Annotated in this window: 91 protein-coding genes, 2 tRNA genes, 4 pseudogenes and 1 riboswitch (1 of these 98 only partly in view); of the genes and pseudogenes, 78 read left to right on the plus strand and 19 right to left on the minus strand. The window is 38.0% G+C overall.

Going from position 1 to position 101,309, the window contains the following annotated elements; translation table 11 throughout:
* The 6 genes from ilvA to FB379_RS03245 form a co-directional block, all read left to right on the plus strand.
* Positions 1-693, plus strand: partial view of a threonine ammonia-lyase IlvA gene (gene ilvA / locus FB379_RS03220; RefSeq protein ID WP_063389677.1) — the 3' portion only. It extends 576 nt beyond the left edge of the window; only the last 693 of its 1,269 coding nucleotides appear in the window; its start codon lies beyond the left edge, outside the window; the stop codon is at positions 691-693.
* Between the two features lie 87 nt (positions 694-780).
* Positions 781-1,032 (plus strand): DUF2535 family protein, encoded by a 252-nt coding sequence (locus FB379_RS03225; protein ID WP_063389678.1) that lies wholly within the window; start codon positions 781-783, stop codon positions 1,030-1,032.
* Positions 1,033-1,245: 213 nt separating this feature from the next.
* Positions 1,246-2,094 (plus strand): DegV family protein, encoded by an 849-nt coding sequence (locus FB379_RS03230; RefSeq protein WP_144596977.1) that lies wholly within the window; start codon positions 1,246-1,248, stop codon positions 2,092-2,094.
* 107 nt (positions 2,095-2,201) lie between these two features.
* Positions 2,202-2,774, plus strand: coding sequence for an SCO family protein (locus FB379_RS03235; protein ID WP_094245660.1), 573 nt, complete (start codon positions 2,202-2,204; stop codon positions 2,772-2,774).
* A gap of 131 nt (positions 2,775-2,905) precedes the next feature.
* A complete protein-coding gene (locus FB379_RS03240; RefSeq protein WP_144596979.1) occupies positions 2,906-3,733 on the plus strand; it encodes an SGNH/GDSL hydrolase family protein in 828 nt (275 codons plus the stop codon).
* 5 nt (positions 3,734-3,738) lie between these two features.
* On the plus strand, positions 3,739-4,317 hold the full coding sequence (locus tag FB379_RS03245; RefSeq protein WP_063389682.1) for a YpmS family protein: 579 nt from the start codon (positions 3,739-3,741) through the stop codon (positions 4,315-4,317).
* Between the two features lie 32 nt (positions 4,318-4,349).
* Here the strand turns inward: FB379_RS03245 and FB379_RS03250 are convergent, their stop codons facing one another.
* Positions 4,350-5,729 carry an RsmF rRNA methyltransferase first C-terminal domain-containing protein gene (locus FB379_RS03250; RefSeq protein ID WP_130157591.1) on the minus strand — a complete coding sequence of 460 codons (1,380 nt, stop codon included), beginning with the start codon at positions 5,727-5,729 and terminating at the stop codon, positions 4,350-4,352.
* A gap of 172 nt (positions 5,730-5,901) precedes the next feature.
* On the opposite strand from FB379_RS03250, the gene ypmT reads away from it, so the two are divergent.
* The 16 genes from ypmT to FB379_RS03330 all read left to right on the plus strand — a co-directional run bounded on the left by ypmT (position 5,902) and on the right by FB379_RS03330 (position 20,057).
* Positions 5,902-6,096, plus strand: a complete 195-nt coding sequence (gene ypmT / locus FB379_RS03255; protein ID WP_063389739.1) for a protein YpmT — start codon at positions 5,902-5,904, stop codon at positions 6,094-6,096.
* 151 nt (positions 6,097-6,247) lie between these two features.
* Positions 6,248-7,453 (plus strand): MFS transporter, encoded by a 1,206-nt coding sequence (locus FB379_RS03260; protein WP_066250280.1) that lies wholly within the window; start codon positions 6,248-6,250, stop codon positions 7,451-7,453.
* A gap of 165 nt (positions 7,454-7,618) precedes the next feature.
* The gene (msrB, locus tag FB379_RS03265) at positions 7,619-8,590 is read left to right on the plus strand and encodes a peptide-methionine (R)-S-oxide reductase MsrB (protein ID WP_066250282.1); all 972 of its coding nucleotides are present in this window, start codon (positions 7,619-7,621) and stop codon (positions 8,588-8,590) included.
* A gap of 293 nt (positions 8,591-8,883) precedes the next feature.
* Positions 8,884-9,822: a magnesium transporter CorA family protein gene (locus FB379_RS03270; protein ID WP_063389686.1), complete on the plus strand. Its 939-nt coding sequence runs from the start codon at positions 8,884-8,886 to the stop codon at positions 9,820-9,822.
* Between the two features lie 366 nt (positions 9,823-10,188).
* Entirely contained in the window at positions 10,189-10,338 is a 150-nt protein-coding gene (locus FB379_RS03275) for a YjcZ family sporulation protein (RefSeq protein WP_082829556.1), read from the plus strand.
* Between the two features lie 124 nt (positions 10,339-10,462).
* Positions 10,463-11,461: a biotin synthase BioB gene (bioB, locus tag FB379_RS03280; RefSeq protein WP_063389687.1), complete on the plus strand. Its 999-nt coding sequence runs from the start codon at positions 10,463-10,465 to the stop codon at positions 11,459-11,461.
* A gap of 217 nt (positions 11,462-11,678) precedes the next feature.
* Entirely contained in the window at positions 11,679-11,906 is a 228-nt protein-coding gene (locus FB379_RS03285) for a YozE family protein (RefSeq protein ID WP_066250287.1), read from the plus strand.
* A 148-nt stretch (positions 11,907-12,054) separates the two neighbouring features.
* Positions 12,055-12,669, plus strand: a complete 615-nt coding sequence (locus FB379_RS03290; protein WP_242009278.1) for a hypothetical protein — start codon at positions 12,055-12,057, stop codon at positions 12,667-12,669.
* A gap of 176 nt (positions 12,670-12,845) precedes the next feature.
* Positions 12,846-13,034, plus strand: a complete 189-nt coding sequence (locus FB379_RS03295; RefSeq protein ID WP_063389690.1) for a hypothetical protein — start codon at positions 12,846-12,848, stop codon at positions 13,032-13,034.
* Positions 13,035-13,036: 2 nt separating this feature from the next.
* Entirely contained in the window at positions 13,037-13,846 is an 810-nt protein-coding gene (locus FB379_RS03300; RefSeq protein WP_158640155.1) for a serine/threonine protein kinase, read from the plus strand.
* Complete coding sequence (locus FB379_RS03305) at positions 13,847-14,617, plus strand: sporulation protein (RefSeq protein ID WP_144596985.1); 771 nt, start codon at positions 13,847-13,849, stop codon at positions 14,615-14,617.
* Positions 14,618-15,898: 1,281 nt separating this feature from the next.
* On the plus strand, positions 15,899-16,222 hold the full coding sequence (locus tag FB379_RS18425; protein ID WP_158640156.1) for a phosphatase PAP2 family protein: 324 nt from the start codon (positions 15,899-15,901) through the stop codon (positions 16,220-16,222).
* Positions 16,223-16,301: 79 nt separating this feature from the next.
* Positions 16,302-16,610, plus strand: coding sequence for a YodL domain-containing protein (locus tag FB379_RS03315; protein ID WP_063389740.1), 309 nt, complete (start codon positions 16,302-16,304; stop codon positions 16,608-16,610).
* Positions 16,611-16,707: 97 nt separating this feature from the next.
* Positions 16,708-17,412 (plus strand): purine-nucleoside phosphorylase, encoded by a 705-nt coding sequence (gene deoD, locus FB379_RS03320; RefSeq protein WP_066250301.1) that lies wholly within the window; start codon positions 16,708-16,710, stop codon positions 17,410-17,412.
* 236 nt (positions 17,413-17,648) lie between these two features.
* Positions 17,649-18,488 carry a M15 family metallopeptidase gene (locus FB379_RS03325; RefSeq protein WP_063389695.1) on the plus strand — a complete coding sequence of 280 codons (840 nt, stop codon included), beginning with the start codon at positions 17,649-17,651 and terminating at the stop codon, positions 18,486-18,488.
* A gap of 183 nt (positions 18,489-18,671) precedes the next feature.
* Complete coding sequence (locus FB379_RS03330) at positions 18,672-20,057, plus strand: S41 family peptidase (protein WP_066250343.1); 1,386 nt, start codon at positions 18,672-18,674, stop codon at positions 20,055-20,057.
* A gap of 537 nt (positions 20,058-20,594) precedes the next feature.
* Here FB379_RS03330 and FB379_RS03335 read toward each other — a convergent pair.
* The gene (locus FB379_RS03335) at positions 20,595-21,008 is read right to left on the minus strand and encodes an Hsp20/alpha crystallin family protein (RefSeq protein WP_063389698.1); all 414 of its coding nucleotides are present in this window, start codon (positions 21,006-21,008) and stop codon (positions 20,595-20,597) included.
* A gap of 138 nt (positions 21,009-21,146) precedes the next feature.
* Here FB379_RS03335 and rarD point away from each other — a divergent pair, with 138 nt between their 5' ends.
* From rarD to FB379_RS03405, 13 genes and pseudogenes are all read left to right on the plus strand, one after another.
* Positions 21,147-22,046 carry an EamA family transporter RarD gene (gene rarD / locus FB379_RS03340; RefSeq protein WP_063389699.1) on the plus strand — a complete coding sequence of 300 codons (900 nt, stop codon included), beginning with the start codon at positions 21,147-21,149 and terminating at the stop codon, positions 22,044-22,046.
* A 34-nt stretch (positions 22,047-22,080) separates the two neighbouring features.
* Positions 22,081-22,347 carry a hypothetical protein gene (locus tag FB379_RS03345; protein ID WP_063389700.1) on the plus strand — a complete coding sequence of 89 codons (267 nt, stop codon included), beginning with the start codon at positions 22,081-22,083 and terminating at the stop codon, positions 22,345-22,347.
* 14 nt (positions 22,348-22,361) lie between these two features.
* The gene (locus FB379_RS03350) at positions 22,362-22,709 is read left to right on the plus strand and encodes a YojF family protein (protein ID WP_063389701.1); all 348 of its coding nucleotides are present in this window, start codon (positions 22,362-22,364) and stop codon (positions 22,707-22,709) included.
* 17 nt (positions 22,710-22,726) lie between these two features.
* Positions 22,727-23,395: a bacillithiol biosynthesis deacetylase BshB2 gene (gene bshB2 / locus FB379_RS03355; protein WP_063389702.1), complete on the plus strand. Its 669-nt coding sequence runs from the start codon at positions 22,727-22,729 to the stop codon at positions 23,393-23,395.
* Between the two features lie 183 nt (positions 23,396-23,578).
* Positions 23,579-24,661: a C40 family peptidase gene (locus FB379_RS03360; protein WP_144596990.1), complete on the plus strand. Its 1,083-nt coding sequence runs from the start codon at positions 23,579-23,581 to the stop codon at positions 24,659-24,661.
* A 975-nt stretch (positions 24,662-25,636) separates the two neighbouring features.
* Positions 25,637-25,829: riboswitch (Lysine riboswitch) on the plus strand.
* Positions 25,830-25,967: 138 nt separating this feature from the next.
* A pseudogene (locus tag FB379_RS03370) lies at positions 25,968-26,271 on the plus strand (group II intron maturase-specific domain-containing protein); the annotation flags it as partial.
* Between the two features lie 119 nt (positions 26,272-26,390).
* Positions 26,391-27,857 carry an amino acid permease gene (locus tag FB379_RS03375; RefSeq protein WP_066250317.1) on the plus strand — a complete coding sequence of 489 codons (1,467 nt, stop codon included), beginning with the start codon at positions 26,391-26,393 and terminating at the stop codon, positions 27,855-27,857.
* An 806-nt stretch (positions 27,858-28,663) separates the two neighbouring features.
* Complete coding sequence (locus tag FB379_RS03380; RefSeq protein ID WP_130157580.1) at positions 28,664-29,569, plus strand: ATP-binding protein; 906 nt, start codon at positions 28,664-28,666, stop codon at positions 29,567-29,569.
* A 10-nt stretch (positions 29,570-29,579) separates the two neighbouring features.
* Entirely contained in the window at positions 29,580-31,496 is a 1,917-nt protein-coding gene (locus FB379_RS03385) for a vWA domain-containing protein (RefSeq protein WP_144596992.1), read from the plus strand.
* A gap of 250 nt (positions 31,497-31,746) precedes the next feature.
* Complete coding sequence (sucA, locus tag FB379_RS03390) at positions 31,747-34,590, plus strand: 2-oxoglutarate dehydrogenase E1 component (protein WP_144596994.1); 2,844 nt, start codon at positions 31,747-31,749, stop codon at positions 34,588-34,590.
* Positions 34,591-34,606: 16 nt separating this feature from the next.
* Complete coding sequence (odhB, locus tag FB379_RS03395) at positions 34,607-35,866, plus strand: 2-oxoglutarate dehydrogenase complex dihydrolipoyllysine-residue succinyltransferase (protein ID WP_130157576.1); 1,260 nt, start codon at positions 34,607-34,609, stop codon at positions 35,864-35,866.
* A 74-nt stretch (positions 35,867-35,940) separates the two neighbouring features.
* Entirely contained in the window at positions 35,941-36,147 is a 207-nt protein-coding gene (locus FB379_RS03400) for a DUF6501 family protein (protein ID WP_063389709.1), read from the plus strand.
* Between the two features lie 49 nt (positions 36,148-36,196).
* Entirely contained in the window at positions 36,197-37,639 is a 1,443-nt protein-coding gene (locus FB379_RS03405) for an NAD(P)H-hydrate dehydratase (protein ID WP_144596996.1), read from the plus strand.
* A 5-nt stretch (positions 37,640-37,644) separates the two neighbouring features.
* On the opposite strand, the gene FB379_RS03410 is transcribed toward FB379_RS03405, so the two are convergent.
* Positions 37,645-38,496 carry a superoxide dismutase gene (locus FB379_RS03410; RefSeq protein WP_082830427.1) on the minus strand — a complete coding sequence of 284 codons (852 nt, stop codon included), beginning with the start codon at positions 38,494-38,496 and terminating at the stop codon, positions 37,645-37,647.
* A gap of 53 nt (positions 38,497-38,549) precedes the next feature.
* Here FB379_RS03410 and FB379_RS03415 point away from each other — a divergent pair, with 53 nt between their 5' ends.
* The gene (locus FB379_RS03415) at positions 38,550-38,780 is read left to right on the plus strand and encodes a hypothetical protein (RefSeq protein WP_144596998.1); all 231 of its coding nucleotides are present in this window, start codon (positions 38,550-38,552) and stop codon (positions 38,778-38,780) included.
* A 1,179-nt stretch (positions 38,781-39,959) separates the two neighbouring features.
* Here the strand turns inward: FB379_RS03415 and FB379_RS03420 are convergent.
* Entirely contained in the window at positions 39,960-41,444 is a 1,485-nt protein-coding gene (locus FB379_RS03420; RefSeq protein WP_130158011.1) for an aldehyde dehydrogenase family protein, read from the minus strand.
* Between the two features lie 240 nt (positions 41,445-41,684).
* On the opposite strand from FB379_RS03420, the gene FB379_RS03425 reads away from it, so the two are divergent.
* The 4 genes and pseudogenes from FB379_RS03425 to FB379_RS03440 form a co-directional block, all read left to right on the plus strand.
* Positions 41,685-41,924: a spore coat associated protein CotJA gene (locus FB379_RS03425; protein ID WP_063389713.1), complete on the plus strand. Its 240-nt coding sequence runs from the start codon at positions 41,685-41,687 to the stop codon at positions 41,922-41,924.
* A 5-nt stretch (positions 41,925-41,929) separates the two neighbouring features.
* Entirely contained in the window at positions 41,930-42,190 is a 261-nt protein-coding gene (locus FB379_RS03430) for a spore coat protein CotJB (RefSeq protein ID WP_063389714.1), read from the plus strand.
* Positions 42,191-42,235: 45 nt separating this feature from the next.
* Positions 42,236-42,805, plus strand: a complete 570-nt coding sequence (cotJC, locus tag FB379_RS03435; protein ID WP_063389715.1) for a spore coat protein CotJC — start codon at positions 42,236-42,238, stop codon at positions 42,803-42,805.
* 831 nt (positions 42,806-43,636) lie between these two features.
* Positions 43,637-43,990, plus strand: a pseudogene (locus FB379_RS03440) (IS110 family transposase); the annotation flags it as partial.
* A 347-nt stretch (positions 43,991-44,337) separates the two neighbouring features.
* On the opposite strand, the gene FB379_RS03445 reads toward FB379_RS03440, so the two are convergent.
* The 3 genes from FB379_RS03445 to FB379_RS03455 all read right to left on the minus strand — a co-directional run bounded on the left by FB379_RS03445 (position 44,338) and on the right by FB379_RS03455 (position 46,995).
* The gene (locus FB379_RS03445) at positions 44,338-45,009 is read right to left on the minus strand and encodes an ABC transporter ATP-binding protein (RefSeq protein WP_144597000.1); all 672 of its coding nucleotides are present in this window, start codon (positions 45,007-45,009) and stop codon (positions 44,338-44,340) included.
* Between the two features lie 3 nt (positions 45,010-45,012).
* On the minus strand, positions 45,013-46,299 hold the full coding sequence (locus FB379_RS03450; protein WP_144597002.1) for a sugar transporter: 1,287 nt from the start codon (positions 46,297-46,299) through the stop codon (positions 45,013-45,015).
* Positions 46,300-46,437: 138 nt separating this feature from the next.
* Positions 46,438-46,995 (minus strand): hypothetical protein, encoded by a 558-nt coding sequence (locus FB379_RS03455; protein ID WP_063389719.1) that lies wholly within the window; start codon positions 46,993-46,995, stop codon positions 46,438-46,440.
* Positions 46,996-47,914: 919 nt separating this feature from the next.
* On the opposite strand from FB379_RS03455, the gene FB379_RS03460 reads away from it, so the two are divergent.
* Both FB379_RS03460 and FB379_RS03465 read left to right on the plus strand, forming a co-directional pair.
* Positions 47,915-48,283, plus strand: coding sequence for a replication termination protein (locus FB379_RS03460; RefSeq protein ID WP_063389720.1), 369 nt, complete (start codon positions 47,915-47,917; stop codon positions 48,281-48,283).
* A gap of 15 nt (positions 48,284-48,298) precedes the next feature.
* Positions 48,299-49,996, plus strand: a complete 1,698-nt coding sequence (locus FB379_RS03465) for an ABC-ATPase domain-containing protein (protein WP_063389721.1) — start codon at positions 48,299-48,301, stop codon at positions 49,994-49,996.
* A 185-nt stretch (positions 49,997-50,181) separates the two neighbouring features.
* Here the strand turns inward: FB379_RS03465 and FB379_RS03470 are convergent, their stop codons facing one another.
* Together FB379_RS03470 and FB379_RS03475 are read right to left on the minus strand one after the other, a co-directional pair.
* Entirely contained in the window at positions 50,182-51,417 is a 1,236-nt protein-coding gene (locus FB379_RS03470) for an MFS transporter (RefSeq protein WP_144597004.1), read from the minus strand.
* A gap of 259 nt (positions 51,418-51,676) precedes the next feature.
* Entirely contained in the window at positions 51,677-51,895 is a 219-nt protein-coding gene (locus tag FB379_RS03475; protein WP_063389723.1) for a hypothetical protein, read from the minus strand.
* A 164-nt stretch (positions 51,896-52,059) separates the two neighbouring features.
* Between FB379_RS03475 and yunB the strand changes: the two genes are divergently transcribed.
* The 9 genes from yunB to FB379_RS03520 all read left to right on the plus strand — a co-directional run bounded on the left by yunB (position 52,060) and on the right by FB379_RS03520 (position 57,495).
* The gene (yunB, locus tag FB379_RS03480; protein WP_063389724.1) at positions 52,060-52,806 is read left to right on the plus strand and encodes a sporulation protein YunB; all 747 of its coding nucleotides are present in this window, start codon (positions 52,060-52,062) and stop codon (positions 52,804-52,806) included.
* Between the two features lie 100 nt (positions 52,807-52,906).
* On the plus strand, positions 52,907-53,113 hold the full coding sequence (locus FB379_RS03485; RefSeq protein ID WP_066246606.1) for a DUF1657 domain-containing protein: 207 nt from the start codon (positions 52,907-52,909) through the stop codon (positions 53,111-53,113).
* 56 nt (positions 53,114-53,169) lie between these two features.
* Positions 53,170-53,616 (plus strand): YhcN/YlaJ family sporulation lipoprotein, encoded by a 447-nt coding sequence (locus FB379_RS03490; RefSeq protein WP_063389726.1) that lies wholly within the window; start codon positions 53,170-53,172, stop codon positions 53,614-53,616.
* 13 nt (positions 53,617-53,629) lie between these two features.
* On the plus strand, positions 53,630-54,109 hold the full coding sequence (gene spoVAC, locus FB379_RS03495) for a stage V sporulation protein AC (RefSeq protein ID WP_063389727.1): 480 nt from the start codon (positions 53,630-53,632) through the stop codon (positions 54,107-54,109).
* 1 nt (position 54,110) lies between these two features.
* Positions 54,111-55,118 (plus strand): stage V sporulation protein AD, encoded by a 1,008-nt coding sequence (spoVAD, locus tag FB379_RS03500; protein ID WP_063389728.1) that lies wholly within the window; start codon positions 54,111-54,113, stop codon positions 55,116-55,118.
* Positions 55,119-55,123: 5 nt separating this feature from the next.
* Positions 55,124-55,480: a stage V sporulation protein AE gene (gene spoVAE, locus FB379_RS03505; RefSeq protein WP_063389729.1), complete on the plus strand. Its 357-nt coding sequence runs from the start codon at positions 55,124-55,126 to the stop codon at positions 55,478-55,480.
* 5 nt (positions 55,481-55,485) lie between these two features.
* On the plus strand, positions 55,486-55,692 hold the full coding sequence (locus FB379_RS03510) for a DUF1657 domain-containing protein (protein WP_063389730.1): 207 nt from the start codon (positions 55,486-55,488) through the stop codon (positions 55,690-55,692).
* A gap of 14 nt (positions 55,693-55,706) precedes the next feature.
* Entirely contained in the window at positions 55,707-56,567 is an 861-nt protein-coding gene (locus tag FB379_RS03515) for a DUF421 domain-containing protein (RefSeq protein WP_144597006.1), read from the plus strand.
* A 16-nt stretch (positions 56,568-56,583) separates the two neighbouring features.
* Complete coding sequence (locus tag FB379_RS03520; protein WP_144597008.1) at positions 56,584-57,495, plus strand: NAD(P)/FAD-dependent oxidoreductase; 912 nt, start codon at positions 56,584-56,586, stop codon at positions 57,493-57,495.
* 479 nt (positions 57,496-57,974) lie between these two features.
* Here FB379_RS03520 and FB379_RS03525 read toward each other — a convergent pair.
* A pseudogene (locus FB379_RS03525) lies at positions 57,975-58,751 on the minus strand (DMT family transporter).
* Between FB379_RS03525 and FB379_RS18700 the strand changes: the two are divergent.
* The 3 genes from FB379_RS18700 (at position 58,741) to ilvD (ending at position 62,221) form a co-directional block, all read left to right on the plus strand.
* On the plus strand, positions 58,741-58,950 hold the full coding sequence (locus FB379_RS18700) for a hypothetical protein (RefSeq protein WP_242009282.1): 210 nt from the start codon (positions 58,741-58,743) through the stop codon (positions 58,948-58,950). The pseudogene FB379_RS03525 and the gene FB379_RS18700 sit on opposite strands and share 11 nt — an antisense overlap.
* A 651-nt stretch (positions 58,951-59,601) precedes the next feature.
* Entirely contained in the window at positions 59,602-60,381 is a 780-nt protein-coding gene (locus FB379_RS03530; RefSeq protein WP_063389744.1) for a TIGR00266 family protein, read from the plus strand.
* A gap of 163 nt (positions 60,382-60,544) precedes the next feature.
* Positions 60,545-62,221 (plus strand): dihydroxy-acid dehydratase, encoded by a 1,677-nt coding sequence (gene ilvD / locus FB379_RS03535; protein WP_063389594.1) that lies wholly within the window; start codon positions 60,545-60,547, stop codon positions 62,219-62,221.
* A gap of 481 nt (positions 62,222-62,702) precedes the next feature.
* Here the strand turns inward: ilvD and FB379_RS03540 are convergent, their stop codons facing one another.
* From FB379_RS03540 to FB379_RS03555, 4 genes are all read right to left on the minus strand, one after another.
* A complete protein-coding gene (locus tag FB379_RS03540) occupies positions 62,703-64,241 on the minus strand; it encodes a solute symporter family protein (RefSeq protein WP_094245693.1) in 1,539 nt (512 codons plus the stop codon).
* A gap of 20 nt (positions 64,242-64,261) precedes the next feature.
* The gene (locus tag FB379_RS03545; protein WP_063389591.1) at positions 64,262-64,594 is read right to left on the minus strand and encodes a DUF485 domain-containing protein; all 333 of its coding nucleotides are present in this window, start codon (positions 64,592-64,594) and stop codon (positions 64,262-64,264) included.
* A 276-nt stretch (positions 64,595-64,870) separates the two neighbouring features.
* A complete protein-coding gene (gene msrA, locus FB379_RS03550) occupies positions 64,871-65,398 on the minus strand; it encodes a peptide-methionine (S)-S-oxide reductase MsrA (protein ID WP_144597009.1) in 528 nt (175 codons plus the stop codon).
* Between the two features lie 54 nt (positions 65,399-65,452).
* The gene (locus tag FB379_RS03555) at positions 65,453-65,773 is read right to left on the minus strand and encodes a hypothetical protein (RefSeq protein ID WP_130157230.1); all 321 of its coding nucleotides are present in this window, start codon (positions 65,771-65,773) and stop codon (positions 65,453-65,455) included.
* Positions 65,774-66,325: 552 nt separating this feature from the next.
* Here FB379_RS03555 and FB379_RS03560 point away from each other — a divergent pair.
* Together FB379_RS03560 and FB379_RS03565 are read left to right on the plus strand one after the other, a co-directional pair.
* Positions 66,326-67,060, plus strand: coding sequence for an SDR family NAD(P)-dependent oxidoreductase (locus FB379_RS03560; protein WP_066246619.1), 735 nt, complete (start codon positions 66,326-66,328; stop codon positions 67,058-67,060).
* 147 nt (positions 67,061-67,207) lie between these two features.
* Positions 67,208-68,548: an MATE family efflux transporter gene (locus FB379_RS03565; RefSeq protein WP_063389603.1), complete on the plus strand. Its 1,341-nt coding sequence runs from the start codon at positions 67,208-67,210 to the stop codon at positions 68,546-68,548.
* Positions 68,549-68,572: 24 nt separating this feature from the next.
* Here FB379_RS03565 and FB379_RS03570 read toward each other — a convergent pair whose 3' ends face one another.
* Positions 68,573-69,202: an NUDIX hydrolase gene (locus tag FB379_RS03570; RefSeq protein WP_144597011.1), complete on the minus strand. Its 630-nt coding sequence runs from the start codon at positions 69,200-69,202 to the stop codon at positions 68,573-68,575.
* Positions 69,203-69,353: 151 nt separating this feature from the next.
* Here FB379_RS03570 and FB379_RS18430 point away from each other — a divergent pair, with 151 nt between their 5' ends.
* Positions 69,354-69,497 carry a hypothetical protein gene (locus FB379_RS18430; protein WP_158640157.1) on the plus strand — a complete coding sequence of 48 codons (144 nt, stop codon included), beginning with the start codon at positions 69,354-69,356 and terminating at the stop codon, positions 69,495-69,497.
* Between the two features lie 317 nt (positions 69,498-69,814).
* Entirely contained in the window at positions 69,815-71,005 is a 1,191-nt protein-coding gene (locus tag FB379_RS03575; RefSeq protein WP_063389587.1) for an MFS transporter, read from the plus strand.
* Positions 71,006-71,042: 37 nt separating this feature from the next.
* Here FB379_RS03575 and FB379_RS03580 read toward each other — a convergent pair whose 3' ends face one another.
* Positions 71,043-71,900 carry a TetR/AcrR family transcriptional regulator gene (locus tag FB379_RS03580; RefSeq protein WP_144597013.1) on the minus strand — a complete coding sequence of 286 codons (858 nt, stop codon included), beginning with the start codon at positions 71,898-71,900 and terminating at the stop codon, positions 71,043-71,045.
* Between the two features lie 149 nt (positions 71,901-72,049).
* Here FB379_RS03580 and FB379_RS03585 point away from each other — a divergent pair, with 149 nt between their 5' ends.
* Complete coding sequence (locus tag FB379_RS03585; RefSeq protein ID WP_066246621.1) at positions 72,050-75,196, plus strand: efflux RND transporter permease subunit; 3,147 nt, start codon at positions 72,050-72,052, stop codon at positions 75,194-75,196.
* 169 nt (positions 75,197-75,365) lie between these two features.
* Here FB379_RS03585 and FB379_RS03590 read toward each other — a convergent pair.
* Positions 75,366-75,453, minus strand: a tRNA-Ser gene (locus tag FB379_RS03590).
* Between the two features lies 1 nt (position 75,454).
* Positions 75,455-75,531: transfer RNA gene (locus FB379_RS03595), tRNA-Pro, on the minus strand.
* A gap of 141 nt (positions 75,532-75,672) precedes the next feature.
* Here FB379_RS03595 and FB379_RS03600 point away from each other — a divergent pair.
* From FB379_RS03600 to FB379_RS03610, 3 genes and pseudogenes are all read left to right on the plus strand, one after another.
* The gene (locus FB379_RS03600) at positions 75,673-76,641 is read left to right on the plus strand and encodes an MBL fold metallo-hydrolase (RefSeq protein WP_133309079.1); all 969 of its coding nucleotides are present in this window, start codon (positions 75,673-75,675) and stop codon (positions 76,639-76,641) included.
* 7 nt (positions 76,642-76,648) lie between these two features.
* Positions 76,649-77,420, plus strand: a pseudogene (locus FB379_RS03605) (pirin family protein).
* Positions 77,421-77,725: 305 nt separating this feature from the next.
* The gene (locus tag FB379_RS03610; RefSeq protein ID WP_144597015.1) at positions 77,726-79,105 is read left to right on the plus strand and encodes a methyl-accepting chemotaxis protein; all 1,380 of its coding nucleotides are present in this window, start codon (positions 77,726-77,728) and stop codon (positions 79,103-79,105) included.
* A 600-nt stretch (positions 79,106-79,705) separates the two neighbouring features.
* Here the strand turns inward: FB379_RS03610 and FB379_RS03615 are convergent.
* The gene (locus FB379_RS03615; RefSeq protein ID WP_063389581.1) at positions 79,706-79,981 is read right to left on the minus strand and encodes a hypothetical protein; all 276 of its coding nucleotides are present in this window, start codon (positions 79,979-79,981) and stop codon (positions 79,706-79,708) included.
* Between the two features lie 137 nt (positions 79,982-80,118).
* On the opposite strand from FB379_RS03615, the gene FB379_RS03620 reads away from it, so the two are divergent.
* From FB379_RS03620 to FB379_RS03695, 16 genes are all read left to right on the plus strand, one after another.
* Positions 80,119-80,436: a helix-turn-helix domain-containing protein gene (locus FB379_RS03620; protein ID WP_063389580.1), complete on the plus strand. Its 318-nt coding sequence runs from the start codon at positions 80,119-80,121 to the stop codon at positions 80,434-80,436.
* A 652-nt stretch (positions 80,437-81,088) separates the two neighbouring features.
* On the plus strand, positions 81,089-82,549 hold the full coding sequence (locus FB379_RS03625) for an aldehyde dehydrogenase family protein (RefSeq protein WP_144597017.1): 1,461 nt from the start codon (positions 81,089-81,091) through the stop codon (positions 82,547-82,549).
* Positions 82,550-82,949: 400 nt separating this feature from the next.
* A complete protein-coding gene (locus FB379_RS03630; protein ID WP_063389602.1) occupies positions 82,950-83,225 on the plus strand; it encodes a metal-sensing transcriptional repressor in 276 nt (91 codons plus the stop codon).
* A gap of 12 nt (positions 83,226-83,237) precedes the next feature.
* Positions 83,238-85,634, plus strand: a complete 2,397-nt coding sequence (locus FB379_RS03635) for a heavy metal translocating P-type ATPase (RefSeq protein WP_144597019.1) — start codon at positions 83,238-83,240, stop codon at positions 85,632-85,634.
* A gap of 57 nt (positions 85,635-85,691) precedes the next feature.
* The gene (gene copZ, locus FB379_RS03640; protein WP_094245704.1) at positions 85,692-85,895 is read left to right on the plus strand and encodes a copper chaperone CopZ; all 204 of its coding nucleotides are present in this window, start codon (positions 85,692-85,694) and stop codon (positions 85,893-85,895) included.
* Between the two features lie 703 nt (positions 85,896-86,598).
* Positions 86,599-87,048, plus strand: a complete 450-nt coding sequence (locus FB379_RS03645) for a DinB family protein (protein ID WP_063389576.1) — start codon at positions 86,599-86,601, stop codon at positions 87,046-87,048.
* A gap of 69 nt (positions 87,049-87,117) precedes the next feature.
* Entirely contained in the window at positions 87,118-87,483 is a 366-nt protein-coding gene (locus FB379_RS03650; RefSeq protein WP_063389575.1) for a PH domain-containing protein, read from the plus strand.
* 443 nt (positions 87,484-87,926) lie between these two features.
* On the plus strand, positions 87,927-90,512 hold the full coding sequence (locus FB379_RS03655; RefSeq protein ID WP_144597021.1) for a PAS domain S-box protein: 2,586 nt from the start codon (positions 87,927-87,929) through the stop codon (positions 90,510-90,512).
* A gap of 748 nt (positions 90,513-91,260) precedes the next feature.
* Positions 91,261-91,989, plus strand: a complete 729-nt coding sequence (locus tag FB379_RS03660) for an EAL domain-containing protein (RefSeq protein WP_066246638.1) — start codon at positions 91,261-91,263, stop codon at positions 91,987-91,989.
* A gap of 60 nt (positions 91,990-92,049) precedes the next feature.
* On the plus strand, positions 92,050-94,089 hold the full coding sequence (locus FB379_RS03665; protein WP_144597023.1) for a FapA family protein: 2,040 nt from the start codon (positions 92,050-92,052) through the stop codon (positions 94,087-94,089).
* 98 nt (positions 94,090-94,187) lie between these two features.
* Positions 94,188-94,505: an STAS domain-containing protein gene (locus FB379_RS03670; protein WP_063389572.1), complete on the plus strand. Its 318-nt coding sequence runs from the start codon at positions 94,188-94,190 to the stop codon at positions 94,503-94,505.
* 603 nt (positions 94,506-95,108) lie between these two features.
* A complete protein-coding gene (locus tag FB379_RS03675) occupies positions 95,109-95,840 on the plus strand; it encodes a LytR/AlgR family response regulator transcription factor (protein WP_063389570.1) in 732 nt (243 codons plus the stop codon).
* A gap of 135 nt (positions 95,841-95,975) precedes the next feature.
* Complete coding sequence (locus FB379_RS03680; protein ID WP_144597025.1) at positions 95,976-98,075, plus strand: HD domain-containing phosphohydrolase; 2,100 nt, start codon at positions 95,976-95,978, stop codon at positions 98,073-98,075.
* A 53-nt stretch (positions 98,076-98,128) separates the two neighbouring features.
* On the plus strand, positions 98,129-99,748 hold the full coding sequence (locus FB379_RS03685) for a methyl-accepting chemotaxis protein (protein ID WP_158640158.1): 1,620 nt from the start codon (positions 98,129-98,131) through the stop codon (positions 99,746-99,748).
* Between the two features lie 52 nt (positions 99,749-99,800).
* Positions 99,801-100,118, plus strand: a complete 318-nt coding sequence (locus FB379_RS03690) for an STAS domain-containing protein (protein WP_063389567.1) — start codon at positions 99,801-99,803, stop codon at positions 100,116-100,118.
* A 68-nt stretch (positions 100,119-100,186) separates the two neighbouring features.
* Positions 100,187-100,957 carry a PP2C family protein-serine/threonine phosphatase gene (locus tag FB379_RS03695; RefSeq protein WP_242009281.1) on the plus strand — a complete coding sequence of 257 codons (771 nt, stop codon included), beginning with the start codon at positions 100,187-100,189 and terminating at the stop codon, positions 100,955-100,957.
* The last annotated feature ends 352 nt before the right edge of the window (positions 100,958-101,309 follow it).

Consider the following 101,309-nt stretch of genomic DNA (forward strand, 5'->3'; position numbering starts at 1 on the left):
GGGTTAATGTCTGGCATCGGCACATACTTTCAAAGCGTATCGCCGGAAACAAAATTAATCGGCACGGAACCTTCCGGAGCACCAGCTATGGCGAAATCACTCGAAAAAGGCGAAGTAGTCGAACTGGATGAAATTGAAAAATTTGTGGATGGAGCGGCGGTCCAGCGGGTAGGAAATCAGACATTTTCCATTTGCCGGACAATTTTGGACGATCTTTTACTTGTGCCGGAAGGAAAAATTTGTACAACGATCTTGAACTTATATAATGAAAATGCAATTGTAGCAGAACCAGCAGGTGCGCTTCCAATCGCAGCGCTTGATTTTTACAAAGATCAAATAAAAGGAAAAAATGTCGTTTGCATTCTTAGCGGAGGCAATAACGATATTGAGCGCATGCAGGAAATTAAGGAGAGATCCTTAATTTATGAAGGCTTGCAGCATTATTTTATCGTTAATTTTCCGCAGCGTGCGGGTGCTTTACGTGAATTTTTAGATGAGGTATTAGGTCCGACGGATGATATCACTCGCTTTGAATACACGAAGAAAAATAATAAAGACAGCGGTCCTGCGCTTGTCGGCATCGAAGTCAAGCATCGGGAAGATTATCGCGGATTAGTCGAAAGAATGAAAAAGAAAGGTTTTCCTTTTACAGAGGTTAACAAGGACAGCAACTTATTCAATTTGTTAATTTAAAATATTTTTGTATATGACAAATTTTTGCAAAATTCGCTCCTATTTTGTTGTATAATAGAAGAAACGGGTAAAAAGAGGATTGATACTTTGCTATTTAAAAGCCTAGAGTTCAAACTTGAAAATGGACAGAAGGTGAAGATTGTTGAAATCCCAGTATTGGAGGAGGATAACTCTTACCGTTTCATGTTAAATATTCATTTGCAGCTTTTTATAGCGAACATTTGCAAAGAATCAAAGCCAAAAAGCCTTTATAATTTTCGAAGCTATTTGAAGCATGCTTTAAAGTGGAAAGATTATGAATCAATTTTTCAAGACAACCGATTAAAACATAACGCTTAAAGAAATATCCCTTGCAGATATTTGATTATCGGCAAGGGCTTTTTATTTTTTAAAGCGTTTTGGAGAAGAAGGAGAGATCTGCGAAATTGACCGTTTTTGAATTTTTAAGTTTCAAAATATGTTAGGACGGGTAAAGATTAGAGACTGTTTCTTTTCTTTTGATCAGAAACGTGATAAGGTTGAAATATTATTGTTTGATAGGAAGTGAATGTATTGACACAAAAGGTAAGGATCGTTACCGATTCAACAGCAGATTTAGATAAAAATATTTTGGAGGAATACAATATTGAAGTTGTTCCGTTAACCTATACATTGAATGGTGTATCTTATACGGACGGTATTGATTTTGAACCAGCGGAATTTATTGAAAAAATGATGGAATCAGCAGAAATACCGAAAAGTTCTCAGCCTTCTCCGATCCATTTTAAGGAAGTGTATGATCGCCTTCATGCAGAAGGTTTTCAAGTGCTATCCATTCATATGTCCGGTAAACTGAGCGGAACAGTGCGCGCCGCACAGCAGGGGGCAAGCCTGACCGGGGGAGAAGTTACGGTCATAGATTCCAACTATATATCTAGCGCTTTAGGTTTTCAAGTGATTGAAGCGGCAAAAATGGCAAAAAAGGGAGCAATGTTAGACAAAATAATCTCTCATATAGAACAAGTGCGAAAAAACACTTTTCTTTATGTATCAGTAGACACTCTCGAGCATTTGGAAAAAGGGGGACGGATTGGAAAGGGAAAGGCTCTATTAGGATCGTTATTGAATATTAAACCGATCGCTTCTTTACAAGATGGGATCTTTACGCCAATCACAAAAGTTAGAAGTCATTCGCAAGTTGTTAAATTTTTTATGAAGCAATTGATTCAAGATATAAAAGATCGCGATTTGCTGAGGATTGGGGTGGCGCATGCCAATGCATTAGATTTGGCGCTGCGCTTAAAAGAGGAATTGTTGAAGATCACAACCGCCGATAAAATTGATATTTGCACAACGACACCCATCATTTCCATTCATACCGGCAAAGGAGCTTTAGGAGTTTCTTACTATGTGAAGCCATAAGTAAAAGCTAGTTTTTTGAATCTTTTATGAATCATTTTGGAATTTGTTTTCACTTGAATGAAAATTTGATACACTTTCGATGAGAATAGGTGAAAGGTGAATGATCGATGAAGAAGAAAATGTTCATTTCCTGTTTTCTGTTATTGATCTTTTTAACGGCTTGCAGTGGAAATAAAATAAAAGATCCGTTGAATTATAAAGTGGAAAATTTTGAATTTACGGATCAAAACGGACAGCCCTTTGCTTTAGCAGATTTAAAAGGGAAGGTTTGGGTAGCTGATTTTGTTTTTACAAGCTGTGAAACCGTTTGTCCGCCGATGACAGCCCATATGGCTCAATTGCAGGAAAAAGCGGAAAAAGAAGGTGTTGAAGTCGAGTTTGTATCATTCAGCGTTGATCCGGAAGTAGATACACCAGAGAAACTGAAACAATTTGCAAATCAATTTTCCGATTCTCTTGACAACTGGCATTTTTTAACCGGATACAGCCAAGAGACAATTGAAAACTTTGCAAAAAACAGTTTTAAAACGATCGTTCAAAAACCGGAAAGCGATGATCAGGTCATTCATGGAACGAGCTTTTATTTAGTGGATCAAAACGGAGTTGTTTTAAAAAGCTACAACGGTGTTGAAAATACGCCGTATGACGAAATCATCAACGATATAAAAGCTGTTCAATAAAGTTTAAAGTTGGCCTAAAGCGTCTGACAGCAGGGGGAAAGGACCCTCTGTACATGATGCCTTTGGGTCAATTTTAAACTTTTTTTCGTATGATATAATAAAAAGAAAGAGATCGTCACAAGGTGATAGGAATGCTGTCGAAAAAATTTTCTCTTCTTATTATGACTTTTTTCTTATTAACCGGATGTGTCCAAAAATCCACTGCTTCTCCTTCAAATCAAGCGAAGGCGGAAGAGGAAGAGAGCAAACCGATTGAAACTGAAATCGCTGTCGCGGGGAATGAAAGTAGGTCCAGCTCTTTTCAATTGCAAGGAGATATCAAAATTGTTGCACTTGGCGACTCCCTGACAAAAGGAGTGGGCGACCGAACAAAAGAAGGCTATGTTGGTCTCGTTTCAGATGAATTAGAAAAAAAGGAAGACATTTCATCTGTTTCAACAGTCAATTTTGCAGCGATGGGGCATTCAACGGAAAATTTGTTAAAAAAGCTTGATGAAGATCAAGTAAAAAAGGAATTGGAAGATGCCGATCTCATTTTCATGACGATTGGTGCCAATGATTTAATGAAAGTCGTGCGGGAAAATATTTTTGAATTAACAGTTGAACTTTTTCAAGAAGAACGCCTTCTTTATGAACAACGTTTAAGAGACATTATGAACAAGATCCGGTTGACAAATGAACAGGCAGTGATTGCGTTTATTGGGCTTTATAATCCGTTTGCGTGGAAATTGGCAGAATTTCCGGAAATTGATATGATTATTTCGGAATGGAACGAGCGGACGAAACAAATTTTGCTCGGAGATGGACGTGCGGTATTCGTTTCAATTCAGGATATTTTTCAAGAAGGAGAGGACAAAAACCTCTTATATACAGATGAATTCCATCCGAACGAGAACGGATATGTATTGATTGCGGCAAGGGTTATGGAAACATTGGAAAATGGAACAAAAAAGGATTGAAGTAAATGAATAAATGGAAGCTTGCATTTTTTATCTTGTTGTTTTCCAATTTTTTGATTATTCTCATCTCCTCTGGTCTTCTGCTTATGCCTGGGGAAAAGCCGCCTCTGAAAAAGGAAGCGGAAGGTAGTAAAGATTTTGCTGTCTTTAAAGTGGAAACAGATAAACAGACAGTAACTAAGCTCATCAATGATTATTTAAAAAAGGAAGCCGTTCATCAGCCTCTCACATACTGGGTTGAAATTACGGATGATATTAAACTGTACGGCAGCCTTCTCGCTTTCGGCCGGGATTTGGACATGGTCATGTCTTTTGAACCGAGTGTACAGCAGGGAAACGTCATTTTAAAGGTGAAAAGCTTATCGGTTGGGAGACTTTCCGTTCCGGTTTCTTATGTGTTGAAATATATTGATTCCCAATACCACTTTCCAAAAGAAGTGCAGATTGATGCAAAAAATCGCCAGATTGTAGTCTTTCTTGATCAGCTGGCATTGGAAAACGGGTCTAAAATTCAAGCTGAAAAAATTGATTTGGAGGAAGGGGTAATTTCAGCAAATTTGTATGTTCCGCTCCCTCTCAAATAAGTAAGCGGGTATCAAAACCCGCTTTTGTTTTGTCAAAATTGAACACGAAGACCTTTTGGATAAAAGTTTTTAATGGTTCCTTTCGTTTCTTTTCCCCAACCGATCGATTCGCCGTCTATTGTCATTAATATCCATCCCCTGTCTACACCCAATGGAGATGAAATCGTTTCTCCCGTTAAATAAGCTTGCCAATCTTTTTCGTTCGTTGAGAAGGAATAACTGTATTTCACATCATTTGGTGTGAGTGACAGGGCAAGATGATGATTCGGTTCAAATCGTTTCTTTTTGATTTCTCCAAGATGGAGACCCGCCCGCAAAACGTTCAACGAAGTAATATCTGGGCATTTTTCAGGTAATACATACAGCTGTTGTTTTTTTAAGAAAAATGCCCCGGTTATTCTTTTCTTTAAAAAAGAATGTTCGAATTGCTGAAACTCAGCTAATTGCTGTTTTTTGACATTTGATTTTAAATATGAAACGCTGCTTCTCGTATTGTTTTCGCCATTTTTGATTAATTTCGCAACGAAATGCCCTTCACCTTTGATTTTATGCGGCCAAAGGCGGATGCATTTTGAAATTTCTTCAAAATTCGTTTTTGTCCATTCCACTCTTCCTCGATCAAAACCTTCACGTTTAGGAATTTCAACAAGAGACATTTCTGGATGCATGCTTACAAATGCCTCAATAACCTGTTCATTTTCTTCAGGAGAAAACGTGCAGGTGGAATAGACGAGAGTTCCGCCGGGTTTTAACATTTGAAACGCTAAAGATAACAGCTTTTTTTGCGTGTACGAGCATTTTTCAACAAGATCCTCGCTCCAAAATTCGATGGCGTTATCATCTTTTCGAAACATTCCTTCTCCAGAGCACGGGGCATCAACTAAAATTTTGTCGAAATAATTCGGAAAGTGTTGAACCAGTTTTTCGGGCCGTTCATTTATCACAATAGCGTTTTGAATTCCGAAACGTTCAATATTTTCCGATAGTGCTTTCGCTCGTTTGAAATGAATTTCATTTGAGATAAGAATTCCTTCATTTTCCATCGCTGCGGCAATTTGCGTCGATTTTCCTCCTGGCGCAGCGCACAAATCTAATATTTTTTCTCCGGGTTTTGCCTGAAGCACTTCAGCAGGAACCATAGCACTCGGTTCTTGTATATAATAGAGCCCAGCTGCATGAAAAGGGTGTTTTCCGGGCTCGTCTTGTTTTTCATCGTAATAAAATCCGTCTTCACAAAAGGGAACTGAAGAAAGAGAAAAAGGTATTTTCCGAATGAACGTTTCTTTTTCTATTTTTAGACGATTGAAGCGCAGTCCCTTGATCGGTTCATCTCGCAAAGCAGAAAAAAAATCATCTGCTTCATTTTTTAACAATTGTTTCATTTTCCGGCAAAAATCATCAGGTAATGCCATATTTCAGATCTCCTTTCCTAAAATATTATAGCGGAATATGAAACATAATGGCGAAAATTCTTTCTGGCGAATTCTTGACGGAGAGGTGAAGATAAGAGAAAATAAATTGTTAGAGATGAAACATTTTTATAGAAAAAGAAAAGCAAGGGAATTTGGTGTAGGGGTGATGTATTTGAAAAAAATATATTTAATTGCTAGCATCGTCATGTTCCTCCTTGCTGTTTATTTTGGCGGTATGGCATATAAACAATACCTTGCTGGAAACTTAGATTACAATTTAGACAAAGTTTACATAAATGTCGGTTACTGCGCCTTGTTTTTAAGCATTGCTGTATATGTACTTCATTTGCGCGAGCATAAAAGTTAAAGAAAAGCGAGATAGAAAGGGGATCCAGAAGGATGAAAAACGTCCTTTGATGGATCGCCTTCTTTCTTTCCTGTAAAAGTAAAAATTTTACATTGTAGTTGATTCTTGATACATAAAAATTTAAAGTCAAAGATATGCAGGTGAAGTTATCATGTTACGTTCAAATAAACAAAATATCTCCCTCATATTACTGCTTTGCAATGTTTTTATCGCTTTTTTAGGAATCGGACTCGTTGTTCCGGTTTTGCCTGCTTATATGAATGAACTAAATTTATCGGGCGTTTATATGGGATATCTCATAGCAGCATTTTCAACTGCCCAGTTGTTTTCCTCGCCGGTCACGGGGATTTTTACTGACCGTTTTGGCAGAAAGATTATGATTGTCATCGGTTTAGTTTTGTTTGCTGTATCCGAATTTTTATTTGCAATAGGTTCTGCGTTCTTCTTGCTTTTGATTTCAAGAATAATTGGCGGAATCAGCGCGGCATGTATTATGCCCGCTGTTACTGCGTTTATTACAGATATCACCACTTTAGAGGACAGGCCGAAAGCGCTTGGATATTTGTCTGCCAGCATTAACGCAGGTTTTATTATCGGGCCCGGCATCGGAGGATTTGCAGCAGAATTCGGCATTCGGGTGCCGTTTTTTCTTGCGGCATTTATTGCGCTTGTCGCAGCCGTTTTTTCCATTCTCCTTTTAAAAGAACCGCTTCCAAATGATAACATTCAACAATTAGATGAAAAACAAACTCGTCTTCAATTTTTCAGCGAATTAAGCAAATCGATCAAACCTCCGTATGTTGTACCGCTATTGATCGTGTTTGTTTTAGCATTTGGTCTTTCCGCATATGAAACGATGTTCGGTTTGTTTGTCGATAAAAAATTCGGTTTTTCGCCGAAAGATATTTCCATCGTCATAACAACAGGAACGATTTTTGGACTCATCGCCCAAATCGTTTTCTTTGACAAGCTAGTGAAGTATCTTGGCGAGAAAAGGTTGATTGAAATTTGTTTATTAGGCGCTTCCGTCTTTATTTTTCTGTCAACCTTAGTTGACGGCTACTTTTTCATTATGGCTGTAACGTTTGCTGTATTTTTAGCATGCGATCTTCTTCGACCAGCTGTCACCACTCTATTATCCAATATGGCAGGAGATGAACAAGGGTTTATTGCCGGCATGAACTCTACTTATACAAGTTTAGGAAACATTGTCGGTCCTGCGATTGCAGGAATTTTGTTTGATATCGACGTCGATTTTCCATACGTTTTAGCTTCCATCGTTTTGCTTTTAGCCTTCATGATGGCAGCGTTATGGCCATTTCGTGATAACATGGAGCAAAAAAGGAAAAATTCTTAATGGAACGAATATACTAGTTTTTGCACTTCGCTATGCTTGAGTTGCAAATCAATTGTTTTGTTCTTTTTAATCGTTTTATAATGTATTGTAGGAAGAACAAGTTGATCTTTACTTTTGCGATGAGAATGAGCAGGCAGGAAAATTAGCTAAAGGGAGGGAAAAATGATGAGCAATGAAAAATATGAATTGGCTACTTTTGCGGGTGGCTGCTTCTGGTGCATGGTCCAGCCTTTTGATGAGCTTCCGGGAATTATTAAGGTTGTTTCCGGATATACGGGAGGACATAAGGAAAATCCGACATATGAAGAAGTGTGCTCGCACACGACGGGTCATGTGGAAGCCGTGCAAATTACCTTTGATCCGAACGTGTTTCCATATAAAAAGCTTCTGGATATATTTTGGCAGCAAATTGATCCGACTGATCCGGGCGGACAATTTTATGACAGGGGAGAATCTTACAAAACGGCTATTTTTTATCATTCGGAGGAACAGCGCGAGCTCGCGGAACAATCGAAAGAGCTTTTAGAAAAAAGCGGACGTTTTGAAAAACCGATTGCGACCGAAATATTGCCGGCAAAACCTTTTTACCCAGCCGAAGACTATCATCAAGATTACTACAAAAAAAATCCTTTTCACTACAAACGGTATCGTCAAGCGTCTGGACGGGATGAATTTATACGCAAGCATTGGAGCGACTGGGATAAAGAAGAGCTGAAGAAACGATTGACTCCGATGCAATATGAGGTGACGCAAAACAACGGGACGGAGCCTCCATTTCAAAATGAATATTGGGATCATAAAGAAGAAGGGATTTATGTCGACATCGTCTCGGGAAAACCGCTTTTCAGCTCGCTCGATAAATTTGATTCAGGCTGCGGCTGGCCAAGTTTTACAAAACCGCTTCATCAGCATGAGATCGTCGAAAAATTAGATACATCTTACGGCATGATCCGTACAGAGGTTAGAAGCAAAACGGCGGATTCGCACCTTGGACATGTTTTCCCTGACGGTCCAGAACCGACAGGCCTTCGCTACTGCATTAACTCGGCTGCGCTTCGCTTTATACCGAAAGATCAGCTCGAACAAGAAGGCTATGGTGAATATAAAAAACTGTTTGAAGTCGATCAAACAGAGTAAAGATTATATGTAAACGAATGGGCACAAAAACATGTGCCCTTTTTTTATTAAATGTTCAAATTTATGTAAAATTCCGTTAAAACCTATATACATCGTAAAACAAAATTAGTATCATATATTAGGTTGAATTTTTATGGATGAAGGAGGGTGAAAATCGTTTATGAATAGCGGTTCTTTTTTAGATCCGGACGGACCCGAGATAGGTAAGGCAGTATGTATGCGGAAAGAGGCGCTGTTCGTAAGCGATGACACTCTTGCGCGTGCAGACTGCCTCTAGCAAAGGAGGTTAAAGCATGCTGAACATTTATATGTCAAGCGCGAACGGCCAATTGAAGGAAATTGAAGATATTCAAAACGGTTGTTGGATCAACATGGTGGCACCGACTGAGGAAGAAGTTCATTTCGTGTCAGAACGGCTGCAAATTCCAATAGACTTTTTTAAAGATGCACTGGATGATGAGGAAAGATCCCGGATTGAAAAAGAGGACCACAATGTGTTGATTATTGTTGACATTCCGGTTATCACGGTAGATGACATCGGGCAAACGTTTTATGAAACGATCCCGATCGGAATGATCATTACTGACAGTTGTTTTATTACAGTATGTTTGCAAGGAAACCCAATCTTTGAACAGTTTGCCAGAAACAAAGTTAAAGGTTTTTATACGTTTATGAAAACGCGATTTGCTTTTCAAATTTTATATTTAACTTCAACATATTATTTGCGATATCTGAAACAAATTAATCGCAAAACGAGCGAAGTAGAAAAAGAGCTTCATCAATCGATGAAAAATAAAGAATTTTTTTCATTGCTCAGTCTGGAAAAAAGCTTAGTTTATTTTACGACATCGCTGAAATCCAATAATATTGTCATGGAAAGGCTGCTGCGATTAAATTACTTGAAAATGTATGAGGAAGATCAAGATCTTTTGCAAGATGTCATTATCGAAAACAAACAAGCAATTGAAATGACAGAGGTATATTTAAGTATTTTAAGCGGAATGATGGACGCATTTGCATCAGTCATTTCCAACAATGTCAATATTGTCATGAAATTTTTGACGGCAATTACGATCGTCATCTCTATTCCGACATTAGTAGCGAGCTTGTATGGAATGAATGTGCCGATACCGTTTCAAAATCATCATTTTGCGTTTTTTATTCCCATTTCCATTTCATTGCTCATGTCAAGCTTAACAGCTTATATTTTTTGGAAAAAAAGATATTTTTAAACTTGTACAACCATAACTGGTCAGATGACTCTGAACTAATACTAGCAGCTTATGTCGGAAAAAGACGAATTTGCCCACTCCTTTTCTTTCGTTGACCGCTGCCATGTCTATACAGTAATCTCAAACAATCTAAAATTTGTAAAATTGATTTTTTAAGACAATCACAATGCGGTCGCAGATGAAGTTCCTCCTCATGTTTCTTATAGGACGATATCATCTGCCCGCTTGCACAACTGGTGTTTCCAATTTCCAACTGCAGGGCGTTTGTTCCAAAGAATTTGGAAAAATAGGCATGTGCACATACCTGAAAGTCCAAAAAAACATAATGTAAACTGAAACCTAGATTAAAAATGAGGAGTGGGGCAAATGCATTTTCACCATCACGATTTTCACCATTGTGGACATGGATACGGTTATCCGGTACATGGTGCCGGATATGGCTGCGGATCTTCATTCGTTTTGATCGTAGTATTATTTATACTTTTGATCATTGTCGGCTGCGCTTATGTAAAATAAAAAAATCCTGCCTGTTCGGGCAGGATTTTTATCTGCATTTTATGTAAACTTAATCTAAAAAATAGTTGACATATATCCTTTCTTTTTTTACCATTTAAGTATTACAGAAAAGGGGGATTACGAAATGAGAATCGATTGGGTTGAATTAGCCGAAAACGTACTATTTGGACATAAAATAACTTATGAGGAAGCTGCTGCAATTTTGGACTGTCCTGATGAAGAATTGCTGCTTCTTCTGCATGGTGCTTACAAGATTCGAAAAGCATTTTACGGGAATAAAGTGAAGTTAAATATGATCATGAATGTAAAATCAGGATATTGTCCAGAAAACTGTTCCTACTGTTCCCAATCTTCCGTATCAACGGCTCCGATCAACAAATACCCGCTGCTTTCAAAAGAAGCCATTTTAGAGGGGGCCAAACGGGCACAAGAGTTGAAAGCTGGAACTTTCTGCATCGTTGCAAGCGGAAGAGGGCCGACAAACCATGAGTTAGAAAAAATATGCGAATCTGTACGCGAAATAAAAGATACATACAACTTGACGGTTTGCGCATGTTTAGGAATTTTAAAAGACGAACAGGCGGAACGATTGAAGGAAGCTGGTGTCAATCGATACAATCATAACTTGAACACATCAGAAAGATATCATGAACATATAGTCACTAGTCATACATATGAAGATCGCGTAAACACAGTTGACAAAGTCAAACGTGCAGGGATTTCTCCTTGCTCCGGTGTGATTATCGGGATGGGTGAATCGAAACAAGATGTTATTGAAATGGCTGCTGCTTTAAAGAAGATCGACGCAGATTCTATTCCGGTTAATTTTCTTCATCCTATTGAAGGAACTCCGTTGCAAGGAGAAAATAATCTTAATCCTCGATATTGTTTAAAGGTGCTTGCCTTATTCCGCTACATGCTGCCGACAAAAGAAATACGCATTTCCGGAGGAAGGGAAGTAAACTTGCGCTCGCTGCAGCCTTTTGGGTTATATGCGGCTAATTCTATTTTTATCGGAGACTATTTAACAACTGAAGGACAGGAAATGTCAAAAGATCACGAAATGTTAAAAGATTTAGGCTTTGAGATTGACTTAAATCCGCTTCCAGAAACCGTTCAATAAGGAAACGGTGTCTTGGCATAATGGATCGTTGTTTTTTAATCAGTGGAGAATAAATATGGTCCATTCTATAAAACAATAAAAAATCTTTTTCCAGCTGCAGCTGAAGAAAGAGCATTTTTCTCTTTAAAACCGCTCCATAAAAAGGCGGTTTTTTTATTTTCGAAAATTTATCAAAACGTTATAATGAAACAAGCAAATTTTTTAGGAAGGTGGAAATATGAGTTCTTTTTATCATTATTTGATGACGTTCAGACATCCTAAACCGAAGGACAAAATCAGCAAGTTTGCAAACGATGCTTATCTTGACCACAGCTTTCCGAAAAATTCAACTGATTATGATGAACTCAGCACTTACTTGGAATTAAATGGATCATATTTGGAAAACATGTCTGTTTTTGATGAAGCTTGGGAAAAATATGTTCAATTGATTGAACAAAAACATTGACTGAGCCTTCAAAATAGTCCGCCCAACTCAAACAAGTTGTTGATGCATATAATGTGATAATCGAAAGAGTGATGGCATTAAAGGGGGTGCCTTCATACTGAAAAGAAAAAAACCGAAGTTCAATATTGGCGATCAAGTCGTTATTACTTTGTACGGTACTTTGGGGACGATTACAAACATCCATACGATGGACGAAGAGTTTTTATATGAAATCAATTACAGTGAAATTTTATATTTTGAACATTCATTACAGTTTTTATCAGAATATGATGGGACTGTGTTTGAGTCAGAAACGGTTGAAGTGGAACTGATGTTTGGAATTGGAGATCTTGTTTATGTGAAAGGCTACGGTGATGAAATTTTCAAAATTGTCGGGTACCGGACGGAATTGTGGAGATATAAAGACGATGCGTGGGAGGAAGTTATTTATGAATTAGTGCGGGTGCGCGACGGGGAATGGTTGGAATCATCTGCGGATGAATTAAAGCTGGCCGTTTCGAAAAAAGAAGCAGATCAACATTTGCAAAATATTCATATTATCCGACATATTGCTGGGATGGACACACAGAAAAATGCTTCTGCTCCGATGAACAGCCAAAAAAACGAAAAGAAAACAAAGCCTATGCAGCAGGAGATCATTGATTCCCTCCTTGATCTGTATAATGATTACAAAGGTCTTTACGATTTATTTGGTGATAAAAAATATAAGGAAATGATGGACGTTGTCATTCAATATTTGAAAAAAATGAGCCGCTTACCATGATCTTTTTTTTGAAAAATTTTCTAATGAAAAAACTGCAATGGATGACAAGTAATAGAAATAGAGGAATGGAAGATTACCAGGTCTTCCAATCTTTTTATTCAAAAAATTTTTTAAACTGAAACCAATGCAGATTTTTTTCGTAAAAACAAGTAATACAAGAAGGAGGGAAAAGGTGTATGTTGAGAAAATTCATCAAATCGTTTTTAGGCCATCGCCCTTACCATTATTCCAGCAGCAGCCACTACCACAAAAAGCATTATCCTAAGTCAAAATACAAACATGATCCAACTTCTTACGGCCATCATTATTATAAAAGAAAACATCGATCTGGGTTTGGATTCTTTTCCGGTTCGTATAGCAGCTGATGATGGAAGTTTGGAAAAAGTTTTGGAAGCCGTTTCCGCTTTGGGGTGAGCGGCTGCATAAACCAGGATCTGTTATCGAACGATACGTAGTCCAAAAATTTTTAGGAGTAGGGAGCTACGGAATCACGTATCTTGCAGAAGACTTGTCCACACATCAAAAAGTCGTTTTGAAGCAGCTCCGAAAGCGAAGAAAAACAACGGGTGAACGGCCTTTTCAAAAAGAAAGGGAAATATTGCAAAAATTAAGTCATCCTGCCGTTCCAGCTTTATACGCTGAAATCAATGACGGTAGCCATCAATATCTTGTCATGGAATATAAAGAAGGGCTAACATTTGAGCAATTAATCTTTCAATTTGGAAAAAAATATTCCGAAAAAGATGCTTTTCATTATTTAACAAAAATTCTCGAAGTTGTCCAGTATATACATGATCAAAACGTTGTCCACCGTGATTTAAGAATACCGAACATTCTTCTTTACAACGACAGTATTTCCATCATTGATTTTGGCTTGTCCCGTTTGATTACAGATGAAGAAGAGGAGAGTTTTCATAAATGGGAGCCGGAAAAGCAAAGGATGCGTAAAATTAGCTTTCAGACGGATTTTTATGCGCTGGGGCATTTCGTATTGTTTTTGCTTTATTCATCATTTGATCAAAGGGGAAAAAAAGAAAAAAGTTGGGAAGAGGAGCTAGATATTTCCGTAGAATCAAAGAATATTATAAAAAAGCTGTTTGGAATGGATGGTTCATACAGATCAGCAGAGGAGATTCTAGAGGAAATTCAGAAAAATTCCGAAATAGGGGGAGAATAAATGTCTCTATTTAATAAAATTTTCGCGGGCATTGGGATTGGAGCGGCAAAAGTAGATACGAAGCTTACCTCCTCAACGTTCTATCCCGGCGAAGAGGTGAAAGGCATTGTTGTCATTAATGGAGGAAACGTTGAACAAAAAATTGACGAAATTTACTTGTCCGTTCTTACGCATTATATAAAAGAAGTAGATGATCGTAGAGAGAAGAGGCAAGCAGAAATCGCTAAAATACAAATCAATAAACCTTTCGTCATACTGCCGAATGAAACGAAAGAAATTCCGTTTTCATTTCAGCTTCCGCTTGATACTCCAATTACTATCGGAGCATCCAAAGTATGGATTCATACCGGATTGGATATTAAAGGAGCGATCGATCCGAAAGATACGGACTATATCGACGTTGTTCCCGGCGGCTTAATGAAGGAAGTATTAAACAGTATAAACCGAATCGGATTTAAGCTCCTTCAAGTTGAAAATGAAGCAGCGCCATATCGTTTAAGAAAAAGGCTACCGTTCATTCAAGAGTTTGAATTTTATCCGACTTCCGGTCCATTTAGAGGCCGTTTAAAGGAGCTTGAAATTGTTTTCTATTCGATAGGCGAACACGATATTGAAATGATTATGGAAATTGACCGAAGAGCAAGAGGACTTTCCGGGTTTCTCGCCGAAGCGCTAGATTTGGATGAAAGCTACGTTGGAGTTCGTGTAAGCAGGCAGGACGTGCCGAATCTTGATAGCAAGCTTATCAATATCATTCGCCAATATAGCTGATAAACAAGGAGAGCCTAGTTTTTTGTATGAAAATTTTACAATCATGTCCAATTTAAAAGGCTGTTGTCATAAAATCCGACGGGGAATAGAATCAGTCGGTTATGGCGTAAGTCGGTGTATAACAAAGCTCTCATATTAGCGACAACGGAGAAGACTATTCCGTTTAGAAAAGCTGTCAAAGTAGCTGTGCAGTCAAATTACGCGGCATTTTTAACTAGCTAAATTTGATAAAATCGGACCAACCCAAAATGGGAGGAAGAGGGCGCATTAAGGCTGCGAAAATGGAAGGGGTGTTGGGCAGCACATATCGTCACCCCTCTGTTTTTGCTGCTCAGAAATAGAAGCCAGCTATCAAAAATTTATGGCGATGAAGAACTTAAAAATCAAAGCTCTCTATGTATATAAAGACGGAAGGAAATGTATCCAGTTCACACACTCTCTTGAAAAGATGAATGAACGGATTTATCAATGCGCGGCAACAGTAAACTTCTTAACTTGAATAAGAAAATACCAGCAGCACGCAAAGGAAATTCTCCTCCACCTTATTAAAAGGCGGCCATCACTACTATTTAACATCAAAAAGAAGCATCATTCTTTTATTGCTTTGCTCGGTTAATTTTACTATTGTTCATGAACCCATAAATAGTTAAGAAAACAAAAAATATACATAAGACTGTAAAAGTGATGCTATAACCTATATTATGTTCGCTGTAATTGTCATAAGCAAACATCCCCAACACGATCGAATTGATCAACAAATTTAATAGTATGAATGGATGTATTTTTTTATCCACTGTTTTCCACCACCTCCCCAACTATCATTCTATCATAGGTTTCAGCAAAAATTGTTTCGAATATCAGCGATAAAAAGAATAAGACGTTTTAAACGATTTGCGTTTTTCCTATTTTTTACTATACTAAGAAATACAACGAAACGAAGGGAGGAAAAAGCGATTACCTTTCCCACTTTCGCTAAAAAGTGGCATATCTTCGCTGCCTTAGATGAATAAAACATATATATTTTTCATCCTGCTTTTTTATTTTCTAACGAGTTCCTTTGCGATTAAAAATGAGACAGTTCGCCATGTTGACGATACAATTGTTCAATCAATCGAAGGGGTTCGAAATGATCCATTCACTTCCATTATGTTCTTTTTTACAGAAATTGGTTCATATCATATTCTTCTCCCTGTCACTATTTTCATAAGTATTTATTATATATTTCGAAAAAAATGGATCACGTTCATTATTCTTTACATAAATTTATACGGAGTTCGTTGGATGAATGAAATGATAAAAGAAATGGTGAAAAGAGAGCGCCCTGATTTTGATCGACTGACCGATATTTCCGGCTACAGTTTTCCAAGCGGTCATACGATGAATTCAACAGCTGTCTACGGTTTGATCGCTTATTTAATCAGCACCCGCATAAAAAAAGGAAAGCGGGTCGTTTTTGCTGTTTCCAGTATTTTATGTCTGTTGATTGGATTAAGCAGAATTTATTTGGGAGTTCACTATTTAACAGATGTTTTGGCGGGATTTGCGGTTGGATTGTGCTGGCTTATGTTTATCTTGACAATATCAGAAAAGGTTCGACAAAAGTAGTTGACATTCGCAGCAGGAATTCCCTCCATTGACAGCAAATAAGTTTGGAAAATTGTATTTGGAGGGGACAAGGTTGGCACTGAATCTTCTTAAATTGTCTAATCCATCGACCGATTATGATGTGACGATCTTTCAAACACCAAACATCGGGGAGAAAAAAGGGTATCGGCCCGTATACCGCTTAACTGTCCGTGCAAAAAATCATCAGGAAGTGCTCAAAAAAATTTTTCGGAAATTTAATATTTCGGAAGCGATCCCTCCGGATTATAACGGACGTTATATTTGGACAGGAGACATTGTTTTTATTGATGAAGGAAAAAATGGAACAAAGTATTATAAATTAGTGACCGGCGGGTGGAAAAAAATTCACCGCATTCACGTCCGGTGATTGGAGGATGCAAAATATGCTGCACGGATTCTCATGAAAAATCTGCTATGTTATGATAATATTACTTCAATTATTTTAAATGAAGGGGCTTGATAACATGAGCATTCATATTGGTGCGAAAAAAGACGAGATTGCTGACAAAATATTGCTTCCCGGTGATCCCCTTCGGGCCAAATATATTGCGGAAACTTTTTTGGAAAATGCTGTATGCTACAACAAAGTTCGAGGAATGTACGGTTTTACCGGAACTTACAAAGGAAAGCGCATCTCTGTCCAAGGAACAGGAATGGGGGTTCCATCGATTTCGATTTACATTCATGAACTCATGCAAGAGTACGATGTGCAAACGCTTATTCGCGTTGGCTCCTGCGGTTCCATTCAAAAAGACGTCCACATCAGAGACTGCATTTTAGCTATGAGCGCATCAACGAATTCCCAAATGAACCGCATAACGTTTGGCTCTGTTGATTATGCGCCTACCGCTAATTTTGATTTGTTGAAAAAAGCTTATGATGCTGCAGTATCAAAAGGAATCGACGTCAAAGTCGGAAGCGTGTTCACGACGGATTTATTCTATAATGATCAAGCGGAGCACGAAAAATGGGCTGAATACGGAATTTTGGCACTTGAAATGGAAACGGCTGCTCTTTATACACTTGCTGCGAAATTCGGCAGAAGAGCATTATCTGTTTTAACGGTCAGCGACCATGTCCTGACTGGGGAAGAAACATCTGCTGCCGAAAGGGAATCGACCTTTAACGAAATGGTTGAAATCGCTCTTGAAGCTGCTATACAGGAATAACACGGCATGTGCGGCGTCATGCCGCTTTTTATTTTTAAAAACATGTTCACAAAAAATGAAGGGAACGGCTTAGCTCCATTTATTACATCCACTCTCTTGTTTTAGAATTTGAAAGATCGTCATCTGCTCCTTTCTTTTATTGAACGTTATGATAAGTTATAATGTAAGAACCGTTTTTCTTCTGTTTGGACAAGTGTTAAAATAGGAGTGAGAGATTATACAAGGTGGGAATTTTTATGCATAAAATCATCGCAGTCACGATTCTTGCAGCTTTGATGCTTGCCGGATGCTCAATGCCATTTGATAAGCTTCCCTTTTTTCATGGAAGCGACTATGTTGAAGAGAATGAACCGCAAGCAAAAACAGTAGAAAACAAAGAACTCGTCCAAACAACGGAAAAAACCGTCCAAACAGAACAAATTGATCCGGAATTTTTGCTTGAGGAGCAATATTTTAATGTCGTACAAACGGTTAACGGTCAACCCGTTATTCAAAATCCTGACAATATTTTAGTTCTTGTCAATAAAGATTTTTTCCTTCCTGTCGACTATAAACCAAATGATTTGACAGTGCCAAACATACAGTTTTCATTCGGGGACGCGGATGTTCCGAAGCGTTATTTGCGCAAGGAAGCAGCTGCGGCACTTGAACAGCTTTTTCTAGCTGCGAAAAAAGACGGCGTGATTCTTTTCGGAGCCTCAGGCTTTCGTTCGTACGATCGGCAGGTTGAGCTGTTTGAAGCAGAAAAAAAACAAAAAGGGGAGCAAAAAGCAGTTCAAGCAGTAGCAAAACCTGGTCAAAGTGAGCATCAGACAGGGTTATCTATTGATGTGACGAGTGAAAGTGTAGATTTTCAAATTACTGAAAAATTTGGGGAAACGAAGGAAGGAAAATGGCTTCAACAAAACGCCCATAAATTTGGCTATATTATCCGCTATCCGAAAGGGAAAGAAGCGATCACAAAATATAAGTATGAGCCTTGGCATATTCGCTACGTTGGAAAGAAAGCTGCAAAAGTCATATATGAAAATAATTTAACACTTGAAGAATATTTCCAAAAAGTAAAGAAAATTTAACCGAAGCTCTCCCGCTGAAGCGGGATTGATTTTTTCATAAACAAGAGATGAAGGATGAAAGAGCGTTGATTTAACGTTTTGACTTGCCATTTCTTTGCCGACAGAAACACATAGATCGTTTGACGATATTGTAATTGTCGGACATAATGAAATGGATGGATTAAAGGGGGAGTTGTGTTGTATATTAAAAAACGAAATTTTTTCATCGCAATTGTACTGACGGTCATAATAACTTGCGGTTTTACGCTCACATTACTCAACTTTACGTCAGCATCTGAAAAAGAAAATGATAGTTTTGAGAAGCTTTATTCAGCATATGATACGTTAAAGCAAGAATATTATAAAAAAATAGATGATGAAAAATTGGTAGAAGGTGCTGTCAAAGGGATGGTAGAATCTCTCGACGACCCGTATACGTCATATATGGATTTGAAAGAATCAGAAGGATTTGAAGAAAATATATCTTCAAGCTTTGAAGGAATCGGTGCAGAAGTAACAGAGACGAACGGTTATATCATGATCGTCTCACCGATAAAAGGCTCGCCTGCCGAGAAAGCAGGGTTGAAGCCGAGAGATAAAATTTTAAAAGTTGACAATAAAAGTGTTGAAGGAATGTCTGTGAATGAAGCGGTATCTCTTATTCGGGGCGAAAAAGGAACGAAAGTAAGCCTTGAAATTGAACGGGATGGCGTCGGCACGCTGACCTTTACGATTACAAGAGATACGATTCCGATTGAAACAGTTTATAGTGAAGTAGTAGAAAATAAAATTGGAAAAATACAAATCACAAAATTTTCCGAGAACACTGGAAAAGAATTGGCAGATGCATTGACAGAGCTGAAGGAGAAAAAAGTAAAAGGAATTGTCCTCGATTTAAGACAAAATCCTGGGGGACTGATGGACCAAGCCATAACGATGTCAAATATGTTTGTAGACAAAGGCAAAAAGATTTTGCAAGTTGAAGCAAAAGACGGATCAAAGGATATTTATAAAGCGGAAAATCAACCCATCGTTGATGTTCCGGTCGTAGTCATCACAGATAATGGAACAGCCAGCGCAGCCGAAATTATGGCCGCGGCTTTGAACGAATCGGAGGGAATTCCGATTGTAGGAGAAAAAACGTTCGGAAAAGGAACCGTTCAAAGCGCTAAAACGTTTGAAGACGGTTCGTCGATGAAATATACGATTGCCAAATGGCTGACACCTTCAGGCAAATGGATTCACGAAAAAGGAATAGAACCTCAATATAAAGTGACTTTGCCTGAATATGCTCATTTACCATATTTAAATCCGGAAAAAACGTTGCAGGAAGGCGACGTTTCAACAGAAGTGAAAACAGCTGAGAAAATGCTTCAAGCTTTAGGCTATAAAACAGATGTGGACGGATATTTTGATAAAGCATTAAAAAATACTGTTGTTGCTTTCCAAAGAGACCATCAATTAAAACAAACGGGGAAAATCTCACAAGATACGACAATCAAACTGATGGATTTAGTAAGAGAAAAAATTGAAAAAAATGATACCCAAATGAAAAAAGCAATTGAAGTATTGAAATCGAAGATGGAATAAAATTGACAGCAGCGGCTTGGTCTTCCGGCCGCCTTCTTTATTTTCAGATTTGTTCAAGCATATTGTTGACATTGAAAGGACTTTATTTAGGGAAAGTCCTGTTGCAAAAGCTTTACTTAACTGATTTTTTCTATACGATGAAGCAAGAGGGAATGATTGCTAATACAACTAAGGCATCCAAATATATGTAAAGTGATCGCAAATAAAAAAGGGCAAGTGACAAATATTTTGCTTTTAAATTCTTGCCTACCTTCTTCACTTTTCATTTCATTTTAGAAAATTTAATAATCATAGACCTCCCTATCGTTCTGACATTTTCATTTCATTTTTGTTGAGCTTTCATATAATGCGGCGAACGTTCGCTTCGATATTTTTGAATTGGTGTTATGAAAAGGGATTAAAGTAAAATGCGGAATCGGATTTGTCTGCATTTCATCTTCAGTTTCAGGAATATGTTGAAGATCCCTTTTGGCAGTGCGGAGTTTATCCATAAGAAAATTGGATGAGTGGAGGCTGGTTAACAAAACCGGCCTCATTTTACTCAGATGGGAAAAGATCAATTTCCGTATAATGATGATCTTTTAATTTAACGAATTTAATTTCAAGAATTCCGTCAGAAAAAACGGCTTTTGTCCCTTTTCTTTTCACAGGTGCAGGAAATACAAATTTTTTTTGTTGATTTTTTTCCGGATAATTCATAAGATGCAAATGGTGTTGGTTATGTTGGATTTTTATCATTTTTTTTAAATCATCATTCATCGGAAGTTTAATATAGATAAATTCATCTGTCTCATAAAATTCAGGTGAAGGAGGAGCTTCTTTATGATTCATAATAGGAAAAGGACTGGTGAATGGGAATTGCTCCGTATAGTGTGAACCAAACGCTTGCTTCATTACTTCCTGAATATATTGTTCAACATGTCCGGCATTCATGTTTTTCCAAAGATTCATTGCTCACACATCCCTCTTCGACCCTAATTGTTACATTGTAATATATGACTGCTGCGGAAAGATCGTTCAAAACAATTTCTTGGAAAAAGCGATCGAAACAGAATATAATGTGTGATATGGGAAGGAAGATGATCTAGCATGAGATCAGGAATCATGTATATTAGTCTATCTTATATTTTATGGGGGATATTCCCTATTTATTGGAAAGTATTAGATCATGTGTCATCTGAGGAAATTTTGGCTCATCGAATCATATGGTCTTTTGTTTTTGTGTTGCTGTTGCTTTTGTTCCAAAAACGATTTGCTGATTTTTTATATGAGTGCACAAAAATCGTTAAATCACCCAAGATTTTGTTAACGTTGGCTCTTTCATCCTTCTTAATCAGCGCCAATTGGTTTGTTTATATTTGGGCGGTGAATCATGACCGTGTACTTGAGACAAGTCTTGGTTATTACATAAATCCATTGGTGAGCGTACTATTAGGAATGATCTTTTTGCATGAAAAATTAAACAAAGGGCAGCAGACCGCGTTTTTGTTTGCGGCTTTCGGAGTGCTCATATCAACTGTCCATTATGGCCATGTCCCGTGGACATCGCTTATTCTTGCGAGTACATTCGGGTTTTATGGACTGGCTAAAAAAGTGATAAAATTAGATTCTGCTTTTGGTCTGGCGCTTGAAACGTTTGTTGTGTTTCCAATTGGAATCATTTATGTGCTATACTTAGAATCGTTAGGAAGCAGTGTTTTTTTTGAATGGGATGCATCGACCAACTTTCTTCTAATGGGAACAGGCGTCATTACGGCGATCCCTTTATTGCTGTTTGCGAAAGGTACGCCTAAAATTCCGATGTATTTTCTCGGAGTCTTGCAATATATTGCGCCAACGATCACTTTTTTTCTCGGCGTTTTTCTTTACCACGAGCCGTTTACTGTTGTAGAATTGATCACCTTTGTTTGCATTTGGACAGGCATCATCATTTTTACAATGAGTGAACCTTCTTTCAAAACGATATGGAAGACTAGACTCTCAAAGTAACCTCATGCAAGCAGGTTCCTCGAGGTGAATAAATGTGAATGATAACGAACTTCTTCATGCATACAGAAAACTTTGGTCAAACCGAACTCTTTCAGTAGGGTCAGATGAGAAAAAAACGTTGGAAGAGGCGATTAAAAAAGAACTCCTCGATGAAATGACTCACCCTAGAGTAAGAAAAAGTCCAGATAAAAAATTACTAGATGCGCTGAAACGCATTATAGCAGCCGACATTTCACCGGAAGAGAAGCTTGAATTAATCAGCAAGCATATGGAGATGTATGAGAAAATCTTAACAAAATAAAGAAGGTGGAAGCTTTGAAACCGATTGATCCGATAAGGGTTCAAAAAATCATTGATTCTTTTTTACATAAAGAGGTGTATATTCATCTTGAAACGACAACCGGTGCTTATACTTCACACCACAATCAAAACAGCATGACTATTGTCGCGTTTGTCCGAAATGCAAAAATTACATTTTCACAAGGTAAAATAAAAGGAACAGGACCATACCGTGTCGGATTAAAAACAGAGGAAGGCTGGGTGTATGCTGAAGGTCTTACCGATTATACCGTTGATGAACAAAATCGCCTGCTCATGGCCGGCCACGATCGAGATGGAAAGCTTGCCATTGCATTACAAATTAGTGAAACTCCATTTTCTTAAAAAGGAGAGAGGAATAAATGGAAGAGAGGTTATTAGTGATCCTGCCTCATCCCGACGATGAATCGTTCGGAGCAGCAGGACTGATCGCTTTAAAACGGAAAGCAAACGTACCTGTCACGTATGCTTGCTGCACTTTAGGCGAAATGGGCCGCAGCATGGGAAAGCCTTTAATCGCCAATAGGGAGACATTAAAAGATATTCGAAAAAAAGAATTGGAGCAGGTCGCAAAAATTTTAAATATAAACGATTTACGAATGCTCGGCTATCGGGATAAAACATTGGAATTTGAAGATGAAGAAAAATTGGCAGACCACTTTGAACAGATCATCCGGGAAGTCAAACCGACCCTTCTTGTCACGTTTTATCCTGGTTATGCTGTTCATCCAGATCACAACGCTTGTGGCGAGGCGGTTATTCGTGCGGTGAAACGCTTGAAAAGGGAGGAGCGTCCAACCGTTTATTGCATAGCTTTTTCAAACGATCGATTTGAACATATAGGCGAGCCGGATGTAGAAATCGATATATCTGAAGTTGCAGATATAAAAATACAGGCATTGAAGGCTCATCGATCGCAAACTTATTCCATCGTAGAAAAAATAGAAGAAGGAGGAAAAGACCTCCCTCAATTTCAACAATTTTTTCATAAAGAAACGTTCTGGATTTACCCATTTGATGATGAAAAATAAACGATCGAATAGGCTGCTTTGAAAATATTTACAATACAGGTCTATCATCCTCTTTTTTGAAAAAATGATGAATTTTATCTTATAATATAGTAAAATATGAAGAAAGTTGTCGATATAATAAGTAAGAAATTTTATTGTACGATAAACGAACATAGGATGTCTCATATGAGGAGGAAAGGCTGTATGAAGAAAAAAGTGTTGGGATTAACGACATCCGCGGTTCTTGGATCTTCGGTTTTCGCAGGAGTCGCTTCCGCTGAAACGATTCGAGTAGAAGCCGGGGATACTCTTTGGGGAATCTCGCAAAGATATAATACTACTGTTGTAAAGTTAAAAGAAGCAAATGGACTTACAAGCGATACAATATACATAGGTCAGGTTTTAAATATTCCTACAGAAGCATCGTCTTCTCCGAAAGCGAAAGTAACTGCTAATAATAAAACAGAGGCGGCTCCTAAACAAACTGGTTCGACATACACAGTGAAAAAAGGCGATACGTTATGGGGCATTGCCAAAAACAACGGAACGTCTGTCAGCGAATTAAAAAGGCTGAACGGATTAACCAGCGATTTAATTTATCCTGGCCAAGTGTTAAAACTATCTGGATCCAGCCAAGCTGTATCTAGCGAAAAGGTTAGCGCCAAAGAACAGGTGCAGGCGCCCAAACAAACCTCACAAACTTCAAATAAAGCAAGTTCACAAAATACATATACCGTCCAAAAAGGCGACTCTCTATGGAAAATTGCTGTAAAATTTAAATTAACCGTCAATCAATTAAAAGCTGCGAATAACCTTTCATCTGACGTTATTTATCCCGGCCAAGTATTGAAGCTGTCAGGCTCTTCAGCTGATAGTGCACGTCAAGTGAATTCCGGTACAAAAACGAATTCTGATTCATCTACTCAAAACGGCAAAGTTTTAGTTATGATTCAAGAAGCCAAAAAATTAGTTGGAGTTCCGTACAGATGGGGCGGAAATACGCCATCTGGTTTTGACTGCAGCGGATTTGTTTACTATGTATTAAACAAAGTGACATCCGTTTCTCGGTTAAGTACAGCCGGTTATTGGAACATGATGAAACCAGTAAGTTCACCAGATGTCGGAGATTTTGTATATTTTTCAACATATAAAGAAGGTCCTTCCCATATGGGAATCTATCTTGGAAATGGAGATTTCATTCATGCCGGATCAAGTGGCGTGCAAATATCGAATTTAAACCAAAAATATTGGAACGATCGATATTTAGGAGCCAGATCTTATTTTTAAAATTATATTTTGCGAGAATGAGAAACATGAAGCAATCAGCCGTTTGTTGGCTGATTGCTTTTTTAATCGGAAGAATGATAGAATCGTCTAATTTGCTGATACATCCATCTTACTGGAGATTTTGTATATGTATGAAATTTAGGGTTGTTAAAAATTTTCCGGCATTATTGACAAGAAATACAATTGTATATAAAAATTTATATTTTGCAACGAATTCAGCAAATGATATGGAATAATTTTAGAAAATAAGGCATACTCTGTTGATCTGAAGGAGGTGCTATAGGTATTGATTAGGAGCACGGTCATACAGGATATTACAGATATTGTAAATCTGTTCGGTGGGACGGACTCTACCATGTAAATATATTCAATTAATATCTACTAACATGAGGTGAAGAAGCTATTGGAAGTTAGTGAAATTTAAAGAAAACGTGAGAATTTTGAAGAAAATTAAAGTTTATAGAGGGAGGGCGAAATGATCCCAACACCATTTTATTATTATGCTTTTAGGCTGAGAAGTGATATCCAAGCTGTAAAGAATGCTTTACTTCCCCCTAAAACATCGGTCTGCTTGAGGGTCAAATCAATCGCTTACAAATAATAAAACGAGTGACTTGCGGACGACTGGATTATTTTTGTTAGAGAAACAGGTGCTTTATCGATTGTGATAACTATTGTGAAATAACAAATATAAACTTGTTTTCAACCCTTACTCGTTTTCATAAAAAATTTCGTAAGAACCATATTTAAAATCATTTCTAAACAAAAGATCGAAGTCATCACGAGAAACCATGTCTTCTATCTACAACAATCATCTGGTAGACCGATTGATCATCCCTTGAAAGCAATGGTTGGATTTTAAAAAATTCTATACGAAAAAATCTTGTCTCAATCGAGGTGTAAATAGATATTGTTTTTGCACAAAAATTGTTTTATAATCATTATGGAATTAAATAAATAGCATCCTCATTCACCCGATGAGGTAGAGGTTGCGGCTTTTATGAGTACTGCGAACGAGATGCAGAGAACATTGAAGACTTCGCTGGAAAGGGAAAGCCGCCGAAGTTCGCACATTTCTCTGGATGTGCGGACTGGGGTTGCCACCGAACAGGGGCAGCACTGTCACGGTTTGCCTGAAGAAAAGCAGCCGTGGAGCGCTATCTTCACGGAAGGGTTGATACGGGTAATGTTTGTATTGCCGCCGAATCACCTTCGGCGGCTTTTTTGGTGCGCCCAGCATGGGTGTAATCTCTAGGGTGAAAGTCCCGAGCTGCAAAGGCAGAAGAGCAGTTAGCTTAACGCAAGGGGATGGTGCGGCTATTTTGCCTTGGCAGATACGCCAAGTAAGTTCAAAGAATTTGGCGAATGGATCAGACGAAGACTTCGAATGTGTTTATGGAAAGAGTGGAAAACGCCGAAAACAAAAATTCGGAAACTCAGAGGATTAAGTGTTCCAACGCATAAGCCATTCGAGTGGGGTAATACGCAAGAAATACTGTCGGATTGCCTGCAGTCCCATTCTACACAAAACCCTCGACAACTCCTACTGGAGTCGACAAGGGTTAAGAAGTCTATTCGAAAGATATCAATTTCTGCGTCATCTTAATTGAACCGCCGTATACTGAACGGTACGTACGGTGGTGTGAGAGGTCGGGGGTTAGTCACCCACTCCTACTCGATTATCACCCGGCTCCTTTCCATGACAAAGAAAAAAGGAGCGATGAAAACAATGGAAAGCGTTATTAAAAAGAAGGAAACAGCTACGACCGCCCATTCTTCGCCTAACCAGCTTCGACGCAAGCTAAAAACAAGGCATTTAACGATGATTTCTCTTGGTGGGACGATTGGCACTGGATTGTTTTTAGCCAGCGGTGGAGCAATTCATACTGCTGGGCCGGGCGGAGCGCTGGTAGCGTATATTGCAATTGGTATAATGGTGTATTTTTTGATGACCAGTCTTGCAGAAATGGCAGCTTATATGCCAGTTACTGGAACGTTTAGTACGTATGCAACTAAGTTTGTCGATCCTGCGCTCGGATTTGCTCTAGGATGGAATTACTGGTACAACTGGGCCATTACGATTGCCGCAGAGCTCTCTGCTGTGACTATAATTATGAAATTTTGGTTTCCTGATAGTCCTTCACTTTTATGGAGCGCTTTATGCTTAGTGGTTATGTTTCTGCTTAATTATTTATCCGTAAAAGGATTTGGCGAAGCAGAATATTGGTTTTCGCTCATTAAAGTAGTAACAGTCATTATTTTTCTTATTGTCAGCTTTTTAATAATTGTAGGTATTATGGGTGGTGAAGCGGTTGGATTTAAAAACTTCACCATCGGCGACGCTCCATTCCATGGTGGTTTCATGGCGACTCTCGGCATTTTTATGGCGGCGGGTTTTTCTTTCCAAGGAACAGAGCTGCTTGGAGTTGCAGCAGGTGAAAGCGAGGATCCGAAACGTAACATTCCTCGCGCCATTCGGCAAGTATTTTGGCGCATTTTGCTATTTTATATATTGGCTATTTTAGCAATCGGACTTCTTATTCCATATACGAATGAAAATCTAGCGAATAGCGATGTTACGGTCAGCCCGTTTACTCTCGTTTTTGACAAAGCTGGCATTGCGTTCGCTGCATCCGTTATGAATGCTGTCATTTTAACAGCGGTTTTATCAGCTGGAAACTCTGGTATGTATGCGTCTACTCGGATGCTTTGGGGGCTAGCAAAAGAGGGGAAAGCGCCAAAATTTCTGGCTAAGTTGAATCGCCGGGGAGTCCCTGTTAATGCATTACTGGTTACTGCTTCATTAGGAACGCTTGCTTTCTTGGCTTCGTTTTTTGGGGATGGGATCGTCTATGTATGGTTATTAAATGCTTCTGGTATGTCGGGGTTCATTGCATGGCTTGGCATTGCAATCAGTCACTATCGTTTCCGCAAAGCGTATGTTGCGCAAGGGAGAGATCTCCGTGATCTTCCTTACAAAGCAAAATGGTTTCCATTCGGACCGCTGTTCGCTCTGGTACTTTGCGCGGTCGTCATTTTGGGACAGAACTACAGGGCCTTCATGGGAGAATCAATCGACTGGTACGGTATTCTCGTTTCTTACATTGGATTGCCATTGTTTTTAGCAGTTTGGTTTGGCTATAAAATCGTGAAAAAGACAAAGGTCGTTCCTCTCGATGAATGTGAATTAGACTAAAAAGCCGCTTGAAAAGACGCATTAGTATCCAAAATCTGCACGCTCGGTGTTCAATGGATTTTGTATGCCATCACAACGACGAAAACGCTCGTATGGTGCAGGACAAGTGTAAACGAATGATGGTCCAATCAGAAAAGCCGCTCTTTCTTGATACGGAGCGGCATTCATCAGTTAAAGGGAAAGCTTCAACTTTTCCATCAAATGATTTGTTCTTTTTATTCCGATAATTAAGATTGTCTGTTCAGAGCTTCCAACATCCAGAGATGGGGGAATGGCGGAAAGGCGTCTTTCATTTGGTAAGATAGAAAACGATTGGATTGAATCCATTCCTCCCTATATAGATGTAACTTGACATGTTAACATCTGTATGGATATGTAGCTTGGACCGTTTTTCGACGGTCTGAAAATAGGTGTCTTTTCTTAATGTTGCCAAAATGTTAAATGATACATTTGAATTACAAGATCTATATATAATTTTAACTAAGCTACTGGTATGCGAAAGTTGGGTTCAATATAAATAAATTTCTATATAATTTATTGATTTATAGGGGGCTGTCTAATAAGTCGATTTTTGGGCTTATAGACGCCCCTTTAACTTTTTTTAAAACGTTGATATATTCATGCTTATGATTTTCTGATTTTATGCATTTTGACTTTCTGGACAATCCCAGTAGTACAAACCACGTCTATGGCTTGTGCTGTCTGTAAAAATTATAATATTTTAAATTCAAAAGAATCTTAAAAATTAATGTGTTAAAAAAGGATATGATATAGTTATGTAGTGAAACAATATAAAAAAGAACGTGATGATTAGAAAGGAAATTTTTATGATGTCTTTAGAGCTTCATTTGCCAAAAGAAATAATAAATGTAATTGAATCTCGCAAAAAGCGGGTGCATTCTGATCAAGATCAAAGATTAATTGGACAAGGCGGTTTTTTGTCTGACGATCCAGTCATTTTGTATGATGCGCTGGTGGCATTGGCCCTTGGAAAAAATGTTTTGTTAAAAGGACCGACCGGTGCTGGGAAAACGAAACTTGCTGAAACGCTGTCATCATTTTTTTCTCAGCCGATGCACAGCATTAACTGTTCAGTTGATCTTGATGCCGAAGCATTGCTTGGATATAAAACGATCGTCAATTCCAGCAATCAAACAGCCATTGAGTTTGTCGAAGGACCTGTTATTCAGGCGATGAAAAAAGGGCATTTTTTATATATAGATGAAATCAATATGGCGAAACCTGAGACATTGCCAATTTTAAATGGGGTGCTAGATTACCGGAGGCGGATCACGAATCCATTTACACAAGAGGTTGTGGCGGCGAAAGAGGGATTTGGTGTCATCGCAGCTATTAACGAAGGGTATGTAGGGACGGTTCCGTTAAACGAAGCGTTGAAAAACCGATTCGTCGTGATTGATGTTCCATATGTACAAAATGAAAAGTTAAAACAAGTGCTCACTGAGCAGTCTTCTTTAAAAGATGAAAAGCTGATAGAAAAATTTCTCACATTATCCAGCGACATTATTACACAAGTAAAAATCGGGAAGGTTTCGGAAGAAGCAGCTTCCATCCGGGCTTTGATCGATGCCTGCGATTTGTCGGTTTATTTGCCCCCTTTAAGAGCGATTGAACGGGCCATTGCAGCAAAATTGGATGATGAGCTGGAAAAAAGAGCGATCATGAACATTGCAGAAACCGTTTTTGAGTGAGGGAAATCCGATGCATTATATAAAATTTAATGATGAAATCATAGATTCAATGTTAATGATGGAGCTGTCCGACTTAGCGCAAACATTGACAAAACGAAGAGATATCGATATCGCTTTTGCCGTTCAGTCTTACTTTCATCCAGCAGAACAAAAAATTTATATTAGCCATTTTTGGAACGATCGTGCGGAAGAAGACAAGCTTGCAGGATTTAAATCAGACATTTATTTGCGCGCAATTGGCAGCTATTATTATACGGATTTTCATCAAATTGCTGCATTTCATGATCTCGTTCGGACATTACATCATCAAAAATTTGCAAAACAGCTGTTGATGCTGCTTGAAGATGTCCGGATTGAAGAACTGGTTAAACGCGATCGTCCCGGGACAAAGCGCTATTTCCGCAAGCGGCTGAATATTTATAAAAAATATTACCGTGATCAGCTGAAAGCAAGCCTTGATCGGGGATTTGCAACCGATGCGCTCTTTGCGGCCCTGTATGAAATGGCTACGGCCACATCACCTGTTTTGAATGTACCAGAAATAAGCGTCCAAATAGATGAACTGCTGCCTTTCGTGAAGGAACAAGTGATGAACGTATACGATGCAAATAGCACGAAAGAAGTTTCCGATATTGTCCTGAAGACGATGAGGCTGTTGGATGAAGTGTTGAAAAAAGATTTGATCCATACTTATTTCATTTTGCCTGATTTATCGGAAAAAGATCTCCATACCTTGACTTTTGACGACATGAAACGAAAAGACCGGCTTCAAAATCATGATGCACTGGATAATGTAAAAAAGGGCGATGAAGATCTTCATAATGAAAAAATGGCCATATGGCATCGTGAAACATCCACACCGACGAAAAGCTTTTTGCAATTTGATTTAGAACAAGGAACGCAAACGAATTTAATAGATGAACATGCAAGGCAAACTGAGACGGGAGATCAGGCGCTTGTGATTGTGGAAGGTTCAGCTAGACAGACTCAAAACAATTATTATGACGAAGTAAATGCTGATGAAAAGCTGCAAAAAGAAGTAGAGCAAGAAATACAACAACAACTCGGGAAGGAAAACAAGCATGCAAAAGCATATTTCCTGACGGCAAACATGCCAAAGGAAGCAGAAAAATCTGCGTATGAAAAGGAATTGCAGCAATTGATCGTGTACAAAAAACGTTTGCAGCGAATCATTCAAAAAACGCTTGAACATAAAAAGACATATCCAAAACAAGATGAACATTTCGGCAGATTGAATAAAAAGCTGTTGCGTCTATGGACGGATGAAAACCCGAAGCTTTTTTTCAAAAAAAGGAATCCTGCGAATGATCTTGACGGGGTGTTTACACTGCTCGTCGACTGCTCTGCATCCATGCACGACAAAATGGAAGAAACGAAACGAGGCATTATTTTGTTTCATGAAACGTTAAAGTCCGTTCGGGTTCCACATCAAATTGTCGGTTTTTGGGAAGACTCGGCAAACAGTACAGAAAACAACCAGCCGAACTATTTCAAAAAAGTAATCAACTTCGAAACTTCACTTAGCTCCAGTTCAGGACCAGAAATCATGCAGCTTTTGCCTGAAGAAGATAACCGCGACGGTTTTGCGATCCGGCATATGACAAACGAACTGCTTGCAAGAAAAGAGAAGCAAAAATTTCTTCTTGTTTTTTCAGACGGTGAGCCTGCTGCCTACGGATATGATCAAAACGGAATTGTCGATACACATGAAGCCGTAATGAATGCACGAAAGCACGGTATAGAGGTGCTGAACATATTTTTATCCGCCGGAGCAGTTGAAGAAAGCAAAAGAAAGGTAATGAAAACGATTTATGGAAAACACAGCATCATGGTGCAAAATATCACAGAACTCCCGGACGTCTTGTTCCCGCTTTTGAAAAAATTGCTGCAAAAAACAATCGAATAAACCGCCAAAACATGGCAGAATACAACATGTATTCAAAAAATCAAGAAAATTATTATATAAAGATGCTAATTTTTAAGTAAATACTATTGGTCAATCTGATGAATAGTGTTAAAATAGCGGTGGAAGCGGTTATTTAAAAAAATATAGCTTGCTTCTTGTGGGATGGTGATGAGAATTTAAAAAAATTTTTTGTGGGGAAACAAAGCAGAAGAATTCTAATGATTAGTGATCATTGGGGGTTTTTAAGAAAATGGAAGAAACTTCGTCAAATTTAAAAATCGCATGGCGTGATTTTCACGGACCTAATTTAGGGTATGTCATGGACTTATATGAACAATATTTAGAAGATCCGAATTCTGTTGATGAAGAATTAAGAAACATGTTTGATGCTTGGGGGGCTCCTGAGGCTCTAACTGAACAATCTTATGTAAACTCCTCATCCACTGTAAGCAGAAATTTGTCTTATACGTTTGATAAGCTGCAAAAAGTAGCAGCTGCTGTAAGGTTTGCAGAGGATATTCGGACATTTGGACATTTGGATGCTTCTATTTATCCTATGGGGATAAAACATAACGAAGAAGATGTTTTGAATGAATCAAGATACGGTCTGACGAAAGAGGACTTAATTGAAATACCGGCCAAATTGTTGAGTCCGTATACTCCTGATCATGTACACAACGGGTACGAAGCGATCCAATATTTAAAAGATGTTTATTCAAAATCGATTGCATTTGAATTTCAGCATGTCCACAATTTTGAAGAGCATGAATGGCTCAACGAAATGGTGGAATCTGGGAAAATTTTCAAAACACTTTCAAAAGAGAAACGCATTTCTCTTTTGAAGCGATTAACAGAAGTCGAAGGATTTGAATCTTTTCTCCATAAAACATTTGTCGGCCAAAAGAGATTCTCCATTGAAGGTGTTGATATGCTCGTTCCGATGCTTGATGAGCTGATTTCTGAAGCTGTGAAAAGCGGAACGACAAATATAAACATCGGAATGGCGCATCGGGGCCGACTAAGCGTGTTGGCTCATGTGTTAGGAAAGCCATTTGAGCTTATTTTCTCTGAGTTCCAGCATGCACCGAACAAAGAATTGGTTCCGTCTGAAGGTTCAATCGGAATCAACTACGGCTGGACCGGAGATGTGAAATATCATTTAGGTGCGGACAGAAAAATTAAAGATCATAATGTTGTTCGTGCACGGCTCACGCTAGCGAACAACCCTAGCCATCTAGAGTTTGTGGATCCGATTGTGGAAGGGTATACACGTGCAGCCCAAGATAATCGTAATGTGCGCGGATATCCTGAACAAGATATTCACAAATCCATGGCTGTGCTGATTCACGGCGATGCAGCATTCCCTGGCGAGGGAGTCGTGGCAGAGACTCTTAACCTTAGTCAGTTAAACGGTTACAAAACCGGAGGAACAATCCACATTATCGCCAATAATATGATCGGATTTACGACGGAAAGCCATGATTCTCGATCAACAAAATATGCCAGCGACCTAGCCAAGGGCTTCGAAATTCCGATCGTTCATGTGAATGCGGATGATCCAGAAGCATGTTTGGCAGCTGTTTATATTGCCATTTTGTATCGCAATAAATTCCATAAAGATTTCTTAATTGATTTAATCGGATACCGCCGTTACGGGCATAACGAAATGGATGAGCCGATGGCGACAAATCCGTTGCTTTATGAAAAAATTAAGAAACATGAAACAATTTGCAAATTATATGCTAAACAGCTTGAAAGCGATGGAATTATTTCCTTAGAAGACGCAAGAAAGTTTGAACAAGAAGTGCAGGATCGGCTGAAAAAAGCATACGATAAAGTTCCAAAAAACGAACACCAAGAAGAGGAAATTCATATTCCAGAAACGGTCAGCCATGGTCTGCCCAAAATCGACACGACTGTGCCGGTGGATGTCCTTGACAAAATTAACAAGGAATTAATTACGTTCCCAGAAGGATTCACCGTTTTTAATAAATTGCAAAAAATTCTAGAACGCAGGGCAAAAGTATATGAAGAAGAAAGAAAAGTAGATTGGTCGCTTGCAGAAGCGTTCGCCTTTGCGACAATCTTGAGAGATGGAACTCCGCTTAGAATTACTGGACAAGATTCGGAACGCGGGACTTTTGCTCATAGACATTTAGTCTTGCACGATGTGAAAACAGGCAAAACCTTCTCGCCGCTGCATCGTTTGTCGGATGTTCAAGCATCGTTTGCGATTCATAACAGCCCGTTGTCTGAAGTTTCTGTATTGGGATTTGAATACGGATATAACGTATTTTCTCCGGAAACGCTTGTTATTTGGGAAGCACAATTCGGTGATTTTGCAAACGTTGCACAAGTCATATTCGATCAATTTATTTCAGCCGGCAGGGCAAAATGGGGACAAAAATCTGGACTCGTCATGTTGCTGCCGCATGGATATGAAGGCCAGGGACCGGAACATTCCAGCGGGCGTTTGGAACGGTACTTGACCCTTGCTGCAGAAAACAATTGGACGGTGGCAAATGTAACGACTGCTGCACAATATTTTCATTTGCTAAGAAGACAAGCAGCGATTTTAACAAAAGAAGAAGTGCGTCCGCTCATCATTATGACGCCGAAAAGCTTGCTGCGTAATCCAAATACGGTTTCCGACGTTACAGAGCTGACTGAAGGTCAATTTCAACCGGTTATTGAACAGCCTGGTTTAGGTCAAAATAAAGAAAAAGTAAAACGTTTAATTTTGTGCACTGGCAAAATATCGATAGAATTGGCGAATGGTCTGCAAAAATTAGATCAAAAAGATTTTCTTCATATTGTACGGGTGGAGGAAATTTATCCGTTCCCTGAAGAAGAAATTAAAGAGATTATAGAAAGATACCCTAACTTGCAGGAAATCGTCTGGGTGCAAGAAGAGCCGAAGAATATGGGATCGTGGATTTTCACATATCCGCAATTAAAATCTATTGTGGGTGATAAGCTCGCTGTTAAATATATTGGACGTCCAAGACGGTCAAGCCCTGCAGAAGGAGACCCGACAATTCACAAAAAAGAGCAGAGCCGAATCATAACAGAAGCGCTTACATGGAATGAATGAGGAGGAAATTTAAAAAATGGCTGAAATTAAAGTTCCAGAACTAGCAGAATCCATTTTAGAAGGTACAATTTCTCAATGGTTGAAAAAACCTGGCGATAAAATTGAAAAAGGCGAATACATTCTTGAGCTGGAAACCGATAAGGTCAATGTTGAAATTACTGCTGAACATGCCGGTGTTTTAAAAGAAGTATTTAAAAATGAGGGCGATGTTGTCGAAGTTGGCGAAGTCATCGGAATCATCGATGAAGGCGCAAGTGAAGCTCCACAGGCAAGCAGCCCTCAGCCAGAACAAAAAGTAGAAGCCGCTCCAGAGCAAAATCTAGAGGAGCAAACAGTTCAAGTGGAATCGGAAGAACAGTCTGCAGGCAAACCGCGCCCAATCGCAACACCTGCAGCAAGAAAGCTTGCACGTGAAAAAGGAATCGACTTATCGGCCGTGCCGACGGCTGATCCGCTCGGTCGTGTTCGCAAACAAGATATTGCATATTATGAAGCGCCAAAAGCGGAAGAAAAAGCCCCTAATAAACCAAAACCAGAACCGCAAGAAACACAAAAGGCAACGGTTGCAGATCAGAAGCCTGTGGAACGGATCAGAATGTCCCGCAGAAGACAAACCATTGCCAAACGTCTAAAAGAAGTTCAAAATACAGCAGCTATGCTGACAACCTTTAATGAAGTGGATATGACAGCAGTTATGAACATCCGCAAACGGAGAAAAGATCAATTTTTTGAGGAGCATGATGTTCGTTTAGGCTTTATGTCCTTCTTTACAAAAGCAGTTGTCGCAGCCTTGAAAAAATTCCCTCTACTGAATGCGGAAATTCAAGGCGATGAAATTGTGTTGAAAAAATATTATGATATTGGAGTAGCTGTTTCTACAGATGAAGGTTTGGTTGTTCCTGTTGTAAGAGATGCAGATCGTTTAACATTCGCTCAAATCGAGCAAGAAATTGCCGATCTTGCAGCAAAAGCGAGAGCAAATAAACTTGCGCTTTCGGATCTGCAAGGAGGAACATTTACAATAACTAACGGCGGTATTTTCGGATCTTTATTGTCAACACCGATTTTAAATGGACCTCAAGTCGGTATTTTAGGGATGCATAAAATCCAGCTTCGCCCAGTTGCGATTGACGAAGAGCGCATTGAAAACCGTCCGATGATGTATATTGCTTTATCATATGACCACCGTATTATTGACGGAAAAGAAGCTGTCAGCTTCTTGGCAACTGTCAAAAAGCTGTTGGAGGATCCAGAGCAGCTGCTGCTGGAAGGGTAAATCACTAATGAAGGAAGAACGCATTCCGCGTTCTTCTTTTCATATGAAAACGAACGAATGAAGGAGTGGCAAACATGAATCATCTATCATGGAAAAACAAAAAAGCGAATAAAAAAGTTGTATGTTTACATACAAATGCAAAAAAGTATATGGTAAATAATGTATTGACACCTGGACAAACTTATGATGTCTTGAACGAAACGGAAGAGTATTATTTTATTATCGACAATTCCGGAAAAGTAGGCGGGTTTTACAAAGAATATTTTGAAGAAGCAAAATAGCTAATCATCCCTTTATTTTTTCTTTCCTTTTTGAGAGGAGGTGTTGTTCGTGTTCGTTTATACTGAAGAGGATATTCGCAACATTGACAATCTGGCAGAAAAAAATGGCCTTTCTTCTATTGTGTTGATGGAAAACGCCGGGCGCTCTTTATTTCAAAAGCTTGTTTCGCACGTAAAAAAAGATGATCGCATTTTAATATTGTCCGGTAAAGGCAACAACGGCGGAGATGGAATTGTTTTGGCCAGATATTTAAAACAAAACGGCTACCATGCCGATCTTTCTTTTCCGCTTGGGGCACCGAAAAGTGAAGCAGCGAAGCATCATTTCGCTTTTTATAAAAACAGCGGTTTTCTCGAAACAGCCGAATATGAACAAAATCATTACCAAGTCATCGTTGACGCTTTGCTGGGGGTCGGTGCAAGGCATCCGCTAAGAGATGATGTGAAAAACATCATTGAATGGATTAATGGACAAAACGCTTTTGTCGTTTCCGTTGATGTTCCTTCAGGAGTTTTATCCGACTCCGGAGAAGCGCCGATAGCGGTTAAAGCAGACGTCACCATCAGCATCCACGGATATAAGCGATCAGCCTTTTTGCTGCCTTCTTCATCTTTTTACGGAAAAAAGGAAGTTGTGTCCATCGGCCTGAAGGAAGAAGGGAAATGGAAGGTCTGGACAGAAATAGATGTGAAGCAAACATGGCCGAACCATCCGTCTTTTTCCCATAAAGGCACTTTTGGAACAGGCTATTTAATTGCTGGCTCCGACGAAATGCCGGGAAGTGTGCTTCTTGCTGCGAAAGGAGCTATGAGGGCAGGAATTGGCAAGCTTGTGATCGGCACAACACCATTTGTAGCGGGGGCCATCGCCGGGCAAATTCCTGAAGCAACTTATTTTTTTGAAGGTCTCATAAAAGCAGGGGATGGTGAATTCCCGGAAAAGCTGTCAGTATGTGCAATTGGACCAGGTATCGTTCCTGGAGAAGAGACCGAAAAAGCCATTCAATCCATCTTACAAAACGATTGGCCTGTTGTGCTGGATGCCGGTGCGTTACAAAAACGCACATATCCGAAAAATAGACAACATCCTATTGTGTTAACACCGCATCCGGGGGAATTTAGCCGTTTAATCGATCAGCCGATCAGCTATATACAAAAGAACAGAATCGAAGCTGCTTCTAAATTTGCCGTTGAAGAAAATGTCATTGTTGTTTTAAAAGGCCAATATACAGTGATTGCATTTCCGGATGGAACAGGAATGATCAATCCAACTGGAAACATTGCTTTGGGCAAAGGCGGGAGCGGAGATGCATTAACGGGAATCATCGCTGCTTTTTTGTCCTATTATGAGAACAAAAAAGCAGCTGTGGCAAATGCAGTCTATTTACACGGTTTATGTGCAGATCTGTTTGTAAAAACGAAAGGTGTAAGATCAATGCTTGCGGGCGATATTCCAGACATTTTGCCGGAAGTGATGAAACGATTCGAATAGCCTTATCAATATGGCTTCCAAATGACTTTTTTTGCAGTTTGAAATCTTTGTTCCACTTCTGGCCAGTTGACGATTTTCCAAAAATTATCGATATATTTTTGCCGATCGTTTTTATATTGCAAGTAGTATGCATGCTCCCAAACATCTAATACAAGAAGAGGAATGACATCCCATTGGCTTAAGTTTTGATGCTTTTCCGCCTGCAATATTTCCAATCTTCTTGAACGGGGGGACCATACTAATATCGCCCAGCCTCCGCCTTCGACTGCTTTTGCAGCTTCGCTGAAATGCTTTTTAAATGCTTGAAAGCTTCCGAATGAATTTTTGATCGCTTCCTTTAATTCACCTTTCGGCTCGCCCCCGCCTTTTGGGTTCATGACATTCCAAAAAATTGTATGCAAATAGTGGCCTGCCCCATTGAAAGCTGCTTCCCGTTCCCAATGTTTAATCAATGAAAAATCTCCTGTTCTCCGTGCTTTTTCCATTTCGATTTCCGCCTTGTTTAAACCGTCTACATAGCTTTGATGGTGTTTCAAATGGTGAAGCCTCATGATTTCTTCTGAAATATACGGCTCAAGCGCATTGTATCGATAGGGAAGAGGAGGAAGCTTATGTTGTCCTATCGGCACAGCCAAAGACCGGTCATCTTCACCTTCAATAAATGATCTGAATTCATCATACAATTGATTCGCCTGTTCATAAAGTTCGCTTTCTGAAACGGACTCGGCTTTGTCCAGCTCTGTTTTGAAACGGATTATTTTTTCCTCGAATTCGCTTGCAAAAGGGTGTTCTGAAATGATGTTTCCATAAAGATCATCACACCATTTTTTTAATTCATTAATATACGATTCACTCAAGACAACAAAATCCTCCTTTTCATTCAATCGTCCAGAATACTATATGAAGCAATTTGAAAAAGGGTGAACTAAAAGAAGCGCGTCTTTTAGATGGAAGAGGGAAGCTCCTTAAAGCGGTTTTTCACCAATTAAAAACGGATGATTTTTTGAAGAAATGCATTTTTTATGTGAGAGGAGAGGCTGGATGGGAAGAAATATGTTTGTCAATACTCGGTCTTGTTATTAAAAAAGAGCAGCTGCCTGAATTATGTATGAAAAATGCCATGCATATCAATGCAAAATAAAATCAGGGGATTGTCCCAAAAGGATACATCCATTGGAATTCAATAATCAAGAAATGCTGATATATCAGCATTACTGAACATGAAAAGGGGATCCAATACCGTGAAATCAACTAATTGGACGGCCCCTTAAGTCAATCTGCCCAAACATCGTTCATTGAACAGTATACTTTTCATCTTTTCAAATAAGCACGTCAGCTTCTTTAGCTTTTTTGGGAACTAATAGACAAACTCTATTTTAATGACAGAAGTAAGTACATTCAAATTTCATTATAACAGCAAATACTACTTCTTGATTAGATCTGCCATCATAACAAAAATTTTATCATCATACGCATTTTCATCCTGCTTTAAAATGTCGTCTATATATCTTGGTATTCCTTTACAAAAGCTTTAGCAAAGTCCGTGAAATGACAATCCAGTACTTTTTGTTTGCTTGAATCATAATACAACAATCAATAAACAGACGATTTTGGGATTTTTTTAATGTAATATTTTAAAGCATTCTCATGAGTTTCTACGGTCCCTTGAACTATTTTTCATTACTGAATTTGATCAAGTAATCTCCGATATCTAATAAAAGACCATCACGGAATGTTGTTTTTGTCCATTTTCAACAATATACATATATAATCTTTTGTAGAAATAAAAGGATAGCTCAAAAGGAGCATCTTTTGTATCCTCATATTCTTCAATCTCAAATAATAGCTTCATCTGTCTATACACCCTTTAAATTCATTTTGTTTACTATTTGTACAGATTTCATATATAAAATTACTTGATTTATCCCGTTACTTGGTTTTCCTTTAAAGATTTCATAATCTTCTTCATTTCTGTTTTTGAAAGATTTTTAGAAACAATGTTCATTTTATATCGCGATTTTCCCTGTAATTCCTTTTTGATGCTGTGCGTCCTTTAATTTGTAAAAAGCAGAGAAGACAACGCTTTTTTTAATTTAAAGCCGAACAGGGAAGGGGTGTTCTGCTGTATTATGGACAATTACTGTTTCTGTTGTTTTTCACAGAGGAAATGCCCGAGCTTTTCTCAATGCAGAAAGTACTAAAGCAGGCGGAACTCAACCTTTTAGGAGAAGTTCTCGACAACTGGAAAGCCCCACAGAAATCATTTTCTGTGGGGCCTAGATATTGTTTTTTAGACAGGCGCTATTCTGAATTATATATTTTAATTTAAGCTAATCCACACGCTTTTTACTTCTGTATAGTTGTTCAAAGCATATGAACCCATTTCGCGACCGATACCTGATTGTTTGTATCCGCCAAACGGAGAAGCTGCGTCAAATACATTATAACAGTTGACCCAAACAGTTCCTGCTCTCAAGCGATTGGCGACATAGTGAGCGTTGGCCACATCTCTCGTCCATAAACCGGCAGCTAAGCCGTATTCGCTGTTGTTTGCCCGATCAATAACTTCATCTAAATCTTCAAAAGGCAATGCAGCAATGACCGGACCGAATATTTCCTCTTTGGCAATTGTCATTTTATCTTCAACATCAGCAAAAATTGTAGGAGTGACAAAATACCCTTTTTCAGATGGCGTAGATCCGCCGGTCACAACTTCTGCGCCTTCTTCAATTCCTTTTTCAATATAATTCAACACTCTTGACTGCTGCTCTTCAGATACGAGCGGCCCCATTTCTGTTTCCGGATTCAGACCAAAGCCTTGGCGGATATTTTGGGCATGGGAGGCCATATCTGCTAATACATTATCGTAATGTTTTTTCTGAATAAACACACGAGAACCTGCACAGCATACTTGACCTTGATTAAACATTACACCGTTTAATGCACCTGGAATCGCTTTTGACAGATCAGCATCCGGCAAAATAATATTCGGCGATTTGCCTCCTAATTCCAGCGTAACTCGCTTCAGTGAACGTGCGGCATTTTTCATTATCAGCTTGCCAACTTCCGTCGATCCGGTAAAAGCAATTTTATCTACCAGAGGATGATCAACAATCGCTTGCCCAGCTGTTTCCCCAAAGCCCGGTACTATGTTGATAACCCCAGGTGGGAAACCTGCTTCTTCAATAAGCTCTGCTAAATAAAGGGCTGAAAGTGGAGTTTGTTCTGCAGGCTTCAAAACGACTGTACAACCAGTTGCAAGAGCGGCACCAAGTTTCCACATTGCCATTAGAAGCGGGAAGTTCCATGGAATAATCTGGCCGACAACACCAACAGGTTCATGTCTTGTATAATTGAAAAATGGTCCGTTGACAGGAATGGTCTGCCCGACTATTTTTGTAGACCATCCGGCATAGTAACGCAAGTGTTCAATGGCTAACGGAATATCTGCATTTCTAGTTTCCCGGATCGGTTTTCCGTTATCCAGCGTTTCCAGCTGAGCTAGTTCTTCTTTGTTTTCTTCCAGTAAATCCGCCAGTTTGTACAATAATCGGCTTCGTTCAGCAGCTGATATTTTGGACCATGGCCCGCTGTCAAAAGCAGCTCTTGCCGCACGGACAGCACGGTCAATATCTTCTTTGTCCGCTTCATAAACCGTTGCAAGAGTTTCTCCAGTTGCTGGATTAGGAGTGTCAAACGTTTTGCCGGAAACGCTTTCGACAAATTCACCATTAATGTACAACTTTTTTTTCCCTTTTAGAAACTCCGCTACTTTCCCTTCAACATTAGCGATTAATTGACTCATCGATCATCCTCCTAATTTTTTTTTTCGTTGTGTAAACTCTGGATGAACGAAATACAGTTTTATAATAAAGGAAAATTCAGAATATTTCAACCCATTTTTTAAAAATTACCAAAAATCTCCTGACCAACAACTGCTGGATGGCCGCAGAAAACTTAAGAAAACAACTTTATTTCAGTCATCAAGACAAACTATTTAAGAATAATCGTATAAAGAGAAATGAACTTCAAAGAGGTGATGACAATGAATGAGAAGCATCAAAAATCTTTTACGACCGTAAAATCATATCGTCCTTTTCATAGCAGATATGATCCATGTAAACCAATCGGTGTCAAATACTATTCCACACCGCCAAACCTTTTCCTCGGTTTTCAGCCGCCGAACTTGCAGCAATTTTCCGCAAAAGAAGCATTAAAAAAAGGGACTCTTTGGCGATTTTTTTATGACTATTACGAAAATCCGTATGAGAAAAAAGGGAGGTAGCCAAAATGAAGGAGCTTCCTCAAGAGTACTATCAGCTCCTTGAAGAAATTCAAGCGGCTGATTTCGTGCTTGTTGAATTATCGCTTTATCTAGACACTCATCCAAATGATATAGAAGCAATCCAGCAATTTAACCAATATGCCCAATACTCAAAACAATTGAAGCAAATGTTTGAATCAAAATTCGGTGCGCTGCAGCAATTTGGAAACAGCTTTTCAGACGCGAACTGGAGCTGGGGAACGATGCCGTGGCCATGGCAAGTATAGCTTTAATCCGTTTAACTATACTCATACGATGAAAGGAGAAAGAACATGTGGTTTTATGAAAAAAAACTACAATATCCTGTCAGGGTGAGTACGTGCAACCCAAAACTTGCAAAATATTTAATTGAACAATACGGCGGAGCAGATGGAGAACTTGCTGCCGCCCTTCGCTATTTGAATCAAAGATACACGATCCCCGACAAAGTAGTAGGACTTTTAACGGATATTGGAACAGAAGAATTTGCTCATTTGGAGATGATCGCAACAATGGTGTATAAATTGACGAAAGATGCGACACCGGAACAATTAAAGGAAGCAGGACTAGGCGAGCATTATGTCAATCATGACAGCGCCTTGTTTTATAACAACGCTGCTGGAACTCCGTGGACTGCGACTTATATTCAAGCAAAAGGGGATCCGATAGCTGATTTGTATGAGGATATAGCTGCCGAGGAAAAAGCAAGAGCTACTTATCAATGGATTATCGATATGTCAGATGATCCAGACTTAAATGACGGATTAAGATTTTTGCGCCAAAGAGAAATTGTTCATTCGCAACGTTTTCGAGAGGCGGTGGAAATTTTAAAAGAAGAACGTGATCGTAAAAAGTTTTTTTAAGAAGTTCAAGGAGCATCCAATCAGACGTACTTTCATCTATTGGATGCTCCTTTTATGTTTCAGGCAGAACATTGTTGGTAATATCCAAGATTGACAGCATTGATCGAATTTTTTTACTCTCTTTCTTTTAAAATAATACAAACAGCTGTACAATCGATCAATTGAAGCTGTTCACGTACAAAAATAGTGTATTTTGCATTACTTAATCCATTTTCTTTAGCCCATGAATAAAATTCAAAATCATATCCTCCTCCTTAATATTTATGAAGACATAGTATTTTCTACTTCTACTATGTCTATCCCAATTTTATCCTTGATATATCATCTAGGTTAGAAAAGAATGGCACACCCTAAAAATAAAAATGCAACAAAAAAGGATAAAAGTAACTCTCCTCCTTGAAAAATGGACACATTACTTAAATGGTTATTTATAACATACTGTATGGAAAATACACAGCTATCTATGCAAAAGAAAACTCAAAAATGTAAGTGATCCAGTTAGGTATTATGAGCGATGCTGCGAGTCCTTTAATAATTACCATAAATCTGAGCATATAAACGAGTGCTACTGCACTTACCAATAAAGAAAAATGTATAAGTCTGACCGAGAGCTATAATTTACATAGTCTCCTAAGAAATGATTAACTCCTAAAGAAACAAAGTAAATGATTAGGCTAGGAACAGCCATAGCAAAGAATAAACAAAAGCCTATAAGGAACATTCCTGTTAGAAGTTTTTTCGGGGACTTGAATAAAAAAGCCCTCTTGGTATGATTCGGGGGTGTCAATCGGATTAATTGCCCCCTAATTTGGATACCAAGGAGGACTATACATGAGTTCTATCTCAAACAAGAAGATTAATCAAGTCACCGATCAAACGCTCATCGTTGGCATGGATATCGCGAAAAAGAAGCATTATGCCTGCTTTGTGGATGAGCGAGGGAGGGTGTTAAAAAAGCCGTTTCCCGTTCTGCAATCGAAAGAAGGATTGGAATGGTTGTACCAGTGCATCGTGAAAGCGATGGAGGAAGTTGAAAAAACGGAAGTGATCGTTGGCATCGAGCCAACGGGACATTATTGGCTCAATCTCGCTTACTTTCTTGACGAGAAGGGCATTCCTCTCGTGATGACAAACCCGATGCACGTGAAGCGCTCCAAAGAGCTAGACAACAATCTTCCAACCAAGGCTTTATAAGTCCAAGACACTGCCCCTTGAGTTTGAAAATCTCCATTAACATTAGCGACTGTTCTAGCAGGGTCAATTTTTATAGAGATTGATTGGTTTTGAATAGCTTTTGGACTCCTTTATGAACTGTTTCATCAGGCTTTGACTACTATTTACTCGAGCTATCCTCGTAAATGCTGTTTTTTTAGGAATTTTTTTGTTTTTCATTCTGCTATATGAAAGAATGATTCAAACAGTATTTGTATGTTAGTAAAATCGCGGAAAAAGAAGGCTGGAAATCAAGGTGAAACTGTTCCTTAGAAAGCCCAAAAAGAAAAATGAACTTCCTATAACCGAGCATACAAAATTTATGCTTCACGGCTGCCGCACTCTAAAACTACTGTATTCAGTTGTTCATTCCTTTTTAAAATGATCTTTTGATTTGAAAAATCAGTTAAATCAGCATCCGTTGAATGAGTGGCATAAATTAAAATTGCCTTGTTTTGCATGACGTAATTTTTCAAATAATCGAGAATAACTTTTCTTGACCTAATATCGAAATTGACAAAAGGTTCATCAAGGAGAATCAAATTAGGCGAAGATAGAAGTGCTAAAATTAAAGATAGTTTTTGTTTCGTTCCTAAAGACAGTTCGCGTGTAAGGGTATTTTTATATTTGTAGAGTCCAATTTTTTCTATAAGACCTTCTAGAGACGAATCTAATCTTTCCCCATTCAGGAAGGATAAGATCATATCAATTGTTTCAGCCGTTGTTAAATAATCGTATAAAAATGGTGTATTGCCAATTAAGGAGACTCCTTTTATATACTTTTGAAAATCGTCCTTTAATGAAATATTGTTTAACTTGATGTCCCCATCGAATGTTGTCATTCCACCGATGATATTCAACAACGTTGATTTGCCAATTCCATTTTCACCAAGTAATTCAACAATGCTCATGTTATCTATTTTTAAGTTAATACCGTCAAAAATGTAGGCTGATTCACCATATCTTTTTTTTATATTGATCAATTCAAGCATGTTTTACCTCTCTTTTGTCAGAAAATTATATAATAATAAAAAATGTGAATAAACAATAAAGAAAAAGAGTATAGGATATATACTGCCGAATTTCATTGAATAAAAAGCTACAACGCTGCATGTAATAGAAGGCAACCCTAAAACGAATAAATCTTCTAAAGGATTAAAAAAATATACAAAAAAATTGTTTTTAATATCTTCTATTGATAATTTTTGAAAGCGATAGACTCTTTTTGAAATGATTTTTATTGTGTAGAAGTAAATGATTGTTGAACATAAAACAGTGACAGCTGAAAATAATGAAAATCCATAAAGGAGGAATACACCAGCATAATAACTGATTAGGATTACGATGAGCCTTCTTGACAGAAATTTAGAAAGCGAATTCTCATAATAAGTTTTTTGATCAAACTTCTTTATATAATAAAAATCGCTTAAATTACAGTCGTTTAACAGTTTTGAGCTATTTATGATTCCTTGAGATATCATACTAATCATTGCGCTTTCAATTCCTAAATAAACCGAAATGATAATCAATTTATGAATATTAAAATAAAAATGAATCATACATATCAGAACTAAAGAAGCAGCTGCAAACAAATAAGTATACAATATATATAAGTAGTAAGTTCTATTTTGACAAGATCGGGATAAAGCCGCTTGATACTGATCTAAATGCAGGTCATTTTTATACCGGATGAAATGTTCTTTCTTTTTCGTAGCGTTCGGCCCGTGAATAAATAAAAAGACAATCTGAGGATTGCTCCATAAAAATTTTACAATAATAGTAAAAAAAACAGCTATTAAGAAGAAAATCTCGTATAAAAGAATGGTTATGTAACTAAAATGAAATTCTCTCATAAAAATCAACATAAAAAAACAATAAGACAAAATGTTTGTTCCAAATGTTAACAGCAATTTTTTAATAATCAGTAATTGAAATTTAATTTTGTGAGCTTTATACATCCATTGAGAAATATTCTCCAGTTCCACATGATCGTAATCATCATTATTAATATCAGTGAACAAAAGCGTTATAAAAAAATAGATAGTGGCGATATAAAAAGGATTTATATTTATAAAGGAATGAAAAAAATAAATGAGCAAATAGACAAAAATCGGTGCTAACATCGAAGCGAAAGTAATGACTGCATTTACGTTATAGAGAAAGACCAGCAGCAATTTTTTATCGCCGCCAGCAAACTTATTTAGAAAATTCCCAAATAAAATCTCGAAATTTGCTAATGCTTTTCTTTTTTTCATTAACCGCTTGTATTTGAAGTATTTCATCTTCTTCAATTCCCCAACATTTTCGTAACAATTTTTACCAGATTAAAAATTCCTACTAAAAAAACGATTATCGAGATTACGAACAATATTCTCATTTTAGCCTTAAATTTTTTTTCCATATTATGCACCTTCCTAAGATCATTGAAATTGCACAACAGTCATGAACGTTTGAATGATAAGCGTCAAACCATAAGTGGTCGAAAATATTATTGTACACAGTCTTATTTTTAGGCTGATGGAAGTGGAACTGTCTAAATATGATAAATATAAGTAGAAAAAAACAACCAATAGGATTTGCGAACCTGGAAACCAGCCCAGCCATTGAATATCTTGCAGTTGATTAAAGCCAGCCAGTGAAATGATCGTCATATTTAATAAAATGGAAACAAGATTCGCAAAAATGATGGCTGATAAAAAGTTACTAAATGTAAACTTTTTATTCGTCATGACATTTGTAATATAAGTAACAAATATTGTTTCGATTATGATCACGGTAATTCCCGCAATCAATTGTATTAAAATTAACAAAGCAGCAACAAACGAATGTGCAAACAATGGAAAGCTCGCTTGCAGTTTATCAAATTGCTCAATCACTTGAAACTGTTTAATGGAAAAAAATGAATTCGCCACAACTGCTAGCACTAACAGGCAAAAAGAAAGTAAATTTATTATTCTTTCATTTTTTAATTTGAGCATATTTATCCCCTTTATAAGAAAAGGTGTTCCGCCTTATTACAAAAATTAAAACAGCAGGAGGCTAAAGGCTATTACAGTTAGAGTCAATCACCATGAAACATAAGAAATTTCATTGAGAGAGACCATCAAGAATAATTCCGGCAGCAGTCAGATTAAATTCATAACTTATCCTCTCAAAATTGCTTTAATTTCACACAAATAATATTCTTTCCTCGTTTAAAATTGCAACTGAATGGGCTGTACTTAGTTGGTCAAAAATTTTTAGTTCAAGTAGACTATAAACAACAAATCATGCAATTGTACTAAAGCGGGAAGCCAAATTGTAATCAACCGAACTTGCATAGCTAAGCAGCCCGTGAATTCTTATGTGATGAAACCCGAAAACAAAGTCATGTAATTTCTTTTAAACTAGTATTTCCGAATGAGGATTTTGGCAATTTATAGAAATATTATAATGAAGGTTGGATCCCTTGGTCAAGCTGCTCCTAAATTTTTCTAATGGTTTTCAAAAGGTGGCATGTTAGGAATAATGATTTTAAGTAATCCATCCCATTAATCTACGTTTTTTCAGACAGAATCATCTTGTTTGTAACACTCATTATTGCGTGAATAAAAAATGTTCATGCCCGATGCTTCCGAGAAGCAATCGAAATTTTAAAAAGGTCAAGATTCGGTGGTAGAGGAAAAGACTTTCGAATTAACCAACAGCCGAATGCCATTCCACTTTATGCTTAAACAAATATTTTAACAAATAGCATGGAGGTCTTGTCATATTGTGTGACAATTCATTTTGCAAACAATGTTCTAAATGAAAAAAAGATATATTTTTATATGAACTTATATTATGATTAAAATAAAAGGATCGGAAAACTATAAGTTTACATAATTATATTATTGTAAAAAGGAGATGGATGGAGAGATGACGGAAAAAAGAAAACCTAGCGGCTTTTTATTGAAGCAGCGCGCTTTTTTAAAATTATATTTAATCACGATGACGGAAAAGAAGCGGCTGTATGGTTTTAAAATATTGGATGAACTGCGGGAAGAGTTTCGCCCGTATGGCTACCGTCCGAATCATTCTGAGCTGTACAAAGCGCTTCATGATTTAATAAAAGACGGCATTTTAAAACAAATTAAACGAAAAAAAGAAGGAGCCGAGTTTCAAGAGGTTGTCTATTATCAGTTTGTCGATTATGAAAAAGCAAAACAATATAAAAGACAACTAAAAGCAGAGCTGGACCGCTCAAAAGCAATTATTGAAAAAGCTATACGAGACAATTTTGCATAAATATGGAGGAGTATTATGATCAATCTTGCAAAAAAGCTGGAACAAATCGATGGCAAAGGATATAAAGCGTACAAACAGATTCAAGGCTCGTACAAGTTTCCTGATTTTGAATTGTTGATCGATTATGTACAGGGCGATCCGTTTGCGAGTCCTTCGAAAATCAGAATATTGATCGCTAGAAGCAAAACGGCTTTTTTACAAAAATGGACAAACAGCCGGCAAAGAAAGATAAGATGTGAAGATATGATTGTCCGCGAAGTATTTCAAGCTATTTCTAATTTGAAAAATAACGTACGCGGCTCTGGAAAAAGCGGGCTGATCATGATTGACAAACCGGGGCAGAAGGTGTTAGAACGGACAGCTGTTCAGATAGGAGAAAACGATATTACAGTTTGTCTTTCAATCGGTCTTCCGGCTCAAGGGAGAACAATATTAGGCAAGGAAGCCAAAAAAATATTTTTTCAACTACTTCCCGAAATTTTGCGGCATTCTGTCTTTTCTGTGAAGGGGAAAGATATTGAGAGCGCGATTCAGCTTTGCGATCAGCAAATGGCGATCCGCTCCTATATGAAAGAGAGAGGAATAATAGCGTTTATTGCAAATAATTCAATTTTGCCGCGTGCAAGCGGCGTAAGTGATCAGCCGTTGAAGGGCGCTGTTCCTTTTCAAAGTCCAAAGGAAATGGAAGTCTCAATTCCTGTTCCGCATCGGCAAGAACCGTTGAAGGGCATGGCTATATACAAAGGCATCACCTTGATCGTTGGAGGAGGTTATCATGGAAAAAGCACTTTATTAAAGGCGCTCGAGCATGGTGTTTATGACCATATTGAAGGGGACGGCCGTGAATTTGTTTTGACGGATCGTTCAGCATGCAAAATACGTGCCGAAGATGGCCGCAGTATAAAGAAGGTGGATATTTCCGCTTTTATTAACAATCTGCCGTTTCAAAAAAGCACAAAATCCTTCTCTACGGAAAATGCAAGCGGCAGTACATCGCAGGCAGCCAATATAATGGAAATGCTAGAAGCAGGAGCAAAAACATTATTGATCGACGAGGATACAAGTGCAACAAACTTTATGATTCGGGACGCCAGAATGCAAGCATTAATTCATAAAGAGCATGAGCCCATTACTCCATTTATCGATAAAGTTTTACAATTGAAGCAGGATTTTGATGTCTCAACAATTTTAGTTATGGGCGGATCGGGAGATTACTTTTCCGTTGCGGATCGCGTAATTAAAATGGATCATTATAAGCCTTATGACGTCACACATGAAGCAAAACAGATTGCCTGTCAAATTAAAACCGGAAGAAAGCATGAAGGAGGGGAGAAATTTGGAGAATGGAAGCTTCGTATTCCGGAATCAGGCAGCTTGAACAGCAGAAAAGGGAAAAAATCTAAAATTGCTTGCCGGCTTTCTGAAATTCAATATGGACTAGAAAAAATTGATTTATCTTATGTAGAACAGCTGGTCGACGAAAGCCAGACAAGAATGATTGGAGAAATATTATCGTATATCGAACGGACAAACCTTTTTGACAGACGCTTAACAGTATCACAATTGCTTGATTTCGTAGAAAATAAGATCAATCAGGATGGTCTCCAAAGTTTTTCGGCCCATCATGGTCATCAAGGTGAATTGGCGTATGTAAGAAGATTTGAATTAGCGGCAGCCTTGAATCGGATTAGGGCGTTAAAAATTCGGGAATGAAGAAAAGACTTTCTTCCATAAAAAATTTTTCTATCATCATCAACGAACTGACGGGTGCCCCAATTTTGACAGCGCAAAGAAAGCGAGAGACTCCGAGAATTTCTTTTGCTTAGACGGCCTCGACCGCAAGCTTGCCGGCGCGAAACGGGCGCGGGAGTCGCAAGCTTTGAATCTGTCAATGCTCGTTACGAAAACGATTTGGCATGAACTTGCTGGTTTTCCCGCTTTTCCGTTTTCTTTTTCTCTTTTAAATAATCAATTAAAACTAGCAGAATAACAATGAAAAAACAAATGCTTGATAATTGAAAAATCGTTCCTAAATCAACATAGGATGATAAGAAGCCTAGAAAAACCGCACTTATTCCTATTCCTCCATCCAATGCTGAATAATACATTCCGTTTGCGACTCCTCTCCGATCGGCAGGTGTTTTAGAAAGCACCCATGATTGCAAAACAGGAAGCAGTGACCCAAAACCGGCGCCAAATAAAATACCAGCTAAAACAAGCATTCCGACTGAGTATGTGAAAGATAAAACCCAAAAGGCGATAAATGTTAAGAATGAGCAAACAATGGCAAGAAGCCAAGGACCGCTTCGATCAAACCACCTTCCTGAAATTGGTCGTACAGCAGTTGCCGCCAACGCATTACATAAGTAGTATAAGAAGATTTGATCGATCCCTCTTTCTTGGCCGAATATGACGATAAACGTGACAATTCCCCCATAACCGAAAGCTGATAATAATGTAATCAGTGCAGGAAACGCCCCATGTTTATCAATGAGTGAGCGAAAAAAAGAAAAATCCTTTACATGCATTGATTTTTCTAAAACAGACTTTGGCGTTTTGTATTGAACTAATGAAAGGGCGATAATCGATATGACACCGAAAATGGCGGAACCGATGATGAGCGGCTGGAATCCTAAATGTTGAAAAAGCAAAATGCCAAAACTAGGAGCGATGATCATCCCAATGGTGATAGATAAACCATAATAGCCCATTCCTTCTCCGAGGCGTTTCGTTGGAACCAATTCAACAGCTGCCGTTCCATTTGCTGTTGTTGACCAGCCCCAGGCAAAACCGTGAAGGAGGCGGACAATTAAAAATAAAAAAACAATCGATGTAAGCGAGTATGAAAGGGTTAAAAAGAGTAAGCCTACAGCTCCAGTTATAACGAGCCATTTTCGTTTCGCTGATTCAAGAAGAAAACCAATGAGCGGTCGAATGACAACAGCAGCGATGGAAAAAAGGGTTGTAACAAGCCCGATTTCAATGTCCGATGCTCCAATTGCTTTCGCTTGCGGCGGCAAAGTAGGCAAAAGCATTTGAAAGCTCATAAAAATAAATAAATTTCCGATAATTAACAAAATGAATGATTTTGTCCAAAGCGGCGGCTTGGCGGTATGAACGGCAGAATCCTTCATGGATTTGATGGCACCTCCTGCATCGTAAAAACAAAAATATTTAGATACTCGAACAATTACCAACTACTCTATTATACAAATTTTTCAAAGGAACTCAATGGATTGGTTGCCTTTTCTTTTTATTAGAAGCTGGAGAAGAAAATTCACAAATCGATGGAAAATCTAGAACAGCGATGGGGTGAAAAAGTTGCAACTGACACATATTACAAAAAAAGCCGATTTTCTTTCAAATAAGAGAAAGAAAATCGGCCGTTTTCTTTTATCGGTTTGGCATGATTTGTTGAATTTGACTGTTTGCAAATTTTTGTTGCAGCGGTTTGATGATGTTAGCGAATAAGTTTTGTCGTCTGCCAAATCCGTATAATGCTGCAGCCCCCAAACCGACTAAAGAAATCCACATCATGCTGTTTCTTTGCCGGTTCTTAGGAAACATGGAGCCTTTTTTTCCCATTTTGAAGAGGGACCCCATTTTTCTCATTATAAAAGCACCTCTTCCTAAGTTGTGTTTGGAAGAACATCTTCCAACAGTTATAGTATTGTTTTTTCACGATTCTTTATTAGTTACAGTTGATTCCAATTTTATTTTAGCTTCTAATCAGCTTTCTTTTCTACATATATTGGTACAAAGGGAGGGAAATTCTTTTGTACCGAAAATTCAGAAGACGACGAAGACGCGGCCCTCTGCCGGCTAAATATGTTTTTTTAATTACATTTGTCATTTTCAATGTTTTGACAGCATACAGCTTATGGCTGATCAATGCCATTATTGAACCGACATTGGTCAGAATAGCGGAAACAAAGACGAGGCAAATTGCCGAACATGCAATTCATGATGCTGTTTCGAAAAAAATAGCAGAAAAACTTGATATGAAGGAATTGATCATTATTCATGAAAAGAAATCAGACGAAACGGCGACTTACAGCTTTAATTCCCAAATTTATAACCGTCTTATTTCAGATGCGACCGTTTATATTCAGCAATATTTGGATGGGAATGTGGAGGTTGAATCGGAAGACGGCATCCCCGTCAATCAAAACCCAGATGGAAAAGGCCTGGTTTATCATATTCCACTCGGATTAATAACAAACAATGCGCTCATCTCCCATTTAGGTCCTGAAGTTCCCGTACGCTTTGAACTTATTGGTTCAGTTAATTCAGAAATTAGCACAAAATATAAGGAAATTGGCATTAATAACGCTTATTTAGAAATTTATATGGACATTTTAGTTAAAATTAACGTCATTATTCCTTCGATTTCAAAAGATATGGAAATAGAAAATTCAGTGAAAATTGGTGATTTATTTATTGAAGGAAAAGTTCCGCAGTTTTACAACAGCGGCGGGACTGGTTCGGCACCTGCTGTCATTATGCCTGAAAAATCAAAATAATAATACGGAATAAAATGGATATAAGGGAAGAACATCCCTTTTTTACTTTTGGGCATTTAGGAAATATTAAACTTGTAACAACAAAAAGGAGGAATTGACATTGACAGTTTCAACTCAAGTTCAACAAACATTAGCAGGATTAAAAAGTGCTCAAGCAAGCTTTGAAACGTTTGCACTGCAAACGGAAAACAAGCAAGCAAAACAGATTTATCAACAGGCTGCGCAGCAAACACAGTCAATTGTTGATTTGATTAATACCCGCTTGCAGCAAATCCAGAATGAAGAGCCTCAATATAAACAACAGTAAAGGTTGGTATTTACCAACCTTTTCAACACATCACAAATAAGAGTGAGCTGGTCAGGATGAAACATTTTATATTCTTTTTCACTTTCCTTTTTGTTTTCTCAGCATGCCAACAGAACGATATGGTCGATCCGACTTTAGAACAACCGACAAAAATCAATTATTCGACGAAGAACGCTCCTTTTAATCAAAAGGTCGCGAAAAAGGCGGAGGAAATAGCGGAAAGCTATGATGGAGTTCCCAAAGCCATAAGCGTCAATACAGACCGCAAGCTATTGCTTGCTTTTCAATTAGATCATATGAAACGGTTTCAATTAAAACAAAAGGAAAAAACAATTGAAAAAAAATTAAAAAAATCTTTCCGAGATTATGATGTCACCGTTTCAAGCGACATGAAAATTTATTGGGAAACAGAAAAATTAATTAACAAACTGGAAAATCTGGACAAGCGTGAAATGAACAAGAAAGTGGAAAACATTATTCAATTGAGCAGAGAAGAAACATAAGAAGGTGTTTTCGATGGCGAATGAGCAAAGAAAACTTCAAACGAAAATCATGCAGGAATACTATCAATTGGAGAAAAAAAATGAAACGAAAAGACCTGTTGTCCAAAACTGTTTACGAGCCTTTTTAGTCGGTGGAATTATTTGCTCCATCGGACAAGCGATACAGTTTTTTTACATGTACTTTTTTCATTTTACTCAACAAACCGCTGGAAATCCGACTGTTGCCACGATGATTTTTTTATCTATGCTTTTGACCGGATTTGGTGTTTACGACCGGATTGCTCAATTTGGCGGTGCCGGAAGCGCTGTACCAGTCACAGGGTTCGGAAATGCTGTTATTTCTGCAGCGATTGAGCACCGAACAGAAGGATTTGTCCTCGGTGTAGGCGGGAACATGTTTAAATTGGCCGGATCTGTTATTTTATTTGGAACATTTTCTGCATTTGTAGTTGCTTTAATCAAAACGATTTTAATTAAATGGGGTGGTTTTTGAAATGCTGAAAGGACATCGCACTTGGGTATTTCATAATCAACCCGTGATCATTTCAACCGCTACCGTTGGCGGGCCGTTTGAAGCAAATGGCAGACTAGCCGACGATTTTGATCTTCTTCACGAAGATTTGTGGTTGGGTGAGGACTCTTATGAAAAAGCTCATAAAGTGCTTTTTGAAGAAGCGTTTTACAAAGCAATAGAAAAAGGAAACATTGAAAAAGAACAGGTGGAATTTATTATTTCCGGAGATTTAGTGAATCAAATCACCCCGTCCAGCTTTGCAGCAAGAACGTTCGGCGTTCCTTATCTCGGCATTTTCGGCGCTTGTTCTACGTCGATGGAAGGGCTGGCATTAAGCGCATTTATCGTCAATTACGGCGGAGCAAAATATTTACTGACTGGTGCGGCCAGCCATAATACGGCAATCGAAAAACAATTTCGCTATCCGACCGAGTACGGTGGGCAAAAGCCACCGACTGCACAGTGGACAGTCACGGGTGCAGGAGCTGCTTTGTTAAGCAATGAAGGGAAAGGACCTGCCGTGACCTCGGCAACGATTGGCAGAGTGGTCGATTTAGGCATGTCTGATCCGTTTAATATGGGCGGTGCGATGGCGCCGGCAGCAGTTGATACGATAGAAGCGCATTTCCGCGATTTAAATATTGATGCGGACTACTATGATTTAATTGTAACAGGCGACTTAGGAAAAATCGGACGCAACGTCGCTCTTGAATTATTTGAAAAAAATGGAGTTCAAATGGATGAGGAAAAATTTCAGGATTGCGGTTTAATGATTTATCGGGAAGGACAACCAGTTTTATCCGGTGCAAGCGGGGCGGGCTGCTCGGCAATTGTCGTATACGGCCATTTATTAAATCGGATGAAAAAAGGCGAGCTGAAGCGAATTCTCGCTGTCGCAACTGGGGCGCTGCTTTCTCCGCTAACGTTCCAGCAAAATGAAACCATTCCGTGCATTGCACACGCTGTGTCCATTGAATTCAGGGGGTGAAACATTTGGTTGCGTCATTTTTTTGGGCGTTTGTCATAGGCGGATTAATTTGTGTAATTGGACAGATCATGTTTGATGTGTTTCATTTAACACCTGCTCATACATTAAGTACGTTTGTCGTGATTGGAGCCATCTTGGACGGTTTCGGGCTTTATGAACCATTTATCGATTTTGCGGGTGCAGGTGCAACCATTCCGATTACAAGCTTCGGAAATTCTCTCGTTCATGGAGCGTTGCAAGAAGCAGAAAAACATGGATTGATCGGCGTTTTAACAGGTATGTTTGAAGTGACTAGCTCCGGTATTTCAGCAGCTATTATTTTTGGTTTTATCGGAGCGCTTTTATTTAAACCGAAGGGGTGATTGAATTGACAGTAGCATCACAGGTCAAGCAAACGCTGGCCAGTTTAAAAAGCATTCATGCGGGATTGCAAAACTTGGCCATTACGTCAACTGATGAAGAAACGAAACGAGTTTTTCACGAAAACATGTTAATATCTGAAGAAATTATCAATGATGTAAAGTCTCGAATTGGAGAGCTGGAGTTTGAGGAACCTGAGTATAAAGGCTTTTGAAAAGAGGGATGAACATGCCAGAGTGGGTTGAAGTCATTATTCGTTCACTTGCCATAATAGCTGGATTATTTTTCATTTCCAAACTATTGGGAAAAAAACAGCTTTCCAAGCTTTCCTTTTTTGAATACGTCGTCGGCATTACCATTGGTGACATTGCCGGGACACTGTCAATGGATACGAATTTAAATTTAACAAACGGTATTATCAGCATTGCCATATGGGTGATGATTCCGGTTATTATTTCATTCATTTCCATGAAAAGTCCGTCGTTTCAGCAATTTATTGAAGGAAAACCGACCGTTTTTATTAAAAACGGAAAAATCATGGAGGAAAATTTAAAGAAAGAAAAATATCCTTTGGCCGCTTTGTTGGAACAATTGAGGAAAAATAATGTCCATCATGCCAGTGATGTGGAATTTGCTATTTTGGAAACTACTGGTGAACTGAGTATTTTGCTAAAAAAAGAAAAACAGCCTATAACGGTAGGAGATATCAAAACGAACGTTGCCCCTGTTAAAGAACCGCAAACCGTCATAATGGACGGAAAAATTATGGACGAAGCTCTTTCAACGACCGGTTTGAATCGAAGATGGCTGAAAGAAAAACTCGATCAATTAGGAGTCGCCGTCGAGAATGTTTTTTTAGCCCAAGTCGATTCATATGGACAACTCACTGTTGATTTATATGATGATAAAGTAAAAGTGCCTGAACCTGTTGAAAAACAGCTTCTACTTTCATCCCTTAAAAAAGTGGAGGCAGATTTTGAATTATACGCTCTGCAAACTGAAAATACGGAAGCAAAAAACATGTATGTAAGAAATAGAAAAAAATTAGCTGAAATGATCAAAACATTAACGCCTTTTTTGCAAGGTTGACTGAAAGGGTGGAAAAGTGAAAACATACGATTGCATCATTGTTGGCGGCGGGATCGCCGGTTTATCTGCGGCCATTATGCTTGGAAGGTATAAACATAATGTTTTAGTCATCGACAAGATGAACGGAAGATCGACGCTATGCAGAAGCTATCATAATTTGTTAGGGTGGCCTGACGGGGTAAGCGGACAGACACTGCGTACTCTTGGAAGAGAACATGCAGAAAAATACGGAGTAAAATTTTTGAAAAAGCTGGCAGCAAAAGTCGAAAAGCAAGGAAAAGATTTCCTTATCGAAACGGACGATCGCAGCATATACAAAACAAAAAAATTGCTGATTGCAACAGGGGTTACCGACCGCATACCAGAAGTGCTGTCAGAAATAAAGCATTGTTTAGGCATTTCGGTATATGTTTGCCCTGATTGCGATGGATATGAAGTAGATGGGAAATCGGTCATTGTAATGGGGGCAGGAAAAGCAGGAGCGAAGCTGGCTCTCTCACTAACGTACTGGACGAAAGACATTCAGTACGTGAATCATGATGGAGAAGAAATTAATGCTGCATTAAAAAATGAACTTTCTAATAAAAATATCGAATACATAAAAGAACGGTTAACGAAAGTGATGAGAGACGGTGAATGGTTTAAGGGAGTTGAATTGGAAAGCGGAAGACGCCTTTTCGCGGATAGAGGCTTCCTCGGATTTGGCGGCAATCGCGTTCATTCAGATCTTGCCGCTCAGCTCGGCGCCGAGCGATTAGAAAATAAGCATCTAGTCATCCATGCACGGACGAAAGAAACGAGCGTCCAAAATGTTTGGGCAGCCGGAGACGTTGCGGCTCACTCGGAACAAGCTGCAATCGCAATGGGGGATGGAATCCAAGCAGCGATTTGGATTCATAAACGGCTTTTAGAGGAACAACGGACTTGATGTTGATTGATAGATCTGAAAATTCCGAGCTGTTCAGGGCTCCATTATTTTGCCGATTTTACGACCGTAAAAGTTATCGACAAAGAATGACGAGCAATTTAGGAGCGAATGCTCGGATTTGTCTTGAATTAGTATTGGAAAAAGTTAACTGAATAAAGCTAGGAGGGGGAGGACATCAATTGTTTTGAGCGCTGGAAGTTTCGATGCCCTACTTTATGTTGACATGAAGATATTTATGATTACAGCCTTTCAAGGCTGCAGAGAAAGTAAATGTGATCAAATAAGTGAGAATCCGAAAATGGAAGTTCTGCACATGATAGGGATTGAGCATTTGTTTTTGGCGAAAAAGCTCTCTTCAATCTTTAATTTTTTTACGATGAAGGCTCAGATGTTTTCAACTAAAGCCCCGAATTGTTGAAGTGTATGTTTCACATACTATTCTCCAGCTTTACATAGGAATTTTTATCAAAGACAAGAAATCATTCTATATTATTTGCACGATAAGATTCATTTGCAGCTGCTTTCCTTTGTTGAAGTAAAAATAAAAATACACCTAATAAAACAAAGAAGCCGCCTGCAATCTGCAAACCGACAACAGTTTCACCTAATAGGATTGCCGCTAAAATTGTAGCTCCTTTAGGTTCAAATAAAACACTCATCGAGATAGTGGCTGAGTTTACATACTTTAATAAAAAATTATATATTACATGGGCGATTGTAGGGACTATTGCCAGCAACAAAAAAAATTCCCCATTCCTTTGAATCATAACCGCTGATGGGTACATTCGCAAAAAGGTTTAAATCGTTAAAGTAACTGCAAAAAAACTGTAAATCCAATGAGAAATCAGCTTTACCGTATTTTGTCCGATTAATAAATAACAAACAATTGCCAAAACACTTAAAAATATCACCAATAATGACTGATTGGCGATTAAGCCCAAAATCACCCCATCCAACCATAACTACTCCTATAATTGAAATCACGATAGCGATTAAAGTTGAAATAGTTGTTCTTTCTTTGCAAATTAAAAATCCTCCTAACAAAGCGACTATAGAACTGCAAAGAAAGTATTATCGTCGAACTGGCCACTGTTGTCAGTTTCAAAGATTCAAACCACAAAGCAAAATGTAAGGCTAGAAAAACACCTGCAGCTAATAAAATCAGCCATTCCTTTTTGGAAATCTTACTAAACTCTTTCCTATTTACATAGATTATTTGGCAACAATAATATAGAGGCTAAATACATGGGATACATACTTAGTATAGTTGCCGATGCTACCGACCACCTGGCGAAGATTGCTGCAAAGGAAATGGCAATTACAGAAATGATCAGCAGAAATCCAACCGTTTTTTCATTTTTCCTCATTTGGGTTCAATGCACATTCTCATACGATTACGATACTGTAGAAAGCCGCTTAATACTAATAAAATCACGGGCAACAGTATACCTATGAAGTAGAAACTGTTTATCGGTATTATCTAAAATTTCTCAAATTGCTTCTGCGAAATTATTTCAGCAGCGATCCAGAACGAATATTCCATATCCAGTGATGTTAGTTTATTCGAAAATCTATTACTCAGATAATTTCATCAATAAACTTTTATATTATCTTTATAAACTGGTCAGCCCTGTATGAACTGTTCGAGCTGTACCAATACCTCGTTAGTTTTTTCGGATTTAGAGGCTGATTTTCTCGCTCCTAAATCGATAAAATTCGATCAAATTCTGTTTTGCTTTTTTAAAGGATAAATCCTATATAAACAGGATGTTTGATCAAACTTTCAATTTTATATAAGACGATTATTTATCAAACTTTATTTTACATCTGCATTTTGCAAATGAAGTAGATATATCGTTTAACTGAGCAGCCGTTAATCCTTTGGCTTTTTTGCTGCAAGCAATTCTTTTTCCTTGCCTAGGACAAAACATTCATATTGCACCGAAGCCCGATTGAAAAAAGAAATCGAACGGATTGCTCAAAGTGGTATTATGCACTGGTTCTATGGTCATAGAGATTCTTAAAAAAATTATGGCAATATGGATGAAAAAGAGCTATGATGAGTATATTACATATTCAAAAAATTACAATTATTGGGGTGAAACTATGGTCGCTCATGAAATTGAATACAAACTTCATGGAGACGATATGCAATTTGTCGAAATTGAACTTGATCCTGGCGAAAGCGCCATAGCAGAAGCCGGCGCCATGATGATGATGGACGATGGTATTGAAATGGAAACAGTATTTGGTGACGGAAGTAATCAATCAAAAGGTTTATTAGGTAAACTTGTTGGCGCAGGGAAGCGTTTGATTACTGGAGAAAGCTTATTTATGACAGTGTTTACAAATCATCAGATGGAAAAAAAACATGTTTCCTTTGCCGCTCCGTATCCCGGAAAAATTATTCCGCTTGATTTAAAGGAATTCGGCGGGAAGGTCATTTGTCAAAAGGATTCATTTCTTTGCGCTGCAAAAGGGGTTTCCGTCGGAGTTGAATTTCAACGGAAATTAGGGACAGGATTTTTCGGCGGTGAAGGGTTTATTATGCAGAAGCTTGAGGGAGATGGATTAGCTTTTCTTCATGCAGGCGGAACGATTATCCAGAAGGATTTGCTCCCAGGAGAAAAACTTAAAATTGATACAGGCTGTTTAGTAGCAATGACAAAAGATGTTGATTACAATATCGAATTTGTCGGCAAAGTGAAAACGGCATTCTTTGGCGGCGAAGGTCTGTTTTTCGCAACCGTACGTGGACCGGGTTCTGTTTGGGTGCAATCATTGCCCTTCAGCCGTTTAGCTGACAGAGTTTTGGCCGCGCAAAGTGGAGGCAAAGATGAAGGCAGCATTTTAGGCGGAATTGGGGATTTGTTTGATGGAGATTGATTATTTGCAATGACAAGAGGAAGCGGCGCATACGATTCCTCTTTTTTTTAATGAAAAAGGCCATAATAAAAACCTTTGTGAAAAAAATAAAATAGTAGTATAATATTTAAATATTAAAATTAATTGAAAATTAAAAAAGGAATTAAAAGCGGGGGGATTTATTTTGGCGCAATTACGCAGCAACATGATCAAGAAAGGGTTTGACCGTGCACCGCATCGAAGCTTGTTGCGCGCAGCTGGTGTAAAAGAAGAAGATTTTGATAAACCGTTTATTGCGGTTGTTAATTCATATGTGGACATTATTCCAGGCCATGTTCACTTACAAGAATTTGGAAAGCTTGTAAAAGAAGCGATTCGCGAAGCTGGCGGCGTGCCATTTGAATTTAATACGATCGGTGTCGATGACGGAATTGCAATGGGGCATATCGGCATGCGCTATTCACTGCCAAGCCGAGAAATTATTGCTGATTCTGTTGAAACAGTCGTCAATGCACACTGGTTTGACGGCATGGTCTGCATTCCGAACTGCGACAAAATTACGCCTGGTATGTTGATGGCAGCTATGAGGATTAACATTCCGACGATTTTTGTCAGCGGAGGACCGATGGCTGCCGGAAGAACAAGCGACGGCCGGAAAATTTCCCTATCTTCAGTTTTTGAAGGAGTAGGAGCTTATCAATCAGGAAAAATAGATGAAAACGGATTAAAAGAACTTGAAATGTACGGCTGTCCGACTTGCGGATCTTGTTCAGGCATGTTTACAGCAAACTCAATGAACTGTTTGTCTGAAGCATTAGGTTTGGCCCTGCCTGGGAACGGAACGATTTTAGCTGTTTCGCCTGAACGGAAAGAACTTGTCAAACAAACGGCAAAACAATTAATGAAATTGATCGAAATGGATTTAAAACCTCGTGATATTGTGACGGAAAAAGCAATTGATAACGCATTTGCTTTAGATATGGCGTTAGGCGGTTCGACCAACACGGTCTTGCATACTTTAGCCCTTGCCAATGAAGCAGGCGTTGATTATCCGCTTGAACGGATCAATGAAGTGGCGGAAAGAGTGCCTCATTTAGCAAAGCTTGCGCCGGCATCTGATGTTCATATTGAAGATTTACATGCAGCTGGAGGAGTTTCCGCCGTATTAAATGAGTTGACGAAAAAAGAAGGAACTCTTCATTTAGACTGCATGACGGTAACAGGAAAAACGCTCGGTGAAAATATTGCCGGATGCGAAGTAAAAGATTACAACGTTATTCGCCCAATTGATAATCCGTTTTCTGAAAAAGGCGGACTTGCCGTATTATTTGGAAGCCTAGCTCCAGATGGCGCTATCATTAAAACAGGCGGCGTTCAAGGAGGAATCACTCATTTTGACGGCCCTGCCGTAATTTTTGATTCTCAAGAGGAAGCGCTTGAAGGAATTGCGAAAGGAAAAGTAAAAGAAGGGGATGTTGTCATCATTCGCTACGAAGGTCCTAAAGGAGGCCCGGGAATGCCTGAAATGCTTGCGCCGACATCACAAATTGTTGGGATGGGTCTTGGACCGAAAGTTGCTCTCATCACGGATGGACGTTTCTCCGGTGCATCCCGCGGTTTATCGATTGGCCACGTATCACCTGAAGCTGCGGAAGGCGGACCGATTGCCTTTGTAAAAGAAGGAGACCGTATTGTGATCGATATTGAAAAACGGACGATTGATGTGCATGTTAAAGAAGAGGAATGGAACAAACGAAAAGCGGAATGGAAAGGCTTTGAGCCAAAAGTGAAAACCGGTTACTTAGCTCGCTATTCCAAACTGGTTACATCTGCTAGCACAGGCGGCATTATGAAAATTTGACGTCACTAACCGCCCCCTTTTTCAAAAAATTAAAAATTGGACAGATTTTCCTATATTATTCATAGCTGCACATATTTCTAGAAAGACGCGACTGCCGCGTCTTGCTAGCATTTTTCAGATGATCTCACTTGATTTGGCGAATTTTTCTGATCCAATACTGCTGGAAAGATGAGGGGAAGCAACATACAGAAAGTGTGAAACAAAGATCTGCTCATCTCGTTTTGACGCATATAAAACAGAGAAAGGATTCAGAAGAAGCACGAGAACGGATTGTTTTTTTCATTATGAAATTATGAAAGCCCATTTTTTAATGATTTCAAATGGGCTTTTTCATGTTTTAAAGTTGAAGGGGGCTGTCCAGAAAGTCAAATCGCCATTGAAAACAACACCGATATATCAACGTTTCTAAAACATTAATGGGGGCGTCAATAAGCCGTAAAAACGACTTATCAGACACCCCCTTCATCTATTTTTCAAGCGCTTACATTTCGGCTTCTTTATATCCAGTATTGGCTTTAAACGTCACTTCAGCATATTTTTTCTCATCCCGCTTGGCGGAAACAAGCGTACCAATCAAACCACCGATAAAACCTGCTGGTACTGATATGAGCGCTGGGTTTGTCAGCGGGAAAATAGGATCGCCGACAAAAAAGGCTTTTCCAGCTTCAGGATGAATGACATTTGGGCTGATTGACACTAATACAATCGCTGTAATTAAACCAGCCAGCATGGCAGTGACCGCTCCGGCAGTGTTAAATTTTTTCCAATAAATCGTATAAACAATGACGGGCAAATTAGCGCTTGCTGCTACACAAAACGCAAGAGACACAAGAAATGCAACATTTAATGATTGAGCGCCAAGGGCTAGCAGGATTGAAAATGCGGCAACGCCTACAGAAGCCCATCTTGCAGCTAACACTTGCTGTCTTTCCGTAGCTTTTCCTTTTTTAATGATCTGTCCATAAATGTCGTGCGCGAATGCGGACGCACCAGACAAAACTAAACCTGCAACAACAGCTAATATTGTTGCAAAAGCTACTGCAGAAACAAAGGACATTAAGAAATCTCCTCCAAGTGCTTTCGCAAGCAGCGGCGCCGCCATATTTCCAGCAGGATTTTCGGCTATAATCGTTTCTGAACCGACAAATTTGGCTGCACCGAATCCTAAGAAGATTGTCATGACATAAAAGATTCCGACAACCCAAGTTGCATTAACTACTGACGCACGTGCAGTTTGTGCATCTTTAACGGTAAAAAAGCGCATTAATATGTGAGGAAGCCCTGCCGTTCCCAACACTAAGGCAAGCATCATTGAAAGTAAATCGAGCGGATTTTTAAATACAATTCCTGAATGTAAATAGTTTTCACCGTGTGGAGTCGCTTGTGACATCTCGTTAAACATGCCAACGATATTAAAGTTAAATTTCAATAAAACAAGGAATGAAATAATGACCGTTCCTGCCATAAGCAATACAGCCTTTATGATTTGCACCCAGCTAGTTGCAGTCATTCCACCAAATAATACGTAAATGGTCATCATGACTCCAACGATCAATACGGCGATCCAATACTCAATCCCCAATAACAATTTAATGAGTGCACCTGCACCAACAAGCTGTGCGATCATATAAAATATAACAATTGTGATGGAACTAAGAGCAGCTGTTGCACGGACTTTTCTTTCACTGAATCTTGAGTTGATCATATCTGCGAGTGTATATTTTCCTAAATTTCTGAGAGGCTCTGCAACGATGAATAGAACGAAGAGATATGCGGTTAAATAGCCGATGCTGTAGTAGAAACCATCAAATCCATTCAATGCGATGGCGCCTGCGATACCAAGAAATGATGCGGCTGATAAATAGTCTCCAGCTATCGCAAGTCCATTTTGCCACCCAGTCAAGCCTCCGCCGGCTGTATAAAATTCGTTTGCGGTTTTTGTTCTTTTTGCAGCCCAATACGTGATATATAACGTGACTAAAAGGATGATTAAAAACAGAATAAATGCTGGTACACTCATGAAAGTGCAGCCCCCTTATTTTATTTTATATTTTCTTCAATAATTTCTTCCGCCAATTGGTCAAATGTTTCCGCTTTTTTTACATACATCGTAGCGAACACCCAAACCATGACAAAAAGACCAAGCGAATAGAGCCACGTCCATGTAATCCATCCGATTGCTTTATGCTCCAAGATGGATGTATAACCCGTGAGAATCGGCAATAAAAAGTAAGTGATGAGAAAAACGATTATAATGGGTACAATAAAATTCCGCTTTTTTTGAATCAACTGTTGAAATTTGCTCGTTGCAACAATTTTCTCATAATCGAGAATGCGCTCCCCCTGTTCTTTCTCCTTTCCGAATGTTTCCATTGTACCATCCCCTTTCTTTGGTAATATTCGTAATTTTTTGTCAATTACAATAATAAGTTATGCTAAAAAAATAGTCAATCATTTTTGTAAAACGTTTTCAAAATTTCGTTTGTAACATTTTGGAAGTGAGAGGCTGCATTGACACACAAAATGGAATCGTTTACACAAATGCGTTTGGATGTCCGGAAATCAGGAAGCTGAATGAATGCATAATCAGTGATGGCCATTCAAAAAAACAGTAAAATCTATTGTAAGATTTTACTGTTTCAATCATTTTTATTTCCAATGCTTTCGCAAAAATTCATCCCGTCCGGAAATTTCCCGATCTTTTTTGTATGCTTCTGGATTTTTTTGATAAAAATTTTGATGATATTCTTCTGCTGAGTAAAATGGCGCAGCCGGTAAAATTTTGGTTACGATCGGTTTATTGAATTTTCCGCTTTTGGCTAAGGCGAGTTTAGATTGTTCTGCCAGCGTTTTTTGCTCATTTGAATGATAGAAAATGGCTGTCCTGTACTGACTGCCTCTGTCGTGGAATTGTCCGCCGTCATCGGTCGGATCGATTTGCTGCCAATAAATTTCAAGGAGCTTATCATATGGGAACACCGTTGGGTCAAATTCGATTTGTACCGCTTCATAATGCCCAGTTGTCCCTGTTTTGACCTGTTCATAAGTAGGATTTTCAACATGCCCGCCCGTATAACCAGAAATGACTTTCTCAATGCCGTCCCACTGGTCAAAAGGTTTTACCATGCACCAAAAACAGCCTCCGGCGAATGTTGCTTTCTCTAGCTTCTTCTCCAATTTCTTCACTCCTGGTCCAGTTAGAATGAGTTAAAGTTTAATAATATCATAAAGTTAATGGCAAATCCCGAGATTAAACAGTAAAATTTTAAATTGCCCAGCGATAATAGCTATCCATAAAATGGAGGCTATAGAATAGATCGTGGTTCGTTTTCTAAAATTTTTATATTTCAAGATAAAAAATGCCGCTACTGATACGATGGAAAAGAAAACAGTTAAACCTAACATTCCGACAAATGGAGTAGACCAATAATAATTGTTAAAAATCGGGATGATGATTGTTGGTGTGTAAAACTTTGACAGCGAATAGATGCCAAACAGCCATGAGATAATCATGAAAACAAAGATGGAAACAGTTGTCAATTTAATTGCCAAAGGTATCTCCTTTCTGACTTTTATTCCGATCTGTTTAATTGTATTTTATGTATGCTGCACGTTGTTGTCAATTGATTAAGTTTATAAATGATATAATAAATGAGTGAGCTATCTAAAAGCGACTAAATTGAAGAAATGTAAAAATCTGTAGCCGAAAAAAGGCAATACAAAAAAATTAATTCGCTTCCGTTTAGGCGAGTAGAGTGGATCTTTTTATATCAGGCTGCGTGTCTTCTGAGCTAACAGTCAATCTTTTTCAAGGGGGACTCTTTTTTCGATTTAGGGGAGGGGAAGGTTGCAAGCTTCCAGCTTTGCAGCCAGATTGAACTAGTAGCTCGAACACAAGATGGTGAAACCAACCTTTTAAGCAGCCGAAGCTAAAAGGAGGGAAAAAGCTTGCATAAAAGATCTTTAGACGGTTTCTGCGTTCAACGAAAAAAGTCTATCTTTAAATGAAAATTTTCAATATTGTGGGGCTGACCCTGTTATTTCCAACGGAAGTAATCGAAAACAAGAGCAGGATTTTAAAAAACGATAAGAGGAGGAATCGACATGGTCTTTGCAGGAAAAACAGTCATTATAACCGGCGGTGCACAAGGGATCGGGAAAGCGATCGTTTCCGCCTATGCAAAAGAAGGAGCAACAGTTGTGATAGCGGATGTGAATGAACAAAAAGGAAAGGAAACAGCTGAGGAATATGGAGCGACGTTTATCAAAACGGATGTCAAAAATCATAAGGACGTCATCAAATTAATAGAAACGGTCAAACATACAACGGGAAGAATCGATATTGTGATTAACAATGCAGGTGTTTCAAGATTTAAATCTCTTTATGAGCTAACGGTTGAAGAATGGGATGACATATTACAAACAAATCTTCGCAGCGTATTTTTATTTGCAAAGGAATCTGCAAAATATATGCGAGAAAATGAAAGGGGAGGTTCGATCATTAATATTGCTTCAACAAGAGCGTTCATGTCTGAAAAAGATTCGGAAGCGTACGCTGCGTCTAAAGGCGGCATCGTTGCTTTAACACACGCTTTAGCTATTTCATTGGGGGAAGACAAAATCAGAGTCAATTGTATAAGCCCCGGCTGGATTGAAACGAACAACTATGAACTGCTTACTGAGCGCGATCATCTACAGCATCCTGCAAAGCGAGTCGGAAAACCGGATGATATTGCCAGAGCGTGTTTGTTTTTAACTCATCCCGACAACGATTTTATTACGGGAGAAAATATTATTATTGACGGCGGCATGACGAAAAAAATGATATATGAAGAATAAATCTTGATAAAAGGTAAGGAAGCAAGAGAGCCCCATTCGTTCAAAAAAAGCTCTCAGCAGGACGTGGTCGTAAATCCTTCACCGAGCGGCACTTTGCTTATTCGAAGGCTGCGTCAATGTAAGATGAAAGAAAAAGGTGATTCTTGGATGAAACAGACGGATTACTCAGAAGGAAATATTTTAAAGCAGCTCATCACTTTTTCCTCGCCTATTTTATTAACGAACTTGCTTCAAGTTTCTTATCAAATAATTGACAGTTTATGGGTTGGAAACTTGCTGGGGGCTCGTGCATTAGGGGTGGTGTCTCTCTCTGGAACTGTCATTTTCACAATTCTTTCTTTCATAATCGGGATCAACCAAGCAACATTAACGATTTTGTCCCAATTAAAAGGAAAACGCGATGAACAAGGGTTGAAACGGTATGTGAATGCCTTTGTTGTCACGCTGTTTATATTATCGATTTTGCTTGGAGTTTTTGGATTTATTTTTGCCGAACGGATTTTATTTTTGCTTGGAACACCTGACAGTTTAGTTGCAGATGCATCCTTATACTTGCGAATTAATTTTCTTGGAATTATTTTCTTATTCGGCTACAATTTTGTGGCGACATTGATGCGTGCGCTTGGAGAAAGCAAAGCCCCGGTTTATTTTGTTGTTTTGGCTGTTCTTTTAAATGCCGCTTTAGATCCATTATTTATTTCTGGATTTCAATTCGGCATAGCCGGAGCGGCTTATGCAACAGTGATTTCCCAAGGGATCGCCTTTTTATTCGGAATATATTTGGCGATTCATTACAAATTAGTTCCTTTTACATGGCCGCGTATGCCGAAAAAAGAAGAAGTTTCTCTTATTTTAAAAATCGGGGTTCCGTCCGGCATGCAAATGATGGTCATTTCCGCTGGAGTGACGGCGATCATGAGCGTTGTAGCTAGTTTTGGCGAAGACGCGCTGGCCGGATTCGGCGCTGCTCAGAGGCTCGATAATATTATCTTGCTTCCCGCAATGGCCCTCGGAACTGCTGTCAACAGCTTGGCAGGCATAAACATTGGTGCAAATCGATGGGATCGAGTTTATAAAATTGCTCAATATGGATTGATGTATAATTTAGCTATTATGGTTTTGATATCATTGCTAATTCTCTTTTTCGCCCGTTTTGGTGTGGAATTATTTATCCAGGAGGAAGAAGCGGTGCAATTTGGTGTGAATTATTTAAAAATCGTCGCTTTCTTCTATCCGTTTCTTGGCATCAATTTTGTGTTAAACGGTGTTGTTCGTGGATCTGGTGCGATGATGCAAGTCTTAATTTTAAACATCATCTCGTTTTGGGTGCTGCGTTACCCGCTCACATACCTTTTTTCCAATTGGATCGGCGAAGACGGCATCGGTGTCGGAATGGGCGTCAGCTTTGTTATTTCCAGCTTATTCGCCTTTTTATATTTTAGGCTCGGCGGGTGGAGGAAAAAAGAATTGTTTCACGGTACAGCTTAAATAAACAGCCATCCCATAAAACTATTATAGGGATGGCTCGCTCTTTAGCATATCGATAAAATAGTAGATCATCCGGGCTGTCAGCCCCCAAATCACTTTATCTTTATAATAATAAAAATGTTCTTCTATTTTCGGTGAATTCCATTTATATTTTTTTCCCCCGATGATGCTTTCATAAGGAAAATTTTCTTCAGGTTCTGCCCGAAAATGAACTTCATAAATTTCTGGCTTCGTTTCTAAAAAGAATTGAAAAGGAACTGTAAATACTTCGCCGACTTCGTCTTTGTTTGGCTCTAACGAAGCGTCAGGATCGATCATGCCAACAAAAGGATAAACAACCGTTCCGTAGGCAGTCATCACATAATCAAGCGGATATACATGCTGAATCATATCGGCTGAAATACCTAGCTCTTCTGATGTTTCGCGAATAGCTGTATGTTTTGCATCGTGATCGGTCGGCTCAACTTTCCCACCTGGAAAACAAATCTCGCCGGGCTGCCTTTTTAATTTTTTGGCGCGTACTTCAAACAACAAATGAACTTCATCATTTATTCGCATAAACGGAAGCAATACCGCAAATTTTACTAAACGATCCATCCCAATTATCGTCGGATTATGATTTTTAACCTTCTTTATAATATCTTCGATCTCCATACTGTCACCTTCAATCTAACATAATCGATTAATTTCATTATAAATGAAAAACAGAACTGGTTGGCGAATGGCATGCATATTTTCGAATAAACGTAAAAAATTTCGCAACAATAAATAAGAAGATGATGATATATATGAGAGGTGAGCAAGAATGAAGTGGTTTAAAAACAAAAAACGTACACATGAACAAACGGAACTCGAAAGAAGAACGGATGTACATGACTTATATGAACCGTCCCGTGAAGCATATGGTCAAGCCTATAACGTAGAAGATGGGACAAAAAACAAAAAATAAAAATTTTATAGACAAAATGCTGTCTCCTATTCCTTTTTAAATGGCGAAGATCTACAGAATATATAAATGATTTCTGTGGATCTTTTTTAGTTGTTAAGGATTTCTCTGAAAGTAGAAATTTCAAGGAATTGTACCTTTTGCAATAAATGAAACGCTGCAAAGATGGTCTGAAATTGCGATTATAGGATTCATATGCCGATGGCACAATATTATGTTTCGTTTATAAAACAAAAAACATGACAATTATGTAAAATATGATATAGTTTACATATAACAAAACATATGTAAAGACATCAGAAAGAGGTGAAGTTGACAAGATGAAAGAGATGTCAACAAAAAAGCTATTAGGCATTGCGGGACTCGCATGGCTTTTTGATGCAATGGATGTCGGCATTTTATCTTTTATCATTGCCGCGTTAAAAGAAGATTGGAATTTGACGGCAGAACAAATGAGCTGGATCGGGAGCATCAACTCGATCGGCATGGCTGTAGGGGCATTTTTCTTCGGTCTCTTGTCAGACAAAATTGGCAGAAAAACTGTCTTTATTATCACATTATTGTTATTTTCGATCGGCAGCGGCCTGTCGGCTTTTACAACCACATTAGCAGTATTTTTGCTGTTAAGATTTTTTATCGGCATGGGGCTGGGGGGTGAATTGCCAGTAGCATCAACGCTAGTATCAGAAAGCTCGCCGACAAAGGATCGGGGAAGAATGGTCGTGCTGCTTGAAAGTTTTTGGGCTGCAGGATGGTTGATCGCGGCAATTATATCTTATTTTGTTATCCCTCAATTTGGCTGGCGTCTCGCCCTTATTTTAACAGCTCTTCCGGCTTTTTATGCGATTTATTTGCGCATGAAGCTTCCGGATTCAAAAAAATTCAAATCGATACAAACAAAATCAAATGTATGGAAAAATATCGCAGCTGTCTGGTCAAAAAAATATGTGAAACAAACAGCTGTACTTTGGGTGTTGTGGTTTTCTGTTGTTTTTTCTTATTACGGGATGTTTTTATGGCTTCCAAGCGTTGTGATGATGAAAGGCTACAGTTTAGTGCAAAGCTTTGAGTATGTTCTTATTATGACGATTGCACAGCTTCCGGGATACTTTAGTGCGGCGTGGCTCATTGAACGAATCGGTAGAAAATTTGTTCTTTCTCTTTATTTATTTGGCACTGCACTGAGCGCATTCTTTTTCGGATTTTCCGATACAACGGCAGAGCTTTTAATATCTGGAATCTTTTTATCATTTTTTAACTTAGGGGCTTGGGGAGCGCTTTATGCTTATACACCTGAGCTTTATCCAACAGAAATTCGCGGGACAGGTGCGGGAATGGCCGCATCGTTTGGAAGAATTGGTGGCATTTTCGGGCCTTTATTAGTTGGTTATTTAGCCGCTCTCAAAGTTTCCATGGTAGCCATTTTTTCAATTTTTTGCGCTGCCATTATTATTGGAGCATTAGCTGTTCTATTGTTTGGACAAGAAACAAAAGCGTTGGAGCTGGAGTAAAAATACAGCCTCTAAAGGAATTAAACCCTTTAGAGGCTCATTTAATTTGAAAATAATCAGCTAGTTGATTGGCCAAGTAGCGTAGTTCAGGATATTCATGGAGATTTGACAACATTCCTTTAATGACCGGAGTTCTTGGCTTTTCAGCCGTTATTTCAGCTTCTAACACTTCAATCGTAATGTTTAACTGTCCATCATCGATTATAGAACGGCTCATTTCTTTTATCTCATTTAAAATGTTCAACGGATGGCTAGGGGATTGAGGATGATTGAACATTTTGGTCATGATCTCAGCTGGAATGATGGGGTCATTTTGTTTTGCCAGCATTCCTTTGACTAAATCATCTGCTGTTTGCAAAATGTATTTTGCCAATTTTTCCTCATCTACTCTCACCCTATTTTCAAATATGAGGAACTGAATGAATGAAAAAAAGATTCCTTGAACGATAATGTTTACATCTGCTATATACTTATCAATTGACTTGCCGTAAATGTTTTTCAGATTGTTTGTTAAAAAATGAAAAAAATCGTTTCTTAGGTTTTGTAACAACGAATCAATTTTTTCATTATTTTCTTTTAAATTTTCATGCATCTGCGTAATAAATATTTCTTTATGCGCCAAAAATTCTTTTAATTGAACAGACAATTGTTTAATAAACCGCTCTTTTGGATTTTCGTAATTTGCCCCGATTTGCTCCGTTTTTTTCTTTAACTGACTAAAAAACTGCTCCAATAATTTAATTAACAGCTCGTCTTTTGACTTGAAATAAAAATAAAACGAACCTTTCGGAATGCCACATGCATTGGTAATTTCTTGGATGGAGGTGGAAGAAACGCCTTTTCGAGCAAACAGCTTCATCGCAGCTTCAATGATTAAACGTTCTTTTTCTTTCACATGAACATCCCCTTATTGTCGGAAAAAATTTTATTAGTTTAGTTGACTACTAGTTAACCGGTCAATTATAATGACTATATAGTCAACTTACTATAAGTATGTATAAAAAAAGGAGAATTGTCAAATCTTCATGAAAGGAATGGGACTTGGTGGAGAACATTATTAAATTTTCGCTCCGTAATAAACTGGCTATTTGGATTTTAACTATCATTGCAATTTTTGCGGGACTATTTTCTGGATTTAATATGAAGCTGGAGACGATCCCGGACATAAACACTCCCATCATAAGTGTTACGACTACATATCCAGGTGCAACCCCTGAAGAAGTACAAGAGAAAGTGACGGTTCCTATTGAAGAAGCTGTTCGCAATTTGAACGGGGTGGAAATCGTCAGCTCTAATTCGTTTGAAAATGCATCTTCTATTCAAATCGAATACAAATTTGAAAAAGATATGGAACGAGCAGAAGAGGAAGCTGAAAAGGCAATCGAACAAGTCGAACTTCCTGATGGAGCAGGAGAGCCTAAAATTGCAAGATTTAGCATGAACGCTTTCCCTGTTTATACAGTGAGCTTTTTTGATGAAGGAAAAACACTTCCTGAATTAACTGAACTGGTTGAAGACATCATTGTTCCTGAATTGAAAGGAATTGATGGAGTAGAAAGCATTGTAACTTCTGGACAGCAGGTAGAAGAGGGGCGGCTTGTTTTTCATCAAGACAAATTAAAAGAGCTCGGGCTAAATGAGGAAACAATAAAAAATTATATTCAAGGTGCGGATCTCCGTGCGCCATTAGGTCTTTATACATTTAAAGACACGGAAAAGTCTGTTGTCGTTGACGGAAATATTACGACAATTGACGATTTGAAAAAGCTTAAAATCCCAGTCACAGGATCAGCACAAGGGCAGCAAGCCGGAGAGGCGCAAATGAGCCAAGTGCCAAACGGTTTGTCTGGAGCAAATGGTGCAGCGCCAAATCAGGCGATCCAGCAGCAAAGCATTGAATTGCCAACAGTCGAATTAGGAGAAATTGCCGATATCGAAATCGTCGGAAAAGCTGAATCCGTATCAAGAACGAACGGAAAAGAAGCAATCGGACTGCAAATTGTAAAAGCTACTGATGCGAATACAGTTGAAGTCGTAAATAAAGTAAAAGAAAAATTGGATGAATTAAAAGACGAATATAAAGGCCTCGGAGTCGTTTCAACGCTGGACCAAGCAGAACCGATTGAAAAATCTGTTGAAACAATGCTGAATAAAGCTCTGTTCGGTTCGATTTTTGCAGTTATTGTCATTTTGCTGTTTTTGCGCAACATTCGTTCAACGTTGATTTCCGTGGTGTCAATTCCGCTTTCCATATTAATTGCATTAATCATTTTGCGTGAAATGGACATCACGTTGAACATGATGACGCTTGGAGCTATCACAATGGCGATCGGCCGCGTCATTGACGATTCGATTGTCGTCATTGAAAATATTTACAGACGGATGACATTAAAAGGGGAGCCGTTAAAAGGGAAAGAGCTGATTATTGCAGCGACAAAAGAAATGTTTATTCCTATTATGTCCTCAACCATTGTGACGATAGCGGTTTTCTTGCCGCTCGCATTTGTCGAAGGGATGGTCGGACAGCTATTTATGCCGTTTGCCCTTACGATTGTATTCTCGCTTTTAGCGTCCCTTTTAGTGGCGATTACTATTGTGCCGGCACTTGCTCACGTTTTATTTAAAAAAGGAGTAAAACGGAAAGGCGAAAAAGAAAAGGAAGCTGGCTTTTTGGTTACTAACTATAAAAAAATATTAAATTGGTCTTTGAACCATAAATGGATAACATCATTGATTGCGATTCTGCTTCTTGTCTCCAGTCTGTTTTTAATTCCTGTCATCGGTGTAAGCTTTTTGCCGAATGAACAAGAAAAGCAAGTTATCTTAACGTATGATCCGGATCCAGGGCAAACGCTGGAAGAAGTAGAAGATATCGCATTGAAGGCAGAAGATTTCCTTGTCGACCGTGATCATGTAAAAACGATTCAATTGTCTGTCGGAAGCGAAAATCCGATGAATCCTGGAAATCGAAATCAGGCCATTTTCTTTATTATGTATGAAGATGACACACCGAATTTTGAAAAAGAAAAGGAGAAAATTGTTAAAGACTTAAATGAATTAACGAACGAAAAAGGCGATTGGGGCACCATTGACATGATGATGGCAAGCAATGAGTACACATTGTATGTGTTTGGCGATTCGATGGAAGATATTGAGCCTGTCGCCCAAAAAGTGCAAAAAATCTTGGAAGATGAAAAAAACTTGAAAAATGTCGAATCAGGTTTATCGAAAACTTATGATGAGTTCACGTTTGTTGTTGATCAAGAAAAGATGAGCAAGCTAGGATTGACCGCTGGGCAAATTGCGATGGCATTAAGCCAACACCATGAACGGCCGGTTTTAACAACAATCCAAAAAGAAGGTCAAGACATTGAAGTTTATATTGAAGGGGAAGAGCAAACATTTGATTCGATTGATGAGATGAAAAAGAAAACCATTCAGTCCCCACTTGGCATGAATGTGAAAATTGGAGATGTAGCGAAAGTAAAAGAAGGCGAAACATCCAATACGATTACTAGACGCGACGGAAAATTTGCAGTATCAGTCAGCGGAGAGATTACTACTAATGACGTTAGCCAAGTAAATGCAAACATTCAAAAGAAAATAGATGGTTTAGAATTGCCGCCTGGTGTGAACATTGAAACAGGTGGAGTGTCCGAACAGATCAATGAGTCGTTTTCACAATTAGGATTGGCTATGCTCGCTGCCATCGCTGTTGTCTACTTTGTGCTGGTGGTTACGTTTAGTCAAGGACTTGCGCCTTTTGCCATTCTATTTTCACTTCCATTTACCGTCATCGGCGGATTTGTAGCGCTATGGCTTGGGGGAGAAACATTGAGCGTTTCAGCTTTGATCGGTGCGCTCATGTTAATCGGTATTGTTGTGACGAATGCGATTGTGTTAATTGACCGTGTCATTCATAAAGAGCGTGAAGGACTTTCTACAAGAGATGCGCTCATTGAAGCAGGGGCAACTCGTCTAAGACCGATTTTAATGACTGCGCTGGCAACAGTTGGAGCATTGCTTCCTCTCGCATTAGGTTATGAAGGAGATGGAGGCATGATCTCGAGAGGACTTGGTTTAACCGTCATCGGCGGATTGACCAGCTCGACTTTGCTGACTCTCATCATTGTTCCAATCGTCTATGAAGTATTAAGCAAATTTAGAAGAAAAGCTCCAATCGAGGAATGATAAGCAAAAAACCTGAAAAGCACTAAATAGGCTTTTCAGGTTTTTTGCATAACTTGCTGAAACAGTTTTTATGAAAATAAGAATATCAATTGTTTTGAAAAATTTTTAAAAGGGTCAATTATTCAAATTCCGGCAATAAAAAAACGCGCTAAAAAGCGCGTTTTTTAAACGGAGAAGGTGAGATTCGAACTCACGCGGCGGTTGCCCGCCCTAACGCATTTCGAGTGCGTCCCCTTCAACCACTTGGGTACTTCTCCATGGTCGGGAAGACAGGATTTGAACCTGCGACCCCCACGTCCCGAACGTGGTGCTCTGCCAAGCTGAGCTACTTCCCGAAAAACGTCAGCATTGATATTATATATTAAAATAAAAAATTTGTCATCAAAAAATTTTAACCAATCAACAAAAAGTTTGGAAAAGGAAATTAATCTTTTTTTGTTGAATTATGTAGTAGGCAAATAAAAGAAAGGAGTCACATAACATTGAAGGTACAAAACATTGGCGATGACATCACATTAATTGATCTTTTTGACTTAGGATTAGAAAACAGAACAGGGGCTTACGTTCTTCACGAAAAAGAGCTGACCATCATCGAAACAAGCGCGAGCCCGTCTGTCCCATATTTATTAAAAGGTCTTGATAGTTTAGGAATTGATCCGAAGGATGTTCAAAACATCATTGTTACGCACATTCATTTAGATCATTCGGGAGGTGTCGGGCTTTTCCTTAAACATTGCCCAAAAGCAAAAGTGTTCGTCCATCCCCGCGGGAAACGTCATTTGCAAGATCCATCCAGATTAATTGCCAGCGCCAAAATGGTGTATGGAGAGGAGCAATTTCAAAAATTGTTTGATCCGATTTTGCCCGTGCCAGAAGACCAGCTAGTTGTAAAAGAAGATTTGGAAACGCTTCAAGTAGGCGATGATCGCGTGCTGACGTTTTATCACACACCAGGTCATGCGAATCACCATTTTTGTATACATGATTCCAAAAGCAACGGCATCTTTACCGGCGACACGATCGGAGTTTTTTATTCAATGCTCTTAGATTCAGACTTAGAGTTTTATTTGCCGTCTACTTCTCCTAACCAGTTTGATCCGGATAAAATGCTTGAATCATGTGAAAGAATCGAAGCATTAAACGTTTCGAAAATATTTTTCGGTCATTTTGGCATGAGCGAGCATCCAGAGGAAGTTTATAAACAGCTAAAATATTGGCTGGACATTTTTGTAGATCAAGGCAAAGCGGTTGTAAAAGAGCATGGAAGCTTGCCGTTTGAAGAAAGATCAAAGCTTCTATCTGATAGATTGTACAGCACGCTGCAAGATTACTTAAAGAAAAAACATATTTCCGAAGATCATCAAGTGCACGAGTATTTAAAAATCGATATGGGCATTTGTGCGCAAGGGATTATTGATTACTTGCAAAAAGCAGAAAATAGATAAGGCTTGTATGGAAAGGGATATACGCAAAATTAAAAATGTTGCGTTACAAACGAATAATCCGACTCATACTAATGGGTTTGTGTTAGAACCTGGTAATTGGGAGGAATATGATCGATTTTAATGCTTGCGGAGGATATTTTTCAGCAAGGGACGTTTGACCTTCATCCCCATCGGGGAATCGAAACTGTCACATATGTAATTGACGGGATTTTGGAGCATTTTGATAACAAAAATGGATATGGCAAGCAAAGCCGGGGATGTTCAATGGATGACTGCTGGAAGAGGAGTAATCCATCAAGAAGATCCTGCACCTGGATCTACCGTTCACAGTCTGCAGCTGTGGGTTAATTTGCCGAGTTCAAAAAAACTGACCGCTCCCCGCTATCAAAATTTGAAAAGTGCTGACAGGCCAGTTAGAAAAGAAAAAGGAGCGTTGATTCGGATTTTTTCTGGTTCGTCAAAAGGTATTCAAGCGCCGACTAAAAAATTACGTTCCTGTCACGATGGTGGAAATGATTCTGGAACCTGATGCGTCCGTTCATCAAGATCTTCCGGAAAACTATAATGGTTTTCTTTATATTTTAGAAGGAAAAGGCTTGTTTGGTGCGTCTAAAACAAAAGGGGAAAAAGGGCAAGTGCTGTTTTTAACAAAGGGTGCTGAGGGAGAGGAAAGCTACATAACCGTCACAACGACAGACAAACTCCGGCTGCTTCTATATGCGGGAGAACCTCTCCATGAACCTGTCACAGCTTACGGTCCGTTTGTTATGAACACGTAAGAAGAAATACGGCAAGCAATCGTCGACTATCAAACAGGAAAGTTTGAATGAAAGAGAATAACAGTTTGATAAACTCTCCGACTTTTATGCACGGAAGGAGAGTATTTTTTTTGTAAATAAAAATTATTTCTCGGGAAAGCGCAAAATTCAACAATGATAAAGAAAAAACGAGAAAAAAGGTAGCATCTGTCGAATGGTTGTATATTGAAATGTTTTGTGTCAGATTATGTGACATAAATTATGTTTCGTTCTTGTTCGGCTTGTTACAATAAAGAGTAAATTAGTGGAGACAGTAGGTGATAAATATGCTGTTTTTAAAAAAATGGAATCGAGCAGCGGATCATGAAGAAGATAGACAAAAAAAACAAATGGAGGATTCGTTTGCGGCACAGGTGGAAGTTGCTGCGGATCAATTAAAAGGCGTCATTGAGCAAATGAAATTAACCGCTGTTTCCCTTGATGAACGATCTTCCTCGAGTAAAAAAAGCACGTTTCAGCTATTAGAGCATATTGAGCAGACCGCGCAAGACACAAATAACGTTTCAGAAAAGATGCGTAAAATTGAAGAGGCAGCTGTGAAAATCACAGCATCTTCTCAAGAGATACATTCCTCAAGTATATTATTTTATGAACAGCTCGTAAAATCGAAAACGCAGCTGCAAAAAATACAAGAAGAAACGGAACAGCTGCGGCAAAATCATTTGAAAATTCTTGATCAAATGGATCGGCTCGTTTCTTTTTCCAAACAAATGGATCACATTCTTTCTTCGATTGGAGCGATTTCTCTAAAAACAAAAATACTTGCATTAAATGCAAATATCGAATCGGCAAGAGCCGGAATACATGGGAAAAGCTTCTCGGTCGTTGCAAATGAAATTGGAAATTTAGCAAACCAAACGCATGATGCGGTTGAAGAAACACATCAAATTCTTTCTTCGATTCAATCAGAAATTGAGTTTTCGACCAAAATGGTAAAATCGGAAAACGATCAGATGAAAAAGAATGTGGCTGAATTACTATCTTTAATTGATGTTATCCATTCCTTTCAAACATCGTTGGGTAAAATCACATCAATGGTATCGGATTCGAAAGACGCTGTCGAATTGCAGTGTGATCATGTACAGGAAATTACTACGGTGCTCAAGCAAATATCAGATATGGCTCATGAAAATAAAACATATGCACTGAGAGTTTCAGAAGATATGGATAAGCAGCACCAGCATATTGAAGAGATGATTGCCATCAGCGAGACATTGGATCAAACCTCTAAAGAGCTGCAAACGTTAGTCAAAAGGGATCAGCTTCAACAAATTACAGAAATAGATTTGGCAAAAATCAATGAAATGAAAGAAAAAGTGATGAATCTTTTATCACAATTTCCATTGTATGAACTAGATGCGGATGTTCATAAAAAAGCATTGGATCAATTTTTTGAGGAGAACGAGCATATCGAAGCTATTTGGTCGAATCGACTGGACGGTACATTCGTTTATTCCAACCCTTCTGCAGGCTTAATAAATGCAAAAGCCCGTCCTTGGTTTATCGAAGCTAGTAAAAATAAAATCTTTATATCAAGCATCTATACATCTGCTGTTACAAAAAAACCGTGCATCACCATTTCCTTCCCCATTCATAAGAACGGAGACATCGTCGGGGTTATCGGTGTCGATTTAATAGTAAAATAAGCAGATGGTTTCAATCCTTTTTGAAACGATATAATTTTCGCCCTTTTATTTAAAAATGCGGTTTCACAACCGCGTTTTTCTTTTCTCTCAAACAAGAAAATTAAAAAAAAGAGAATGAATACTCAAAAAATTTTCAGAAAGATTAGCCTGTTTTTCTGCTCGATCCATCCGCTTCTCTTTAACTCCGCAACACAATGCTTAAAGCATTTTTTTAATGATGGATAAGAACATGTCTTTTTCCTCGCTTCCATTACGAGCCGCAAAATTTCCCCTTCGTTAAAGCCGTTTCTCTTGTTTATATGGAGCAAATAAAAACAAGTCAATAAAATCCAGACACACACTTCAGACAAATTTCCTTTGGCAAATTCTTTAAAAACGAATTCCGGGACTTGAAAATACCTATTTTTTACATTTTTATGTAGATGCTGTTCAATAATTGATTCATGATGGTCTTTTTTATACTCATTATTAAATATGTAGAGAGGCAGTGAAAAATATTTACGATGTTCATAGAAAGAAGGATTTAATTCATTTGTCAACATCTTGACCCCCAAAAACCCTTTTGATCAGCATGAACGGGAAATATTTTCGTAGAATTGTTTATTTTTGGCCGGTGCCCGCTTTTGTTTCTTCCAGTTTGATAAGAAAGGAAATGACATCTGCAAGTGCTTGCCTATAAACTAGCAAATTTTGAGTATCCATCAAACAATAGATGGTTCCTTTTAAATCATCGCAATCGTTTTTGGCTATGCCCAGCTTTTTAAGCTTTTCTTCAAGCTCGTTGTATAGAGCTTTGAGCTCACGGTTTTGTCGATTTAACAAAGCTTGCTCAATTCGATTATAAGCGAATTCATTGAAAGCTTGCTCAAAGTTCATCTATGCTCACCCAACCCTTTGAAGATAAAAATGAATAAAAAATATTCATTTTTATAGTAATACAAAACGAATTGAAAGTAAAATAGGAAAACGTTAAACTATATTATAGATGAAGTAGCAAAGAAGGAATGTAACAGATGGAAATCAATAAAAAAATCGGAGAACAAATAAGAGAAGTGCGAAAAAAGTATAATATATCGATGGTTCAACTGGCCGAGGATTTGGAAATTTCTCAGCCAAGGCTTTCCAGAATCGAAAATGGTGAACAAGAAATTCCTATTAGCCTCATTCAAAAGTTTTGCCAAAGATTTAATATACCGATGGGAAGCTTTTTTAAAATGATCGATAACGAGGACATATCCCTTGTTGATGATCAAGTAGAACATATTCTTTCTACTTTAAATGATGAGCAAAAGAAAGCATTGTATGTTTTTTTATCTTCTTTTCAAAAATAACCCTCCATCCCTTGATCCCTTCATGAATTCGTGACGAAAGGCAGACCGAAAATAAACGAACAAATGTTCCTTTTTATTTTACCATGTTTTGATAGTTTTTGGAAGCGGTGAGAATCCTCTTTATTTTATTTTTATGGAGAGTTGAATCACCGCTTTTTAGATCCAGGCAAGTAACTGCCGTATTATATGCACAGTAAAAATGGAACATGCTGATGCATCGGCTTAAAATATTTTGCTAGAATGTAAGAAGCCAAAAAGTATGTTTGAACAAAACTATATACAGTTGATCCACTTTTCAAAAGCACAATCAAATGGAACTTCTGAACCATTTCAATAAAAATGACTCGAAAATCATTTAAACATTGTCGTAATAAAGCGAGAAATATTTGGGATTTGAGTTGGAATGGAAGTCGGCAGCGAAACATATTTATCTATAAAACGGAGCATAACTGCTATGTTGATGCAGCTTCCTAGAAAATCTTACAGTTCTCAATGAAAGGTTTTTTAGAAGCTCGCCAATTTCATGGCGGGCCAAGCAAATTGATACAATGACAGCAGGACGAAAAATATGAAATGATGCTTAATGATTGACAGCCGCGCCATAAACTAATAAAATTGGATTGAAAATTCGGAATTTTTAGGAGGGGACCAAATGGAGAAATTTGAGAACTACAATAAAAGCTATATTAACGGACAATGGGTTGAAGGAAAAAGCGAAAGCATATTTGAAGATGTTAATCCTTACGATAATTCCCTCATCACAAAAGTGCGTTTAGCAACAAGAGAACAAGTGCAAGAAGCATTTGAAATCGCTCAACAGGCACAAAAAAAATGGGCGAAATCGTCTGTTGAAGAAAGAAAGGAAGTTATTCGAAAAGCAGAAGAATATTTAAAGTCTCATCAGGATGAAATTGTAAGCGTTATCACTCGTGAGACAGGCGGAACTGTTTTAAAGGCGAATGTAGAATTGCACTTGACGCTGGAGGTTCTCGAAGAAGCCTTGAACTATGCAGGAGCCATACATGAAGTCAGGGAAGTCCCAAGTGCAATTGAAGGGAAAGTGAACAAAATTTACCGTCTTCCGCTCGGAGTGATTTCATCAATATCACCGTTCAATTTCCCGATGAATTTATCGATGAGAACAATCGCTCCTGCGATTGCATTAGGAAACAGCGTTGTCCATAAACCGGATATACAGGTAGGTCTTGTTGGAGGCTCGATCATTGCGAAAGCATTTGAATATGCCGGACTTCCAAAAGGAGTCTTCAACATGATTTTAACCGATATTCCTGAAATCGGTGATGAAATGTTGACAAATCCGATTCCGCGCTTAATTAGTTTTACCGGCTCCACCGCCGTTGGCAGACATATCGGTGAAATTGCTGGCCGCAATTTGAAACGGGTTGCGCTGGAGCTTGGAGGCAACAGTCCGTTTGTCGTGCTGTCGGATGCCAACGTAGACCAGGCAGTGAACGCCGCTGTTTTCGGCAAGTTTATCCACCAAGGACAAATTTGTATGATCGTCAATCGCTTTATCGTTCATAAAGATCATTACGATGAATTTGTGGAAAAATTTGTTTCCAGAGCAAAATCTCTTCCTTATGGGAACCCTTCCGATCCCAATACGGTCATTGGACCATTAATCAATGAAACGCAGCTGAAAAAAGCTTTAAGCTACATTGAAGAAGCTAAGAAGGAAGGCGCAACACTTGTCTTAGAAGGGAAAAGAGAAGGAAACGTCCTCACTCCATTTGTCTTTACGAATGTCAAAAATTCAAGCAAGCTCGCGCAAACAGAAGTTTTTGCGCCCATCGCGACAATCACTAAGGCTGAATCAGATGAAGAAGCGATTGAAATGGCAAATGACACTGAATATGGTTTAAGTTCTTCTATTTTCACCAGCGACTTGAATAGAGGGGAACAGCTTGCGTTGTCCATTGATTCAGGCATGACCCATATCAATGACCAAACAGTCAATGATGCTCCAAATATTCCATTCGGCGGAAACAAAGGAAGCGGTTTAGGACGTTTCGGAAATCCATGGGTTGTCGACGAATTTACCGTGACAAAATGGGTTTCAGTTCAAGAAAAAGAGCGTCAATTTCCGTTTTAATGATGACCACTCCCTATACATTGTGTAGGGAGTGATTTATTGTAAGAGGAATTTTGGACGAGGAAATTCCTTTTGGGGAATAAGCGATAGTTCTAGAGAAAAATATAAAAATACATCCTCTTTATAAACGAAAACAATTTCATGAAGGCACCTCTCATGCTATCTGATTTTTTATTAAAACGAATCTTGCCAATTTTTGAATTTTATTGTCCACTCTTAAGTATGCGGTCAGCTTTTGCAGAAAATTGTGTTTCACGACTTGATAGAGTTGAATCTTTGTAAAAAAAACTAGAAAGATGAATCATTTGCTTTTTATACCTATAACGGGTATAATGTATACAAACGAAAGGAGGGAGGGGTGTCAGTGACAGAAAATGAAAAACATGATCACGAGAAAATAATGGTTCCTAGAACTTCTGATGAAATAGACAAGCTTTTAAAGAGGCTGAAACGGATTGAAGGGCAGGTTCGCGGGGTACAAAAAATGATTGAGGACAATCGTTATTGCATTGATATTTTAGTCCAAATTTCAGCCATTCAAGCTGCGCTGCAAAAAGTAGGTTTCAACCTGTTGGAGCGGCATGCCAGCCATTGTGTTGCGAAAGCGATCAAAGAAGGAAGCGGTGATGAGTCGATTCGCGAGCTGATGGATGTGATCAAACAGTTTTCTAAATAAGAGGTGGAACAAATGAGCGAACAGAAGCTTGTCACATTAAACATTACCGGCATGACATGTGCTGCATGTTCCGCGCGCATTGAGAAAGTGCTGAATAAAATGGACGGAGTAGAGGCAACTGTCAATTTAGCGATGGAAAAAGCAACTATTCATTATAACCCTTCGAAACAAAATCTTTTAGACATCCAGCGGAAAATTGAACAGTTAGGTTACGGCGTCGAATCGGAAAAAGTAACATTGGATATTGAAGGCATGACGTGTGCCGCATGCAGTGCACGTATTGAAAAAGGGCTGAAAAGAACGGAAGGCGTTGTAAATGCGACTGTCAATTTAGCGACAAACAGCGCTGTTGTGGAATATAGGGAAGGCGTTGTTTCGGTTGAAGATCTTTTAGAGAAAATAAAAAAGCTTGGTTATAAAGGACAAGTTCGGGACGAGACTACCCATCAATCGGATCGAAAAAAAGAACAATTGCATCATAAAAAAAGAAAGCTTATTGTTTCTATTTTATTATCACTTCCTTTATTGTATACAATGATCGCCCATTTACCGTTTGAAACGGGGCTTGCGGTGCCGGATCTGTTTATGAATCCGTGGTTTCAGCTGTTGCTGGCAACACCTGTTCAATTTTATATCGGCGGCTCATTTTACACAGGAGCTTACCGGGCTTTAAGAAACAAAAGCGCAAACATGGACGTGCTCGTGGCGCTCGGCACATCAGCAGCCTACTTTTATAGTTTGTACGAAGCGATCAAATCAATCGGTCGTTCCGATCATATGCCGCATCTATATTTTGAAACGAGCGCAATCTTGATCACCCTAGTGCTCGTTGGAAAATATTTTGAAGCGATTGCAAAAGGTAGAACGACAGAAGCTATTTCCAAGCTGTTAAGCCTGCAAGCGAAGGACGCGCTTGTCATCCGTGACGGGAAGGAAGAATGGATCCCGCTGGAGCAAGTAAAAGTAGGGGATGAGATAATCGTAAAGCCCGGAGAAAAAATTCCAGTCGATGGAACGGTCATTTCTGGAATGTCTTCTGTCGATGAATCGATGATCACAGGTGAATCTATCCCGGTTGAGAAAAAAGTAGGGGATGCAGTAATTGGCTCCACAATCAATACAAACGGCCTTTTAACAATACGGGCAGAAAAGGTTGGGAAGGATACCGCTCTTGCCAACATCATTAAAATTGTTGAAGAAGCGCAAGGATCGAAAGCGCCAATACAGCGAATGGCCGATGTCATATCCGGTATATTCGTTCCTATTGTTGTAGGCGTTGCGATCGTGATGTTTGCTGTTTGGTATTTGTTCATAACGCCATATGATATGGCAAGAGCGTTAGAAGTAGCGATTTCTATTCTTGTCATCGCCTGTCCTTGTGCACTCGGATTGGCGACGCCGACATCGATCATGGTCGGATCAGGAAAAGGGGCAGAAAACGGGATTTTATTTAAAGGGGGAGAGCATCTAGAAGAAACACATAAAATCAATGCGGTCCTCCTTGACAAAACGGGAACGGTAACAAAAGGAAAACCGGAAGTGACCGATTGTATTGAATTAAAAACAGGCATGCTTTATTATGCCGCTTCTGCGGAGAGCGCTTCTGAACATCCGCTTGCCCAAGCAATTGTGGAATTCGGTAAAGCACGTTCCATCAACATACAAAAGCCGGAGCATTTTAAAGCCGTGACTGGACATGGCATCGAAGCCAAAGTAGATGGAAAACATATACTTGTTGGCACAAGAAAGCTGATGAAAGAACGGTCGATTGCAACTTCAGACCATGAGGAGAAAATGGTGAAGCTTGAATCAGAAGGAAAAACAGCTATGCTAGTTGCAATTGATGGGGAGCTTTCCGGCATCATCGCTGTCGCTGATACTATTAAAGAAAGCTCAAAAAAAGCCATTCAAACATTGAAGGAAATGGGAATCAACATATTTATGGCAACGGGAGACAATAAAAGAACAGCGGAAACAGTAGCGAAGGAAGCGGGGATCGGGCAAGTATATGCTGAAGTGCTTCCGGAGGAAAAAGCGAAAATCGTGGAGGATCTACAAAAGCAAGGATATCGTGTAGCAATGGTTGGAGACGGAATGAATGACGCACCCGCTCTAGCAGTTGCCGACATCGGCATGGCGATCGGAACCGGGACAGATGTCGCCATCGAAACGGCTGACGTCACCTTGGTCGGAGGCGATTTAACACACATTCCAAAAGCGATTTCCTTGAGCCAAAAAACGATGAAAAACATTCGGCAAAACTTATTTTGGGCTCTTTTCTACAATTCAATCGGCATACCAGTTGCCGCCCTTGGCCTCTTGGAGCCTTGGATCGCCGGAGCAGCGATGGCACTCAGTTCAGTTTCCGTTGTCACAAACGCGCTGCGTCTAAAACGAATTAAACTGTAAAGTATTTGCAACGATTTAATCTGAATATCTTAAAATCATACTAAGGAGGAAATGAAAATGAATCTTACATTTCAAGTAGAAGGAATGTCTTGCAATCACTGCAAAATGGCTGTTACAAACGCTCTAAAAGAGCTGGACGGAGTCGAAAAGGTCGAAGTATCACTTGAAAAAGGAACTGTTGAGGTAGAATATGACGACAAAAAAGTAACAATTGAAAAAATGAAAAACGCCATTGAAGATCAAGGCTACGATGTCAAGTAACCATCCTCTCCTAAAAGGGGATGGTTTTCCTTTTGCTAGTTCTATATGAAGAGCTTCAATGCCTCAAAAGGTTGAAAAGAAGAGTCAGGCTATTACAACCTCTTTCCTTCTATAGATATAAATATTAACTATTTGTCGTTTGATGTCAGCATGCCCCTTTCCTTCTTCTATTATTAAATACTAACTGATAGCAAGTAAACTATTGATTGCTTGATCTGTCCAGCAAGCATATGATCTATCCGACTTTTAAAGTTTGCGAAATGATTGAACGAATCAATGAGAAAATCGGCTGTCAAGCAGGTATATTGAATATGTAATTTTGCATAATATTTGACAGAAGTTGGATTAATAATAGAGAGCTTAATTATGCTCGCAGACTGAAAAAATGTTTAAATTTTTAAGCGAACTCATGTTATAATTGTTTCAACACTTGTCATTTTGCGAGGCAGAATGCAAAACTCTGAACAATCTTTGGAGTGGCTTTCCCAAAAAGTTTTAAAAGGTTGGATATCTCCCAATTTGATAAAACAGTAAAAAACAGGAATTCATAATCAAGAGCTTGTCAACAATAAATTATTAGAATATTCGAAAAATACACCGTGTATTTGACGAACTTTTATACGATAAAACCTAATCATTGTCAGTTAACTCAAAGGAACAGCATTTGCTGCATACATAGTAAAGTAAAGAAGGAGGATTTTTATTGGAAACGATTCAAAAGATGTTTGAGCACTTGCATTGGGCGAACGAGCGTATATTAGACACTTTGCAAAAGATTGAAGGGGAAAATAATGGGGCGCTGCGCTTGTTTTCGCATATTCTTTTAACTGAAAAACTATGGTTTACAAGATTGCAAGGATTGGACAGCTCACACATTGCGATTTGGGAGGATGTACATATAGATGCCTGTGCAGAACTTGCAAAACAAAATGAACAGAGCATTACATCGTTTTTGAAAAATTTGACGAATCGTGATTTAGACAACATTGTCACTTACAAAAACAGTAAAGGAATCGAGTTTCAAAATACATTAAGGGAAATTTTAACTCATGTCGCTTTGCACGGACATTACCATCGAGGACAGATCAACTTGAGACTGCGATCTGAACGGCATGAACCAGTGAACGTTGATTTTATCACATTTGTAAGATAAGCTCCAAGACAGTTTGCCAAAATTATGTTTATTGTTCATAAATGAAGCAAATAGGGGATGAAATCAGGTATGGCAAATGTAGGTTCTATTATGACTTGGACGTTTTATGAAGAGACAGATGTTCCAAAAGAAGTGGAGGAAATTTTAATTGAAGGGGAAACTGCGGAAGCTGCGTATAAAACGGTTCGAGATGTTGCGGTCGTGACGAACAAAAGAATAATCATTGCCGATCGTCAAGGAATTACAGGTAAAAAAGTGGAAATCTACACCATTCCATTTAAATCGATTGTCATGTATTCTTCTGAAAATGGAGGAAAGATTGACCTTAATGCAGAACTCGAACTATGGACTAGGGCAGGGAAATTCAAATTATTATTAAATAAAAAAGTGAATATTCGGAAGCTTGATCGAATTATTGCAAGTCATATTCTGTAGTTGTACTCTTTAAATCAAAAGAATTTTTATATTTTACAAAAATAAATAAATATAACATTTACAATGCTGCACTAAGAGATTTTTGAATCAATAGGTGCAATAAAATGCAAAGATTGTTAAGAACATTTAAAATTGCTTCTATGAAATTTTTCATATAGAATGATTGTTTGAGAGCAATAGCACCTATAAAATTTCTTAAATCTCGGTGCTTTTTTTGTTTTTTCAATACTAGGATGACGCTTTAAATTCCGCTTTTTAAAAAAAGTATCCCGCTTATCTGCAAAGCTCTTTGGCATATTACTCCACCGTCTTCAAAAACAGTTTTAATATTTTACTAAAAAAACTGTTCCGTTCTGTTCAAATTGGTTCCACAGAGTAAAAATAATTGTCTAACCTTCTTTATTTGTTTATGATGTAAGCAAATAAGATAAGGTGTGTGAAACATGGAAGCTTTGTTTAATTGGGAGTTAGTGATTTCATCTGTCGTCATGGCAATCATTGCTTCTTTTTTTTCTGTTCACATGATTCAGAACATACAGGTGTCTACTGAAAAAGATAAGTGGTTATACATATTGTTAGGAACGATATGGGTAGGGTTAGGAATTTGGACAATGCAATTTATTGACATGCTCGGTGATGATTTATATTTGATTGCAACGTATCACACCGTCTATACGTTATTATCTTTTTTGCTAGGGATCATTGCATCATTCGCTGCTTTTTCCATGAAAGATAAACAAAAAAATGTTTCTAATGCAGCGGCGATTTCGATTGTAGTGGGTTTAAGTATTTTTGTAATATATTATATTGGTATAAAATCATTGAAAGGGAATGAATATGACGGATTTTATTCCGTTCTTTCTAACTTAATCGCTTTTGTTTTAGCGGGAGCAGTGATTGCCTTTTTCCATCACAATAAGCGATCTCAAAAGCTTCAAATGAAAGCGATCATAATACCTTCAATTGTTTTGGGATTGGGTATTTTCATTTTTCAATACACGGTAATGAATGAAATAAAAAAAGCTGGATTATTCATATATGAGCAGATTTATTTGGTTTCTACATTGCTGGCAAATCAACTTCTCCTTTCAATCATCATGATTTTTATGATTTTTGCATTTGTTCAAAAAGAAAAAAACAAGCTAGAAAGAAAGTTTGAAACAACAAATCTATATTACGAGTCATTGATTTCGTATAATCCGTATATCGTTTTCATCATTAATATCGACGGAATGATTACGAATATAAATCCTAAAGGATTAGAAATCTTAAAAGCAAAAAAAGAACAAATGATTCATCAATCGATTTTTTCGTTTTTGCCTCAAGACGATACCGAAAGGGTAAAACAGAAAATGAATCGTTTGTTGGAGCATAACGAAAATGAAATGGAAGTTTCGTTTAAAAATAGTAAAGGTGAATGGATTCCTTTACTTATAACGTTTGTCCCTATGATCGTTGAAGGAAAAAATGAAGGTTTTTTCGTCATCGCCAAAGATATGAAAGAATTAAAACAATATCAAAAACGACTTCGAAAAATGCAGAAAGATTTAATGAATACATTAGAACGTCAGCAAGGAATGACATTTAAGTTCGTCAAAATAAACGATCAGTTTATCCATACGTTATGTGCAGGGGAATTGCTCTATAAACTTGGCTATTCTCCCCATGAGATTATTGGAAAGGATTTGCGGGATTTTTTGCCGAAAGAAGTCGCTGAAGGGCAGCTTCGAGCTTATCAGAAAGCCTGGAATGGCGAGATTGTCCATTTTGAGGGAAAGCTGAACGGATATGATTACTTGGCTGTGTTAAGTCCGGTTATAGAAAATGGAAAAGTTGTTGAAGTCATCGGTTCTTGTGTAGACATAACCGTCAGAAAAGAGCAGGAAATGAAATTAAATGAGTCGAATGCACTAAGACGGACGATTATTGACAATCTGCCAATCGGAATTGTTGTGATTGATCATGAAATGAAGATTATCGCCTTAAATAAGACGATATTGAAAATTTTTCAAATCAATGAGCCAATAAAACAGCTGATTGGGAAAAACATCACAAATTATTTTCCAGCCGTTGGCCGAAAGGTTGAAGAGAACACAGGGGAAGTATCAAAGATTTTCACGCCCTATAAGCATTTCTCTGATGAAGTGAACATCAAAAATAGTAAAATCTTGAAAAGAAGTTATTTTCCTTTTTATATGGACGGGAAACTGAAAGGCCATTTATGGACGTTTGAAGATATAACAGAACAAAAGAAGATGGAAAACAGCATTATTCAGGCGAAAGAAGAAGCCGTCAAAGCCAATATGGCGAAATCGGAATTTTTATCGAAAATGAGTCATGAATTAAGAACGCCGTTAAATGGAATCCTTGGTTTTTCTCATTTGTTGGAACTAGATAAAACGTTAACGGAGCAGCAGCAAGCATTTGTGGAAGAAATTTTAAAAGGAGGCCGCCATTTATTAAATTTGATTAATGAAATTTTAGATCTTTCCAGAATTGAAACAGGAAAAATAAAAATTTCAAATGACGAAGTACAAATTGATTCGGTCATATGTGAATGTATAGCATTGATGAAGCCAGCGGCAAACAAAAAAAGGATCAAAATCATCAAAAGCATTGATCAGTGTGTGGATCAAATGATCCACATTGATTCGTTAAGATTAAAACAAGTCATTTTAAATTTGTTAGATAACGCGATTAAATATAATGTTGAAGGTGGACAGATCCATATAACCTGTAAATGTCAAAACGGATTTCTAGTTATTCACATAATTGATACCGGCATCGGGATATGCGAAGAAGAATTGAAAAAAATATATGAACCTTTTTATCGTATTCAACATGTGCAAGTTGAAGGAACCGGTCTCGGACTTTCACTTGTAAAACAACTGATAGAGCTGATGAACGGGGAATTTGGGGTTGTTAGCAAAATAGGAGAAGGAAGTGACTTTTGGATTAAACTGCCTATGTTGAATCGAGAAACGAATCATGCTGTTAAGAAAGATCTAGAACACAGGCAGCACCATTAATATATATAAACTGTTTTCTATGTTTACGGAAAATGCCGCATGAGTTATGGGAAAAATGTTATTTTGTTCAAATAGGTTAAAAGAGTTCCGTTTAATGTGCTGGAAATGTTGGAATTTAATGACTGACCGTTCAGTTGCCTTGTTACAAAGTGTTTTGCAATATTCAATATGCAAAAGTAAAAGGTTTGATGAAAATCAAAGCTTTTTTCATTCCAGTGATAATGAAAACCTTTTCTTAAGCAAAAGATACCATCTTGTGGAAATACAGGAAATGAGAATTATAAAAAACTTTATTAGACGAACACGTCAAACTTGCCGGCAATGTCGATAAAAGCAGAAGAATTTCATACTTGAACAGGAGGCTTGCTAATCATAGCAGCTTCTTTTTTTTTCATAAATACAATTTCCTAGTTACAAAATCATGAATACAAGACAATGACGATTCTAAAGCTTTTCCTTCTGGATTCAAACTTCTGCTAAAAAAAATGAAATAATTTTAGTATGATTATTTAGTCATAGGTCTTTTTTGCTATTGTTTTTAGTTCAAAAGAACTATTTGGGCAATATTTGTAAGTTTGAATAAAAAAGTCGTAAAATGTCGGATTTTTGACATATTCTGTCCTCTATCATTTTTCTTAAGTCAAAATACGTTCCTCTCATGCTGGAGGCTGGTTAGACAATAAGTTGGAATACAGTTACATTGAACATAGAACAAAAATATCATAAAACATGGCAAGGGAGGGAAAAGATGAGAAACAGTGCAGCCAATAAAATGGAATCAGTTTATCAACCGATTTGGGATTTAAATAATTGGAATGTATTTGGATATGAGGCATTTTTAACCTTTCCAGATGGCCAAATGGACATAGAAAAAATATATGAACTGGCACGGGGAAAAGGATGTCTTTATGAACTGAACATAAAGGCGATATTAAATGCGATTACGTGTTTTCCGATTGAACGTTTGGATGATTCATTAATATTCGTCAATCTTTTCCCTTCCACACTCATTCATCATCAATTCGAAAAATTTGTCGAGCGGTTATTGAAACAATATCCTCAAATACAAGAAAAAGTTGTATTTCAAATAAATCATACACCAAGTGAAAAGCATATATGGGACTTGCCAGATTTAAAAGATAAAATAAACATGTTAAAGAAAAACGGTTTTGATGTAGCATTATATGGCGTTGGAAATGGAACGGCTGTTTTACAACAAATTGTTGATTTTTCAGCAAGCTATATTAAACTTGATCGGCATTTTACTAAAGAATTATATCGTTCTAAAGAAAAACAGCACATTGTCTCGCTTTTAGTGCAATATGCAAAACAACAAATCACTATTATCTTGGAAGGAATCGAAAAGGAGATGGACTTAGCTAAGGCAAAATTGTTAAAAGTTCCTGTTGGCCAAGGAAATTTATTAGGAAAACCAGAAAAATCAGCCGTCCACACCATTGAAGATATTTTTCGATAAGCACTCCGACAGATGAATGAACATGTTTCTCCTGAATTTTATATGGAGAGGTAGATGCAAATGAATCAGTCAGTTTTAGCGAAAGGAAAAAACATACAGGAAGCGATCGAACTAGGTTTGAGTATTTTAGGGACTGATAAGGAGAAAGTTTCGATTGAAATCATCGAAAAAGGCGGCAAAGGATTTTGGAAAATTGGTTCTAAACAGGCGATCGTCAGATTAACAAAGCTGGATGATCAGGAAACATCTTCTAAGCAAAGCTCTATAAAACAGGATCCCTTAGAACAGATCATTGATTCGTTAGAAATCGAATCATTTGCAAGCTCTGAACCAATAAAAGAAAATTCATTAGAAGGTAAAGTGTGGATAAAAGATGGAAAATTATATTGCCAGCCAGCTTCAAATAAATACCCGACCGTTACTGTTGGAAAAGGAATAAAGTTGTATAAAAATGGTCAACTCATTACCGGAACAACCATCGTAACTGAAATGGATGAGTATAAAATTCAAACGGATGAAGTTGTAACGGAAGGTAAATGGGATATTACGATCGACTCTGACAAGCTGCATGTTTTTTTACAAATAGAACCAGGGTATCGAAAAACGTATAAAGTGAAAGATATCGAACCTAGTGAGCATATTGTATTAGAAGGAGAAGAAATTGTTGAAACGATTCCAGCAGTTGATTACAATCAAATTTTAAAAAAACTGGAAGAGCTGCGAGTTATTCATGGATTTAACCATAATGAGATTATTAAAGCAATTCATACGGACCGGCCAGGAAAATTTACAATTGCATCTGGCATGAAACCAAAAGAAGGGGAAAATGGAAAAATCGAGCTTCTCGTTGATTTAAATAAAGGAGCAAAAGTGAAAGAAAAAGAAGACGGAACCGTCGATTTTCGTGAAAAACAGGAGTTTCCTTCAGTTGAAAAAGGGCAGGTCATTGCTATTGTACATCCTCCTGTCCCTGGAATACCTGGAATTACGGTTACGAACGAACCTTTACCACCTAAACCGACATATCCGCTTACGATTCAGCCGGGAAAGGGAATCGCTCTTATCGAGCAAGGTAAAAAAATTTTAGCTACAGAAACGGGGCGTCCTCTCATTGAACAAAGGGGATTAATCGTCAGAGTATCTATATTGCCAAAACTTGTACATTCTCATGATGTGAATTTATTATCAGGAAACATTCGTTTTAAGGGTGATCTGGACGTTCTTGGCAATGTGGAAGAGGGAATGGTTGTAGAGGCGGATGGAAACATTTTGATTCAAAAAAATGTATATGGAGCTACAATTTCATCGAAAAATGCCATTGTCGTTCATGGAAGCTTTATTAAAAGCACAATCTCAGCAGGAAAACAAAATATTTATTCATCCGAGCTCATTCGATTATTAACAAGTATTCAAGAACAAATGGATCAATTGATCAAATCCATTTATCAAGTCATTAAGCTCCCTGCATATAAAATGTCAGACTATTCATCAAAAGGATTACAGCCGTTAATAAAAATTTTGCTTGAAAAAAAGTTCAATAATTTGCTTACGCTTGTAAAGCAATATATTGCGACCTGCAATAATGGGAGTCATATTTTAGAGCTGGAATGGCTAACAATTAGCGAACAGTTAAGACTATGTTTCCTTTCACCTGCTGTAAATGAATACCATACGATCGAAAAAATCAATCAGCTCATGCAAAAAATAACTGAACTGTTAGAGCGGCAAAAAAATGAACAAGATGATCACTGTTTTGTCAAACTAAAGTATGCTCAAAATAGCACCATTTATTCCCGAGGGGACATTTTTATAACTGGACAAGGCTGTTTTAACAGCAAAGTGTATGCTGGTGGAACGATCGCCATAAAAAATGTCCTCAGAGGTGGGGAAATATTTTCCGAAAAAGAGGTCATGGTGAGAGAGAGCGGTTCAGAAAGCGGGGTTATGACAAAAATCAGCGTGCCAAGCAATGGAAAAATTATCATTGATCATGCCAATGAAGGGACAATCATCGAAATAGGAAAAATGAAGCATGTGTTTCATGAAGGGAAAAGAAACATAATAGCGAAATTAGATAAAAATGGAAATCTTGTATTTTAGCGACATAAAAACAGTTGACGTTTGAAAAGGACGTGCCGTTTATTAAAAGATTTTTCAGCAAAACGAACAGGCATGATTTAGAAAGGAAGAATTTTTGTATGTTTTCTTATAGCCTCGATCAATTGAACGAAAAAGCATACGTCCGGTTTGTCGGAGATTTAGATATTGAAGTCGCGGAATTAATGGAAACAGAAATTATTCCGGCTCTGCAAACCTATACAAATATTGAGTTTGATTTTCAAGAAGTTCCTTTCGTTGATTCCACCGGGATTGGACTGTTATTAAATTTAATCGAGACAGTCAAAAAGAATGGGTTGGATGTTCAAGTGAAAATAAAAAACGTTCAACCTTTAGTGAAAGATGTATTTGATATGCTCCAATTAGATAAAATTTTAGGAGAAAATGTATTTGTATAGGTATTACGATAATGAAGTGGGATGAGTGCTATTTTAGAAGCAGAAAACAACATGTAGACGATGCAGTATTGGTAGAAATCAGCAAAACAGCCGATTTCTACCTTTTGATATGTAAAAAAATACTAATATTGGCATTTTGTGTATTTTACAGATTGTTGAAGACTGAGTTGTGAGCCCGGGGAAAAATCAAATTTTTTCTATAATGTTTCTGTTAAAATAATTTTTATTTCAAATTGGCATCCCGGCGGTTTTATATCGGGAAAAGATTTGAATTGCAGAACGATCCTTGCAAGAAATCGACGCATTTCAACTTTTTCGCAGCTTGCAAGCATCTTTTCGGCGACAAAATTTGATTATAATGAAAAACTTATTTTATGAAAATATTTATGTGAAATTCATAAAGCAAAACGGCTTTTCAGCATTTTATGTACTTGGATAAACATCGAAGACGCTGTCTGCATCATGGAGACATCCAACAAGGAAAGATGCCGGTTTCATCCGCAATTCATGCTTTCCTTTTGAAAAGGAACATCATCATCCATGCAGAATACACAATAAACTCAAAAAGACGGCACGCAAACTAGAGCAACGAGGTGGAGATTTATGGAGAAATACAAACTGATTATTGCAGATGATGATCACCCTTCAAGACTGATTTTATCCCATTTTATTCAATTGTTCCCCCAATATGAAATCGTCTGTGAGGCAGCTGACGGAGAAGAATTAATTCAACGATTTATGAAGAAAATTCCTGATATTGTTTTAGTTGATGTCGATATGCCGAAAATTAACGGAATGGAAGCTATGAAAATATGTAAAGAAATACATCCGTCCTTGCAAGTCATCTTTACAACTGGGTATGATGAATTTGCTGTTGAGGCATTTAATCTGTCTGCTACAGATTATATCGTAAAGCCAATTGAACGGACTCGATTATTTACGGCGCTTGAAAAGGCGAAAAAAGCGATTGAAATAGAGAAAAAATTATTAAACAAGCATCCATTTAAAGAGATTAAAAAGCTTTCGATTAAATCGAATCAAACCTTTCATTACATCTCATCAGACGACATTCTTTTTATTGAGAAGAACGGAAGAAAAACGGTGTTTCATACTGCAGAACATCAACACGAAACAAACGAATCCCTGCAAGAAATAGAAGGGAAATTGCCTTGTAATTTCTATAAAACTCATCGTTCCTATATTGTTAATTTGAAAAAGATCATAAAAATTGAACCACAAGGCGAAACGTATGCCGCCCATTTTTCTGGAAGCGATAAAGTTGCCTACATTTCGAAATTGAAAATACAAGAGGTGCACGGATTGTTAAGGGCATGATATTTGCAAGGGAGAAGTTTTAAAATGGATTTTTTCTTTTTTATATTGAAAAAGCTTTAAAAATTATTCGGGGATTTTTCATTCAATTCGTAAAATATGTCTGACCCGAGTTTTTAAAAGAAAGGTGTATCATACATGCCGATCTTGTTGAAAGAGAAAGGGTTCATGCTTATTGTCATCGGCTTTGGCCTGCCCATTATTCTAATACAATTATGGAGTTTAGAGAAAACACATATGCCATTTGCCATTTTAATAGCGATTCTTGCAGGGATATTAGAAATATTTCCTATCGAACTCCGCAATGGTAAGAAGCTTTCTTGTTCAAGCATTTTTAACATTGTGGTTCTTGTTCAAATGGGAATTCCGGAAGCTGTGATTGTTGTTTTCATCGCTTCTTTATTCTTATTTTACAATAGCAAATTAAGCTTTATTTCTTGGTTATTTCAGGCTAGTCAATGTGCGGTTGCTGTTTTTTTAGCAGGATTTGTATTTGAGTATTTTTTTGGCAAACTCGGCGTTTTTACATATATAACCTCCGTTTTCGCATTTGCATGCACAACGTTTATATATTTTTTCATCTTTTTTGCCATTACAATGAGCTATAAGAGTCTCGTTTTCTCTCAAAATTTTTCGGATGTTTTGAAAACAGAGATGAATGATACATTGCTAGCATTTGCTGTGACATTTATTTTAGGATTTCGGCTTGCTGCTATTGATTACGATCAACAGCCTTTTCCATTTTGGTTTGAAACGATCTTTGCCGTCGCTGTTTTTCTATTCGCTCGATCCATTGCTCAAGTACTAGTTCGTCATAGAAAAAACCATTTGACGACCTTAGAAAATATTACACAGTATATGGAACAAAAAGTTCATTTGCCGAAGGGGCATTCTAAAAGGGTAGGAGATTTAGCACGCCGCATCGCAGAAGAGTTAAAGTTAAGCCCCAAACATGTTGATGCTGTTCATTACGCTGCCTTGTTGCATGATATTGGAAAAATACAAATGGAGCATGAAATTTTTCAGAAGCACGGGGCTCTTACGCTTGAAGAAGAAAAGCTTTATAAACAACATTCCGAGTTAGGGGCAAAGATGGTTTCAGCAATATCGGGAATCGAAAAAGCTGCCCAGTATGTCCGTTTTCATCACGAACAATGGGATGGAAAAGGCTATCCGGATGGAAAAAAAGGAGAAGAAATTCCATTGGGAGCCCGCATTATTGCTGCGGCAAATGAGTATGACAAATTGATGCATTCTTCTGGAATTATCAATCAAAAGAAAGCTTTTCAAAATTTAAAGAATACAAAACTTGATCCAAAATTAGTAGAAATTGTTTTAAAAATAGCTGATTTCAAAAAGGCAGGCAAAGATCATCATCCGGGATTGATTCAGGCTCAAAATCAGCAGCACTTTCACGATATAAAATATAAAGGCTCGAAGCTTCTGAAAGATTTTGCTGTTGTACAAGCTGTATTTTATCAAAATGGCAGCTTCTATCATATAAATGGCGAAAAAGTTCAGATTCCTTGTGAACAACAAATCAAAAGCCTGATTACGAATCATCCTATTCAAAATGGATATGCACATGAATTTATTGAAGATGTTCCAAGTCGGAAAATGTATAACGTTCATTGGATCTGTTTGGAAAAGAAAATATTATGTCTATTGTTTGATGTAAGTCATTTACGAGAATATGAGAGAAAACAAGAATTGAGGATACGTACAATTTACCGTGATTGTTTATACGCCGTCACACAAGGAAAATTGACTCTGATTGAACGGGAAGAATTAAAAAGCTTTAATCAAGGTGAGAAAATTGCAGAATTTCCTGTTTCTGAAAAAAATGATGTTGCGGCATGTAGAACATTTATTGACCAGTTGTTAAAAGATCGGCATATTTCAGAAAAGAAAAGATATAATGTGCTCTTATCTATTTCTGAAGCTGTAACAAATGTATTAAAGCATGCGGTTGAAGGAAAAATGAAAGTTTATTTGAACCATGATTGGTTAAAAGTGATTGTAGAAGATAAAGGAAATGGCATCAAATTAAGCGAACTGCCGAAATCAATATTGTTAGAAGGTTATTCCAGCAAACGGTCATTTGGGCACGGTTTCAGCATTATGTTAAAAATGATGGATAAAATTTCAATATATACAAGTACAGAAGGAACGACGATTATTTTAGAAGTAGATTTAAAGGATCGACTCATAGAGAGAAGAAAAAACATTCCATTATGATAAAGATCATTTTGCAATCAAGTACTTGATCCTTTCGTTCGGAGTGAATGCGGATGAATTTCTTAAAGAATAAAACGATCATTGGTCAAATTATTACAATGATTGCGCTTATTCCGATTATTATTTGTTCTATTTTCATCTTTATTTTTGTCAGGCAGATGGAGAAAGAATTTGATCATTTTCATAGAAATGATGTGTTACGAACAGCAAGCATTTTAAAAAGCGCGATAGAAATCAGCGAAAATTCCAAAAAAACGGTTGAACGTTTAATTGACGAAAAGCTGCACTTAATTTCAAAAGAGATTGCAAAAGAATTGCGCGGGAAAACGATCGAGGAAGTGACTCAGCAAGATTTAATTGCATTGCGCAATAAATATGATGTGTACAATATTTCTTTATTGGTAAGAAGAAATGATGATATAATCATTGCCCAATCTTCAGACCCAAATGAAATTGGTTTAAGCACAAAAGAGTGGGGGTATTGGTATGATGCTTTTCAACAACTGATGTCAGGTAAGCCTGTAACAGTAGGGAAAGGTTATTATCAAGAACATTATTGGGTTGGTCCGATCTCCAAATCAGACTGGGAAAACAAATATTTTAAATATGCCTATTATTATGACGGAACAACTGAATTTATGATTAATCCGTATATTCTTGATTCTGAAATTTATCATGCAACGAAGCATTCGGATCCTGAAGCGCTTATTCATTCCATTTTAAAATTTAAAGAAAGTGAAATCGAAGAAATTGCGGTTATAAATGCCAATGTACTGCTTCGGAGCGAAAATCGAGATATTATTGAACCGGAAAGAGATGCGCCGATATTATATGGAAAAAATTCATATAAGCATGAAAAAGATCATTTTTATATTCAAAAAGTTCTGAAAGAAAATCAAATGGAGTCAGTGAAACTGGGGGAAAACTATCGGAAATATTATCTGCCAATTCCAAATGACAGGGTTATTACGATTGTCACCGACTTAAGCGCTGGCACAAAGTTTTTTCATAATATCATTTTTTTGTTTGTCCTGTCATTTGTTGCTGCCTTTGTCATCATATTTTTCGTTTTGCAGGTCATTACGAAAAAATATTTAACTCCGATCCCTACTATTCACCGTTATATTAATAAAATTGCAGCAGGCGATTTGACCGAAGAAATTCATGTCGATCAGAAAAATGAATTCGGTGATATTGCTGCCCATTTAAATGAAATGACTGACCGCATCAGCCAATTAATTGTCGATATTAAAAACGATATTGAAACATTAAGGCTCGTTTCAAACGTTTTATCAGAGACAGTGCACTCTTACTTTCATGTCATGGACGAAGTTTCAACAACCATGACGAAGGAATCGCGGGAAATTTTTCACGAAATAGAATTAGAGGTGAAAGAAATACGACAAAACTATGAAAATATCAATCAACAACTGGAAAAACTAAAAGAAGCGAATCATTTTGAATTCCATCATGTCTCTAATTTTATTATTCAATCAAGTCATCAACTCATAAGACTGAATGATTTGATGAAACAAAATGTCAAAAAAGTTACGGAAATGAATTTATCTTCTTTTGATGCGATACAGCAATTGAATGAAATTATTATTCAATTAGACAACCTTTCAAAGGATTTAGAAAATAAAATAAATAAATTTAAAGTTCAAGAATCATGAAACACATAAAGGTGAAAATGATTGCTCAGTTTTTCTGCTAAGGAGGGTATGTATGGGTCTTACGGTTCAAAAGGAAATTCAAGATCAAAGCCTCACATTATACATTAAAGGAGTTTTAGATATTTCAACGGCTCATGTGTTTCATGCTCATTTTAATGAAATCGGCAATTTTCAAGTATTGACGATTGATTTTAGCTATTTGGAATTCATTGATTCATCCGGAATTGGTGAAATCATCGATTTAATTTATTTATCTCAAGAAAAAAACATTAAATTAGTTTTTAAAGGTATGAATGATTTCACAAACCATTTATTTGAAACAGTTGGATTATACGAAATTTTAAAATCGATTCAAGGGGAGGTTGTTTGATGCAAAGAGACTTTTTAACGTATCAGCAATCTTCCTATACGATAGAAGATGTTAAGAGAAAGGAACAAATGCTGCAAAGGGAAATAAACTTGGCACGGACGATACAAACAACGTTGTTGAACGGGCATGCTCCATCGATCGAAGGGGGAGAGGTATTTGGCTATTCTATACCTGCCCGATTAATTGGCGGGGATTATTACGACTTTTATCCGCTTGTCAACGGAAAAGTGCGCATCGTTATTGGGGATGTGATGGGAAAAGGGATTCCTGCTGCGATGCTCATGATCTTAACGCGCGGCGCCTTTCGGACAGCCGCTGAAAGCACGCAAAGCCCCGGAAAGACGCTGACTGCAATGAACAAAGCGTTATACAATGATTTGAGAAAGTTAAAATCTTTTGTTACCGTTTTCTGTGCCGATTGGGATCCGCTGTCGGGAACGTTTACATATGCAAATGCCGGCCATCATCTTCCGCTGTTTATAAGAGGCGATGCGGTACATGAGCTTCCAAAAGTGAAAGGGATTATGATTGGCGGTCTTCCTAATCAAATTTACCATGAAGAATCGATCCAATTATTTGAACATGATTCAATTTTCTTTTATACAGACGGAATCATTGAGGCGCAGAATAAACGCGGCGAGCAATTTACATTGGCACGGCTGATCGAAACGTTAAAACAAAATCAGGATAAAAATGCTGGGGAGATTGAAAAAAAAGTGCTGGAATCGATTCATAAATTTACAGAAGGCGTTCCGCAAAAAGATGATATGACTATGGTATTCTTAAAAGTAGGGAAACAAAAAGTCGATATTTCAAGTTTAAATTCGCCTGTCATGTAACGTTTATTTGAAAACGTGATTGTTTGGAGGAATTGAAATAAAAAATTTTACACTAGTTGGAAAAATAAATCTTGGGCTGGGAATCGCTTTTATCATAGCTGCTCTTTTCCTATTCATGCAGCATTTTTACAATGTGATTTATTTAAACCGTTTTCTTTTTGAGATTTCGTTCGTTTGTCTTGGACTTTCATGAATGTTTTCAGCAGCTTTTTATCAAAAATCGAATGGAACATGATTATGCTTTTTGGACAAAATGACGGGGCTGTCCGATAAGTCCCTAAAATGAAGCAAGTGGAGAAAAACAATTCGTTTCTCTCCACTTGCTTTTATATTTTTTCGATTTTTATCTGAA

Source organism: Aeribacillus composti (genome assembly GCF_007827555.1).
GTDB lineage: Bacteria > Bacillota > Bacilli > Bacillales > Aeribacillaceae > Aeribacillus > Aeribacillus composti.

Bases quoted from the DNA above. Each gene is read 5' to 3' on its own strand.
- FB379_RS03360 (WP_144596990.1), top strand. From the start codon at position 23,579: ATGAAGAAAAAAGTGTTGGGATTAACGACATCCGCGGTTCTTGGATCT.
- FB379_RS03665 (WP_144597023.1), top strand. From the start codon at position 92,050: ATGAATCAGTCAGTTTTAGCGAAAGGAAAAAACATACAGGAAGCGATC.
- FB379_RS18430 (WP_158640157.1), top strand. From the start codon at position 69,354: ATGAAGTGGTTTAAAAACAAAAAACGTACACATGAACAAACGGAACTC.
- bshB2 (WP_063389702.1), top strand. From the start codon at position 22,727: ATGGAAGAGAGGTTATTAGTGATCCTGCCTCATCCCGACGATGAATCG.
- FB379_RS03655 (WP_144597021.1), top strand. From the start codon at position 87,927: ATGGAAGCTTTGTTTAATTGGGAGTTAGTGATTTCATCTGTCGTCATG.
- FB379_RS03260 (WP_066250280.1), top strand. From the start codon at position 6,248: ATGTTACGTTCAAATAAACAAAATATCTCCCTCATATTACTGCTTTGC.
- FB379_RS03470 (WP_144597004.1), bottom strand. From the start codon at position 51,417: ATGAAGGATTCTGCCGTTCATACCGCCAAGCCGCCGCTTTGGACAAAA.
- FB379_RS03650 (WP_063389575.1), top strand. From the start codon at position 87,118: ATGGCAAATGTAGGTTCTATTATGACTTGGACGTTTTATGAAGAGACA.
- FB379_RS03385 (WP_144596992.1), top strand. From the start codon at position 29,580: ATGCATTATATAAAATTTAATGATGAAATCATAGATTCAATGTTAATG.
- sucA (WP_144596994.1), top strand. From the start codon at position 31,747: ATGGAAGAAACTTCGTCAAATTTAAAAATCGCATGGCGTGATTTTCAC.
- FB379_RS03430 (WP_063389714.1), top strand. From the start codon at position 41,930: ATGAAGGAGCTTCCTCAAGAGTACTATCAGCTCCTTGAAGAAATTCAA.
- FB379_RS03670 (WP_063389572.1), top strand. From the start codon at position 94,188: ATGTTTTCTTATAGCCTCGATCAATTGAACGAAAAAGCATACGTCCGG.
- FB379_RS03295 (WP_063389690.1), top strand. From the start codon at position 12,846: ATGTTGAGAAAATTCATCAAATCGTTTTTAGGCCATCGCCCTTACCAT.
- FB379_RS03570 (WP_144597011.1), bottom strand. From the start codon at position 69,202: ATGGAGATCGAAGATATTATAAAGAAGGTTAAAAATCATAATCCGACG.
- FB379_RS03250 (WP_130157591.1), bottom strand. From the start codon at position 5,729: ATGGCATTACCTGATGATTTTTGCCGGAAAATGAAACAATTGTTAAAA.
- FB379_RS03375 (WP_066250317.1), top strand. From the start codon at position 26,391: ATGGAAAGCGTTATTAAAAAGAAGGAAACAGCTACGACCGCCCATTCT.
- FB379_RS03545 (WP_063389591.1), bottom strand. From the start codon at position 64,594: ATGGAAACATTCGGAAAGGAGAAAGAACAGGGGGAGCGCATTCTCGAT.
- FB379_RS03610 (WP_144597015.1), top strand. From the start codon at position 77,726: ATGCTGTTTTTAAAAAAATGGAATCGAGCAGCGGATCATGAAGAAGAT.
- FB379_RS03695 (WP_242009281.1), top strand. From the start codon at position 100,187: ATGCTGCAAAGGGAAATAAACTTGGCACGGACGATACAAACAACGTTG.
- FB379_RS03540 (WP_094245693.1), bottom strand. From the start codon at position 64,241: ATGAGTGTACCAGCATTTATTCTGTTTTTAATCATCCTTTTAGTCACG.
- FB379_RS03420 (WP_130158011.1), bottom strand. From the start codon at position 41,444: ATGAGTCAATTAATCGCTAATGTTGAAGGGAAAGTAGCGGAGTTTCTA.
- FB379_RS03425 (WP_063389713.1), top strand. From the start codon at position 41,685: ATGAATGAGAAGCATCAAAAATCTTTTACGACCGTAAAATCATATCGT.
- FB379_RS03625 (WP_144597017.1), top strand. From the start codon at position 81,089: ATGGAGAAATTTGAGAACTACAATAAAAGCTATATTAACGGACAATGG.
- FB379_RS03300 (WP_158640155.1), top strand. From the start codon at position 13,037: ATGGAAGTTTGGAAAAAGTTTTGGAAGCCGTTTCCGCTTTGGGGTGAG.
- FB379_RS03235 (WP_094245660.1), top strand. From the start codon at position 2,202: ATGAAGAAGAAAATGTTCATTTCCTGTTTTCTGTTATTGATCTTTTTA.
- FB379_RS03245 (WP_063389682.1), top strand. From the start codon at position 3,739: ATGAATAAATGGAAGCTTGCATTTTTTATCTTGTTGTTTTCCAATTTT.
- cotJC (WP_063389715.1), top strand. From the start codon at position 42,236: ATGTGGTTTTATGAAAAAAAACTACAATATCCTGTCAGGGTGAGTACG.
- FB379_RS03285 (WP_066250287.1), top strand. From the start codon at position 11,679: ATGAGTTCTTTTTATCATTATTTGATGACGTTCAGACATCCTAAACCG.
- FB379_RS03270 (WP_063389686.1), top strand. From the start codon at position 8,884: ATGCTGAACATTTATATGTCAAGCGCGAACGGCCAATTGAAGGAAATT.
- FB379_RS03305 (WP_144596985.1), top strand. From the start codon at position 13,847: ATGTCTCTATTTAATAAAATTTTCGCGGGCATTGGGATTGGAGCGGCA.
- FB379_RS03240 (WP_144596979.1), top strand. From the start codon at position 2,906: ATGCTGTCGAAAAAATTTTCTCTTCTTATTATGACTTTTTTCTTATTA.
- deoD (WP_066250301.1), top strand. From the start codon at position 16,708: ATGAGCATTCATATTGGTGCGAAAAAAGACGAGATTGCTGACAAAATA.
- FB379_RS18700 (WP_242009282.1), top strand. From the start codon at position 58,741: ATGGGATACATACTTAGTATAGTTGCCGATGCTACCGACCACCTGGCG.
- FB379_RS03565 (WP_063389603.1), top strand. From the start codon at position 67,208: ATGAAACAGACGGATTACTCAGAAGGAAATATTTTAAAGCAGCTCATC.
- FB379_RS03400 (WP_063389709.1), top strand. From the start codon at position 35,941: ATGAATCATCTATCATGGAAAAACAAAAAAGCGAATAAAAAAGTTGTA.
- FB379_RS03380 (WP_130157580.1), top strand. From the start codon at position 28,664: ATGATTAGAAAGGAAATTTTTATGATGTCTTTAGAGCTTCATTTGCCA.
- FB379_RS03465 (WP_063389721.1), top strand. From the start codon at position 48,299: ATGATCAATCTTGCAAAAAAGCTGGAACAAATCGATGGCAAAGGATAT.
- odhB (WP_130157576.1), top strand. From the start codon at position 34,607: ATGGCTGAAATTAAAGTTCCAGAACTAGCAGAATCCATTTTAGAAGGT.
- FB379_RS03635 (WP_144597019.1), top strand. From the start codon at position 83,238: ATGAGCGAACAGAAGCTTGTCACATTAAACATTACCGGCATGACATGT.
- FB379_RS03690 (WP_063389567.1), top strand. From the start codon at position 99,801: ATGGGTCTTACGGTTCAAAAGGAAATTCAAGATCAAAGCCTCACATTA.
- FB379_RS03560 (WP_066246619.1), top strand. From the start codon at position 66,326: ATGGTCTTTGCAGGAAAAACAGTCATTATAACCGGCGGTGCACAAGGG.
- FB379_RS03325 (WP_063389695.1), top strand. From the start codon at position 17,649: ATGCATAAAATCATCGCAGTCACGATTCTTGCAGCTTTGATGCTTGCC.
- FB379_RS03615 (WP_063389581.1), bottom strand. From the start codon at position 79,981: ATGAACTTTGAGCAAGCTTTCAATGAATTCGCTTATAATCGAATTGAG.
- rarD (WP_063389699.1), top strand. From the start codon at position 21,147: ATGAGATCAGGAATCATGTATATTAGTCTATCTTATATTTTATGGGGG.
- FB379_RS03680 (WP_144597025.1), top strand. From the start codon at position 95,976: ATGCCGATCTTGTTGAAAGAGAAAGGGTTCATGCTTATTGTCATCGGC.
- spoVAC (WP_063389727.1), top strand. From the start codon at position 53,630: ATGGCGAATGAGCAAAGAAAACTTCAAACGAAAATCATGCAGGAATAC.
- FB379_RS03530 (WP_063389744.1), top strand. From the start codon at position 59,602: ATGGTCGCTCATGAAATTGAATACAAACTTCATGGAGACGATATGCAA.
- FB379_RS03450 (WP_144597002.1), bottom strand. From the start codon at position 46,299: ATGAAATACTTCAAATACAAGCGGTTAATGAAAAAAAGAAAAGCATTA.
- FB379_RS18425 (WP_158640156.1), top strand. From the start codon at position 15,899: ATGAATGAAATGATAAAAGAAATGGTGAAAAGAGAGCGCCCTGATTTT.
- msrB (WP_066250282.1), top strand. From the start codon at position 7,619: ATGAGCAATGAAAAATATGAATTGGCTACTTTTGCGGGTGGCTGCTTC.
- FB379_RS03275 (WP_082829556.1), top strand. From the start codon at position 10,189: ATGCATTTTCACCATCACGATTTTCACCATTGTGGACATGGATACGGT.
- FB379_RS03575 (WP_063389587.1), top strand. From the start codon at position 69,815: ATGAAAGAGATGTCAACAAAAAAGCTATTAGGCATTGCGGGACTCGCA.
- bioB (WP_063389687.1), top strand. From the start codon at position 10,463: ATGAGAATCGATTGGGTTGAATTAGCCGAAAACGTACTATTTGGACAT.
- FB379_RS03335 (WP_063389698.1), bottom strand. From the start codon at position 21,008: ATGAATCTTTGGAAAAACATGAATGCCGGACATGTTGAACAATATATT.
- spoVAD (WP_063389728.1), top strand. From the start codon at position 54,111: ATGCTGAAAGGACATCGCACTTGGGTATTTCATAATCAACCCGTGATC.
- FB379_RS03475 (WP_063389723.1), bottom strand. From the start codon at position 51,895: ATGAGAAAAATGGGGTCCCTCTTCAAAATGGGAAAAAAAGGCTCCATG.
- FB379_RS03630 (WP_063389602.1), top strand. From the start codon at position 82,950: ATGGTTCCTAGAACTTCTGATGAAATAGACAAGCTTTTAAAGAGGCTG.
- FB379_RS03660 (WP_066246638.1), top strand. From the start codon at position 91,261: ATGAGAAACAGTGCAGCCAATAAAATGGAATCAGTTTATCAACCGATT.
- FB379_RS03490 (WP_063389726.1), top strand. From the start codon at position 53,170: ATGAAACATTTTATATTCTTTTTCACTTTCCTTTTTGTTTTCTCAGCA.
- FB379_RS03515 (WP_144597006.1), top strand. From the start codon at position 55,707: ATGCCAGAGTGGGTTGAAGTCATTATTCGTTCACTTGCCATAATAGCT.
- FB379_RS03455 (WP_063389719.1), bottom strand. From the start codon at position 46,995: ATGCTCAAATTAAAAAATGAAAGAATAATAAATTTACTTTCTTTTTGC.
- FB379_RS03620 (WP_063389580.1), top strand. From the start codon at position 80,119: ATGGAAATCAATAAAAAAATCGGAGAACAAATAAGAGAAGTGCGAAAA.
- FB379_RS03685 (WP_158640158.1), top strand. From the start codon at position 98,129: ATGAATTTCTTAAAGAATAAAACGATCATTGGTCAAATTATTACAATG.
- FB379_RS03675 (WP_063389570.1), top strand. From the start codon at position 95,109: ATGGAGAAATACAAACTGATTATTGCAGATGATGATCACCCTTCAAGA.
- FB379_RS03445 (WP_144597000.1), bottom strand. From the start codon at position 45,009: ATGCTTGAATTGATCAATATAAAAAAAAGATATGGTGAATCAGCCTAC.
- copZ (WP_094245704.1), top strand. From the start codon at position 85,692: ATGAATCTTACATTTCAAGTAGAAGGAATGTCTTGCAATCACTGCAAA.
- FB379_RS03460 (WP_063389720.1), top strand. From the start codon at position 47,915: ATGACGGAAAAAAGAAAACCTAGCGGCTTTTTATTGAAGCAGCGCGCT.